General features: G+C 71.2%; 104 protein-coding genes (2 of these 104 only partly in view). 49 read left to right on the forward strand and 55 right to left on the reverse strand.

Going from position 1 to position 110,684, the window contains the following annotated elements; translation table 11 throughout:
• The 7 genes from AC1ROY_RS11055 to AC1ROY_RS11085 form a co-directional block, all read left to right on the forward strand.
• On the forward strand, positions 1–259 hold the 3' portion of the coding sequence (locus AC1ROY_RS11055) for an ABC transporter permease (RefSeq protein ID WP_493148858.1). The gene continues 584 nt to the left of window position 1, outside the view; 259 of the gene's 843 nt are visible here — the last part of the coding sequence; its start codon lies beyond the left edge, outside the window; it ends in the stop codon at positions 257–259.
• Positions 256–1,224, forward strand: a complete 969-nt coding sequence (locus tag AC1ROY_RS11060; RefSeq protein WP_493148859.1) for an ABC transporter ATP-binding protein — start codon at positions 256–258, stop codon at positions 1,222–1,224. The genes AC1ROY_RS11055 and AC1ROY_RS11060 overlap by 4 nt, the downstream gene beginning before the upstream one ends.
• Positions 1,217–2,185 carry an oligopeptide/dipeptide ABC transporter ATP-binding protein gene (locus AC1ROY_RS11065; protein ID WP_493148860.1) on the forward strand — a complete coding sequence of 323 codons (969 nt, stop codon included), beginning with the start codon at positions 1,217–1,219 and terminating at the stop codon, positions 2,183–2,185. The genes AC1ROY_RS11060 and AC1ROY_RS11065 overlap by 8 nt, the downstream gene beginning before the upstream one ends.
• 436 nt (positions 2,186–2,621) lie before the next feature.
• Complete coding sequence (locus AC1ROY_RS11070; RefSeq protein ID WP_493148861.1) at positions 2,622–3,431, forward strand: GntR family transcriptional regulator; 810 nt, start codon at positions 2,622–2,624, stop codon at positions 3,429–3,431.
• An 81-nt stretch (positions 3,432–3,512) separates the two neighbouring features.
• Positions 3,513–4,745, forward strand: coding sequence for a CaiB/BaiF CoA transferase family protein (locus AC1ROY_RS11075; protein WP_493148862.1), 1,233 nt, complete (start codon positions 3,513–3,515; stop codon positions 4,743–4,745).
• Positions 4,746–4,758: 13 nt separating this feature from the next.
• Positions 4,759–5,913: a thiolase family protein gene (locus AC1ROY_RS11080; protein WP_493148863.1), complete on the forward strand. Its 1,155-nt coding sequence runs from the start codon at positions 4,759–4,761 to the stop codon at positions 5,911–5,913.
• Between the two features lie 5 nt (positions 5,914–5,918).
• On the forward strand, positions 5,919–6,329 hold the full coding sequence (locus AC1ROY_RS11085) for a Zn-ribbon domain-containing OB-fold protein (protein WP_493148864.1): 411 nt from the start codon (positions 5,919–5,921) through the stop codon (positions 6,327–6,329).
• 132 nt (positions 6,330–6,461) lie between these two features.
• Here AC1ROY_RS11085 and AC1ROY_RS11090 read toward each other — a convergent pair whose 3' ends face one another.
• Together AC1ROY_RS11090 and AC1ROY_RS11095 are read right to left on the reverse strand one after the other, a co-directional pair.
• Positions 6,462–7,115, reverse strand: a complete 654-nt coding sequence (locus AC1ROY_RS11090; RefSeq protein ID WP_493148865.1) for a DUF1028 domain-containing protein — start codon at positions 7,113–7,115, stop codon at positions 6,462–6,464.
• Positions 7,116–7,251: 136 nt separating this feature from the next.
• Entirely contained in the window at positions 7,252–9,555 is a 2,304-nt protein-coding gene (locus AC1ROY_RS11095; RefSeq protein WP_493148866.1) for a penicillin acylase family protein, read from the reverse strand.
• A gap of 80 nt (positions 9,556–9,635) precedes the next feature.
• On the opposite strand from AC1ROY_RS11095, the gene AC1ROY_RS11100 reads away from it, so the two are divergent.
• The 4 genes from AC1ROY_RS11100 to AC1ROY_RS11115 are packed head-to-tail and all read left to right on the forward strand — an operon-like array spanning position 9,636 to position 15,255.
• Positions 9,636–11,201, forward strand: a complete 1,566-nt coding sequence (locus AC1ROY_RS11100; protein ID WP_493148867.1) for an ABC transporter substrate-binding protein — start codon at positions 9,636–9,638, stop codon at positions 11,199–11,201.
• Complete coding sequence (locus AC1ROY_RS11105) at positions 11,198–12,412, forward strand: aminotransferase class III-fold pyridoxal phosphate-dependent enzyme (RefSeq protein ID WP_493148868.1); 1,215 nt, start codon at positions 11,198–11,200, stop codon at positions 12,410–12,412. The genes AC1ROY_RS11100 and AC1ROY_RS11105 overlap by 4 nt, the downstream gene beginning before the upstream one ends.
• Positions 12,413–13,990 (forward strand): ABC transporter substrate-binding protein, encoded by a 1,578-nt coding sequence (locus AC1ROY_RS11110; protein ID WP_493148869.1) that lies wholly within the window; start codon positions 12,413–12,415, stop codon positions 13,988–13,990. It abuts the gene before it with no gap.
• A 53-nt stretch (positions 13,991–14,043) separates the two neighbouring features.
• Positions 14,044–15,255, forward strand: a complete 1,212-nt coding sequence (locus AC1ROY_RS11115; RefSeq protein WP_493148870.1) for an amidohydrolase — start codon at positions 14,044–14,046, stop codon at positions 15,253–15,255.
• Here AC1ROY_RS11115 and AC1ROY_RS11120 read toward each other — a convergent pair.
• The 5 genes from AC1ROY_RS11120 to glsA are packed head-to-tail and all read right to left on the reverse strand — an operon-like array spanning position 15,252 to position 20,433.
• Positions 15,252–16,292 (reverse strand): lipid A deacylase LpxR family protein, encoded by a 1,041-nt coding sequence (locus AC1ROY_RS11120; protein WP_493148871.1) that lies wholly within the window; start codon positions 16,290–16,292, stop codon positions 15,252–15,254. The two genes, AC1ROY_RS11115 and AC1ROY_RS11120, sit on opposite strands and share 4 nt — an antisense overlap.
• A gap of 17 nt (positions 16,293–16,309) precedes the next feature.
• On the reverse strand, positions 16,310–16,822 hold the full coding sequence (locus AC1ROY_RS11125; RefSeq protein WP_493148872.1) for a DUF1269 domain-containing protein: 513 nt from the start codon (positions 16,820–16,822) through the stop codon (positions 16,310–16,312).
• Between the two features lie 20 nt (positions 16,823–16,842).
• Positions 16,843–17,826 (reverse strand): asparaginase, encoded by a 984-nt coding sequence (locus AC1ROY_RS11130; RefSeq protein ID WP_493148873.1) that lies wholly within the window; start codon positions 17,824–17,826, stop codon positions 16,843–16,845.
• A complete protein-coding gene (locus AC1ROY_RS11135; protein WP_493148874.1) occupies positions 17,823–19,475 on the reverse strand; it encodes an MFS transporter in 1,653 nt (550 codons plus the stop codon). The genes AC1ROY_RS11130 and AC1ROY_RS11135 overlap by 4 nt, the downstream gene beginning before the upstream one ends.
• Positions 19,476–19,488: 13 nt before the next feature.
• On the reverse strand, positions 19,489–20,433 hold the full coding sequence (gene glsA / locus AC1ROY_RS11140; RefSeq protein WP_493148875.1) for a glutaminase A: 945 nt from the start codon (positions 20,431–20,433) through the stop codon (positions 19,489–19,491).
• A gap of 335 nt (positions 20,434–20,768) precedes the next feature.
• Here glsA and AC1ROY_RS11145 point away from each other — a divergent pair, with 335 nt between their 5' ends.
• The 4 genes from AC1ROY_RS11145 (at position 20,769) to AC1ROY_RS11160 (ending at position 24,162) form a co-directional block, all read left to right on the forward strand.
• The gene (locus AC1ROY_RS11145; protein WP_493148876.1) at positions 20,769–21,854 is read left to right on the forward strand and encodes a helix-turn-helix domain-containing protein; all 1,086 of its coding nucleotides are present in this window, start codon (positions 20,769–20,771) and stop codon (positions 21,852–21,854) included.
• Between the two features lie 178 nt (positions 21,855–22,032).
• Positions 22,033–22,467, forward strand: coding sequence for a Rap1a/Tai family immunity protein (locus AC1ROY_RS11150; RefSeq protein WP_493148877.1), 435 nt, complete (start codon positions 22,033–22,035; stop codon positions 22,465–22,467).
• Between the two features lie 17 nt (positions 22,468–22,484).
• Positions 22,485–22,775, forward strand: coding sequence for a YMGG-like glycine zipper-containing protein (locus AC1ROY_RS11155; protein WP_493148878.1), 291 nt, complete (start codon positions 22,485–22,487; stop codon positions 22,773–22,775).
• A gap of 169 nt (positions 22,776–22,944) precedes the next feature.
• Positions 22,945–24,162: a patatin-like phospholipase family protein gene (locus AC1ROY_RS11160; protein ID WP_493148879.1), complete on the forward strand. Its 1,218-nt coding sequence runs from the start codon at positions 22,945–22,947 to the stop codon at positions 24,160–24,162.
• A gap of 4 nt (positions 24,163–24,166) precedes the next feature.
• Here AC1ROY_RS11160 and AC1ROY_RS11165 read toward each other — a convergent pair whose 3' ends face one another.
• The 11 genes from AC1ROY_RS11165 to AC1ROY_RS11215 all read right to left on the reverse strand — a co-directional run bounded on the left by AC1ROY_RS11165 (position 24,167) and on the right by AC1ROY_RS11215 (position 35,905).
• On the reverse strand, positions 24,167–25,051 hold the full coding sequence (locus AC1ROY_RS11165; RefSeq protein WP_493149024.1) for a LysR substrate-binding domain-containing protein: 885 nt from the start codon (positions 25,049–25,051) through the stop codon (positions 24,167–24,169).
• Between the two features lie 30 nt (positions 25,052–25,081).
• Entirely contained in the window at positions 25,082–25,975 is an 894-nt protein-coding gene (locus AC1ROY_RS11170) for an alpha/beta hydrolase (RefSeq protein ID WP_493148880.1), read from the reverse strand.
• 28 nt (positions 25,976–26,003) lie between these two features.
• Positions 26,004–26,696 (reverse strand): urea ABC transporter ATP-binding subunit UrtE, encoded by a 693-nt coding sequence (gene urtE / locus AC1ROY_RS11175; RefSeq protein WP_493148881.1) that lies wholly within the window; start codon positions 26,694–26,696, stop codon positions 26,004–26,006.
• Between the two features lie 112 nt (positions 26,697–26,808).
• The gene (gene urtD, locus AC1ROY_RS11180) at positions 26,809–27,591 is read right to left on the reverse strand and encodes an urea ABC transporter ATP-binding protein UrtD (protein WP_493148882.1); all 783 of its coding nucleotides are present in this window, start codon (positions 27,589–27,591) and stop codon (positions 26,809–26,811) included.
• Positions 27,588–28,643, reverse strand: a complete 1,056-nt coding sequence (gene urtC / locus AC1ROY_RS11185) for an urea ABC transporter permease subunit UrtC (protein ID WP_493148883.1) — start codon at positions 28,641–28,643, stop codon at positions 27,588–27,590. Before urtC ends, urtD begins: the two co-directional genes overlap by 4 nt.
• Before the next feature lie 97 nt (positions 28,644–28,740).
• The gene (gene urtB, locus AC1ROY_RS11190; RefSeq protein ID WP_493148884.1) at positions 28,741–30,306 is read right to left on the reverse strand and encodes an urea ABC transporter permease subunit UrtB; all 1,566 of its coding nucleotides are present in this window, start codon (positions 30,304–30,306) and stop codon (positions 28,741–28,743) included.
• A 143-nt stretch (positions 30,307–30,449) separates the two neighbouring features.
• Positions 30,450–31,634: an urea ABC transporter substrate-binding protein gene (gene urtA, locus AC1ROY_RS11195; RefSeq protein ID WP_493149025.1), complete on the reverse strand. Its 1,185-nt coding sequence runs from the start codon at positions 31,632–31,634 to the stop codon at positions 30,450–30,452.
• 279 nt (positions 31,635–31,913) lie between these two features.
• A complete protein-coding gene (locus tag AC1ROY_RS11200; RefSeq protein ID WP_493148885.1) occupies positions 31,914–33,212 on the reverse strand; it encodes a citrate synthase in 1,299 nt (432 codons plus the stop codon).
• Between the two features lie 136 nt (positions 33,213–33,348).
• Positions 33,349–33,912, reverse strand: coding sequence for a thermonuclease family protein (locus AC1ROY_RS11205; protein ID WP_493148886.1), 564 nt, complete (start codon positions 33,910–33,912; stop codon positions 33,349–33,351).
• 56 nt (positions 33,913–33,968) lie between these two features.
• Positions 33,969–35,270 carry a CYTH and CHAD domain-containing protein gene (locus AC1ROY_RS11210; protein ID WP_493148887.1) on the reverse strand — a complete coding sequence of 434 codons (1,302 nt, stop codon included), beginning with the start codon at positions 35,268–35,270 and terminating at the stop codon, positions 33,969–33,971.
• A gap of 86 nt (positions 35,271–35,356) precedes the next feature.
• Positions 35,357–35,905, reverse strand: coding sequence for a SixA phosphatase family protein (locus tag AC1ROY_RS11215; protein WP_493148888.1), 549 nt, complete (start codon positions 35,903–35,905; stop codon positions 35,357–35,359).
• A gap of 110 nt (positions 35,906–36,015) precedes the next feature.
• Here AC1ROY_RS11215 and AC1ROY_RS11220 point away from each other — a divergent pair, with 110 nt between their 5' ends.
• The 5 genes from AC1ROY_RS11220 (at position 36,016) to AC1ROY_RS11240 (ending at position 41,637) form a co-directional block, all read left to right on the forward strand.
• On the forward strand, positions 36,016–36,651 hold the full coding sequence (locus AC1ROY_RS11220) for a DUF6134 family protein (protein ID WP_493148889.1): 636 nt from the start codon (positions 36,016–36,018) through the stop codon (positions 36,649–36,651).
• A 131-nt stretch (positions 36,652–36,782) separates the two neighbouring features.
• Positions 36,783–37,781, forward strand: a complete 999-nt coding sequence (locus AC1ROY_RS11225) for a Bug family tripartite tricarboxylate transporter substrate binding protein (protein WP_493148890.1) — start codon at positions 36,783–36,785, stop codon at positions 37,779–37,781.
• Positions 37,782–38,073: 292 nt separating this feature from the next.
• Complete coding sequence (locus tag AC1ROY_RS11230) at positions 38,074–39,069, forward strand: Bug family tripartite tricarboxylate transporter substrate binding protein (protein WP_493148891.1); 996 nt, start codon at positions 38,074–38,076, stop codon at positions 39,067–39,069.
• Between the two features lies 1 nt (position 39,070).
• Complete coding sequence (locus AC1ROY_RS11235; RefSeq protein WP_493148892.1) at positions 39,071–39,862, forward strand: creatininase family protein; 792 nt, start codon at positions 39,071–39,073, stop codon at positions 39,860–39,862.
• A gap of 137 nt (positions 39,863–39,999) precedes the next feature.
• Positions 40,000–41,637, forward strand: a complete 1,638-nt coding sequence (locus AC1ROY_RS11240; RefSeq protein WP_493148893.1) for a peroxidase family protein — start codon at positions 40,000–40,002, stop codon at positions 41,635–41,637.
• Between the two features lie 102 nt (positions 41,638–41,739).
• On the opposite strand, the gene AC1ROY_RS11245 is transcribed toward AC1ROY_RS11240, so the two are convergent.
• Together AC1ROY_RS11245 and AC1ROY_RS11250 are read right to left on the reverse strand one after the other, a co-directional pair.
• On the reverse strand, positions 41,740–43,749 hold the full coding sequence (locus tag AC1ROY_RS11245; RefSeq protein WP_493148894.1) for a BTAD domain-containing putative transcriptional regulator: 2,010 nt from the start codon (positions 43,747–43,749) through the stop codon (positions 41,740–41,742).
• Positions 43,750–43,792: 43 nt separating this feature from the next.
• Complete coding sequence (locus tag AC1ROY_RS11250) at positions 43,793–44,974, reverse strand: YcaO-like family protein (protein ID WP_493148895.1); 1,182 nt, start codon at positions 44,972–44,974, stop codon at positions 43,793–43,795.
• A gap of 135 nt (positions 44,975–45,109) precedes the next feature.
• Between AC1ROY_RS11250 and AC1ROY_RS11255 the strand changes: the two genes are divergently transcribed.
• Positions 45,110–45,568: a hypothetical protein gene (locus AC1ROY_RS11255; protein ID WP_493148896.1), complete on the forward strand. Its 459-nt coding sequence runs from the start codon at positions 45,110–45,112 to the stop codon at positions 45,566–45,568.
• Between the two features lie 88 nt (positions 45,569–45,656).
• Positions 45,657–47,186: a S8 family serine peptidase gene (locus AC1ROY_RS11260; RefSeq protein WP_493148897.1), complete on the forward strand. Its 1,530-nt coding sequence runs from the start codon at positions 45,657–45,659 to the stop codon at positions 47,184–47,186.
• A gap of 78 nt (positions 47,187–47,264) precedes the next feature.
• Here AC1ROY_RS11260 and AC1ROY_RS11265 read toward each other — a convergent pair whose 3' ends face one another.
• Both AC1ROY_RS11265 and AC1ROY_RS11270 read right to left on the reverse strand, forming a co-directional pair.
• Complete coding sequence (locus tag AC1ROY_RS11265; RefSeq protein WP_493148898.1) at positions 47,265–47,996, reverse strand: metallophosphoesterase; 732 nt, start codon at positions 47,994–47,996, stop codon at positions 47,265–47,267.
• The gene (locus tag AC1ROY_RS11270) at positions 47,993–49,420 is read right to left on the reverse strand and encodes a cryptochrome/photolyase family protein (protein ID WP_493148899.1); all 1,428 of its coding nucleotides are present in this window, start codon (positions 49,418–49,420) and stop codon (positions 47,993–47,995) included. The genes AC1ROY_RS11265 and AC1ROY_RS11270 overlap by 4 nt, the downstream gene beginning before the upstream one ends.
• A gap of 129 nt (positions 49,421–49,549) precedes the next feature.
• On the opposite strand from AC1ROY_RS11270, the gene AC1ROY_RS11275 reads away from it, so the two are divergent.
• Positions 49,550–50,158: a fasciclin domain-containing protein gene (locus AC1ROY_RS11275; RefSeq protein ID WP_493148900.1), complete on the forward strand. Its 609-nt coding sequence runs from the start codon at positions 49,550–49,552 to the stop codon at positions 50,156–50,158.
• 103 nt (positions 50,159–50,261) lie between these two features.
• Here the strand turns inward: AC1ROY_RS11275 and pdeM are convergent, their stop codons facing one another.
• Both pdeM and AC1ROY_RS11285 read right to left on the reverse strand, forming a co-directional pair.
• On the reverse strand, positions 50,262–50,948 hold the full coding sequence (gene pdeM / locus AC1ROY_RS11280) for a ligase-associated DNA damage response endonuclease PdeM (protein WP_493148901.1): 687 nt from the start codon (positions 50,946–50,948) through the stop codon (positions 50,262–50,264).
• Positions 50,945–53,476: a ligase-associated DNA damage response DEXH box helicase gene (locus AC1ROY_RS11285; RefSeq protein ID WP_493148902.1), complete on the reverse strand. Its 2,532-nt coding sequence runs from the start codon at positions 53,474–53,476 to the stop codon at positions 50,945–50,947. The genes pdeM and AC1ROY_RS11285 overlap by 4 nt, the downstream gene beginning before the upstream one ends.
• Before the next feature lie 47 nt (positions 53,477–53,523).
• Between AC1ROY_RS11285 and AC1ROY_RS11290 the strand changes: the two genes are divergently transcribed.
• Entirely contained in the window at positions 53,524–54,546 is a 1,023-nt protein-coding gene (locus tag AC1ROY_RS11290) for a ligase-associated DNA damage response exonuclease (protein ID WP_493148903.1), read from the forward strand.
• A gap of 133 nt (positions 54,547–54,679) precedes the next feature.
• Positions 54,680–56,269 (forward strand): cisplatin damage response ATP-dependent DNA ligase, encoded by a 1,590-nt coding sequence (locus AC1ROY_RS11295; RefSeq protein ID WP_493148904.1) that lies wholly within the window; start codon positions 54,680–54,682, stop codon positions 56,267–56,269.
• Here AC1ROY_RS11295 and AC1ROY_RS11300 read toward each other — a convergent pair.
• Positions 56,266–56,925, reverse strand: coding sequence for a dihydrofolate reductase family protein (locus AC1ROY_RS11300; protein WP_493148905.1), 660 nt, complete (start codon positions 56,923–56,925; stop codon positions 56,266–56,268). The genes AC1ROY_RS11295 and AC1ROY_RS11300 overlap by 4 nt on opposite strands.
• Before the next feature lie 56 nt (positions 56,926–56,981).
• Entirely contained in the window at positions 56,982–57,695 is a 714-nt protein-coding gene (locus AC1ROY_RS11305) for a DUF1428 domain-containing protein (RefSeq protein WP_493148906.1), read from the reverse strand.
• Positions 57,696–57,763: 68 nt separating this feature from the next.
• Between AC1ROY_RS11305 and AC1ROY_RS11310 the strand changes: the two genes are divergently transcribed.
• On the forward strand, positions 57,764–58,204 hold the full coding sequence (locus AC1ROY_RS11310) for a MarR family winged helix-turn-helix transcriptional regulator (protein ID WP_493148907.1): 441 nt from the start codon (positions 57,764–57,766) through the stop codon (positions 58,202–58,204).
• On the opposite strand, the gene AC1ROY_RS11315 is transcribed toward AC1ROY_RS11310, so the two are convergent.
• The 4 genes from AC1ROY_RS11315 to AC1ROY_RS11330 form a co-directional block, all read right to left on the reverse strand.
• Positions 58,201–59,406: a multidrug effflux MFS transporter gene (locus AC1ROY_RS11315; protein WP_493148908.1), complete on the reverse strand. Its 1,206-nt coding sequence runs from the start codon at positions 59,404–59,406 to the stop codon at positions 58,201–58,203. The two genes, AC1ROY_RS11310 and AC1ROY_RS11315, sit on opposite strands and share 4 nt — an antisense overlap.
• A 44-nt stretch (positions 59,407–59,450) precedes the next feature.
• A complete protein-coding gene (locus AC1ROY_RS11320; RefSeq protein WP_493148909.1) occupies positions 59,451–61,490 on the reverse strand; it encodes a DUF4139 domain-containing protein in 2,040 nt (679 codons plus the stop codon).
• Positions 61,491–61,561: 71 nt separating this feature from the next.
• Entirely contained in the window at positions 61,562–61,834 is a 273-nt protein-coding gene (locus tag AC1ROY_RS11325; RefSeq protein WP_493148910.1) for a hypothetical protein, read from the reverse strand.
• A 10-nt stretch (positions 61,835–61,844) separates the two neighbouring features.
• Complete coding sequence (locus AC1ROY_RS11330) at positions 61,845–62,012, reverse strand: hypothetical protein (protein WP_493148911.1); 168 nt, start codon at positions 62,010–62,012, stop codon at positions 61,845–61,847.
• 80 nt (positions 62,013–62,092) lie between these two features.
• Here AC1ROY_RS11330 and AC1ROY_RS11335 point away from each other — a divergent pair, with 80 nt between their 5' ends.
• From AC1ROY_RS11335 to AC1ROY_RS11360, 6 genes are all read left to right on the forward strand, one after another.
• On the forward strand, positions 62,093–62,536 hold the full coding sequence (locus tag AC1ROY_RS11335) for a hypothetical protein (RefSeq protein ID WP_493149028.1): 444 nt from the start codon (positions 62,093–62,095) through the stop codon (positions 62,534–62,536).
• Positions 62,537–62,590: 54 nt separating this feature from the next.
• Positions 62,591–63,376: an HpcH/HpaI aldolase family protein gene (locus tag AC1ROY_RS11340; RefSeq protein WP_493148912.1), complete on the forward strand. Its 786-nt coding sequence runs from the start codon at positions 62,591–62,593 to the stop codon at positions 63,374–63,376.
• A 134-nt stretch (positions 63,377–63,510) separates the two neighbouring features.
• Positions 63,511–64,539, forward strand: a complete 1,029-nt coding sequence (locus tag AC1ROY_RS11345; RefSeq protein WP_493148913.1) for an extracellular solute-binding protein — start codon at positions 63,511–63,513, stop codon at positions 64,537–64,539.
• Between the two features lie 20 nt (positions 64,540–64,559).
• Positions 64,560–64,739 carry a (2Fe-2S)-binding protein gene (locus tag AC1ROY_RS11350; protein WP_131547393.1) on the forward strand — a complete coding sequence of 60 codons (180 nt, stop codon included), beginning with the start codon at positions 64,560–64,562 and terminating at the stop codon, positions 64,737–64,739.
• Positions 64,740–64,910: 171 nt separating this feature from the next.
• Entirely contained in the window at positions 64,911–65,411 is a 501-nt protein-coding gene (gene bfr, locus AC1ROY_RS11355; RefSeq protein ID WP_493148914.1) for a bacterioferritin, read from the forward strand.
• Positions 65,412–65,624: 213 nt separating this feature from the next.
• Positions 65,625–66,350: a hypothetical protein gene (locus AC1ROY_RS11360; RefSeq protein ID WP_493148915.1), complete on the forward strand. Its 726-nt coding sequence runs from the start codon at positions 65,625–65,627 to the stop codon at positions 66,348–66,350.
• A 4-nt stretch (positions 66,351–66,354) separates the two neighbouring features.
• On the opposite strand, the gene AC1ROY_RS11365 is transcribed toward AC1ROY_RS11360, so the two are convergent.
• Complete coding sequence (locus AC1ROY_RS11365) at positions 66,355–67,998, reverse strand: ABC transporter permease (RefSeq protein ID WP_493148916.1); 1,644 nt, start codon at positions 67,996–67,998, stop codon at positions 66,355–66,357.
• A 54-nt stretch (positions 67,999–68,052) separates the two neighbouring features.
• Positions 68,053–68,688, reverse strand: coding sequence for a flavin reductase family protein (locus AC1ROY_RS11370; protein ID WP_493148917.1), 636 nt, complete (start codon positions 68,686–68,688; stop codon positions 68,053–68,055).
• Positions 68,689–68,816: 128 nt separating this feature from the next.
• Between AC1ROY_RS11370 and AC1ROY_RS11375 the strand changes: the two genes are divergently transcribed.
• Together AC1ROY_RS11375 and rutA are read left to right on the forward strand one after the other, a co-directional pair.
• Positions 68,817–71,132: a methyl-accepting chemotaxis protein gene (locus AC1ROY_RS11375; RefSeq protein ID WP_493148918.1), complete on the forward strand. Its 2,316-nt coding sequence runs from the start codon at positions 68,817–68,819 to the stop codon at positions 71,130–71,132.
• A 200-nt stretch (positions 71,133–71,332) separates the two neighbouring features.
• On the forward strand, positions 71,333–72,409 hold the full coding sequence (gene rutA / locus AC1ROY_RS11380) for a pyrimidine utilization protein A (RefSeq protein ID WP_493148919.1): 1,077 nt from the start codon (positions 71,333–71,335) through the stop codon (positions 72,407–72,409).
• A 6-nt stretch (positions 72,410–72,415) separates the two neighbouring features.
• Here rutA and AC1ROY_RS11385 read toward each other — a convergent pair whose 3' ends face one another.
• The 7 genes from AC1ROY_RS11385 to AC1ROY_RS11415 form a co-directional block, all read right to left on the reverse strand.
• Positions 72,416–73,375 carry a tripartite tricarboxylate transporter substrate binding protein gene (locus AC1ROY_RS11385; protein ID WP_493148920.1) on the reverse strand — a complete coding sequence of 320 codons (960 nt, stop codon included), beginning with the start codon at positions 73,373–73,375 and terminating at the stop codon, positions 72,416–72,418.
• A 63-nt stretch (positions 73,376–73,438) separates the two neighbouring features.
• On the reverse strand, positions 73,439–74,551 hold the full coding sequence (locus tag AC1ROY_RS11390) for a CaiB/BaiF CoA transferase family protein (RefSeq protein WP_493148921.1): 1,113 nt from the start codon (positions 74,549–74,551) through the stop codon (positions 73,439–73,441).
• Between the two features lie 79 nt (positions 74,552–74,630).
• On the reverse strand, positions 74,631–74,960 hold the full coding sequence (locus tag AC1ROY_RS11395) for a DUF6285 domain-containing protein (protein WP_493148922.1): 330 nt from the start codon (positions 74,958–74,960) through the stop codon (positions 74,631–74,633).
• Positions 74,944–75,945, reverse strand: a complete 1,002-nt coding sequence (locus AC1ROY_RS11400) for a phosphotransferase family protein (RefSeq protein ID WP_493148923.1) — start codon at positions 75,943–75,945, stop codon at positions 74,944–74,946. The genes AC1ROY_RS11395 and AC1ROY_RS11400 overlap by 17 nt, the downstream gene beginning before the upstream one ends.
• Positions 75,938–77,143 carry an acyl-CoA dehydrogenase family protein gene (locus AC1ROY_RS11405; RefSeq protein WP_493148924.1) on the reverse strand — a complete coding sequence of 402 codons (1,206 nt, stop codon included), beginning with the start codon at positions 77,141–77,143 and terminating at the stop codon, positions 75,938–75,940. The genes AC1ROY_RS11400 and AC1ROY_RS11405 overlap by 8 nt, the downstream gene beginning before the upstream one ends.
• An 11-nt stretch (positions 77,144–77,154) precedes the next feature.
• A complete protein-coding gene (locus tag AC1ROY_RS11410; protein ID WP_493148925.1) occupies positions 77,155–77,892 on the reverse strand; it encodes an SDR family NAD(P)-dependent oxidoreductase in 738 nt (245 codons plus the stop codon).
• A gap of 53 nt (positions 77,893–77,945) precedes the next feature.
• Positions 77,946–78,893, reverse strand: a complete 948-nt coding sequence (locus AC1ROY_RS11415; protein WP_493148926.1) for a Bug family tripartite tricarboxylate transporter substrate binding protein — start codon at positions 78,891–78,893, stop codon at positions 77,946–77,948.
• Between the two features lie 48 nt (positions 78,894–78,941).
• On the opposite strand from AC1ROY_RS11415, the gene AC1ROY_RS11420 reads away from it, so the two are divergent.
• Genes AC1ROY_RS11420 through leuB form a run of 4 tightly spaced genes read left to right on the forward strand, consistent with a single transcriptional unit; the run spans position 78,942 to position 82,991 of the window.
• Complete coding sequence (locus tag AC1ROY_RS11420) at positions 78,942–79,853, forward strand: ABC transporter substrate-binding protein (protein WP_493148927.1); 912 nt, start codon at positions 78,942–78,944, stop codon at positions 79,851–79,853.
• Between the two features lie 33 nt (positions 79,854–79,886).
• Positions 79,887–81,281 carry a 3-isopropylmalate dehydratase large subunit gene (gene leuC / locus AC1ROY_RS11425; RefSeq protein ID WP_493148928.1) on the forward strand — a complete coding sequence of 465 codons (1,395 nt, stop codon included), beginning with the start codon at positions 79,887–79,889 and terminating at the stop codon, positions 81,279–81,281.
• Position 81,282: 1 nt separating this feature from the next.
• Positions 81,283–81,906 (forward strand): 3-isopropylmalate dehydratase small subunit, encoded by a 624-nt coding sequence (gene leuD, locus AC1ROY_RS11430; protein WP_493148929.1) that lies wholly within the window; start codon positions 81,283–81,285, stop codon positions 81,904–81,906.
• Positions 81,903–82,991: a 3-isopropylmalate dehydrogenase gene (gene leuB, locus AC1ROY_RS11435; RefSeq protein WP_493148930.1), complete on the forward strand. Its 1,089-nt coding sequence runs from the start codon at positions 81,903–81,905 to the stop codon at positions 82,989–82,991. Before leuD ends, leuB begins: the two co-directional genes overlap by 4 nt.
• Positions 82,992–83,399: 408 nt before the next feature.
• Here the strand turns inward: leuB and AC1ROY_RS11440 are convergent, their stop codons facing one another.
• Positions 83,400–84,395 carry a Bug family tripartite tricarboxylate transporter substrate binding protein gene (locus AC1ROY_RS11440; protein ID WP_493148931.1) on the reverse strand — a complete coding sequence of 332 codons (996 nt, stop codon included), beginning with the start codon at positions 84,393–84,395 and terminating at the stop codon, positions 83,400–83,402.
• Between the two features lie 76 nt (positions 84,396–84,471).
• Positions 84,472–84,771 carry an alkylphosphonate utilization protein gene (locus AC1ROY_RS11445; protein WP_493148932.1) on the reverse strand — a complete coding sequence of 100 codons (300 nt, stop codon included), beginning with the start codon at positions 84,769–84,771 and terminating at the stop codon, positions 84,472–84,474.
• Between the two features lie 265 nt (positions 84,772–85,036).
• On the opposite strand from AC1ROY_RS11445, the gene AC1ROY_RS11450 reads away from it, so the two are divergent.
• Entirely contained in the window at positions 85,037–85,912 is an 876-nt protein-coding gene (locus AC1ROY_RS11450; RefSeq protein ID WP_493148933.1) for an extracellular catalytic domain type 1 short-chain-length polyhydroxyalkanoate depolymerase, read from the forward strand.
• Here AC1ROY_RS11450 and AC1ROY_RS11455 read toward each other — a convergent pair.
• On the reverse strand, positions 85,909–86,670 hold the full coding sequence (locus AC1ROY_RS11455; protein WP_493149026.1) for a LamB/YcsF family protein: 762 nt from the start codon (positions 86,668–86,670) through the stop codon (positions 85,909–85,911). The two genes, AC1ROY_RS11450 and AC1ROY_RS11455, sit on opposite strands and share 4 nt — an antisense overlap.
• Positions 86,671–86,689: 19 nt before the next feature.
• Positions 86,690–87,316 carry a DsbA family oxidoreductase gene (locus AC1ROY_RS11460; RefSeq protein ID WP_493148934.1) on the reverse strand — a complete coding sequence of 209 codons (627 nt, stop codon included), beginning with the start codon at positions 87,314–87,316 and terminating at the stop codon, positions 86,690–86,692.
• Positions 87,317–87,381: 65 nt separating this feature from the next.
• Between AC1ROY_RS11460 and pobA the strand changes: the two genes are divergently transcribed.
• Together pobA and AC1ROY_RS11470 are read left to right on the forward strand one after the other, a co-directional pair.
• Positions 87,382–88,542 (forward strand): 4-hydroxybenzoate 3-monooxygenase, encoded by a 1,161-nt coding sequence (gene pobA, locus AC1ROY_RS11465; RefSeq protein WP_493148935.1) that lies wholly within the window; start codon positions 87,382–87,384, stop codon positions 88,540–88,542.
• Positions 88,532–89,494 (forward strand): Gfo/Idh/MocA family protein, encoded by a 963-nt coding sequence (locus tag AC1ROY_RS11470; RefSeq protein ID WP_493148936.1) that lies wholly within the window; start codon positions 88,532–88,534, stop codon positions 89,492–89,494. The genes pobA and AC1ROY_RS11470 overlap by 11 nt, the downstream gene beginning before the upstream one ends.
• On the opposite strand, the gene AC1ROY_RS11475 is transcribed toward AC1ROY_RS11470, so the two are convergent.
• The 7 genes from AC1ROY_RS11475 to AC1ROY_RS11505 form a co-directional block, all read right to left on the reverse strand.
• The gene (locus AC1ROY_RS11475; protein WP_493148937.1) at positions 89,489–90,631 is read right to left on the reverse strand and encodes a benzoate/H(+) symporter BenE family transporter; all 1,143 of its coding nucleotides are present in this window, start codon (positions 90,629–90,631) and stop codon (positions 89,489–89,491) included. The genes AC1ROY_RS11470 and AC1ROY_RS11475 overlap by 6 nt on opposite strands.
• A gap of 187 nt (positions 90,632–90,818) precedes the next feature.
• Entirely contained in the window at positions 90,819–93,089 is a 2,271-nt protein-coding gene (locus AC1ROY_RS11480) for a penicillin acylase family protein (protein WP_493148938.1), read from the reverse strand.
• On the reverse strand, positions 93,090–94,055 hold the full coding sequence (locus AC1ROY_RS11485) for a Bug family tripartite tricarboxylate transporter substrate binding protein (RefSeq protein WP_493148939.1): 966 nt from the start codon (positions 94,053–94,055) through the stop codon (positions 93,090–93,092).
• Positions 94,056–94,161: 106 nt separating this feature from the next.
• Complete coding sequence (locus tag AC1ROY_RS11490) at positions 94,162–95,370, reverse strand: M20/M25/M40 family metallo-hydrolase (RefSeq protein ID WP_493148940.1); 1,209 nt, start codon at positions 95,368–95,370, stop codon at positions 94,162–94,164.
• Positions 95,370–96,338, reverse strand: a complete 969-nt coding sequence (locus AC1ROY_RS11495; protein ID WP_493148941.1) for a D-2-hydroxyacid dehydrogenase — start codon at positions 96,336–96,338, stop codon at positions 95,370–95,372. The genes AC1ROY_RS11490 and AC1ROY_RS11495 overlap by 1 nt, the downstream gene beginning before the upstream one ends.
• Positions 96,335–97,393 carry an alpha/beta hydrolase gene (locus tag AC1ROY_RS11500; protein ID WP_493148942.1) on the reverse strand — a complete coding sequence of 353 codons (1,059 nt, stop codon included), beginning with the start codon at positions 97,391–97,393 and terminating at the stop codon, positions 96,335–96,337. The genes AC1ROY_RS11495 and AC1ROY_RS11500 overlap by 4 nt, the downstream gene beginning before the upstream one ends.
• 85 nt (positions 97,394–97,478) lie before the next feature.
• The gene (locus AC1ROY_RS11505) at positions 97,479–98,552 is read right to left on the reverse strand and encodes a trypsin-like peptidase domain-containing protein (protein ID WP_493148943.1); all 1,074 of its coding nucleotides are present in this window, start codon (positions 98,550–98,552) and stop codon (positions 97,479–97,481) included.
• A 329-nt stretch (positions 98,553–98,881) separates the two neighbouring features.
• On the opposite strand from AC1ROY_RS11505, the gene AC1ROY_RS11510 reads away from it, so the two are divergent.
• Both AC1ROY_RS11510 and AC1ROY_RS11515 read left to right on the forward strand, forming a co-directional pair.
• The gene (locus tag AC1ROY_RS11510) at positions 98,882–99,286 is read left to right on the forward strand and encodes a MerR family transcriptional regulator (protein ID WP_493148944.1); all 405 of its coding nucleotides are present in this window, start codon (positions 98,882–98,884) and stop codon (positions 99,284–99,286) included.
• Positions 99,270–99,479 carry a hypothetical protein gene (locus tag AC1ROY_RS11515; RefSeq protein ID WP_493148945.1) on the forward strand — a complete coding sequence of 70 codons (210 nt, stop codon included), beginning with the start codon at positions 99,270–99,272 and terminating at the stop codon, positions 99,477–99,479. Before AC1ROY_RS11510 ends, AC1ROY_RS11515 begins: the two co-directional genes overlap by 17 nt.
• A gap of 53 nt (positions 99,480–99,532) precedes the next feature.
• On the opposite strand, the gene AC1ROY_RS11520 is transcribed toward AC1ROY_RS11515, so the two are convergent.
• The 3 genes from AC1ROY_RS11520 to AC1ROY_RS11530 form a co-directional block, all read right to left on the reverse strand.
• The gene (locus AC1ROY_RS11520) at positions 99,533–100,330 is read right to left on the reverse strand and encodes a Bax inhibitor-1/YccA family protein (RefSeq protein WP_493148946.1); all 798 of its coding nucleotides are present in this window, start codon (positions 100,328–100,330) and stop codon (positions 99,533–99,535) included.
• Positions 100,331–100,450: 120 nt separating this feature from the next.
• Positions 100,451–102,949 carry an ABC transporter permease gene (locus tag AC1ROY_RS11525; RefSeq protein WP_493148947.1) on the reverse strand — a complete coding sequence of 833 codons (2,499 nt, stop codon included), beginning with the start codon at positions 102,947–102,949 and terminating at the stop codon, positions 100,451–100,453.
• On the reverse strand, positions 102,946–103,665 hold the full coding sequence (locus AC1ROY_RS11530; protein WP_493148948.1) for an ABC transporter ATP-binding protein: 720 nt from the start codon (positions 103,663–103,665) through the stop codon (positions 102,946–102,948). The genes AC1ROY_RS11525 and AC1ROY_RS11530 overlap by 4 nt, the downstream gene beginning before the upstream one ends.
• Positions 103,666–103,750: 85 nt before the next feature.
• On the opposite strand from AC1ROY_RS11530, the gene AC1ROY_RS11535 reads away from it, so the two are divergent.
• The 5 genes from AC1ROY_RS11535 to AC1ROY_RS11555 all read left to right on the forward strand — a co-directional run bounded on the left by AC1ROY_RS11535 (position 103,751) and on the right by AC1ROY_RS11555 (position 108,292).
• Positions 103,751–104,320: an arylesterase gene (locus tag AC1ROY_RS11535; protein ID WP_493148949.1), complete on the forward strand. Its 570-nt coding sequence runs from the start codon at positions 103,751–103,753 to the stop codon at positions 104,318–104,320.
• Between the two features lie 30 nt (positions 104,321–104,350).
• Positions 104,351–104,887 (forward strand): RNA 2',3'-cyclic phosphodiesterase, encoded by a 537-nt coding sequence (gene thpR, locus AC1ROY_RS11540; RefSeq protein ID WP_493148950.1) that lies wholly within the window; start codon positions 104,351–104,353, stop codon positions 104,885–104,887.
• Positions 104,888–104,932: 45 nt separating this feature from the next.
• Positions 104,933–105,316 carry a DUF2946 family protein gene (locus AC1ROY_RS11545; RefSeq protein ID WP_493148951.1) on the forward strand — a complete coding sequence of 128 codons (384 nt, stop codon included), beginning with the start codon at positions 104,933–104,935 and terminating at the stop codon, positions 105,314–105,316.
• 62 nt (positions 105,317–105,378) lie between these two features.
• Positions 105,379–107,424 (forward strand): TonB-dependent receptor family protein, encoded by a 2,046-nt coding sequence (locus AC1ROY_RS11550; RefSeq protein WP_493148952.1) that lies wholly within the window; start codon positions 105,379–105,381, stop codon positions 107,422–107,424.
• 13 nt (positions 107,425–107,437) lie between these two features.
• On the forward strand, positions 107,438–108,292 hold the full coding sequence (locus tag AC1ROY_RS11555) for a copper chaperone PCu(A)C domain-containing protein (protein ID WP_493148953.1): 855 nt from the start codon (positions 107,438–107,440) through the stop codon (positions 108,290–108,292).
• A gap of 21 nt (positions 108,293–108,313) precedes the next feature.
• Here the strand turns inward: AC1ROY_RS11555 and AC1ROY_RS11560 are convergent, their stop codons facing one another.
• Positions 108,314–109,234 (reverse strand): L,D-transpeptidase family protein, encoded by a 921-nt coding sequence (locus AC1ROY_RS11560; RefSeq protein ID WP_493148954.1) that lies wholly within the window; start codon positions 109,232–109,234, stop codon positions 108,314–108,316.
• Between the two features lie 197 nt (positions 109,235–109,431).
• Between AC1ROY_RS11560 and AC1ROY_RS11565 the strand changes: the two genes are divergently transcribed.
• On the forward strand, positions 109,432–110,430 hold the full coding sequence (locus AC1ROY_RS11565) for a ketopantoate reductase family protein (RefSeq protein WP_493148955.1): 999 nt from the start codon (positions 109,432–109,434) through the stop codon (positions 110,428–110,430).
• On the opposite strand, the gene AC1ROY_RS11570 is transcribed toward AC1ROY_RS11565, so the two are convergent.
• Positions 110,420–110,684, reverse strand: partial view of a tripartite tricarboxylate transporter substrate binding protein gene (locus AC1ROY_RS11570; RefSeq protein WP_493148956.1) — the 3' portion only. Its footprint extends 701 nt past the window's final position; 265 of the gene's 966 nt are visible here — the last part of the coding sequence; the start codon falls outside the window, past its right edge — the gene reads right to left on this strand; the stop codon is at positions 110,420–110,422. The two genes, AC1ROY_RS11565 and AC1ROY_RS11570, sit on opposite strands and share 11 nt — an antisense overlap.

A 110,684-nucleotide genomic window follows, 5' to 3' on the forward strand; every position in this document is an offset into this window, starting at 1 on the left:
CGTGCTGGTGCGCGCGACCATCGGCATGGGCTTCACCATCCTGACGGCGGCGATCCTGGGCTTCCTCGGCGTCGGCGCCGCGCCGCCCGCGCCCGACTGGGGCCTCGCCGTCGCCGAGGCGAGGCAGCACCTGCCCGAGGCCTGGTGGTTCGCGACCTTCCCCGGCCTCGCGATCATGATCCTGGTGCTGGGCTTCAACCTCCTCGGCGACGGGCTGCGCGACGCCGCGGATCCTCGCCTGCGCCGCAGCCGCCGATGAGCGCGCTGCTGAGCGTGGAAGGGCTTTCCGTCCGCCTGGGCGGGCGCGGGCAGGTGGCCGAGATCCTGGACGACATCACGCTCTCGGTGCCGAAGGGCAGCGTGACCGGCGTCGTCGGCGAGAGCGGCTGCGGCAAGTCCACGCTGCTGCGCGCCATCCTCGGCATCCTGCCGAAGGGCGCGCGGACGCCGAAGGGCAGCATCCTCTTCGAGGGCGAGGACATCCTGACCGACAAGGCCGCCTCCGTGCGCGGCCGCATCGGCTTCGTGCCGCAGGATCCGTATCTCTCGCTGAATCCCGTCTTCCGCGCCGGTGACCAGATCCTCGAGATCATGCGACGCCACGCGCCCGGGACGCGCCGCATGCATCGCGCGCGGCTGGTCGAGCTGCTGCGCGCGGTGCAGCTCCCCGATCCGGAAGCGGCGCTGCGAAAGTATCCGCACGAATTCTCGGGCGGGCAGCGCCAGCGCCTGCTCATCGCCGCCGCGCTCTCCTGCGGGCCCGCGCTGGTCGTGGCCGACGAGCCGACCACCGCGCTCGACGTCACCACGCAGCGGGAGATCCTGGGCCTGCTCAACCAGCTCACCCGCGAGCGCGGCCTCTCCATGCTCTTCGTCACCCACGACTTCGGCGTGCTGGCGAGCCTCTGCGACCGCGTGGCGGTCCTCTATGCCGGCCGCGTCGTCGAGACCGGCCCGACGCGGGAGGTCCTGGACCACCCCGAGCACCCCTACACGCGCATGCTCCTTGCCTGCCATCCGGATCGCGCGCTGACGCTGGCGGGCATCCCCGGCTCCGTGCCGCCGGCGACGGCGCAGCCCTCCGGCTGCCGCTTCCACCCGCGCTGCCCGCTCGCGCGGGCCAGCTGCGCCGAGGTCCCACCGCCGATGGAGGCCATCGGCGAGGGCAGGGCGGTCGCCTGCCCCTATCACGCCGAGGCGCTGCCGGAGCCCGCCCTTGCCTGAGCTGCTGGGGGCCACGGAGCTCGTCACCGATCTCGGCCGTCCTGCGGGCTTCCTGCGCCGCGGCACCTCGCTGCGCGCGGTGGACGGCGTCACCCTCTCCATTGCCGCCGGCGAGGCCTATGGCGTCGTCGGCGAGAGCGGCTGTGGCAAGACCACGCTGGCCCGCACGCTGCTCGGCCTCCAGCGCGAGGCGTCCGGCGAGATCCGGCTGCAGGGCCACCCCGTCTCCGGCCTGAGGCCCGCCGAGGCGCGGCGGGTCCGCAGCGCCATCCAGTACGTCCATCAGGATCCGGGTGCCGCGCTCGATCCCTGGTGGCGCGTCGGCGCGACCCTGGCCGAGGGCCTCGCCATCCACGGCGTCCGCGCCGAGGAGCGCGCGCCCCGCATCGCGGAGATGCTGGCCGCCGTCGGCCTCGACCCGGCCATGGCCGAGCGCTACCCGCATGAGCTCTCCGGCGGCCAGCAGCGGCGCATCGGCCTCGCGCGCATCCTGCTGCTGCGGCCGAAGCTGGTCATCCTGGACGAGCCCACGGCCGGCCTCGATCTCTCCGTGCAGGCCTCCGTGCTGCGGCTGCTCGGCGATCTGCGCGGGCGGTTCGGCCTCACCTACCTCTTCATCTCGCACGACCTTTCCGTCGTGCGCCGGGTCTGCGACCGGGTGGGCGTCATGTATCTCGGACGGATCGTGGAGGAGGGCAGGGCCGAGGACGTCTTCTCCACGCCGCGCCACCCCTACACGCGCGCGCTGACGCGGGCGGCACCGCATCTCGACGGGCGGCTGGCCGGTCCCTCCCTGCCGGGCGAGCCGCCGAGCCTGCGGCGCATCCCGCAAGGCTGCCGCTTCCATCCGCGCTGCGCACTGGCCACCTCCGAATGCGCCACGGCCGAGCCGTTCCGGCAGCCCGTCGGCGAGGCACATGCCGTGGCCTGCCATCATTGGCGCGAGGCCGAGTCCGTCTAGCCGCCCCTGCCTGTCCCGGTTTTCGAGACAAAAATGACGCCCGGCATTGATCGGGGATGAATTTCTCGTCATCGCATCCGAGGGGCCGCATTCCGGGGAAGGACGGCGCCCGGCCTTGCCGAATCGGGCCAGAATAAAGTGCAGACAATTCCGGACCGCGGGTTTCCAGCATAGCTGCTATCGCGGATCCGATCGTCTTTCGCCAGGGGATTTGGCGGCCTCCGGCTCCTCGGAGGAATGTTCGCGATTGATCCCGATGCTCCGCGGAACTGTCCCCGCATCGCCGTTGCATGGCGGAATTTCCGAATTGTCCGACCAGCCCATGAAGGCCCGAGCCCGCTTCACACAACGGGCCAGGGCCGGGGGCCGGTTGTATTGCCGCTTGTGCGCTCGCCGAATCCGGGAAACAAAGTACAGGAACATTCCGGGAATCGGCGTGCGTAAGTTCTTCAACCCCTATCCCAAATATCTCCATGTGCGCCGCATCCTGCTCGACCGCATCGAGGGAACCATGCGGCCAGGCGACCAGCTGCCCACGGAGCATGCGCTCTGCGCGGAATTCTCCGTGAGCCGGGAGACCATCCGCTCGGCGCTGGCGGCCCTGGAGCAGGACGGCATCATCGAGCGCACGCGCGGCCGCGGCACCTTCATCGCGCGCCTGCCCCGCCGCCGCCCCGAGCGCCGGCTGACCGGCATGGCCGAGGACTTCTACGCGCTCAACCTCGACACGGAGTCCAAGGTCCTGTCGGCGGCGCCGGCGCGCATGCCGGCCTCGCTCGCCGAGCAGCTCGGCCTCGATCCGGAGACGCCGCTCTTCCGCATCACGCGGCTGCGCTTCTTCGAGCGGCGGCCCTTCGCCTGGCACGACGGCTGGATGCTTCCCGAGATCGGCGAGCGCATCGCCGCCATCGACCTCACCCGGACCTCGATCGACCGCGAGCTGCGCGAAACGCTGAAGCTGCCGACCTGGGAGGACCAGCAGTCCATCGAGGCCGTCGCTGCCGACATCCAGTCGGCTGAGCTGCTGGACGTGCCGATCGGCGCGCCGCTGCTGTGCCTGACCCGGCTCTACTTGCTCGAGGGCGAGAAGTTCGCGGTCTACTTCCGCTCGCTCTACCGCTCGGACCGCTACTACTACACGGTCAAGCTGGCGCAGCCGCCGGGCGTCGGCGGCCGTCCGCCGGCGCGGGTCGCGGCGCCGCGCAAGCCCGCCGGCCCGCGGAAGCCCACGACGACGGAAGACTGAGGCGGGGGCCTTGCCTGTGAGGCCGCTGCCTCATAGGGTCCGCCGGATTTGTCTGTTCCCTTAGACAAAGGATGCCCCCGAATGCCCGACCGCATCTGCCACACCGCGCCCGCCGCGCCGCCCAAGGGCCCGCTGCACGGGCTCCGCGTCATCGACGCCGGGCAGATGATCGCGGCCCCGCTCGCCTGCACCATGATGGCGGACTTCGGCGCCGAGGTGATCAAGATCGAGCATCCCACGCAGGGCGACGCCATGCGCACGCGGCCGCCGGAGAAGGACGGAAAGTCCCTCTGGTGGAAGGTGATTGGCCGGAACAAGCGCAACGTCACGTTGAATCTCTCGAGACCCGAGGGCCAGGCGCTGCTGAAGCGGCTCGTCGAGCGCGCCGACATCCTGGTCGAGAACTACCGTCCCGGCACCTTCGAGCGCTGGGGGCTCGGCTATGAGGAGCTTGCGAAGATCAATCCGCGCCTCGTGATGGTGCGCGTCTCCGGCTACGGCCAGACTGGCCCCTACGCCCAGCGCGGCGGCTACGGCACGGTGGCCGAGGCCTTCACGGGGCTGCCCTCCTTCACCGGCTTCCCGGACGGTGCGCCGACGCTCAGCTCCTCCTACGCGCAGGCGGACAGCGTGGCCTCCACCTTCGCCGTGATGGGCGCGATGTTCGGCGTCTACGAGCGGCTGCGCTCGGGCAAGGGACAGGAGGTGGATGTCAGCCTCTACGAGCCGCTGTTCCGGCTGATCGAGTTCCAGGCCATCGCCTACGACCAGATCGGCATGGTGCGCGAGCGCATCGGCAACCGCTCCACCACCGACAGTCCGCGCAACGCCTACCGCACGCGCGACGACCGCTACATCACCATCTCCGCCTCGACGCAGAAGAGCTTCGACCGGCTGGCGGACGCGATGGGCATGGCGGAGCTCTCGACCGATCCGCGCTTCACCGACGGGCTGCTGCGCCAGCGCAACGCCGACGTGCTGGACCAGATCATGGCCGGCTGGTTCCTACGGCATGATTTCGACCATGCCCTGAAGATCCTGGAGGAGGGTGAGGTGGTCGCGGGGCCGATCCTCACCATCGCCGATATCTTCCAGGATCCGCACTACGCGGCGCGGGAGACGATCGTCCCGGTGCCGGACGCGGATTTCGGCACGGTGCGCATGCAGAACGCGATCCCGCGCATGTCGCGCACGCCGGGCCAGGTGCGCCATAGCGGCGGCGCGCTCGGCGAGGAGAACGAAGCGATCTGGCTCGATGAGATCGGGCTGTCGCGCGAGCAGTACGACAGCCTGCGCGCGGCGAAGGTGATCTGAGAAGGAAGCTCGAATGGGTCCCGGCTATGAGGGCGTCTATGTCGTCGGCACTGGCCAGACGAAATACGAGAAGAAGACCGACAAGCCGGTCCAGCGGCTGATCTGGGAGGCCTCGGACCTCGCGCTTCGCTCCGCCGGCCTTGGCTTTCGCGACGTGGATGGGCTGGGCATCACCTGCTTCACCCTCGGCCCTGACAACGTCACCACCATGACGGAGCATATGGGGCTGACCTGCCGCTGGCTCTTCCAGGGGCTGTACGGCGGCGCCTCCGGCGTCTCGGGCATGCTGCAGGCGGCGCGGGCCATCCAGCACGGCGATGCCGAGGTGGTGATCATCCTCGCCGCCGACGCCTTCGACGTCACCTCGCACATGAACATGTCGCGCAACCCCGGCCAGCACGACTACATGGGCCCCTGGGGCTATGGGGCGGCCAACGGCATCTTCGCCATGCACACGCGGCTCTACATGAAGGAGTTCGGCGCTGTCAGGGAGGATTTCGGGCGCCTCTGCATCGCCCAGCGCGAGAACGCCATGCTCAACCCGAACGCGCTGCTGCGCACGCGGATGAGCATGGAGGACTACCTCAACGCCCGGCCGGTGGCGGACCCGCTGCGTCTCTTCGACTGCGTGCTGCCCTGCTGCGGCGCCGACGCGGTCGTGCTGGCGAGCGAGGCGGTGGCGAAGCGGCTCGACGTGCCGCTGATCCGCATCCTCGGGGGCGGCGAGGTGCACAACCATCCGGCCCAGGAGATCTACGGCTTCAGCGCCGGCTGGGAGACTTTTTCCGAGCGCATGTGGACCACCGCCGGCCTCGGGCCCAAGGACATGGACTTCGTGCAGCTCTACGACGACTACCCGCTGATGGAGTTCGTGCAGCTGGAAGGCATGGGCTTCGCCCCGCGCGGCGGCGCCGGCGCGCTCATCCGCGACAACGACTGCACGGTGCGCGGCACGCTACCCATCAACACCGGCGGCGGTCAGCTCTCGGCGGGCCAGTGCGGCGCGAGCGGCGGCATGATCGGCGTGTACGAGGCGGTCACGCAGCTCCGCCACGAGGCCGGCGATCGCCAGGTGCCGGACGCGAAGCGCGGTGTCGTGGCCGGCTACGGGCAGGTCTCCTACGGGCGCGGGCTTTCGGCCAGCGCCTGCGTGCTGGAGCGGGAGTGACGGCGATGGCGAACGACCTCAAGCCCATGCCGCGGATCACCCCGATCAACCGGCCTTTCTTCGAAGCCTGCAACGCCGGCGAGCTGAAGCTGCAGCGCTGCGTGGCCTGCGCGAAGCACGTCTACTTCCCGCGCGTCTGCTGCCCCCATTGCGGCGGCGGCGAGCTGGAATGGGTGGCGGTGTCCGGGCGCGGCATCATCCGCACGCACACGCTGGTGCGCCGGCCGCAGCACCCGTCCTTCTTTCCGGAAGCGCCCTACCACGTGCTTGCGGTGACGCTGGAGGAAGGGCCGCTGATGTACAGCCGTCTCGCGGGCCAAGCACCAGAGGATGCGGATCTCATCGGTCGGAAGGTGAGGGTGGTGTTCGCGCAGGAAGCACCCAACCAGAAGCTGCCGTTCTTCGAACTGGCGTAGCGAGGGCTCTGCCCGTTGTCTCCGCTTCGCGGCCAACCCCGTCGGGCTTTCGGCCCTGGACCCTAAAACTGATCGGAGATGCAAGAACCTGAGGTTCTTGCTGGGGTGCTCGAGGGGCAAAGCCCCTCGAATTCAGAACCCCGGCGCGCTGTCCGCGTTCACGGCCCGCGCGACATAGGCCGCCTGCTGCGGCTCATACCGCGCCCAGAGTCGGCGCAGCTCCGCCACCGGCTCGTCGTGCCAGTCCACGCGCAGATCCACCACCGGCCAGTCGAAGCGATCCGCCACCAGCAGCCCCGCGCCGCGCTCGTCGTCGAACTCGCCGCCCGCTTCCAGCCCGGCCTCCAGCGCGCGCATCAGCCGCTCCGCCAGCGGTGCGCCAGCGCTCGACGCGAAGGAATCCACCATCGCCTGCGGCACGCCGGTATTGGCAAGCAGGTTGCCCATCGACACGCAGTCCGGCCCCGTCGCGACGGCGTGCTCCGGCATCGCCTTGCCGCCGGAGAACCAAGCCACCCCGCCCATCCGGTCCACCACCGCGACCTGCCGATGCTCCACGCCCCGCGTCGAGCGCAGCAGCAGGTCCACCACGGCCTGCGCGCCGAGCCCCTGCCGCAGCAGCACGAGCCCCTGCGGCCCCAGCGCGGGATCGGAGAGGTTCTGGGTGGACACCGCTCCCATCGGCCCGGCCCAGGCGCAGCGCGCGGCCGTCGCGATGGAGGAGGAGGTGACGATGGTCCCGAAGGCCCCGGTCTCGGCGCAGCGCGCGGTCAGCGAATAGGTCATGCCAGAAGAGTCACCTCGCCAAGAGAATCCGGCCGCAAGCCGGCCGGCACCGCCCACTCCACCTTCGGGCCCGGCGCGACAGCGGCGCGGCGAAGCCAAGCCGCCATAGGCGGCGCCCGGCGTTTGAGGGCGGCAATCAAGGCCGCAGAACCTGCCGGCTCTGCGCTTCCGCCTCAAGCCCATCCCAGCCGTAGCGCATCGGCGTCATCTTCGCGGCTGCCCAGGTCTTGTGCTGGTCGGCGTAATGCGGGCTGCCCGGATGGCCGGAGGTTCCGTGGAACACGGTCCAGAGGCTGTTCTCCCAATCGCCCACATCGAAGGCATAGCGCGACAGCGCACCATAGGCCGTGCGCGGCCCGGCCGGGGCGATCATGCCGTTGGCCATGACGCAGTCGCCGTCGCCGCCCAGCGGCTCGGCCACCGGATCGAGCACCGGGGCCGCTTCGGGAAACAGCGGCGAGAGCGGATGCGCCAGCTTCGGCCGATGCACCTCGCCCCAGTTCTCCGGAATGGGCGTCGCGGCCACCTCGTCGAGCGCGGCCTGCATCAGCCCGTCCCAGCTCTCGCCCTGGAGCAGGCTGGCGTCGTCGGCGCGCAGCAGCGCCGGCAGTGCCCACCAGAGCTGCATCAGCGGCGCCACGCCCGGCGAGGGCTGGAGGTAGGGGTGCGAGGCCAGCGCCCCGAGCCCGCTCACCGCTGCGAGCCGTTTCGTCAGCGCGACGCGGAAGGCGATGTAGCGCGACGCCGTGACGGAGGACGCCTCCATCCGTGCATCCCATCCGGCGATCTGTGTGCGCAGCGCCTCGGCCGCGCCGGTGCAGCTCTTCAGCGCCTTGAGCCTCGTGAGAAAATCGCCCGCCGGCTGCGACAGCACGTCGCCATGGATGGCCGCCGATCCCGCCGGGCTGCGCGTCGCCGGATCTGTGGTGAGCAACGCCGCCACGCGCCGCGCACGATAGGGTGGATGGCAATCCGTCAGCAGATAGTCCGGATGGTCGTCCGCCGCGATGCGGTTGTTGGCGGTGACGATGATCCCGCCCTCGGGGTCATGCAGCACCGGCATCTCCTCATGCGGGATCCAGCCCTGCCATTCGTGCGCGCCGGTCCAGCCGGGCATGGGCAGCCAGCCGCATTCCCGCCCGCGCCGCGGCAGCCGCGCGCGCAGCAGCCAGCCGATATGCCCCTCGATGTCGCCGGCCACGAGGTTGTGGTCGATCAGCCCCCAGCCGCGCGTGGCCGCATAGAGCGACTTCACGTCGCCGGCGCGGAGCATGCGCGGGAGGCAGTCGAAGGAGAGGTCGGTCTCCGCGAACTGCACGCTCTTCAGCGTCAGCGCATGGCCCGAGGCCGGATCGCCCGCGATGACCGGCCCGTGCCGCGTCTCCACGATCTCCACCTCGCGCGGCGCCGCGCCGCGGATGGCGACGGTCTCGACGCGCCGTTGCACCGGCTCCCACATCTCCTGGAACATCGCGTGCTCCGCGCCCTCGTCGAAGCGCTCGACATAGAGGTCGTGGATATCCGCGAAGCCGTGCGTGACGCAGTAGGCGACCTTTCCATTATGGGCGAAGTGCGGGAAGCCTGGCACGCCCGGCACGGTGAGCCCGATCACGTCGAACTCCGGGCAGGCCAGATGCCCCTGCGCGTACATGTTCGGCAGTTCGAGCACGCGGTGGGGATCGCCCGCCAGCAGGGGCCGTCCCGTCGCGCTGAGTCCCGCCGAGACCGCCCAGTTGTTGCTCCCGCCGCCCGTCGCGTCAGGCTCCGCGGCTTCCATCAGCGCGGCCACGGCCGGCGCGAGGTCGGCGAGGCTCGCCCGCCAGCGATCGGCCTCCGCACCCTGCGGAAGCAGCAAAAGGTCGCGGCCGCCGTCGTCGTAGCGCAGGCTGGTCACGGCCTCGCCCGCCACCGGCAGCGCCGCCGCGCGCCAGAGCTTGAACCAGACCGAGCCCATCAGCAGCCCAAGCCGCCGCATCACCGCGATGGTGTGCCAGCCCTCCCAGGGCTCGGGCGTGGCGCCGAGCAGCCGGTACTCGATCGGCACCGGCGCGCCCGAGGCGAGGAAGGCGTTCACGCCAGCCGCGTAGGCCTCGATCATCATCTTCGCCTCGTCGCCGAGGGCCGCCGCGTCGCGCCGGCTGGCGCCCTCCACGCCGAGCCGCCGCGACAGCGCATCCGCCGCGAAGGCCGAGGGCCCGAGCCATTCCGCGCTGCGCCCCAGCGCGCGGCGGCGGTTGAGCTCCATCTGGAAGAGCCGGTCCTGCGCATGACAGAAGCCTTGCGCGAAGAAGGCGTCCTGCATGGACCCGGCGCGGATGTGCGGGACGCCCAGATGGTCGCGCAGCACGATCACCTCGGCCTCCAGCCCGGGCAGGGTGATCTCGCCCGCGAGGTCCGGCACGGCGCGCCGCGCGGCCTCTCGCAGCTCTTCCTGGTTCATCCGGATCCTGTCCTCCCTGCTGGACGCGCGTCGCCCATAGGAAATACCCTCCCGCACACAGCGAACAGGGATGCTCGGCCATGACACCGACGAAAATCACCCGGCGTGGTGCGATGCTCGCTTCCGGCGGGATCTCCTTGCCCTGGATCGCGCCGCCCGCAAGGGCCGCCGGCACCGCCAATCTCGTGCTGGAGAGCGAGGTCGTGATCCTCGATCCGCACGCCACCACGGCCGCCATCACGCGCACCTTTGGCTACCACGTCTTCGACACGCTCTTCGCCATGGACGGGCAGGGCATGATCCGCCCGCAGATGGTGGCGGCCTGGGAGACCAGCCCTGACGGCCTCGCCTGGAACTTCCGGCTGCGCGACGGCCTGCTCTGGCACGACGGCGCGCCCGTCACGGCGGCCGATTGCGTGGCGAGCCTGGAACGCTGGGCGCCGCGCGACGCCCAGGGCCGCATGCTCTGGGCCGCCAAGGCCGAGCTCGTCGCGGTGGATGCGAAGACCTTCCGGCTGACCCTGACCCGGCCTTTCCCGCTGGTGCTCGACGTGCTGGGCAAGCCCAATGCGCCGCTGCCGGTCATGCTGCCTGAGCGGCTGGCCCGCGTGCCCGTCGAGACCCGCATCCGCGAGATCGTCGGCAGCGGTCCCTTCAAGTTCCGCCCAGGCGACTGGCGCCCCGGCAACTACATGATCCTGGAGCGCTTCGCCGGCTATGTGCCCCGCGAGGAGCCCAATGACTTCCTCGCCGGCGGCAAGCGCGTGCATCTCGACACGATCAACCTGCGCGTCATGCCCGACCAGGCGACCGGCGCCTATGCGCTGATGGCCGGCGAGATCGACTACATGCAGTACCTGCCCTTCGACCTGCTGCCGCGGCTGGAGCGCGCGCGCGGCGTGAAGCTGCTGGGCCTCGGCGGCATCCATATGTTCCAGGGCAATTTCCGGCTCAACCACGCCGCCGCGCCGATGGACGACCCCGCCATCCGCCGCGTGCTCTGGCACTGCGCCGACCAGGCCTCGGTGCTGACCGCCATCGGCGTGCCCGAGCGCTTCCGCGCGCCGCCATGCCCCTCCTTCTTCATGTGCGACGGGCCCTTCGACAGCCGCGCCGGCGCAGAGGCCGTCGGCGTGGACGTGGAGGTGGCGAAGCGCATGCTCGCCCAGACCTCCTATCGCGGCCAGAACCTCATCTTCATGACGGTGGCCGGCAGCATCAGCCAGACCGCGGCCCAGGTGATGATCCAGAACATGAAGCTCGCCGGCTTCAACGTCGAGGAGCAGCAGATGGACTGGGGCACGGTGCTCGCCCGCCGCGCGCGGCGCGAGGGCTGGCATGCCTTCGGCGTCTACTCCAACGGCACGGACATGTTCTCGCCGCTCACCCATTTCTACGTGTCCAACACCTGCGCCGACTATCCCGGCTGGGACTGCGACCGCGACGTGGAGCGGCTGCTCGGCGCGTTCGCGCTGGCGCCCACGCCGGAGGAGCGCAAGCGCATCGCAGGCGAGATCCAGGCCGCCTCGGTGCGCAACGTGCCCTCGGTGATGTGGGGCCAGTTCACCATTCCCGCGGGCTACCGCGACCGCCTGCGCGACGTGCCGCAGGCGGCCTATCCGATGTTCTGGGGAGTCCAGGCTTGAGCACCGATTCCGCGCTGCGCGAGCGCGCCGCCCGCGTCATCCCCGGCGGGATGTGGGGCCATCTCGACGCGAAGAAGCTGCCGGAGGGCTATCCGCAGTTCTTCGCACGCGGGGAGGGCGGCCATGTCTGGGACGTGGACGGCCGCCGCTACGTGGACCTCATGTGCAGCTGGGGCCCGATCGTGCTCGGGCACCACGATCCCGCGGTGGACGCGGCCGCGCGCCGGCAGGCCGATCTCGGCGACACGCTGAACGGCCCGGCGCCGGTGCTGGTCGAGCTCGCGGAGCGTCTGGTGGACCGCATCCCCGCCGCCGATTGGGCCATGTTCCAGAAGAACGGCACGGACGCGACCACGACCTGCGTCACCATCGCCCGCGCCGCCACGGGCCGCGGCACCATCCTGATGGCGCGCGGCTCCTATCACGGCGCGGCGCCCTGGTGCACGCCGGTGCCGGCCGGCACGACGGAATCCGACAAGGCCCACCAGCTCCGCTTCGAGTACAACGACGTGGCCAGCCTGGAGGCCGCGGCCGATGCCGCCGGCAGCGACCTCGCCGCCATCCTCGTCACCGGATTCCGGCACGACAACGTCGTGGACCAGGAGCTGCCGAAGCCGGAATTCGCCGCCGCCGCGCGCGCCATCTGCGACCGCAAGGGCGCGGCGCTCATCGTGGATGACGTGCGCGCGGGCTTCCGCCTGCATGCGGGTGGCTCCTGGGAGACGGTGGGCGTGCGGCCCGACCTCTCGGCCTGGAGCAAGGCCATCGCCAACGGCCACACGCTGGCCGCCGTCACCGGCAAGGATTCCCTGCGCGAGGCGGCGGCGCGCATCTTCGTCACCGGCTCCTTCTGGTGCTCCTCGGTCGCCATGGCGGCCGCCGTCGCCACGCTGGAGGAGCTGGAGCGGCGCGACGTGGTGGGCCACATCGCGACCCTCGGCCGGCGCCTGCGCGACGGGCTCGCCGAGCGCGCGCGCGGCGCCAATGTGGGGCTGCGGCAATCCGGCCCGGTCTCGATGCCGCTCTTCCTCTTTGACGGCGATGAGGATTTTGCGATGGGCCGCGCCTTCTGCCGGGCCGCGCTCGCCGAGGGGGCCTTCCTGCATCCGCGGCACAACATGTTCCTCTGCGCAGCCCATACCGAGGCCGACATCGACGCGGTGCTCACGGCCTCCGAGGCCGGCTTCGCCGCCATCCGGGAGATGCGATAGATGCACCGCCGCGCCGTCCTTGCCGCCCCCTTCCTCGCCGCCGCCGCCGTCCCGGCCCTGGCGCAGGATGCGCGCACCCTGACCATCGGCCAGAGCGCCAACCCCTCCTCGGTCGATCCGCATTTCTTCAACGGCACCCCGACCAAGGCGCTCTCCGCGCATCTCTTCGACCGCCTCGTGGAGCAGACGCCGGACACCAAGCTGGTGCCGGGCCTGGCGCTGACCTGGAGCACGCTCTCCGACACGGTCTGGGAGTTCCGGCTGCGCCCGGGCGTCACCTTCACCGACGGCCAGCCCCTCACCACCGACGACGTCGCCTTCACCATCGAGCGCGCGCCCAACGTGCCGAACTCGCCCGGCGGCTTCGGCGGCGTGGTGCGCTCCATCAAGCGCGTCGAGGTCGTGGACCCGCTCACCATCCGCTTCCACACCGGGGCGCCGGCGCCGAACCTGCCGAACGACCTCTCCAACCTCGCCATCATCTCGCGCCACGCCGGTACGGGCGCCGCAACGGAGGACTACAATTCCGGCCGCGCCGCGATCGGCACCGGCCCCTACAAGCTCGTCCGCTTCGTGCCCAACGACCGCTGCGAGATGGAGCGCAACGAGGCCTGGTGGGGCCCGAAGCCGGCCTGGGAGCGCGTGACGCTGCGCTTCATCCCCAATGCCGCGGCCCGCAGCGCGGCGCTGCTCTCGGGCAGCGTGGACATGATCGACGTGCCGTCGCCCAACGACCTGCCGGTCTTCCGGCGCGACCCGCGCTTCTCCGTCGTCTCGCGCGAGAGCACGCGCATGGTCTACATCGCGCTCGACCAGGGCCGCGCCGAGGCCTCGCCCTTCGTCACCGACAATGCCGGGCGCGTGCTGCCGCAAAACCCGCTGCGCGACCTGAAGGTTCGGCAGGCGCTCTCGCTGGCGGTGAACCGCGCGGCGCTGGCCGAACGCATCATGCAGGGCACCGCGGTCGCGACTGGCCAGTGGATGCAGCGCGGCGCCTGGTCCTACAACCCGTCCATCGGCGTGCCGCCCTACGATCCTGACGGCGCGAGGCGCCTGCTCGCCGAGGCCGGCTTCCCGCAGGGCTTCCGGCTCACCCTGCACGCCGCCGTGGACGGTCGCCCGACTGACCCTGCGACGGCCCAGGCGGTCGCGCAGATGTGGACCCGCATCGGCATCCAGACCGCCGTCGAGACCATGCCCGGCAACTCCTACAACGCGCGCGGCGCGCGGCAGGAGTTTTCCGCCGGCATCTGGGCCTGGGGCAGCAATTCCGGCGAGGCGGGCTACGCGCTGGTCAACGTCTTCGGCACGCCCGACCGCGCGAAGGGCACCGGCGGCTACAACCGCTCCGCCTATTCCAATCCCGCGATCGACCGGCTGCGCGACCAGGCGCTCGCCACGCTGGACGACAGCAGGCGCGAGCAGCTGCTCATGCAGGCTATGGCGGAGACCATGGCGGATGTGGCGGTGGTGCCGCTCTACCAGATGGTGAACTTCTGGGTGACGAAGCGCGGCATCGCCTATGAGGCGAGCGGCCATGAGCGGAACATGGCCATGCTCGCGCGGCCCTCGGCCTGATCGGGCCTCGCCGCGCATTGGACGGTCGCCGCCCCGCTGGCTAGCCTCGCGGGATGAGGGATGCCCGGAAAGACCTGCTGCTCACCAACCTCCGCCTCGCGGACGGGGGGCCGCCCGGGCGGCGGATCCTGATCCGCCAGGGCCGCATCGGGGAGATCCTGCCGGCCGGCGTGCCAACTCCCGCCGCGGCGGCCATGGATCTGGGCGGCGAGCTCCTGCTGCCCAGCCTGGTCGACGGGCACGTGCATCTCGACAAGACCCTGTTCGGCCTGCCCTGGATCCCGCACCGGGCAGAACCCTTCCGCATGAGCCGCATCGAGACGGACCAGCGCCTGCTGCCGTCGCTTCCGCTGGGCACCGCCGCCCGCGCGGGCGAGCTGCTGCGCCGCTGCGTGATCCACGGCACCGCGCATGTCCGGTCCCATGTCGACATCACCCCCACCTTCGGCCTTTCTGCCCTTGAGGGGGTGCTGGAGGCGAAGCAGGCGCACGCGCATGCCATCACCATGCAGACGGTCGCGTTCCCGCAGGCGGGTGTGATGCGATCCGGCGGCCAGAAGATGCTGGACCTGCTGGAGGCCGCCATCCGTGCCGGCGCCGATCTCGTGGGCGGCATCGACCCCTGCGAGGTGGACCGCGACCCCAAGGGCCAGCTCGACGGCATCTTCGGCATTGCGGAGCGCCATGGCGTCGGCCTCGACATCCACCTGCACGAGCCCGGCGAGATGGGCCTGTTCAGCCTCCAGGAGATCTGCGCCCGCGCGAAGGCCCTGGGCATGCAGGGCCGCGTGACGGTCAGCCACGGCTTCTGCCTGGGCGCCGCGAAGGAATCGAAGCAGGCGGCCGCGGCCGACATGATGGCGGAGGCCGGCGTGGCGCTGGCCACCCACGGCGCCGGCGGCGCGACGCTGCCGCCGCTGATGCTGCTGCGCCGGGCGGGCGTGCGGGTCTTCTGCGGCAACGACGACATCCGCGACACCTGGAGCCCCTACGGCAATGCCGACATGCTGGAGCGCGCCGCCGTCATCGGCTGGCGCGAGGACATCCGGCACGACGATCTGCTGGAGGAGCTGTTCCGGATGGCCAGCTCCGGCGGCGCCGAGGTGCTGGGGATCGCGGATCACGGGATCGGCACGGGCAACCCGGCCCACTTCTTCACCATCGCGGCGGAGAACGTGGCCGACGCCATCGGGCGGCACCCCGCGCGCGGGAAGGTGTTCCATGGCGGCCGGCTGGTCGCCTCGGGCGGGGAATGGATGGGTTAGAAGCGGAAGGCCACCGCAATGGATCCGTATTGCAGCCCGTTCCCCTGCGTCGAGAACTCGCGGCTGCGGACGGTGTAGGTGGCCGTCAGGCGCGTCCGCTTCCACATCAGCGCGAAGCCCAGGTTGACGTCGCCGACCAGCGTCTCGCGGTCGACATGCGGGCCGTCGCGCCAGGTGTTGCCGTCGAGGAAGATGTTGCGCGCCACCGCGCGCCCCTCGACGCCGGCGAAGACGTACCAGCCGAACCCATCCCCCTCCGGCTGGAAGAAGGCCGAGCCCGACTGCGCCGGGCGCGTGCGCGGCGGGCCGAAGTCGGAATTGAGGTTGCTGCCGAGCCGCACCATCAGCCCGCCGCTGGCATAGGTGTAGACATTGCCGAGGCTCGCCGTGATGGCCGGCACGAAGCCGTATTGCAGCCCCTCGATGCCGGTCTCGTAGTTCCAGCGCCATTGCCGCGCGAGGATCGCGTTGATGCCGAACTCGTCCTTGAGCTGGTAGGCCCAGCCATGGGCGATGTCGATGTTCAGCGCGCGGTGCACGCCGTTCTGCACCTGCCGGCCCCAGGCCCCGGGGCCCACGATGCCCATCTGCAGCTCCATGCTGCCGTAGGAGGTCGCGGTGTAGGAGGCGAGCGAGAGGGAGCCGAAGAGAAAGCCGGCATAGGGCCGGTCGCGCGGGTCGGGCGTGGTGCGCAGCGTGTCGGACGGGGTGAAGACGTTCTGGCCGAAGGACACGCCCCAGCGCGGCGTACCGCCCCGGGGGAAGATCAGGCCCAGACGGTCGGTGACCGCGGACATCCAGGCCGGCTGGTCGTAGGAGGGCGAGCGCCAGTCGAGCTGGAAGCCGCTCGTGTAGTTCTTGTCCGTGCCCGCGAAGAGGTCGTTGTCGACCATGAGGGAGAAGGTACCCCGCGGGTCCGGGACCTGCACGGCCTGCACGCGCTCGCCCCGCGTCGGGCCCTCGCCTGTCTGGGCGAGGGCGGGGAGCGCCAGGACGGTGCCGAGAAGGGCGGCCGAGGTGGCAATGCCGAAGCGCATGCGGGGCACCTCTCCGATCAGGCGGAGGGCGTTGCCACGGCGGCCTGCGCGCCGGCCAGCGCCTCGCGCAGCGCCTCTTCCTTCGTCTCGTCGAAGGAGCTGCGCAGGATGGTGCCACCGGTGCCGTGGAGCTCGGCCATCACCTTGTCCGTGGTCATCTTGCGGATCAGCAGGAACAGCGCCGCATGCCCGGATTCCAGCGTCTTCGCCGCCTCCTTCATGAAGTTGTCGTTGATGCCGAGGTCGGTGAGCTTGCCGCCCAGCGCGCCCGAGGCCGCGCCGAGCGCGGCACCCGCCAGCGGCATCAGGAAGATCAGCCCGATCAGCGAGCCCCAGAGCGCGCCGGAGGCAGCGCCCGCCGCGACCGGCTGGAAGATCTGGTTCAGCTTCACCTGGCCGTCGGGCCCTTTCACGGCCACGACCGCGTCGCCGAGCTCGATCAGGTATTCGCGCTGGAGGCCGAGTAGCTTCGCGCGGACCTCTTCGGCCTGGGCTTCGGTCGGGAAGGCGATGACGAGAAGGTCGGACATGTGAAAGGTTCCTTGAGGGATTACTGGTAGTTGGCGAAGGCTGCGGCGGCGGTGCTCTGCCCGCCCCCCGCGCGCAGGACGAGGCCGAGCAGCAGCCGCGCCTTGAGCCCGGAGAGAAAGCCCGCTGGGATGAGCCCGCGGCCCAGCAGGTCGATCTCCGAGCCGGCATAGCCGTAGGTGCGGGTGAAGACCGGCCCGGCCATGGCGCGCGTCGCCAGCACCACGGGCATGCGCAGCGCGAGCTCGCCCAGCAGCGGCGCGGCCTCGGCGGGGACATGGCCTGCGCCCATCGCCTCGATGACGGCGCCGGCATAGCCGAGGCCGGGCAGGGCGCCGAGCAGGCGGCCGTCGTCCCCCATGGCCCATTTCAGCAGGGCCACGGGGCGCGGCGGGCCGCCGTAGCTCGGCAGGCCCGCGATCCGTGGCACGCGGGCATAGAAGCGCGGCCGGCCCTCGGCCACCACGCCGATCGCGCCCAGCAGCGGCGAGGCGAAGGCGGAGGGCAGGGCGGTGTGCGACTTCTGGACGAAGCGCGCCGCATGGATGTCGTAGTTCAGCACGGCGAGCGTGCCGAGGCCGCGCGCCTCGGGCGAGGCCGCGACGCGCGCCGCGGCCAGCAGGTTGGCGGGCCCGTCGGCGCCCGGCGCATCCGCGCCGCGCATGGCGCCGGTGACGACGACCGGCTTGTCGCAGCCGATCAGCAGGTCGAGGACGAAGGCCGATTCCTCGATCGTGTCGGTGCCCTGGATGACCACGGCGCCGTCGAAGCCCGCGGCGAAGCCGTCCTCGATGCGCTTCGCGACCTCGACGAGCTGTCCCGGCTCCAGCGAGGGGCTCGGCAGCCGGTAGGGCGAATGCGCCTCGATCTCCGCGACCTGGGCGAGCTCGGGCACCGAGGCCACGAGCTCGGCCGCGCCCAGCTTCGGCGCGATGCCGCCGCCGGCAGCCGGCACCATGGTGATGGTGCCGCCGAGCGAGAGGAAGAGGAGCCGCGGCCGTTTCATGCGGCGGCCCCGCTTTCCTCCTCGCGCTTCGCCGTGTTCCGCGGCGCGGGAGCATCCGGAATCTCGCCGGGGCGATAGTTGGGCAGGCGGCTGGCCGGGATCATCGCGAGAGCGGCCACGGCGGCCATGATCAGCAGACCGATCTTCAGCGCCTGGAGGCGGGCTTCGGTGTTCACCCTGACGGCCTCGGTCACCACCTCGGGCGCAGCGCCGGTGCGCTGCATGATGGCGAGCAGCTGGGTGTTGTTCACGAAGTTGATGCTCTCGAGGTCGATCTGGCCGATCACCTCCACCGGCAGGCGCGGGTTTTCCGCGATGCGGTACATGATGCCGGCCGAGAGCAGCCCCACCAGCAGCGCGCCCGAGATGGCCGTTCCGACGCCGGCCGCGAGATTCTGCGTGGTGCCGCGCAGCGCGCCGACATCGCCTGCCAGCTCCTTCGGCGCCGCCGTTACCAGCACGTTGAAGACCAGCGTGACCAGCGCCCCCTGGCCGATGCCGAAGGTGATGAGGCCGAGCATGACCGGCACCGCCGACCAGTCGTTGCGCACCACCCAGGCGAGCCAGAGCAGACCCAGGATGCAGAGCGCGAAGCCGCCCTGCGCGATGCGCCGCGGCGTCACCTTGTCGTAGAGCTTCACCACCAGCATCGCCGTGAAGAAGACGGTGAGGTTGAAGGGCATCATGGCGATCGTCGTCTCGAGCGGCGTGCGGCCCTGCACGATCTGGATGTAGAGCGGCACGGTGAAGTTCAGCATGGATTCGAGGCCGACCACGGTGAACATTGCATAGATCGCCGCCCGCTCCTGGCCGGAGGTGATGATGCTGAGGTCGAGCAGCGGCGTGCCACCCCGGGCCTGGACGCGCCGGGTCCAGGCGAGGAAGATCTGCAGCAGGATGATGCCGATCACGATCATGATCGGCGCCGGAGACATGCCGAGGATGTCGAAGGGCGCGGCGGGCCGCGCCACGCCGAGGCCGAAGCGGTTCAGATTGTTGAAGCCGAAGACGATCATGATGATCGCGGCGGCGGCCAGCACCACGCCCACCAGATCGATCTTCACCTCCGGCCGCGCGGCCTGCGGCTTCAGCTTGAAGCTCAGGAAGAAGACGAGGGCCGCCACCACCACCAGGATGCCGAAGACCGGCCGCCAGCCGATGAAGGTGCCGAGCAGCCCGCCGATCAGGAAGGCCGCGACGCCGGCCGCGGCGCGGGCCGAGCCCAGCGCGCCTACCGCCGTCGCCTGCTGCTGCCCGTGATAGTGGTGCGCGATGAGCGCCACCAGCGCGGGAACGATCACCGCCGCCGCGAGGCCGGCCAGGAGCTGCGCCGAGAGCATCACCGTCGCGGCCGGCGCGATCACCATCAGCACCTGGGCGATGGCGAAGACGCCGATCACCACGCGGAACACCTGGGTGGAGCCGAAGCGCTGCACCAGCTTGCCGCCCAGCATCACGAAGCCGGCCACGGCCAGCGAGTACATCACGATGCCGGTCGCGACCGTGGTGGGCGGCACGCCGAAGCTCGCCACCATGCCCGAGAGCGAGACGGGCAGGGCGGCCACGTTGAAGGACATCAGCATCTGCGCCAGGGCGATGGCGATCATGGGGATCCAGGATTCCCGGACCTCGGAGGCTGTCGTGCTCATGGGGTGGGCTCCCTCATTGTTCTGGTTTGGAGGCGAAGAGGTTCAGCCCGAGCCGCTCGGACAGGAATTTCGTCACGAGCTGGCCGCGCACGCTGTTTCCCGCAATGTCCAGCGGCGGCGAAAAGGTGCCGAGGCCGCCCTTGCCGGGCGCGATGGTGACGATCCCGCCGGCGACGCCGCTCTTGCCCGGCAGGCCCACCTCGTAGAGCCAGTCGCCCGACTCCTCGTAGAGCCCGGCCGTGGCCATGACGGCGAGCACGCGCGCGCAGCGGTCGGCGTCCATGACGCGCTCCCGGGTCACGGGGTTCACGCCGCCGTCGGCCAGCGTGGCGCCCATGATTGCCATGTCCCTGGCGGTGACGTTCAGCGCGCATTGCCTGGTGTAGATGTCGGTCGCCTCGTCGGGGTCCGAGTACATGCGGCCGTAGCCGAGCAGCAGCCGCGCGATGCCCTGGTTGCGCTGGTTGGTCGCGGCCTCGGAGACGTAGACCTCCTCGTCCAACTCCAGCTCGCGGCCGGCGAAGCGGGACAGGCCCTCGCGGATGAATTGCCACTTTTGCTCGGCATTGGCGCCGGGGGCGAGGCTGGTGGTCGCGATGGCGCCGGCATTCACCATGGGGTTCACGGTGCGCTCGGGGTTGAGCTCGATCGCCATCACCGAGTTGAAGGCAAGGCCCGTGGCGTTCACGCCGATCTTCTCGCGGGCCTGGCCGCCGCCCAGCGCCTGGCAGACCAGGGCGAAGACGAAGGGCTTGGACATGCTCTGGATGGAGAAGGGGCGCTCCGCGTCACCCACCGCGAAGACCCCGCCGTCGACGCCCGCCACGCAGATGCCGAAGAGCTCCGGCGCGGCCTTGGCGAGGGCGGGGATGTAGTCGGCGACTTTTCCCTCGGCGATATCGGCGTAACGGCGATAGGCCTCCTCGACCAGGGCCGTGACGGCCCCGGCCTCGGGCATGCGTCCCGTCGAGACCGGCCCGGGTGCCGGAATCTCGTCAAGGTGAAGCCGATAATCCATTGAACAAAGGCCTTTCTGCTCCCGAAGTCCTTCCCTGGCATCCAAATTTCATGGACGCGGTCCGCCGGACTGGGTCAGCATTCCCCAGGGATCGCGGCGACATGGTCAGGCTAGGCATTTGCAGGGAGGCGCAGATGGGCCAACAATCCAGCCAGTATCCCTCCTGTCCCGATATCATGCTGATTCGGCGGAAAACGCTGGCGGCCGGGGCGGGGACCTGAGAGGTCTTCTGGCACTCAAATCATTGTCCCGGCATGAGAAGGACGGTCAGAAGCATGCGAGACACCGAAGTCCTTCCGCACGACGACGCCCCTGCACCGGTCGCCGAGCCCAACCGCGGCCTGCTGAAGCCGGTCGGCTTCTCGACCATGGACCTGCCGGTCGGGCAGCAGTTCGAGGCCTGGCGCGACCATTGCCGCTCCGTCGTCGAGATCACGGAATCGCTGGATCCCCGGCCCGGCTATGCCGCGCGCTTCCGCATGTGGAGCTTCGGCCATTTCGCGCTCAGCGCGGTCGAGGCGCCGGCCTGCCGCTTCCAGCGCACCCGCACCCAGATCCGCCGGGATTCGCTGGATCTCTGGCAGATCCACGTGCCGCGCACCGGCTCGCTGCGGCTGCACACGGAGACGGCCCATGTCGCGGTGCCGACGGGCGTGCCCCACATCCTCTCCCTTGACCAGGTCTTCGACGGCGACCGCACGGAGCTGGACTGGCTCTGCCTCTTCGTCTCGCGCGATGCCTTCCCGGGCCTCGGCCCCACCATCGACGCCTGCCGCGACGCGCCGATGACCAGCGCCATGGGCGGGCTGCTGGGCCATTACGTGGAAAGCCTCGCCGACAGCCTGGAGACCATGACGGAGGCGGAGCTGCCGCGCGCCGCCGAGGCCACGCGGGCGCTGATCGCGGCCTGCATCGCGCCCTCCTCGCCCACCGGCTTCGACGCCGAAGCCCATGTGGAGCGCGCCCGGCTCGGCCGCATCCGGCAGATCATCCGGCAGAACCTGCGCTCCACGCGGCTCGGGCCGGAGCGGCTGTGCAAGCTCGCGGGCGTGTCGCGCTCGCAGCTCTACCGGCTCTTCGAGCCCTTCGGGGGTGTCGCGCGCTACATCCAGAGCGAGCGGCTGCGCCAGGCGCACCAGGCGCTCTCGGACCCCTCGAACACGCGCGAGATCATCAAGGTGGCCGAGGATTTCGGCTTCTTCGACCCCTCCGCCTTCAGCCGCGCCTTCCGTCGCGAGTTCGACTACTCGCCGACGCAGCTGCGCCAGACGGCGCAGAGCGGCTGGGTCGCCGCTCCCATCCGCAAGGGCTCCGGCCAGCCGGGCGGGCGCGATTTCGCGAGCGCCCTGCGCCAGATCTGATGCGTCCCGGGGCGCGTTTGGGACGCACGGCACGGGATGGGCATGTCCGGACTATGGCTGCGCCCCCCGCCCGGACCTAGCGTCCCATTGGCGGAATGTGGTCCCATGGGCCACCGCCGCATCCGAAGGCCGGTGCGCGACCTCGCGGAACGCCGGCGGGAGAGGGGAGTTCCTGCTCATGCGTTTCGTCACGACCTTGGCCGGCAGCCTGGCGCTGCTGGCCGCCACCATCGGAGGGGCGCCGGCCCAGACCGGGGCGACTCAGACGGGGGCGACTCCGGCGCAAGCCGGCCCGGTGACCACCGGCAACCTCGCGAGCCTCTGCGGTGCCTCGCTGAGCGAGGAGGTGGGCCATGTCTCGCAGGCCTTCTGCCGCGGCTTCATCATCGGCGCTGGCCAGTATCACTCCCAGATCACGCAGCCGGGCGGGCGCGCGCGGATTTTCTGCCTGCCGACGCCGACGCCGACGCTCGAGGCCGCGCAGGCATCCTTCGTCGCCTGGGCCGCCGCCAATCCGCAATACGCCAGCGAGCTCGCCGTGGACGGCCTGCTGCGCTGGGCGGCCGCCAGCTATCCTTGCCCGACCGCGCCGGCGCGCGGCTCGCGGCGCTGATCCGGAGGGACCAAGACATGCGCAAGACGCTCATCCTTCCCGTGGCCCTCATGCTCGGTCTCGGCGCCTGTGCCGACGAGACGCTCAACGTGCCGCTCAGCCCGACCACGCAGCGCGTCGGCGGCGGCGCGGCCCTGGGTGCCCTGACGGGCCTGGCCATCGGCTCCTTCTCCGGCAATGCGGGCGTCGGCGCGCTGATCGGCGCGGGCGTCGGTGCCGGCGGCGGCTTCCTCTACGACCAGCATCGCCGCAGCAACCAGCGCGCCTTCAACGAGGGCGTCGCGGCCGGCCGCTCCTCCCCGCAGTAGCCGCGCCGGGCCACGCCGTCACCAGGGAGGGGCGGCGCGGCCCGCGATGCTTGTCACGCGGATTTCACGGCGACCCGGGCAGGGCATCTTGCCCCGCCTGCGCGGATGGCCGAGCTTCGGCCGCCGTCAGATCCCGTCGGCCCGGATCTCAGCAAGGAGCACAGGGCGCGTGACGGCCAGGACAGCGACGCCCAGATCCTTCGCCCGGCTGCCGGTGCTGCTCCTGCTCGCGCTTCTGGCCGGCTGCAGCAGCATCACCCGCCTGCCGGCGCCACCGCCCGAATCCACCGAGGGGCTCGCGGTCCTCGGCATCCCCAACGCCCGCTTCTGGATCGACGGCAGCCCGGAGGCCCTTCTCCGCGAGGGCCGGGCGATGGTGGAGCGCGAGGCCGCGACCCTGCCGCCAGGCGCGCCCCGGCCGCCGACCACCTTCCTCGCCATCTCCGGCGGCGCCGACAACGGCGCCTTCGGCGCGGGGCTGCTCAACGGCTGGACCGCGGCGGGCGACCGGCCCTCCTTCACCGTCGTCACCGGCATCTCGGCCGGGGCGCTGATCGCGCCCTTCGCCTTCCTCGGGCCGGACTATGACGGGCAGCTGCGCGAGGTCTTCACCGAGGTCGCGCCCCGCGACATCCTGCTGCTGCCGCGGCAGGTCTTCGCCGTCGTCCCGCTGCTCTTCGGCGAGGCGCTGGCCGACACCTCGCCGCTCGCGCGCCTGATCAGCCGCCACACCGACGAGGCCATGCTCGCCGCCATCGCCCGCGAGTACCAGCGCGGGCGGCTGCTGCTGGTCGGCACCACCAACCTAGATCTGCAGCGGCCCGTGGTGTGGAACATCGGTGCCATCGCGGCCAGCGGCCATCCGGATGCGCTGACGCTGTTCCGCAGCATCCTGCTCGCCTCGGCCTCCATTCCCGGGGCCTTCCCGCCGGTGCTGGTGCCGGTCGAATACGGCGGGCAGGCCTTTGAGGAGATGCATGTGGACGGGGGCGCGGCCATGCAGGTCTTCCTCTATCCACCCTCGGTGAACCTCCGCGAGCGCGGCAGCCGGCGCGAGCGTATCGCCTATGTGATCCGCAACGGCCGGGTGGACGTGGAGGGGAGCGTCACGCCCCGAGGGCTGTTCAGCATCGCCCGGCGCTCGGCGGCGACGCTGCTGCATTTCAGCGGGATCAGCGACATCAACCGCATCTACCTGACCACGCTGCGCGACGGGGTGGCGTTCCGGCTGGCGTTCATCGGCGCGGATTTCCAGGCGGACCGGCGCGAGCCCTTCGACCCGCCCTTCATGCGGGCGCTGTTCGACTACGGCTATGGCCAGGCGCGGCAGCCCTGGCACACCGTGCCGCCGGGCGTCAGCACGACGGTGGTGCCCCCGCGGCGATGACGGCTCAGGCCTCCGAGAGGAGCCAGTCGCGCAGGAGCATCGTCGCCCGTTCCCGCTCCGGCGCCGGGGTCGCGTAGACCAGCCAGTCCGGCTCCTCCGTCAGCGCCAGGTCGAAGAGCATCACCAGCCGCCCCGCGCGCAGGTCGTCGGCGACGAGGTTCGCGAAGAACAGCATCACCCCCATCCCCGAGACCGTCGCGAGATAGGCGAGATTCATGTCCTCGAACTTGACTCCGCGCCCGGCGTCGATGCCGGGCTCCTTCGCCAGCTTCAGCCAGCGCCGCCAGTCGCCCTTGCGCTTGCGGGCGTGGATCAGGCGGTCCGGGTCGAGCTGCGAGGGGTGGGTGATCGGCGCGCGTCCGGCGAGGTAGCCGGGGCTGCACACCGGCACGAGCCGCCCGTCGAAGAGGCGCGACGGTTCCACCTTGGCCAGCGGCGCCACGCCATGGGTGATGGCGAGGTCGAAGCGGCGCGGCGTCAGGGATGGAGGCGGCCCGCTCTCGGCGGCGATGTCGAGCGCGATGGTCGGGTGGCGGGCCACGAAGCGCGGCAGCCGCGGCACCAGCCAGCGCTGGGCCAGGTTCACCGAGGCGTAGATGCGCAGGCTGGTCGGGTCGTTGGCGGAGAAGAGGACCCGCGTGTCCTCCTCGATGCGCCGGAAGGCGTCGGCGATCGAGCGGAGATAGGCCTGGCCCTGCGGCGTGAGGACGACCTCGCGGTGCTGCCGGTCGAAGAGCCGCGCGCCGAGATGCTCCTCCAATTGCCGGATCTGATGGCTGACGGCGCCGGGCGTGACGCCGAGCTCGGTGGCCGCGGCCGAGAAGCTCAGCAGACGGCCGGCGGCCTCGAAGGCGCGCAGGCTGCGCAGCGGGGGCAGGCGGGTGCTGATGACGCGGTCCCTGGGTGATGCGCCGCGAGCCTAGGCCCGCAGATGCCGCTGCAGGAAGGCGCCCGCGCTGCCCAGCGCCCGGCGGCCCTGCTCCAGATGGGCGTTCCACATGGGCCAGGCATGGATCATGTGAGGCCAGATCTCGAGGGAGGCCCGGACGTCGGCGCAGCCCGCCGCGCGCACGAAGCGCGTGGAATCGTCGATCAGGGTCTCGGCCGATCCGACCTGGACCAGGATCGGCGGGAGGCCCGCGAGATCGGACCAGAGGACTGAGATCCGCGGGTCCCTGGCCTCCAGGCCGGCCGGGACGAAGGCCGCGGCCAGCTCGTCCAGATAGCCGCGATGGATGAGCGGATCGACGACGTCCTTGGTCGCCAGGGTCTCGCCGGACTGGGTGAGGTCGGTCCAGGGCGACATCAGCCAGGCGCAGGCGGGCAGCGCCTCGCCGGCGTCGCGCAGCCGGTTCATGAGCGCCACGGCGAGATTGCCGCCGGCGCTGTCGCCGCCGATGGCGATACGGTCGGCGGCCATGCCCTGCCGGTACCGGAGGAACTGCCAGGCGGTCCAGGCATCGTCGAGCGCGGCGGGGTAGGGGTGCTCCGGGGCCAGCCGGTACTGGACGGCGAGGGTTCGCACCCCGCCGGCCCGCCCGGCTTCGGTGACCAGCCGGCGGTGGCTGCGGATCGATCCCGAGCAGTAGCCGCCGCCATGGAAATAGAGAAGGACGCGCGAGGCATCGCCGCCGGGGGCGATGGAGAATTCGCCGGGCACCCCGTCCAGGTCGAAGGCCTCCAGCGCGATGTCCTCGGCCGGCGGCCAGGTGGAGCCGACCTCGTCGATGCGCTGCCGCCGCTCCGACCAGCCGATCGGCCGCGGCTTCGAGGTCAGCAACTGGCGGATCGCATCGATCTCGCTCGTGTCCATGGGCGTTCCTCCGCTTCCCGGGGGAGGATTACACGGTCAGGAGCTTGCGCACCTCTTCCTCATCCAGCTCCTTCGTGGGGCCAGCGAGCGCCACCTCGCCGCGGACCATCACGGTGATGGTGTCGGCGAGGTCGCGGGCGAACTCGAAATACTGCTCGACCAGGACCACGGCGAAGTTCCGGTCCTTCGCGAGATGATGGATCACCTTGGCGATGTCCTTGATGACGTTGGGCTGGATGCCCTCGGTCGGCTCGTCGAGGATGAGCAGGCGCGGGCGCGCGGTGAGCGCGCGGCCGATGGCGAGCTGCTGCTGCTGCCCGCCCGAGAGGTCGCCGCCGCGCCGGCGCAGGAACTGGCGCAGGATGGGAAACAGGTCGAAGACCTCCGCCGGCACGCTACTGCCGCGCGGGGCGGCGGCCAGCGCCGTCTCCAGGTTCTCCTGCACGGTAAGGAACGGAAAGATCTCGCGGCCCTGCGGCACGTAGCCGATGCCGGCGCGGGCGCGCTCGGCGGGGCCGAGGTCGCGGATCTCCTTGCCCTCCCACATCACGCTGCCGCCCTGGATGCGCTCCAGCCCCATGATGGAGCGCAGCAGCGAAGACTTGCCGACGCCGTTGCGGCCGAGGACGGCGGCGATCTGGCCGGGGCCGACGGAGAGCGAGACGCCGCGCAGGCAGCGGCTGGCGCCGTAGGAGAGGTCGATGTCGGTGGCGACTAGCATGGCGACCGGTCCGATCGTGGCCGCGCGGCGGCCGCGTGAATCGGCCCGGCAGCAAAGAAGCTGATGGTGCGCGCGTTGGTCTTGAGTTCGGTGGGACAGAGCCGTCGCATCATCAGCGTCCCAGGTACACTTCGATGACCCGGGGGTCGCTCTGCACGTGGGTGATCGAGCCCTCCGAGAGCACGCTGCCCTCGCACAGCACCGTCACCTTGCTGTTCAGCGCCTTCACGAATTCCAGGTCGTGCTCGACCACCACCACGCTGCGCTCGCCGGCGATGCCGGTCAGCAGCGCCGCCGTCTGCTCCGTCTCGTGGTCGGTCATCCCCGCGACGGGCTCGTCCACCAGCAGCAGCTGCGGGTCCTGCATGAGCAGCATGCCGATCTCCAGCCATTGCTTCTGTCCATGGCTCAGCAGGCCCGCAAGGTCGAAGGCGCGGGCAGTGAGGCCGATCTCCTGCATGGTCTTCTCGATGCGCGTACGCGCATCGCCCCGCAGCACCCAGCGGATGCAGGCGATGGGGTTGCGCGGCGCCTTCAGCGCGAGTTCCAGATTCTCGAAGACGGTCAGCGCATCGAAGACCGTCGGCTTCTGGAATTTTCGTCCGACGCCGAGATTGGCGATGGAGGCCTCGTCCATCCGGGTGAGGTCGCGGTCGCCGAACTTCACGATGCCCGAGCCAGGACGCGTCTTGCCGGTGATGCAGTCCATCATCGTCGTCTTGCCGGCGCCGTTCGGGCCGATGACGGCGCGCAGCTCGCCCGGCTCGACGATGAGCGATAGGCTGTTCAGCGCCCGGAAGCCGTCGAAGACGACGGTGACGCCGTCCAGGTAGAGCCCCTGGGTGGAGACCGCGTGCGGGATGGCCGCCAGCGCCTCGGGATGGGATTCGCTCATGGCTTCACCTTCCGGCGCCGGATCAGGCCGATGAGACCCTTCGGCAGCAGCAGCGGCACCGCCACGAAGAGGCAGCCCAGCGCGATCAGCCAGAGGTCGGGCGCCACCGAGGTCAGCCAGGTCTTCAGCGCATTCACCGAGAAAGCGCCGAGCACCGCCCCCACCAGCGTGCCGCGCCCGCCGAAGGCGACCCAGACCACCGCCTCGATGGAGTTGCCCGGGCTGAACTCGCCCGGGTTGATGATGCCGACCAGCGGCACGTAGAGCGCGCCGGCCAGCCCCGCGATCATCGCCGAGAGCACGAAGACGAAGAGCTTGTGCTGCGTCACGCTGTAGCCGAGGAAGCGCACGCGGCTCTCCGCGTCGCGGATTGCGGTGAGCACGCGGCCGTACTTGGTCTTCGTCAGCGCCGAGCAGAGCAGGAAGACCACCACCAGCGAGACCAGCGCGGCGTAGAAGAGGATGGCCCGGGTGGAGCTGCTGTTGAGCGGCATGCCCAGCAGCTCCTTGAAGTCGGTGAAGCCGTTGTTGCCGCCGAAGCCCATGTCGTTGCGGAAGAAGGCGAGCATCAGCGCATAGGTCAGTGCTTGCGTGATGATCGAGAGATAGACGCCCGTGATGCGGCTGCGGAAGGCGAGATAGCCCACCACCAGAGCCAGCACGCCCGGCACGACGAGCGCCATCAGGAAAGCAAAAGGAAACCAGTTGAAGCCCAGCCAGAACCAGGGGAGCTGCTGGTAGCCGAGGAAGACCATGAAGTCCGGCAGGATCGGATGGCCATAGACGCCGCGCGGCCCGATCAGCCGCATCAGATGCATGCCGATGGCATAGCCGCCCAGCGCGAAGAAGGCGCCATGGCCGAGCGAGAGGATGCCGGCGTAGCCCCAGGCTAGGTCGAGCGCGAGGGCGAGGATCGCGTAGCAGATCCACTTGCCGATGATGCTGACCAGGAAGTCCGAGACATAGAAGGGGCTGGAGCTCGGCAGCAGGTTGAGCAGCGGCAGGACGGCCAGGATCGCGACCGCCAGCAGCAGGACGATGCGACGGGTCATGCGGACCATCCTTGCGGATGGCCCGCATGAGTCTTTGCTTGGCGCGCCGCCGCCCGCCAACCCGGCGCGCGAACTCCGCATTCTTCGAATGCTCCGTTCATTGGTCGGCCGCGCGTCCCTTGAGCGCGAAGAGGCCTTTGGGCCGTCGCTGGATGAAGAGCATGATGCCCACCAGCAGCAGCACCTTGGCCAGTACCACGCCCGCATAGGGCTCGAGGATCTTGTTCACGAGGCCGAGGGTGAAGGCCCCGATCAGTGTCCCCATCAGCGAGCCCACGCCGCCGAAGACCACCACCATGAAGCTGTCGATGATGTAGCCCGTGCCGAGGTTGGGCGAGACGTTGTCGATCTGGCTCAGCGCCACGCCGGCGAGGCCCGCGATGCCCGAGCCGAAGGCGAAGGTCATGGCGTCCACGCGCCCCGTGCGGATGCCCATCGTCGCCGCGATGCGCCGGTTCTGCACCACGGCTCGCATTTCCAGCCCGAAGCGGGTGAGCCGGATGGCGGCGAGCGTCGCCAGCAGCACGGCGATGGCGAAGAGGATGATCCAGGCCCGGTTCTGCGTGACCGAGATGCCGCCGGGCAGGACCAGTGTGCCCATCATCCAGGGCGGGCTGATCACCTCGCGGTTCTGCGCGCCGAAGACGAGGCGCACGACCTGCTGCAGCACCATGCCCACGCCGAAGGTGAGCAGCAGCGTCTCCAGCGGGCGGCCGTAGAGGTGGCGGATCAGACCGCGCTCCATCGCCGCGCCGATCGCGGCCGTGACGAGGAAGGCGGCCGGGATCGCCAACGGCAGGGACCAGGGCTGCAGCGCCGGGATGTTGCGGCAGGCCTCCTGCACGACGACGGTCGCATAGGCGCCGATCATCACGAACTCGCCATGGGCCATGTTGATCACGCCCATGACGCCGAAGGTCACGGCGAGGCCGAGCGCGGCCAGCAGCAGCACCGAGCCGAGCGAGAGGCCTTGGAAGAAGGTCTCCGCCGCCTGGCGCAATTGCAGCTTGCGGTCGATCGCGGCGATGGCGGCGTCGATCTCGGCGGAAAGCTCGGCATTGGCGGCGCGGGAGGCCAGCAACAGGTTGCGCGCCTCGGGCGAGGAGGAGCCGCCCAGCGTCGCGATGCCGGCGCGCTTCGCGGCCGCGTCGGAGGAGGCGAGGCGCGCTCCACCCAGCGCGAGCTCCATGCGCTCGCGCACCTGCGCGTTCTGCTCGCGGCCGAGCGCGGTCTCCAGCGCGGGGATGTCCTCGGCGCTGCGGTTGCGCAGGATGGCCTCGGCCGCGCTCAGGCGCTGCGCCACGACGGGCGAGGCCAGCTGCAGCCGGCCCAGCGCGCCGCGCAGCGCCACACGGACGCGGTTGTTGATGCGGACGAGTGCGGCGCCCTCGGGCATGGCCGTGCCCTGCATGATCGCAACGGAGCCGTCGGCCAGCTTCACCAGCCGCGCATCCGACAGGGCCTGGAGGAGGGGCAGGGCGCGGGCGTCGCCCAGCGAGCCCAGTTGCTCCACGGCCTCGGCCTGCTCGCCGAAGCTGCCGCCGAGGCGAGGGACGAGGCTGTCGAAATCCTGCGCGCGGGCAGGACCGAGCCAAAGGAGCAGGCCAAGCAGGAGCAGGCCAACTCCGCGCCCAGATCTCACCAGCAGGAACGGCAACGCCAACTCAACACATCCCTTCGAGCATCCGGCCGCAAAGCGGCCGGCGCGCCCAGACTTAGCCACTCGCTGGGCGCGCCAGTTGCGGCGCGAAGCCAAGCGCGCGGAGCGCGCGCCTGGCGTTTGAGGCACGGAAAATCAAATCGTCGTCAGCGACGACGATTTGCGTTTTCGGGGATGAACGGCGACCAGTTCTCGGCGGGGATCGCGGTCGGCGTCTTGTAGACGATGTTGAACTGCCCATCGGCCTGGATCTCGCCGATCATCACGGGCTTGGAGAGGTGATGGTTGCGATGCATCTCCTCCTCGAAGCCGCAGGGCGCCATCACCTTCTGGCCGTAGAGCTTCTCGCGCACGGCATCGACGCCGGTGGAGCCGGCGGCGGCCACGGCCTGCGCCCACATGCGGAAGCCCGTGTAGGTGGCCTCCATGGGGTCGTTGGTCACGCGGCGCGGGTTGTTGATATAGGCGCGCCACATCGCCAGGAACTCGGCATTGGCCGGGCCGGGCACGGACATGAAGTAGTTCCAGGCGGCGAGGTGGCCGACCAGCGGACGGGCGTCGATGCCGGCCAGCTCCTCCTCGCCGACCGAGAAGGCGACGGAGGGGATGTCCTCGGCCTTGATGCCCTGGTTGCCCAGCTCGCGGTAGAAGGGGACGTTCGCGTCGCCGTTGATGGTCGAGACGATCGCGGTCTTCTTGCCCTGCGCGGCGAACTGCTTCACCCGCGTGACGATGCCCTGCCAGTCGCTGTGACCGAAGGGCGTGTACTCCTCCATGATGTCGGCATCGGTGATGCCCTTGGAGTTCAGGAAGCCGCGCAGGATGCGGTTCGTCGTGCGCGGATAGACGTAGTCCGTGCCGAGCAGCGCGATGCGCTTGGCCGAGCCGCCATCCGGTCCGAGCAGGTACTCGACCGCCGGGATCGCCTGCTGGTTCGGCGCGGCGCCGGTGTAGAAGATGTTCCGGCTCTGCTCCTCGCCCTCGTACTGGACGGGGTAGAAGAGCAGGCCGTTCAGCTCCTCGAAGACCGGCAGCACGGACTTGCGCGAGACCGAGGTCCAGCAGCCGAAGGTCACGTCCACCTTGGAGACGGCCAGCAGCTCGCGCGCCTTCTCGGCGAAGAGCGGCCAGTTGGAGGCGGGGTCGACCACCACGGCCTCGAGCTGGCGGCCGAGCAGGCCGCCGCGGGCGTTCTGCCACTGGATCATCATGAGGGCGGTGTCGCGCAGCGCCGTCTCGCTGATGGCCATGGTGCCGGAGAGCGAGTGCAGCACGCCCACCTTGATGGTGGCGGTCTGGCCGATGGCGGGCGCCGCGAGCGCTCCGGCCATGGGCGTGGCGAGCAGGGCTCGCCGCGAAACGGGGAACAGGTTCTTGCGCACGGCATCCTCCGGAAGTGCAACGGAAGGGAGGCTACCGATCGTCGCGGGGCTCCGGCATGACGGCGTGGAGAGAATCTGGCACGGCGCGACGCGGATCGGAATTTGTCCGCACGTTCTTGAAGCAACTGCCTAAACCACGATCATGGCCCCGGCCATATCCGGCGCGCCCAACAAAAAACCCGGCCTCCTTTCGAAAGCCGGGTCTTATGAAATCGAATGTATTTGGGATCAGCGCTTGTCGAGCGCCACGTAGTCGCGCGTGTCGGCACCCGTGTAGATCTGCCGGGGACGGCCGATGCGCTGGCTCGGATCCTCGATCATCTCCTTCCACTGGCTCACCCAGCCGACCGTGCGGGCGACGGCGAAGATGACCGTGAACATGGAGGTCGGGATGCCCATCGCCTTGAGGATGATGCCCGAGTAGAAATCGACGTTCGGATAGAGCTTGCGCGAGACGAAGTAGTCGTCCGTCAGCGCGATCTTCTCCATCTCCATCGCCATGTCGAGCAGCGGCTCGTCCTTGATACCGAGCTCGGCCAGCACCTCGTGGCAGGTCTCCTTCATGATCTTCGCGCGCGGGTCGAAGTTCTTGTAGACCCGGTGGCCGAAGCCCATGAGCTTCACGCCGCTGTTCTTGTCCTTCACCTGCTCGATGAAGGCCGGGATCTTGTCGGGGGTGCCGATCTCGCCCAGCATCTTCAGCACCGCCTCGTTGGCGCCGCCATGGGCGGGGCCCCAGAGCGCCGCGATGCCGGCCGCGATGCAGGCGAAGGGATTGGCGCCCGTCGAGCCCGCGAGCCGCACCGTCGAGGTCGAGGCGTTCTGCTCGTGGTCGGCGTGCAGGATCAGGATCAGGTCCATCGCCCGCGAGAGGACGGGCGAGACCTCGTAAGGCTCGGCCGGGACCGAGTTCAGCATGTAGAGGAAGTTGGCCGCGTAGCTCAGGTCGTTGCGCGGATACACGAAGGGCTGGCCGAGGGCGTACTTGTACGCCATCGCCGCGATGGTCGGCACCTTGGCAATCAGGCGGAAGGCCGCGACCTCGCGCTGGCGCTCGTCGTTGATGTCGAGGTTGTCGTGGTAGAAGGCGGCCAGCGCGCCGACCACGCCGCACATGATCGCCATCGGATGGGCGTCGCGGCGGAAGCCGTCGAAGAAGCGGCGGATCTGCTCGTGCACCATCGTGTGGTGCGTGACGTCGCGGCGGTACTTGTCGAGCTGCTCCTTGGTCGGCAGCTCGCCATGCATCAGCAGGTAGCAGATCTCGATGAAGTCGCTCTTCTCGGCGAGCTGCTCGATCGGGTAGCCGCGGTAGAGCAGGATGCCCTGGTCGCCGTCGATATAGGTGATCTTGCTCTCGCAGCTCGCGGTCTCGCCGTAGCCGGGGTCGTAGGTGAAGATGCCGAGGCTCGAATAGAGCTTGCGGATATCCGCGACCTGCGGGCCGAGAGTGCCGCCGAGCAGCGGCATCGAGGCGCTGGCATTGCTGCCCTCGAGCGTGATGGTGATCGAGCCGTTCTTGCTCATGTCAGCAGCCTTCCTCACAAACTGTTTCGCGCACCCGGTTGTCCCAGGGCCTATGCTGCAATGCAGGATAGGCGCAATGGCGGCCTTGTCTATCGGGGCGATCCTTACCCCTCCGCGAACCGGGTGTAATGCAGGGTCAGTAGCCGCGGCGCCAATGGGCGGGCGGCTCGAAGCCGCCGGTCCAGAGGCCGCGCTGCGCTGTGCGGGCCGCGGCCTCGACCGGGACCAAGGCGGGCAGGGACCCGCCGTCGGCCAGCGCCCAGCCCGAGGTGACGAGGGCCGTGTTCAGCTCCACCCCGCCGGCCCGGCAGACGCCGAGCGCGCGCCCGAAGCGGTCGCGGCCCTGCACGCGGCACTCGACGCCCCGCTCGCCGACCAGGCGGGCGAGCTCGGCCGCGGCGGCGGTGCCGCAATCGTAGAGGGCGCCCTGCTCGTTGGTGCAGAACTGGCCGCGCTCCGGCGCCTCGACGCCGTAGAGGCGGAGCGTGCGGTCGCCGAGGCGGATCGTGTCGCCGTCGACGATGCGGATCTGCGCGGCGGGCGAGGACCATTCCTGGTTGCGCGGCGCCGAGCCCATCAGCTCCGACGGCAGGCCCAGGATGACGAGGCCCCCACCCAGCAGCGCGGCGCAGGTGACGACGAAGGCGCGCCCCAGGCGGTGCGGCGTTCGGGCGGACTGGAAGAGACGTCGGCGTCGCATGGGCGCATTGGTTAACCTACCCCGAAGGGGGCTGGCAACCCGGTTGTTTCCGGATGTTACGTATCTGCCACAGCTTGCATTTTCCAGAATGGACCTGCCTTCTTCAGCGCCTTCCAGGCGACGATCGAGGCCAGCCGGCTGCCTTCCGCTCGGCCGGCGGCGAAGCCCGTCACGGTGCCGATGGCGAAGCCGCCGGCGCCGCGCCCGGCCAGCCGCGCGGCCAGGATGCGCGCCACCGTCGCGTCGTTGGCGAGGCCCAACGCCTCCTGCAGGCCGGCCAGCCGCTTGGTGAAGCGCCGGGAGGCGCGGCCGGGCCAGAGCGCGGAGAAGGGCTCGGCGGCGTAGCGCAGCCGCTTGGCGTCGAGCCGCATCTCGTGCAGCGCCGTCGCGTCGAGGCCGGTCATGGCGTCGCCGGCGCGCTTGAGGCGGCGCCAGCGCTTGCGCAGCAGCTCGGCCGCAAAGGGCGCCAGCGGCTGCTCGGGCACGTCGCTCGGGCGGATCAGGGCGAGCTGCAGGCCGAGCCAGACGGTGCCCCGGAAGCCCTCGCCTGCCAGCAGCTGGCTCAGCGCCGCATAGGCCGAGTCGCGCTCGCGCATGGCGGCCCGCAGCAGCCGCTTCAGCCGGACGTCGCCGTCCAACGCCACCAGCGTGCCGGCGCCGATTCCCCCCAGGAACACGTCCCAGTCGCGGGCCGAGCCCAGCGCCCGGGCGAGATCGCCCAGCTGCGCGTCCCAGGCGCGCCAGTCGGGCCCGTCCACCACGGGGCGGAACAGCTTCAGGATGGAGCGCAGCCGGCGGATGGCGACGCGCGACTGGTGCACGCCGCGCGGCCCCATCTCCAGCCGGCACTGCGGCGTCTCGGCCAGCAGCACGTCCTGCAGATGGGCCAGCGCCGCCAGGAAGGCGGGCTCGACGGCCTCGGCGCCGGCCATGCTCGGCGGGCCGGACCGGCGCGGACGGGGCGCGCGGCCCTCGGCCAGGGCCAGTGCCTCCTCGGCCAGCGAGGTGCAGGCCGGTAGCAGCGGCAGGGTGCGGGCCAGATCGGCGGCGAGGCGGAGCATGTCGGGCGCCTCGCCCTCCAGCACCAGCCGGCCGACGCGGCGTCGCAGGCCGACTGCCTCGATGCGGCCCTCGATCCAGGTGACACCTTCGGCCAGCTTCGCGCGGCGACCGACGAAGCGCGCGACGGGCAGGGCGGCCGGGTCCGGCTCGGCGGGCTCCGGGGCAGGCCAGGTGCCGGGCCACCAGCACCCCTCCTCCGGCGGCAGGGGCTGCACGGTCTCCCAGGTCCGGCGGCGGCGCTGCAGCAGCGGCGCGTCGTCGCCTTCCTCTCGGCCCTCCGGCCGGAACCAGGTCACGGTCTCCGCCTGCCAGGCCAGCGTCGCGGAGAGCCGCGGATGGACGGGGCAGCGCGGCGGGGAGACGCCGAGGGCGAGTTCGAGGATCAGGCGGCAACCTCCGGCAGGTCGCGCGGAGCGAGGAAGCGCACGAGCCTTCCGCCGCCTTCGGCGAGCTGGCTCCATGGTCCGGCGACGGTGAATTCGGCCAGCGCCCCGGTCGGGTAGCCCTCGGCGAGGCGGCGCGCATGGGGCCCGCCCATCGCCGCGCCCGCCGGGCCCATCAGCGCCAGGCCCAGCTCGTGCATGCCGGGATTGTGCCCGAGCAGCAACACGGAGCGCGCCGTCTCCGGCACGCGCTGCAGCGCCTCCAGCAGCCGCGGCCAGGGGGCGAGGTAGAGGTCGTCCATCACCTCGATCAGCGGCCCTCCCTCGATGGGCTGCAGCGCCTCCAGCGTCTGGAGGGTGCGGCGCGAGGAGGAGACGAGCACGATGTCCGGCACGAGGCCGAGCTCGCGCATCTGCTCGGCCATGGCGGCGGCCGCCATGCGGCCCCGGGCGTTGAGCGGCCGGGAGTGGTCGGAGAGGCTCGCATCGTCCCAGGAGGACTTGGCGTGGCGAAGCAGCAGGAGCTGGCGCATGACGGAGGCGATCATGCCACGCCCCGGGCGTTCTGTCCCGCCCCTGCGCCCGCCCTTGGGCCCATGCTGGTATGACCTGGTATGACAGGTTGCGGGAAGGGCCAGGCGGGCCGATCTAGGGCGGCATGAGGACCCTGATTCCGGCCGTTCCGCGCCGTCTCCTTCCCCTGCTGGCCGCCTCGCTGGCGACGACGCCCGCGCTCGCCCAGGAGCGTCCGACCCCGCGGGACTACCGCTGGCGCGTCATGCGCAACGGCACGCATATCGGCAGCCACGACGTCAGCTTCTCCCGCCGCGGCGAGGACCTCCTCGCGCTCTCCGAGGTGGTGGTGACGCCGCGGGTGCTGGGCGTCGTCGTCTACCGCTTCGAGCATCGTTATACGGAGGTCACGCGGGGCGGCCGCTTCCTCTCCGTGACCTCGCGGCAGAACCGCAACGGCCGCATCGTCGAGGTGGAGGCCGAGGCGACGCCCCAAGGCGTCGCCATCCGCGGCAGCGAGGGCGAGCGCCTGCTGCCGCCCGGCGCGGCCCCGCTCTCCTGGTGGGAGCCGCAGCGCTTCGGCGGCGCCGTGCCCATCTTCGGCACCACGACCGGCAAGCTGATGGACCTCCGCTGGACGCGCGAGGCCATCGCCGGCGGCACGCGCTGGCGCTGCGCCGGCGAGGTGGATGCGGTGCTGGACTTCGCCGCCGACGGCCGCTGGACCGCCTACCAGGTGCTCGGCGACGACGGCAGCACGGTGATCTACGAGCCGGCTTGACGCCTTCGGGTCCGCGGCGCAATTCGCGGCCGCATGGCCGGTCCGGCCTTCGGGCCGAGCGCCTGCGCGGCCGATCTCATGCCATTCCCACTATCTCCGGCGCATAGCCTGAAGACCCAGGAGCCCACCCGATGATGTCGACCCCTCGCCGAAGCCTGCTTCTCGGCAGCCTCGCTGCGCCTCTGCTGGCGACGCCGGCCCTTGCCCAGGGCTGGCAGCCCGCGCGCCCTGTGCGGATGATCGTGCCGATCGCGCCCGGCGGCGCCAACGACATCATCGCCCGCATGATCGGCGAGCGGCTCTCGTCCGTCATCGGCCAGCCCGTGATCATCGAGAACCGGCCGGGCGCCGGCGGCAACATCGGCGCGCAGGCCGCGCTGCAGGCGGAGAAAGACGGGCTCACCTGGCTCTTCACCTCCGCGAACGTGCTGACGGCCAACACCTTCCTCTACGGCAACCGCATGCCCTTCGTGCCGCTGCGCGACTTCGCGCCGGTGACGCGCGTGGGCGTCGGCACGCTGCTCTGGGTGGTGAACGCCCAGCGCCCCTGGCGGAGTTTTCAGGAGCAGATCGACTACGCGAAGCGGAACCCCGGCCGCGTGACCATGGGCAGCAGCGGCACCGGCGCCATCAGCCATCTCTACTTCGAGAAGGTGAAGCGCGAGACCGGCACCGACATGACCCATGTGCCCTATCGCGGCGGCGGCCCCGCCATCCAGGACCTGCTCTCCGGCAACATCGACATGATGTTCGACGTGATCCCGGCGCTGCTGCCGCATGTGCGCGAGGGCCGCTTCCGTGCGCTCGCCGCGGGTTCCGCCAGGCGCATCGACTATGTGCCGGAGCTGGCGGATATCCCCGGCATGGACGAGCTGCTGCCGGGCAAGGGCATCGACGCGCTGAACTGGTGGTCGGTCGTCTGCGCGACGGGCACGCCGGCGCCGGCCATCGCCGGCATGCACGCCGCCCTTCAGCGGGTGCTCGCGCAGGAGGAGGTGAAGCAGCGCCTGCTCGGCCTCACCGTCTTCCCGCTGGTGGACGAGAGCCCCGCCGCCTTCGGCGCCTTCTGGCGGTCGCAGATCCCCGTCTGGCAGGAGCTGGTCGAGGCCTCGGGCGCCACGGCGGAATAGGGCGCGGCCGGCTTCGGTGGAATCGCCGAAGCCGTGAATCCCCTCCCGGCAAAGCCTGGAGCGCGCATCGGCTTCCGTCGGTCCCGCCCCGGGCCTTCGCCTCATGGTGGAATAATGTTCCCCACCATTGACCTTGCCGTGTCCGGTGGATGATCCTCCGCGCCGCTGGACCAGACTGAGCTCGCTTCCGCTCACCCGTCCTGGTCCAGCCTTTGTCTGTCGCGGGATTCAGACCTACGGCGCCTTCGCGCCTCCGGCCATCCCGCTTTGAAGCGCGGAGGCGAATGCAGTGGTGATCACGCGACGGAACATCCTGGCCGGCGCCGCCGCACTGGTCGCCCTCCCGGCCGCTGCGCAGGAGTGGCGGCCGAGCCGGCCGGTCCGCTTCGTCATCCCCTACAGCCGCGGCGGCTCGACCAGCGCGGTGGCGGGGGCGATCCAGCCCTACCTCCAGGCGGCGCTGGGCCAGCCGGTGCAGCTCGCCTGGATCCCGGGCAACAGCGGCATCACCGGCGCGTCAGCCGTGCTGGGCGCCGAGCCCGACGGCCACACGGTGATGCTGGCCTCCTCGAGCCTGCTCACGGCGCACGAGTACCTCTTCGGCGACCAGCTCCCCTTCAAGCCGCGCCAGGATTTTTCCCCCATCACCCGCGTGGGCGAGACCGCCGTGCTGCTCGCCATCCCCGCCGGCCGCCCCTGGCAGACCCTGCCGGAGCTGGTCGACGCGATCCGCGCGCGGCCCCGCACGCTCAAGGCGGCGACCAGCGGCGAGGGCTCCATCGGCCACCTGCTAATGGCCGTGCTGCTGGACAAGCTCGGCCTCAAGGACGCGGTCGAGTTCTTGCATTTCGACGGCGGCGGCCGGTTCCAGGCGCAGGCGCTGGTCACGGGCCAGGTCGACATGGCCATCGCCGCCGCCACCGGCCTGCTGCCGCTGATGCGCGTCGGCACGGCCCGCGCGCTGGCCACGACCGGCGAGTACCGCGCGGTCTGGACGCCGGAGCTGGAGATGGTCCCGGCCGTGGTGGAGAGCTTTCCGCAGACGCAGCTGGACGTGGCCGACTGGTGGGGCCTCGTCGCCCGCTCCGGCACACCGGCCCCGGCGCTGGCCGCCGTCGGCGCCGCCATGGGCCGGGCCCTGGAGGAGCCGGAGGTGCGCAGCGCCATGACCGAGATGGGCACCTTGCCGCATCCGGATCCGACCCCGGCGGACTTCGCGAAATTCCTCGAGGAGGAGAGGCCACTGCGGCAGCGCCTCGTCGAGATCTCCGGCGCGCGGCTGAACTGAGATGGCAAGGAAGCCCAAGACCGCGGCCCGCAGCCTCGAATGGATGAAGCTCACCGCCGCCGAGGTCCAGGCCGAGGCGGCGGCCGATGCGCTGGTCATCGTGCCCGTCGCCTCGATGGAGCAGCACGGCCCGCACCTCGCGACCGGCGTGGACACCGTGCTCGGCGGCACCGTCGCGCTGGAGACGGCGCGGCGCATGGTCGAGGCTGGCCATCGCGTGATCGTGACGCCGGTCTGCTGGGCCGGCCTCGCCGAGCACCACATGGCCTTCGGCGGCACCGTGACGCTCGACCACGCGACCTTCCAGGCCGTGCTGCGTCATGTCGTGGGCTCGGCCGCGCGGCACGGCTTCAAGCGCGTCTTCCTGATGAACGGCCATGGCGGCAATGCCGAGGCCATCGGCACGGCGGCGACCGACCTCGCGGTGGAGTTCGGCATCCGCGTCGGCGGCGCGACCTATTGGCACATGGTGCCCGAGGTGATCCAGCCGCTGCTGGAGCGGCAGCAGACCCTCATGCACGCCTGCGAGGCCGAGACCTCGATGATGATGCACCTGGCCCCCGGCAGCGTGCGGCCGGAGCAGCTCTCCAAGGCGCATGGGCCGGCCTCCTCGCGCGTGCCGGGGCAGCCGCCCGGCCTGCTCATGCGGCGCTCCTTCCGCGAGATCACGAAGAGCGGCGTGGTCGGCGACGCGCGGGTGGCGAGCGCGGAGAAGGGGGCGAAGCTGCTCGACGCCATCACCGCGAAATGCGCGGAACTCCTCGCCAATCCGGAGCTTTGGAAGGCGCGCTGACCCGGCTCACGCGCCCGCGATGGGGGCCAGGGCGCGCGGATTCCGATCACGGTGGCATCACGCTCCCGGACTAGGTTCTCCTCAAGGGTTGCGGAGAACTTGCCATGGCATCGGTGCACGGCGGAAACGTATGGGCCATGCGACCCATGGCGGAGGAGAGCATCTTCGCGCCGGCCGATGTGGACCGTGTGCCCCAGGGCTGCCGCCACTTCCTGCGCCCGCCCGCGGAGACCGAGCGCAGCCGCCTCTTCCGCACGGAGTCGGAGCGCAAGGCGCAGGTGGCCATGCTCTGCCGCCTCTCAAAGGCGATGCTGCCGACGGACGACAGGCTCCACGAGAACCCCTGCATCCCCTCGGGCTACACTTATCTCCTGCAGCTCGTGGCGCATGACTGCTTGCCCACGCCCTTCCGGCCAATTCCCCCGGCGCGCGCCGAGGCGCTGAACCAGCACAACGCACGGCTGCGGCTCGACACGATCTACGGCAACGGTCCCTTCGGCTGCCCGCTTGTCCATGCGTCGGGCGATGATTCCGACGTCGCCCGCACCCGGCCGCGCCTCGGCCCGATCGCGTCCGCCAACCTGCGCGACCTCGCCCGCATCCCGGGCGAGGATGTGAAGGGCAACGCCGTCTTCGCCGACCCAGTGATCCACGACCCGCGCAGCGAGGAGCACCCTTTCGTCGTGCAGATGACCACGCTCTGGCACATGCTGCACAACTCGCTGGTGGAGATCGCGGGCCTGCCCGCCGGCCCCGTCGCGCAGGAGCATGCGCGCGAGCCGGTCTTCGCCTGGGCGCGCACCGCGACGACGCTGATCTACCGCCGCATCCTGCGCAGGGACGTGCTGCGCCGCCTGCTCGATCCCGCGATCTACGAGCGCTACCTGAAGGCCGGCCCCGCCGACCTGCTGGACTGCGACCGGGATCCGGACCGTGCCAGCCTCTCCGTGCCGTTCGAATTCCGGAACGGGGCGATGCGCTTCGTCCATGCGATGATCCGCCCGAGCTACGACACCACCAGCGACTTCAGCCGCGGCATCGACGAGACGCTGCGCGGCCCGCGCACCATGCCGCTCACGCGCGACTGGATCGTGCAGTGGGGCAGGTTCTTCGAGGTGCCGGGCGAGGATGGCGCGGCCGCGACGCTGCCGAAGAACCTCAGCCTGCGCATCCGGCCGAGCTATGTCCCGCCGCTGCACGGCGGCGCGCTCTTCCCGGGGCCGGTCGCCGGCACCTCGGGCCTCCCGCTGCAGGACATGATGAGCGCGGGGGCCGCGCAGATGTGGTCGGTTCCCGCGCTGCACGCCGCGATCGTGGCGCGCGCCCGCGAGCTGGAGCGCCCCTGGGTCGCGCCCTTCGGCGATCTGGACCTCGCGCGCGACCCGGTCCGGACCAGGGCCATTGCCGCCTGGCTGGCGGAGAATGCCAATCCGCTCGACCCCTTCACCAAGGCGGAGATCAAAGAGCTCTCGGGCGATCCGCCGCTGCCCTTCTACATCCAGTTCGAGGCCTGGAAGCGGCACGAGGGATACCAGCTGGGCCCGCTCGGCTCGATCCTCATCGCCGAGGCGCTGTTCGGCGTCATGCTGGCCGATCCGCTGCCGGGCGAGACCGTCGACGGCCCGCTCGTCGGAAGCCTCATCGACCTCGCCGCGCCGCTCGGCCTGACGATCCGGCGCCCGGCCGACCTGCCGGAGCTCGACGACATGGGCGGGCTCGTCCGCTTCGTCGCGCGTATTCACGGCGTTGGCGCCGCGTGCGCGGCAAGCTCGTGAAGGGCCGTGCCGACCGCTTTGCGGCCGGGTCATCCCGAAGGCTGATGCATCTCCGGCAAGGCGACGCTGGCTGTTCTTCCCCGGACGCGGGAGTGCCGGCCCCTACCAGTTGCCGAAGGTGAGTCCATCCGCAGGGATGCCCGCACCGGCCACGCCACGGCGGAGGCGATTCCAGTTCTCCTCCGTGCTGAACGGGTACTGGTGCAGCAGCCACCGCCCCATCTCCGCTTCCGTGGCCGGTCCGGGACCGACCCAGGCGGCACGCACCAGCTCGAAGAAGCGCGCGGCACTGCGCCGCGCGCCCTCCGCATCGCCGAGATTGTGCAGCGCCGCCGCGCGCCAGGCGGGCAGCGTGCGGATCACGTCCTGCGCGCGGTCGCAGGCCTCCAGGGTCGCCTCGTCGTCGCCGCGCAGATAGGCCACCACCACCTGATAGCCCCAGAGCGTGGGCGAGGCGGCCAGCGTCATCTCCAGCGCCTCGTCGGCGAGGCGCCTGGCTTCCTCGTGCCGCGCCGAGAAGGCATGGAACAGCGCCGAGGAGATCAGCGTCCAGCTGTCGTTCGGGTTGAGCTGCGTCGCCCGGCGCATGTGCGGAGCGGCCATGCTCCCCTCTCCGGACATGGCCAGCGACCAGCCCAGCACCAGATGGGCACGGGAATCCATGGGGTCGAGCTGCACGGCCTTGCGGGCGAGCTCGAGGGCCCTGGCCTCCGTCGCGCGGCTGCGCCACGAGCCTGGATTGGCGATGTGCCCGCCGTTGTGGGACTGCGCGAGGCTGCTGTAGGCGGGCGAGAAGGAGGGATCCGCGGCGATGGATTCCTCGAAGAGCTGGCGCACGCGCGCATAGCTGTCGCCCCGGAAGCCGCGCATCACGGACTGCCCGAGCAGCCAGCGGTCGTGCGCGGCCATCACCACCTCCTTCTGGAGCGGCAGGCTCGCCAGCCGCGCCGCCGAGACCTGGCCCTTCAGCGAGGTCGCGATGCGGCGGACCAGCTTCTGCTGCGCCTCGAACCAGGTCGCGAGGTCGAGGTCGGAGCGCTCGCTCCAGATGACGAGCCCATGGTCGGCGTCGCGGATCGTCACCACGAGGCTGATACGCGAGCCCGCCTGATAGGCCGTGGCGCCGACGGCGTAGCGGCCGGAGACGCGGCCGAGGGTGGCGGAGACGGCCGGGATCTGCCCGCCATCCAGCACGAACCACTCGCGGAAGCGCACCAGCGAGGCGAGCAGGTCGTGGCGGAAGCCATGGACGAGGTGGGCCTGGTCCTCCGGCACGCCATGCGCGGCGAAGGGCTCGACGAGCAGCGCCATGCGGGCGGCCTTGCCGACGGCAAGCGGCGGCCCGGCGGGCAGGATCCGGCCGGACTTGATCGCGGCCACCACCTCCTGCGTCGCGTCCGAGGGCTCCATGTCGAAGTCCTCGTCCAGCACGTTCCACAGCGCTTCGTAGGCGCGCAGCGCGGCGGGGACGTCGCCCTCCTCGGCGGCGGCGAGCATGAACCGCCGGCAGGCCTCCTCATGCGTGGCATCCAGGTTGAGCAGGGCACGCGCGACCCCGCGCCGCGCCGGGCCCTCGGCGCCGGCGAGCAGGGTCTCGAGCCCGGCGGTCATCCGCTCGTGCAGGGCGATCCGCCTTGGGCGCAGCCAGGCGGAGAAGGCGGGGTCGAGGTCGTCGAGCCCTTCGAAGAGCGTTTCGGCGATGCGGGGAATCTCGAGCAGCGCGGTCTCCAGCTCGCCGGCCTCGATGCCGCGCAGCAGCCGCTCCGTGTCGAGGCCGAGCGCCCCGCGCTCCAGCGCGATGTCGATGCGCCCCGTGTGCAGCAGCTCTTCCGGCAGCGCCTCGCGCAGTTCGTGCACCACCTGGCGCAGCGAGGCCCGGGCCTTGTCCTCCGGGGATTCGCTCCAGAGCAGGCCGACCAGCCGCTCGCGGCTCGCCGCGCCGGTTTCGGACAGGGCAAGGCAGCCCAGTACGGCGCGCGCCTTGCGGTTGCGCAGGCGGAGCTGCGTGCCGCCGAGGACGGCGCGGAAAGGGCCCAGGAGCGAGAGCGACAGAGGGGAACCGCCCTCGGTGCTGCCGACGCCACCTGTGATCTCTGCCAAAGCCTGGCTCATGCCAAATCATTTATTTCTTTGGAAGGTTGAAGAATAGGTCCTGTCACGCGAATAGCAAAATGCCCGGGTCGATTCCGGGGCCGCCGCCATGGCGCGCAATCGCCCCGGCGAGGCGCGGGGGCAGCTCCGCCGAGGGTTCGCAGGCCAGCCCGGGAACCAGCGCGCGCAGCACGGGCAGGCCGGTCCCGGAGCGCGTGTGGTCGAGGAAGAGCAGCTCCATCCCGGCCTCGCCGAGTCGCGCGGCCAGCGCATCCAGCCGTGCCGCCGCGTCGTCGCCCGGCAGGGAAGGCGCGCCGGGCCCGCCCTCGGGATGGAGGATCGGGACGGCGGCATCGCGGACCGCCGCATGGCGCCGCAGATGGGTCCGGTCGCGCGGGTTCAGCGCGGCCTCGCCGAGCGCGGAGCGCTTGGCCTCCACCAGCAGGATCGCGAGCTCGTTCTGGCAGAGCTCGACCAGCGCCGCGCGGGCCGCCGCCGCGAGGTCCGGCCGCGCCGCGGTGCCGCAGCAGAATCCCGCGCCGTCCCCGCGAAAGGAGATGGCGGCGACGGCGGGAACGCCGTTCTCCGTGGTGATGTCGAGCAGGCGCGCGCCGGCCTGGAGCCTGGCCCGCAGCGGCGCCTCCACCGCGACGTCGCCCATCGGCCGCGGACGGCGCCCGCCGCGCCACCAGAGCGCCACCGCGTCGCGCTCGACCAGCTCCATGGCGGCGGCGAGGCGGGCCTCCACGGAGCTGCGCGCGGTCGCGCAGCCGATGCTGAGCGGCGAGCCCGGCGGCGGCGCCCCGGCCCGGCGCAGGCAGCGCCCGCGCGGGACCTCGCGCGGCGCGCCGTCGGGCCAGCGATGCGCCGTCAGCGGCCCGCGGCCGGCGGCCCGGTCCTCGGGCGTCTCGACCTGCGCCATCAGCTCCGCGGCCTCGCCCAGGCAGGCCGCGAAGGCGCGGCCCGGATCGAGGCCGACTCCGGAGCTGCCGAGGACGCCGAGCCCGGCCTCCCCGGCGAGGGCCGTGGGATCGAACTCCGCGCCGAAGGCATGCAGGCCCGGCGCGTTGGGGACGGGCAGGGGAAAGACGCGGCGGCAGGTCGTTCCCACGCGCAGCAGGGCGCGGCGATCGGCCGTCAGCTCCGGCGCCGCCGGCGCCGCCCAGCCGAGATGATCGAGGAGGGGCGAGGTCCCGCCCTCCAGCGCCTGCAGCGCGCCGCGCAGCAGCTCTTCCGTGATCGCCATGAAGCCTCGCCCGGTCCGCCGGCAGCCTAGAGCGGGACCCGGCGGACCGGAACGCCGGAGCCGTGACCGCCCCCAATTCACGCAGAGCTCACGCAGGGGGGCGCATTCAGGGCTTCGAAAGGAACCCACCATCCCATGCCGGAAAACGGCTTCGTCATCGCCATGCAGGGCGACCTGCTGCTCACCACCCGGATGCGGGAGCGTGCCTGGCACGGAATATGGCTCATCGTCTCGCGCTTCGGCCCGGGCGGCAGCGTGGTCGCGGTCAGCGCGACGGGAAGCGCCGGCGGCACCGCTCCGCCCGCCGGGCTCGTGCCGCGGAGCACGCTGATCGGCCGGCTGATGGATGGGCCGAGCGCGCATTTCGAGCTCCTGGGCCAGCCGCCGCCCGGTGTCTCGGTGGCCGGATCCTTCCGGCCCGGCCCTGGCGCCATCTGGCTGATGGGCGAGCCGCCGCAGCTCCGTCTCTTCGCCGCCGGCGAGCTGGCCTCCGGCGTGCGGTGGCGCCTGGGCGCCGAGCGCCGGCCATGGATCGGCGAAACCGTCGCAGGCGCGGAGCAGCGCTTAACGATGGGATCACGCGCATCCTTGTAAGGACGTGCTCATCGTCAAAAAGACGAGGGTTGGGAGTAGTGGGAATGGTCTTTGGGCAGCTCCGGGCGGGCTCACGATGAGACTCGCCATGACCGCGGCGGATCGCCGCATCGCCAAGCGCCGGAAGGACATCCGCGCGCAGGACAATCGCTACCGCCTCGCCGGGCGCAGCGTGCGGCTGGAACGGGACGAGGGCTTCGTCGCCGTCCGCTTCCGCAACGACGTGCCGCGCGACGAATGGGCGCTGGCCGCCGAGTCCGTGGCCGGGCTGCTCCCCTTCGAAACGCGCCGCGAGGTGCCGGGCGAGCGGATCACCCTCCTGGCCGTGACGCCGCCCGGGCTGGGCGGGTCCGGCGCGGCCGCGGCGAAGGCGGCGCTCGCCGGGCGTCCCGAGGTCGCGCGCGCGCTGCCGGTCTTCCGCGTCGGCGAGAACCGCGTGGTGCCGACCGGGCGCGCAATCCTCCGCTTCCGGCCCGGCGCGCCGGTCTGCGCGCTGCTGCGGACCCATCGGCTGGCCACGATGGGACAGCATGGCGGGCTGGTGATCGCTCAGGCCGACGACGATGCGGACATCTTCCAGATCTGCCGCGAGCTGCATGGCGAGCGGATGGTGCTGCATGCGGAGCCTGACTTCGTGGCTTTCGGCCCGCTCGCCCCGGCCGGGCGCGACGGCCTCCCGCGCGGCGCCCCTCCCGCGCAGGAGCAATACGCGCTTCACCTCGTGCGGGCGCTGGAGGCGCAGGCGGTGACGCCCGGCCGGCCGGGGATCCGCGTGGCGGTGCTGGGCGACGGCATCGATGCCGGCCATCCGGACCTGGCGGGCGCCCTGGTGGGCCGCTTCGACGCGCTGCGCGCGGCGCGCAGCCCCTGGAGCTGGCACGGCACGGCCTGCGCCGGCCTCATCGCGGGGCGCGGCGCGCTCGGCACGGGCATCCGCGGCGTGGCCGCCGGCTGCTCGCTGCTCGACGTGCGGATCGGCCGGGCGGAGCAGGCGGGCGCGGCCTGGATGACCGGCATCGGCGCCATCTGCCGGGGCATCGACTGGAGCTGGCGCGAGGCGGGCGCCGCCGTGATCCTGCTCGGCTGGACGGAGGTCCTCGAATCGCCGGAGATCCGCGAGGCCATCGAGGAGGCGCGGACCAAGGGGCGTGGCGGCCGCGGCTGCGTGATCGTCGCCGCCGCCGGCGACCGGCCGGGACCGGTGGCCTTCCCTGGCAGCCTGCCGAACCTGCTGACCGTCGCCGCCGGCAATGCCTTCGACGAGGCCAAGAGCGCCTGGACCCGCGACGGCGAGACCGACTGGGCCAGCGCCTACGGACCGCAGGTCGGGCTGCTGGCGCCGGGCGTGCAGGTGCTCACCACGGGCCCAGGGGGCGGGCCGAACGGCGGGCAGATCAGCTTCAGCGGCACGGCGGCGGCGGCGGCGATCGTGGCCGGCGCCTGCGCGCTGGTGCTGTCGCTGCGGCCCCACATGGCCGAGGCCGAGCTGCGCGAGCTGTTGGCCATGACGGCGGACCCCGTGGGGCAGCACCGCTATGCCGAGGGGCGCAATGAGTATTGCGGGCAGGGGAGGGTCAATGTTCTGGAGGCTGTGGAAGCGGCGCGCTCCCTGCTCTGACGAGGCCGGGCCGGAAGCGCCTTCCCCCACCCCCCTCCGGCGGGTGTCCTGGCGCTCGCTCCTGCAGCGGTCGTTCAATCACGGCAGCGGCAGGTCGATCCAGGAGAGGTGCCCGCCCTTGCCGGAGCCGGTGTCCATGAACACGGCCTCGCCGCCGGCGCGGCCGCGCGTCGTCCAGGGGCGGCCGTCCGTCGAGCGCTGATCGTGGCCGCAATAGACGGTGACGCCGGGGGGAATCGAATCCACCCAGTGCAGCAGCCGCTCGGGATAGCCGTCGCCCTGGGTGCGGCCGGTCACCTGGCCGAAGAGCGCGCGCGAGACGAGGTTGTCCGGCCGCCGCGTGCCGGCCTCGCGCGGGGCCGCCTCGAACATCATGCCCGGATGGAAGGCGGCGTGGACGAAGACCCAGGAGCCGAGCCGCCACCAGGCCGGCGCGCGGCCGATCTCGGCGATGGCGCGCTCGGTGAGCTCGGCGCCGTCGGGCGCGGCGTCGAGCTGCTCCAGCGTGCGCGGCGTCGCCTCGGCCGGGCTGCGCACGCGATTGCCGACGAGGGCGCGGCGCAGCTTGTGGTCGTGGTTGCCCAGCAGGAACATGCCGGCCTGCGCGTCCAGCAGCGCGAAGACGTCGCGCAGCACGCCCGGCGCGTCCGGGCCGTAATCGGTGAGGTCGCCGAGCTGGAGCAGGAAGAGGTCGGCGTTGCAGGCGCCGATGATGGCGGCCTCCAGCGCGCCGGATTCGCCGTGGACGTCGCCCACGACGCGCAGGCCACGGAAGCCGCGGCGCCGGAGCTCGGCGGCGGTGGGCGTCACGCGGCAGCCTCCTCCGCACGAAGGGCGGCGTGGGCGGCCAGCGCGCGGGCGCGGCCCTCGGCATGGCCGATGATGGGGCGCGGGTAGTCGCGTCCCAGCGTCACGCCGGCCTGCGCCAGCACCTCGACGGGCGCCTCCCAGGGCGTGTGGATGTGCTTGGCGGGCAGTCTCGCGAGCTCCGGCACCCAGCGGCGCACATAGGCGCCGTCCGCGTCGAACTTCCGGCCCTGCAGCGTGGGGTTGAAGACGCGGAAATAGGGCGCGGCATCGGCGCCGGAGCCTGCCACCCATTGCCAGTTGGCAGCATTGCTCGCGAGGTCGCCGTCGACCAGCGTGTCCCAGAACCAGGCCTCGCCCGCCTGCCAGGGCTGCAGCAGGTGCTTCACCAGGAAGGAGGCGGCGACCATGCGGACGCGGTTGTGCATCCAGCCCATGTGCCAGAGCTGCCGCATCCCGGCATCGACGATCGGATAGCCGGTGCGGCCGCGCTGCCAGGCGCGCAGCGCCGGCTTCGAGGCCTTCCAGGCGAAGCGGGCGAATTCGGCGCGCAGCGGCTGCTCCGGCATCTCCGGGCGGTGCCAGAGCGTGTGGTGGGAGAACTCGCGCCAGAGCAGCTCCTTGAGGAAGCCGGCCTCGCCCTTCAGCCCTGCCTCGCGCGCGGCGTGCCAGACCTGGCGGGGGCTGACTTCGCCGAAGCGCAGATGCGGGCTGAGACCCGAGGTGCCGTCGAGCGAGGGCGTGTCGCGGTCGGCCTCGTAGCGGCCGACCGCGCGGCCGAACCCGGCGAGGCGTTTCGCGGCGCCGGCCTCGCCCGGCGTCCAGAACTCGTGAAACCCGCGCCACCATTCGGGCTCGGGCGCTGAGGGCAGCAGCTTCAGCGCGTCGAGATCCTCGCCCTTCGGCGGATGCGCGACCGGCGTCAGGCGCCGCGGCGCCGGGATGGGCGGGTGCGGCTCGCCGAGGGCGAAGATCGCGCGCGAGAACGGGGTGTAGACGGAGAAAGGATTCCCCGCGCCAGTGCGGATGCGGTGCGGCTCGTGCAGCAGCGAATGCGTGTGCAGGACGAGCTTCCGGCCGGCCTTCTCCAGCGCCTCGGCGACCGCCGCGTCGCGCTTCCGGGCCCAGGGCTCGCAGAGCCGGCCCGCAACCACCTCGGCCGCGCCGATCCGCCCGGCCAGCTCGGGGATGATCCTGGCGGCGTCGCCCTGCGCCAGATGCAGCGCCGTGCCGCGCCGGCGGAGCGACGCGTCGAGCGCGGCCAGCGACTGGCGCAGCCACCAGCGCTGCGCCCCGCCCGGCGCCCAGGCGGCGGCATCGTCGAGCACGAAGACCAAAAGCGCCGGACGGTCGCCCAGCGAATCGAGACCGGGATTGTCGGCGAGGCGGAGATCCTGACGGAACCAGAACAGGGCAGGGGCGGTCATTCATGCAATGTGGGGTTTTTGTGTCCTTCGCGCAAAGCCGCCGAATGCAACCGGAAATTCATGTCTGCGTTGCACATGCACTTCCGCCCAGCGCGGCCCACCCCATCCTTTGAGAAAGGCTCTCGAGCCATGACCTCTCGTCGCCACATCCTGCTCGGCGCCGCCGCGGCTGCCGCGCTTCCGCTTCCGCTGCTCGCCCAGACGACGATGAACGCCCCGGTCGTCACCGGCGGCAGCGTCATCCCGCAGACCAACGTGATCGATGCGCTGGCCGCGGCCGGCGGCTTCAACAGCTTCCTCGAATACGCCAGCCTCGCGGGCGCGGTCACGACGCTGCGCGGCGCCGGTCCCTTCACGCTCTTCGCGCTGCCCGACCCGGCGGTGGACATGATCCCCGCCGCCCTGCGCGAGAACCTCGCGCCGAGCACCGGCGGATCGGGCGGCCAGCGCCAGCAGGGCGACCAGGTCCGCCTGCAGGCCCTGATCAACATGCATATCGTCGAAGGCCGCTACACCGTCGCCGACTTCGCCGAGCGAACCGTGCAGCTCCGCACGCGTAACGGCAATGTGCTGCAGGTCTCTTCGGCCACGGGCGGCCAGCTGCAGATCACCCTGGTCGGCGACGCCGGCTTCGGCGTGGGCGGCGCGAATGCCTATGCCCCTGCGAATCTTGCGGGTCCGCAGATCCTGGCCAGCAACGGCATCGTGCTGCCGGTGAATCGCCCGCTGATCCAGTGACCTGAAGCGGGATGACCGGAGGCGCGAAGGTGCCGCAGGTCTGAATCCCGCGGCAGGCAAAGGCTGGAGCATGATGCGTGAGCGGAAGCGAAGGCATCATGGTCTAAGCGCGCAGCGCCTCGAAGGAGGCGCTGTGAAGCCTTTCGCGGCCCAGCAGGAACACCCGCTGGGCCGCTTTCGCGACCATCGCCATGGCCGGGTCGCGCACGTCGAGCCCGCCGGTGAAGGCGCCGAAGGCCGGCAGCACCAGCCGCTGTCCTGTCGCCAGGAAGCAGGGCCGCGTGATGCCGCCGATGCGCGTGGGCAGCGTCGCCTTGGGGTGATAGTGGCCGCTCAGCTCGGCGTCATGGCGCGCGAGCGGCGTGATGCCGCCGATATGGCGGAAGTGCAGGCGTCCCTCTCCCCATTCCGGCACGGAGATGCCCGGCAGCTCCGGCTGCGGCGCGGGATCGTGGTTGCCGGCAATCCAGATCACCTCCAGCGGTTCCAGCAGCCGGCGCAGCGCGGCGAGGTCGGCCGGCGCCATGCGTGCCAGCGCGCGGTCGTCGTGCAGCGCGTCGCCCAGCACCAGCAGGCGGCGCGGCGCGTGACGGCGGATCGTGAAGGCGAGGCGGATCATGGTCTCGCGCGTGTCGTAGGGCGGCACATGCGCGCCTCGCACGGCCATGGCGCTGCCCTTCTCGAAATGCAGGTCCGAGACGATCAGCGTGCGCGTCGCGGGCCAGATCGCGACACCGGTCGGGCAGAGCATCAGCCGCTCGCCGCCGAGATGGACGGGGGCGGCGATCACTGCACGGCCTCCTTCGGCGCCTTGCGATGGAAGCGCGATTTTCTCCGCTCGCGATGGCGCGGGGGCGGCGCTGGGTTGTCCTCCGCGAGGTCGCCCAGACCGAGCTCGCCGGAAAAGCTGTCGGCGCCTTCGGTCGCCTCGTCCACCAGCGCGATGGCTTCGGCCAGCACCGTCTCCTCGGCGCCACCCGCGACCCATTCATGGCCGATCTCGATCAGCGCCGGCACCGCCAGCGGCGAAACGTGATCCAGCCGGCGATGCCGGATATGCCCCTTCGCGCGCGCCAATAGAGTGCCGATGCGGGCCACGTCGGTCAGGCCCCAGGCCGCCTCGGCGCGGGTCGCGCGCAGCAGCACATGGTCCGGCTCGTGGCGGCGGAGGACGTCGTAGATCAGGTCGGAGTTCACGCTCATCTGCTTCCGGGATTTTTCGGCATCGGGGTGGTTCTTCTGGATCAGGCCCGCGATCGTCGCGATGTTGCGGAAGGTGCGGCGGAGCATCGAGCTCTCCGCGATCCATTCCTCCAGCTCCTCGCCGAGCAGGTCCTCGGTGAAGAGCGCGTCGGGATCGGCTGGCTCGAAGGCGGACCAGGTGGCGATCACGTAGTCCGTCGCGACGAAGCCGAGCGGTCCCCAGCCCAGCCGCTCCATGCGGCGCGTGGCCAGCATGCCCAGCGTCTGGTGGGCGAGGCGGCCCTCGAAGGTATAGGCGACCATGAACCAGCGGCCGCCGCGCGGAAACGTCTCGACCAGGAGGCCGTCGGCTCGGGGCAGCTCGCTCTTGTCGCGCTGGAGGTCGAGCCATTCCTGCACGCTCTCGGGCAGCAGCGCCCAGTGCGTGGGGTCGGACAGGATGTCGCGCACGCGGTTTCCGAGATGGGTCGAGAGCGGCATCTTCGCGCCGGCATAGGCGGGCACGCGCGGCTCGCCCTCGCCGCCGCGCGAGACCTGGGCAACGACGCCGGCCATCCCCTCGTAGCGCAGCACCTGCCCCGCGAAGAGGAAGGTGTCGCCCTCGGTGAGGGTGGAGATGAACCACTCCTCCACCTCGCCGAGGATGGGGCCGCCGCGCAGCTTCACCTTGAGCAGCGGCGTCTCCACGATAGTGCCGAGGTTGAGCCGCAGCTGCAGCGCGACCTGGTTGCCGCGGACATGGATCAGCCCCTCGGAATCGCGGAAGAGCTTGCGGTAGCGCTCGTAGGAGGAGAGGGCGTAGCCGCCATCCTCGACGAAGCGCAGCGTGTCGTCGAAGTCGCGGCGGCTCAGTCCCGAATAGGCGCCGGCGCGGCGCACTTCGGCATAGAGGTCGTCGGGGTGAAAGGGTCCGTGGCAGGCCACGGCGAGGATGTGCTGCGCCAGCACGTCGAGCCCGCCCTGGCGGGGCGGCTCGCCATCCAGCTCGCCGGCCTCGACGCTCTCGATGGCGGCGGCGCATTCGATGACCTCGAAGCGGTTGGCCGGCACCAGCAGGGCGGCGCTGGCCTCGTCCATGCGGTGGTTCGCGCGGCCGACGCGCTGGAGCAGGCGCGAGACACCCTTGGGCGCGCCGACCTGGATCACCTGGTCCACGGCGCCCCAGTCGATGCCGAGGTCGAGCGAGGAGGTGGCGACCACGCCCCGCAGCTTTCCCGCCGCCATCGCGGCCTCGACCTTGCGGCGCTGCTCCACCGTCAGGCTGCCGTGGTGGAGCGCGATGGGCAGCGCCTCCTCGTTGAGCTTCCACAGCGCGGCGAAGATCAGCTCGGACTGGGCGCGGGTGTTGACGAAGACGATGGTGACGCCGGCATCCGCGATGCGCGCCATGATCTCGGGCGCCGAGGCGAGGCCCATATGCCCACCCCAGGGCAGCTTGCCCTCGGGAAGCTGCACGCCGATCACGGGCGGCGTGCCGGGGGCGGCACGGATCAGCTCCACATCCTCGGCGCGGGCGGTGGGGGAGAGCCAGGCGCGCAGGGCCTCGGGATGGTTCACCGTGGCGGAGAGGCCGACATGGCGGCAGTCCGGCGCCAGGGCCGAGAGCCGCGACAGGCAGAGCGAAAGCTGGTCGCCGCGCTTGGTGCCGGCGAGCGCATGCGCCTCGTCCACCACGACGCAGGCGAGGTCGCCGAAGAGGCTCCCGGCATCGGGCAGCGAGAGCAGCAGGGTCAGGCTCTCCGGCGTGGTCAGCAGGATATTCGGCGGGTTCTGGCGCTGGCGGGCGCGGCGATTGGCGGGCGTGTCGCCCGTGCGGGTCTCGACGGTGATGTCCAGGCCCATCTCGGCGATGGGCGCCTCCAGGTTGCGGGCGATGTCCACCGCCAGCGCCTTCAGCGGGGAAACGTAGAGCGTGTGCAACCCTTTGCGAGGTGTTTCGTAGAGCTGGATGAGGCTGGGGAGGAAGCCTGCCAAGGTCTTGCCGCCGCCGGTCGGCGCGATGAGCAGGGCGGAGCTTTTCGCCCTCGCCGCCTCCAGCATGTCCAGCTGGTGGGGGCGCGGGGACCAGCCGCGCCCGGCGAACCAGCCGGCAAAAAGTTCTGGCAATGTTCTCATTCCGAACCCAGATATATGCGACCAGTTGCGCGGCGTGAAGGAGCCCGATGCCACCCCATCCCAAGACCTGGCTGTGCGTTACGCCGGCCGGGCTGTTCTGCGAGCCCGGCGGCTTCTACGTGGACCCCCAGCGTGCGGTGGACCGGGCCGTCATCACCCATGGCCACAGCGACCATGCGCGGCCGGGGCATGAGCGCGTGCTCGCCACCTCGGAAACGCTGGCCGTCATGCGCGAGCGCATGGCGCCCGGTCAGGCCGGGACCTCCCAGCAGCCTTTGGGCTACGGCGAGGTGCTGCACATCAACGGCGTGAAGCTCTGGCTGCGGCCGGCGGGGCACGTGCTGGGCAGCGCGCAGGTCTGTCTGGAGTGGCAGGGCTCGCGCGCGGTGGTCAGTGGCGACTACAAGCGCCGCCCGGACCCGACCTGTGCGCCCTTCGAATTGGAGCGCTGCGACGTCTTCGTCACCGAGGCCACCTTCGCCCTGCCGGTCTTTCACCACCCGCCGGCGGAGCTCGAAATCGCGCGGCTGCTGCGCAGCGTGCGGCTCTTCCCGGAGCGCACACACGTCATCGGCTGCTACGCGCTGGGCAAGGCGCAGCGGCTGATCGCGCTGCTGCGGCAGGCCGGGTGGGACGCGCCCATCCCGCTGCATGGGGCCCTGATGCGGCTGTGCAAGCTCTACCAGGAGCTGGGCGTGGACCTCGGCGAGCTGGTCCCCGCTACGGTCCAGGGCCGGGAAAAGTTCGCGGGCGCGATCGTGCTGGCCCCGCCTTCGGAGATCGGCGAACGCTGGGCGCGGCGGCTCAACGACCCGCTGCCCTGCCTGGCCTCGGGCTGGATGCGCGTGCGGCAGCGGGCCCGGCAGGGCGGGGTGGAGCTGCCGCTCATCATCTCCGACCACGCCGACTGGCCCGAGCTGCTCTCGACCTGCGCCGAGGTCGAGGCCGGCGAGATCTGGGTCACCCACGGGCGCGAGGACGCGCTGATCCACGCGCTCGGCCTGCGCGGCATCAAGGGCCGCGCGCTGCACCTCGTCGGCATGGGCGAGGACGGAGGGGAGGACGAATGATAAGGTGCTCCCTCGCCGCATCCGGCCGCACGGCGGCCGGCGCCGCCCAATGGGGCTTCCGGCCTGGCGCATCTGCCGCGCGGCGAAGCCAAGCCGCCGGAGGCGGCGCCCGGCGTCTGAGGGCGGAAAAAGCATGAGCGTCCCGGCCTTCGCGGAGCTGCTGGAAGGGCTCGTCTTCTCGCCCGGGCGCAACGCCAAGCTTGCGCTGATGCGGCAGTGGTTCGCGACCCAGGGCGATCCGGACCGCGGCATCGGCCTCGCGGCCCTGGCGGGCGAGCTGGTCTTCCGCACCGCCAAGCCCGCGATCCTGCGCGAGCTCATCGCCGAGCGGACGGACCCCACGCTCTTCGCCATCAGCTACGACTATGTGGGCGACCTCGCGGAGACCATCGCGCTGATGTGGCCGGACACGCGCAGCAACCGGCCGCCGCTCAGCCTGACCGAGGTCGTCGAGACGCTGGAGACGGCGCCCAAGACGTCGCTGCCCCAGGTCATCGCGGGCTGGATGGACGCGCTGGACCCGGGCTCGCGGCTGGCGCTCATCAAGCTGGTGACGGGAGGGCTGCGCGTCGGCGCCTCCGCCCGCCTCGCCAAGACCGCGCTGGCGGATTGGGCGAAGGTCGATGTCGGCGAGATCGAGGAGGTCTGGCACGGCGTGGCGCCACCCTACCGGCCGCTCTTCGCCTGGCTGGAGGGCATGGGCCCGCGGCCCGACCCGAAGGGCCTGCCGGTCTTCCGTCCGCTGATGCTGGCCCATCCGCTGGAGGAGAAGGATTTTTCCGCGCTCAACGCGCCGGACTGGCGCGCTGAATGGAAGTGGGACGGCATCCGCGTGCAGCTGACCGCCGGGCCGGGCGGGGCGCGCATCTGGTCGCGCTCGGGCGAGGACGTCTCTGGTGCCTTCCCGGACATCCTGGAGGCCATGACCTTTCACGGCGTCGCCGATGGCGAGCTGCTGGTCGTCCGCGACGGCGAAATCGCGCCGTTCTCCGACCTCCAGCAGCGGCTAAACCGCAAGGTCGTCACGCCGAAGATGCTGCGCGACTATCCCGCCGCGGTGCGCCTCTACGACCTGCTCTTCGACGGCGAGGAGGATCTGCGCGGCCTGCCTTTCGATGCGCGTCGCGCCCGTCTGGAGGCCTGGTATGAACGTGTGCAGCCGGAGCGGATGGACCTCTCGCCCCTCATCCCCTTCGGCACCATGGAGGAACTGGCCGAGATTCGCGCCGGCGCCCGCGCGGCCTCCATCGAAGGGCTCATGCTCAAGCGCGGCGACAGCATCTATTCCCCCGGCCGCATCAAGGGCCCCTGGTGGAAGTGGAAGCGCAACCCGCTCAGTGTGGACGCGGTGCTGATGTACGCCCAGCGCGGCCACGGCAAGCGCAGCAGCTTCTATTCCGACTACACCTTCGGGCTGTGGCGCGGGGACGAGCTGGTCCCCATCGGCAAGGCCTATTCCGGCTACACCGACGAGGAGCTGCTCTGGCTCGACAAGTGGATCCGCAACCACACCACCAACCGCTTCGGCCCCGTGCGCGAGGTCGAGCGCGGCCTCGTGCTGGAGGTGGAGTTCGATGCCGCGCAATATTCCACGCGCCACAAGTCCGGCGTGGCGCTGCGCTTCCCGCGCATCGCCCGCATCCGCCGCGACAAGCCGCCGGAGGAGGCGGACCGGCTGGAGACGCTGGTCGCGCTGATCGTGCCGGGCGCCGCGGCGGCTTAGGCCGATACGTGCCCCTGCCGTCCGAGCACGACATGCATCGCGAGCTCCGTGGCCTGGGATTCCGTCACCCGGTAACCCAGGGCCGGGAGGTCCAGGCCCTGGAACAACGCCTCGCCCGTTCCGAGCAGGACGGGCGAGACCGCGAGGTGCAGCTCGTCGACCAGTCCGGCCTGCAGGTATTGCCGAACGGTCGCCACGCCGCCGCCGATCTTGACGTCGCGCGCCCCCGCGGCGTCGCGGGCGCGCTCCAGCGCGGCGTGGATCCCGTCGGTGACGAAGTGGAAGGTGGTGCCGCCCTCCATCGCGATCGGCGCGCGGGCCTGATGCGTCAGGATGAAGGTCGGCGCGTGATAGGGCGGATTGTCCCCCCACCAGCCCTTCCAGCCGTCATCCGGCCACTCCCCGCGGGAGGGCCCGAACATGTTCCGGCCGAGGATGAAGGCGCCGAAGCCGTCCATCGACCGGTGGGCGAAGGCCTCGTCCACGCCCTCCGAGCCGCCGCCCTGGCCGATCATGGCCCGGAAGGTCTTCGTCCCGAAGAACCAGCCGAACAGTTCCTTCCCACCTCGCCCCAGGGGATCCTGAAGACTCTGTTCAGGCCCCGCTCCGAACCCGTCCAGCGACACCGAAAACCCCGCCACCCTGACCGATCCCACTGGAATTCCCCCACTGCCTGCAACGTGCCGTCTTCTGAACCAGCGTCCGAGATCCCTCAGGCATCCAGGATCGAGGCGAAGCCGCCGAAGATCATGCGCTTGCCGTCGAAGGGCATCTCCCCCTGCATGCGCGGATCGGCCATGACCCTCGGCCAGCCGGCCTCGCGCGCTTCCTTCGAGGGCCACTCGATCCAGGAATAGACGACGGTCTCCTCCGGCGTGGCCTTCACCGCGCGGCGGAAGTCGGTGACCTGGCCCTCCGGCACATTCGCGCCCCAGCCGTCCACCACGCGCGTCGCCCCGTGCTCCTTCAGCACCTCCGCCATCGCGGCGGAGCGCGCGGCGAATTCGTCCTTCCTGCCGGTGGGGACGGGGATGATGGCGACGTCGACATAGGGCGCGCCGCCGGCCCGGGCATCGTCGCGCAGCGAGGCGAAGCCGCCATAGATCACGCGCTTGCCGTCGAAGGGCGCGCCGGCCTCCATCAGCGTCTTCATGCGGGGGTCGGACATCATGCGGCCATAGGCCGCCATCGCCGCGGGCTCGCTTGCATATTCGTGCCAGGACACGACGACCGTCTCGTCCGGCTTCGCCTGCACGGCGCCCTTGAGGTCGGTCAGCTTGCCGTCGGGCACGTCGTCGCCCCAGGCATGGACGACGCGCTGCGCGCCGAACTCCTGGAAGAGGGCCACGTAGCTCTCCGCATGGGCGCGATAGGCCTCGCGGCTGGCGGACGGGACGGCAACCACGAAGCCCTGGACATAGCTCATGCGGATCTCCTCCGTTGCGAGGCCGTTCCGGCCTTGACATATTAAGTTGATATCAACGTAATTAGGCGATGTCAAACCGCGTGCCCTTCGAGACCACGCTGCATGTTCGTGACCATTGCCTGTGCCTCGCGGCGCAGCGCGCGGCCCGCGCCCTGGCGCGCCGCTTCGACGAGGCGATGCGCCCGGCCGGGCTGACGAGCGGGCAGTTTTCGCTGCTGATGTCGCTGAACCGGCCGGAGCCGCCGACCATGGGTTCGGTCGCGTCGCTGCTGGCCATGGACCGCACCACGCTCACCGCCAACCTCAAGCCGCTGGAGCGCCGGGGCCTGCTGGAGATCGCGGTCGATCCGCAGGACCGGCGCAACCGCCGGCTGAAGCTGACGCCGGAAGGGCAGGCCGTGCTGCAGGACGCCGTGCCCATCTGGACGAGGGAGCATGCGGAGGTCGAAGCGGCTCTCGCGCCGAACGATCTCCGGACCCTGCGCGCCGGGCTGCGCGCTCTGGCCTAGGCCCGCCGCTCCCAGGCCAGCGCCAGGACGAAGCAGAGCAGGCCCAGCACCGTCGCGCCCGCCAGGATCGTGGCCGCCGCCACCGCGGGATTGCTCCCGAAGCCCACCAGCGCCGCGCAGACCGCGCCCACCCCCATCTGGGCGCAGCCGTACAGCCCCGCGGCCGAGCCGATGACCGCCGGGTTCACGCTGACGGCCTTGGTCAGCGAGAGCGGGCTCGTGATGCCCACCCCCACCATGTAGATCAGCGGTCCAACGACGACGGCGACGAGGGTGAGATGCCCCGTCATCACCGAGGCCAGGAACATCAGCGTGCCCAGCACGCCGACCAGGCTGGCGCAGGGCAGCAGCACGGCGAGCGAGAACCGCCGCAGCAGCCGCGCCGCCAGGATATTGCCCAGGGAGGTCCCGAGCATCAGCGTGATCGCGATGAACCCCACCTCGCGGATCGGACGGCCGAGCTGGTCCATCACCATGAAGGGCAGGGCTGTGAGATAGGCGTACCAGCTCGTGGTCGCGCAGCCGCCGCCGATGGCATAGCCGAGGAAGGCCGGCGAGGAGATGAGCCGCCGGTAGTCCTGCGCCAGGGCCGCCACGCTGCGGCCCTGGCCGCCCCGGTTGGTCTCCGGCAGGATGCGCAGCGCCAGCAGGGTGGTGGCCGCGCCCATCAGGCTGAGGAAAAGCAGCACCGCGCGCCAGCCCAGCTGCTCCGCGAGGAATCCGCCGATCAGCGGCGCCATGGCCGGGCCCGCGGAGACGGCGAGGTTCAGCACGGCCAGCCGCGAGGCGGCCTCGCGCGGCGGCGAGACGTCGCGCACCATGGCGCGGCCGAGCGCCAGTCCTGCGCAGCCGCCCATCGCCTGCAGCAGCCGCGCGGCGACCAGCCAGTGCGCCTCCGGGGCGAGGGCCGCCATCAGGCCGGCCAGGCTGTAGAGCGTCAACCCCGCCAGCAGCACCGGCCGCCGCCCGAAGCTGTCCGAGACCGGCCCGTAGAAGAGCTGCCCCAGCGCCAGCCCCAGCACGTAGAGGCTGATGGTCAGCGACATCAGCGCGCCCGGCGCCTGGAGCGCGGCGCCCGCCTGCGGCAGGGCCGGCACGAAGACATGGATGCCGAAGGTGCCGGAGGTGGTGATCAGCACCAGCAGCCAGAGCGGCAGGTGGATGGCGCTGGCGGCGCGGTCGGCGGATTCGGGTGCGGCCATCGCCCTATATTGCGCCGCACCATCGCGTCTGCGGAAGCGGGCGATCAGCTTCCGCGCGCGACGACCTTCTGTGCAGCAGCCCGCCAGGCCGTCCAGGCGTTGTCCGCGGCGGTCCCCAGCCGTCCCGCCTCGATCGAGGCGGCGTTGAGCTGCTGCCGCGCGCCCTCCTTCTCGCTGCCCGTCCGGTCCTCGAAGGCGCGGCGGGCACGGGCGAGGTTGGCCTCGGCGGCGGCAGAGGCGCGGGCGGCCGTGCGGAAGGCGTCCATGAGCTGCCGCGCCTGGGTGTAGTCCGCGATGAGGGCCGTGAGGTCGGCGCGGCCGGGCGCGCCCTCGGGCAGGCGCGAGAGGACGTTGCGCAGCGCGTCCAGCCGGTCGGTGCCGCCGGGCAGCCGCGCCGGGTCGCGCTCGAGGTTCAGGTCGCGCCAGACGGGCGGCAGAGGGTCGGGCAGGGCCGCTTCCCAGAGCGGGATGGTCTGCTGCTGCTCCCGCTCCCAGCTCCAGTCGAGATTGACCGGGCGCCCTTCCAGCATGGCTTCCACGCGGAGGCCGAAATCGCCCTCGGAGGCGGGCACGAAGCGCGGGGTCTCGCCGGGCCGGCGGGGCAGGTCGGCGACGAAGCGGCCGCGGCCGCCGCGCGGGTCGATGGCGAAGGCGACGGTGTGCACCGCGCGTAAGGTCGCGACCACGGCGCCGCGGCGGAACTCGGCGCGGATGGGCGTGGCGTCGCTGCGCTGGGCCACGGTGTACTGCACCTCGCGGTCGCGGGCGAAGGCAAGCAGTCGCGTCTCGCCGGGCGGCAGGCCGAGGAGCTGCGTGTCGCCGAGGAATCCGCCCGCCTCCGCGCCCGTGCTGCCGAAGACCGTCACGATTCCGCCCGGCAATGCGTGATTCGTCTCGTTGCGCAGGCGCACGGCCTGCAGGGGATAGCGGGCGGTCAGGTTCTGCGCCCACCAGACCCGCTCGGCGTTCAGGCGCTGGTCGAGGAAGGGCAGGTTGGCCGTCTCGCCGGCGCGGATGGTGACGGGATCGGCCAAAGTGAAGGCGACGCGGCCCAGCGAGGCCGCGGCCGTCGCTTCCGCGGCGGCCGGCGGCGCGTCGGCGACGGAGGGGGCGGGCGTGGAAGCGGCGAACTCGGCCACGCCGCCCCGGGCCGACAGCCGGGGCATGGGCGCCGCGGCCATCGCGGGCGCCGGCGGCGGGGGCGGCGGCGCCGGCCGCGCGCCGCTGTCCGCGCCGATGTCGACCTGACCGCTGCCCAGGATCGGCAGCTCGCGCCGCGGCAGAATGATCGGCGTGTAGAGCGCCTGGCGGAAGGCCGCCGCCTCGCCCGAGACGAGGGAGAGGCGGATGCCGGTCCAGTCCGCGCCGCTGCGGTTCTCGACCACCGCCCAGCCCATCAACCGCGCGCGGCCGTCGGCGGCGCCGAACTCCGGCACGGCGAGGCGCCAGGACGGCTTCCACAGCGGCGCGCCGGCGACATAGGCCAGCGCGATCTCGCGCTCGGCATTCGCCCCCGGCCGCAGCGCGATGGAGAGCTGCCGCGTGTCCGCCGCGCGCGTGGCCGCGACGGCCTCGGCGGCGCGGGCGATGCGCGCGGCGAGGCCCGGATCGAGCAGCCGCAGCTCCTCCTCCTCGGTGAAGCGGAGGCTGCGCAGGCCGGTCTCGGTGATCAGCGAGACGCGCAGCCCGCCGCGGGCCTCGGTGGCCTCGGCGATGCGGCCCTCGACGCCGCCGATGGAGATGCGCTCGCCGCGCAGCGCATTGAGCAGCGCGGCGCGGCTCTCGAAATCCTCGGGACGGACGGGCAGGCCCCGGAACGCCTCGGCGGCGAGATCCTGGGCGGGCAGGCGCAGGCCCTCCACGCGGCCGGCGGGATCGCTGACCACCAGCGAGCGCAGGATGTCGTCCACGTCCTCGGTGGGCACGCGGAAGGTGAGGGCGGGCTCGGCGGCGGGAACGGTGCCGCTGCGCTCGATCTGCGCGAGGCCGGCGGAGGAGAGGGTGACGCCGCGCACCGGCAGCTCGGCGGCGGACAGCGAGGTCGTGGCGAGCAGCAGCAGCGCGAATGGCAGGCGCGGGGACATGGCGGCATCCTTCCGGGATGTTTGCGCGGGATCATCGCAAACTTCCGGGCAGGAATGCGGCGGCATGTTCTTCAGATGGCGGTCTGCCGCATCAGGCGAAGGAGGTGGCCTGCCAGACCGGCCGGGATCGCGGGCCGCCAGCCCGGCAGCAGATCGGGACGCTGGCCGGGCGAGAGCAGCACGGCGATCTCGACCAGTCCGCCCCGCTCGCCGGGACAGCGGATGGCATGGATGGCGAACTGCTCGCTGATCTCGCCGGCCACGAGGATCGGCCCGTGGTCCCAGGGCACGCGAGCCCGCCCGACGAGGCAGCGCCGGCCTTCGGGGCCGGCATAGACGTTCATCGCCGCGGCCTCACTTCTTCTCGGGTTCCGGGCGCGGCTGCTTCGGCGCGCGGCCGAGGCCCTGGCTCGGATCGGTGAGCTGCACGGGATCGCTGCCGGGAAAGCTGTCCTTCAGCGCCTGGTCGAGCTCCTTTTCGGTCTCGGCCCTGGTCTTGTCGTTCTTCACGGTGCCGTTCATCTGGCCCTCCTCTCGGCGTGTTGCCGCAGGGAGGGAACGCGGGCGGGGCGCGGGAAGTTTCCCAGGTCAGGGAGGGTGACGTGCCGATGGAGCTGCCGCGGGGGATCGTGCCGGTCCGCCTCTATGCCCTGGCCGACCGGCCGGTGATGGAGGTGCGCATGCCGGATGGGGGTGTCGGCGTGATGGCGCTCGATCCGGCCTCCGGCGCCTTCGTCTTCCGCCATGATCTCTTCCCGCGCCTCGGCGAATTCTGGTCGGTGGACCTCGACCGGCTGGATGGCGATGCCTTCGGCCGGCTGGTGGCCCATTGCCGGCTCGTGCGGATGCTCGAGCGCCTGGCCGCGCCCATCATCTGGTCCCGCACCGGCGACGGCATCGTCCCGTATCGCGCCGAGTTCCAGGGACGCGTGCTCACGATCCGCGTAAACGACTTCCCGGCCGAGCCGCTCTATTCCGTGATGTGCGAAGACCAGAACCTCGGCGACCTGGAGGACTGGCCGTCCGCCTGGATCCGGCCGGATTGACCCTGCGCGCCCCGCGTGATGCGCTCCGCCGCGACAACGGGAAGGAACCGCATCATGCCCATCGTGAAGAACCTGGCGAAGCAGCGCCTGAACGAGGGAAAGCTCTCCATCGGCTTCGGCGTGCACCATCTGCGCGGCTCGGCGGTCGGCGCGCTCGGCGCGGCCACGGGCTTCGACTGGCTCTTCATCGACATGGAGCACGGCGCGATGAGCGTCGACGCCGCCACGCAGATCTGCATGGCCGCGCTGAACCAGGGCTGCACGCCCATCGTGCGCTGCTGCAAGGACGCACTCTTCGAGGGCACGCGCTGCCTCGACAACGGCGCGATGGGCGTCGTCGTGCCGCATGTCGACACGGCCGAGGAGGCGAAGGAGGTGGTGAAGGCCTTCCGCTTCCCGCCGCTGGGCATGCGCAGCTGGGGCGGGCCGCCGATCCTCTACGGCTTCGCACCGCCCGACACGGCGACGGCCCAGAAGGAGAGCAACGAGGAGGTCCTCATCGCCTGCATGATCGAGACCGAGGAGGCCGTCGACAACGCCGAGGCCATCGCGGCGGTGGAGGGCGTGGACGTGCTGAAATTCGGCACCAGCGACCTCACGGCGACCATGGGCATCCCGGGCCAGATCGGTCATCCGCGCGTGCGCGCCGCCTACGAGAAGGTGGCCGCGGCCTGCAGGAAGCACGGCAAGGTCATGGGCATGGGCGGCGTCTACGACGAGGTCGTGGCGAAGGACTACATCGCCATGGGCGCGCGCTTCGTGCTGGGCGGCTCGGACCATGTCTTCGTGATGGCCGGCGCCTCAGCCCGGGCGAAGTTCCTGCGCGCGCTGGCGGGCTGATTCGAGAAGGGCCGGGACCGTCCCCGGCCTAACCCTCGGAAATCGTTGCGACTGCGAGCGCCTCGCAATTGCCCTTGCGAACGCCTCGCAATTGCCTTAGGGATGCGACCCTACGCCAGTCCCCAGAGGGTTGCATGCAACGACGGGTTTTTCTCGCCGCTTCCGCTGCCGGGCTTTTCGCCCCGGCCGTGCTCCGCGCCCAGGAACGGGTGGTCAGCCTCTATTCCTCGCGCCACTACGACGCCGACAAGCAGATCCACGAGGCCTTCACCCAGGCCTCCGGCATCCGCGTCCGCGTCATCGAGGCCAATGCCGACCAGCTCATCGAGCGCATCCGCGCCGAGGGCGCCAACAGCCCCGCCGACATCTTCCTGACCGTGGATGCGAGCCGGCTCGCCCGCGCCGCCGAGCTCGGCCTGACGCAACCCTACGCCTCCGCCACCATCGACAGCCGCGTCCCCGAAGGGCTGCGCGACCCGGCGGGCCAGTGGTTCGCCGCCTCGCGCCGCGCCCGCGTCTTCATGTACGACAAGGCCAAGGGCGCGCCGGCCGGCCTCGCGCGCTACGAGGACCTGTCGAAGGACCAGTACAAGGGACAGATCGCCGTCCGCTCCTCCGGCAACGGCTACAACGTGGCGCTGGCCTCCAGCTTCCTGGCCGCCAACGGCGCGGAGGCGACCGAGGCCTGGGCCCGCGGCATCGCTGCCAACCTGGCCCGCCCGCCCGCCGGCGGCGACCGCGACCAGATCCGCGCGGTCATGGCCGGGCAGGGGACGATCGCCATCTCCAACACCTACTACCTCGGGCTGATGTCGATCTCGCAGCAGGCCGAGGAGCGGGAACTGGCGCAGCGCGTCGGCGTCATCTTCCCGAACCAGGGCCAGGGCGACCGCGGCACGCATGTGAACATCTCCGGCGCCGCGCTGGTGAAGACCTCGCCGCACCCGGCCGAGGCCCGCGCCTTCCTGGAGTTCCTCACCACGCCGGCGGCGCAGCGCATCTTCGCCCTCGGCAACATGGAGTTCCCGGCGGTCGCCGAGGCCGAGACGCATCCCTTCCTGGTGTCGCTCGGTGCCTTCCGCGACGAGCCGCCGGACGGGGCGAAGATGCTCGCCAATGCCCCCGAGGCGCTTCGCCTCATGCAGCGCGCCGGCTGGCGCTAAAGGGAGCCGGGTTCCAGACGATGGTCATCTGCCTGTGCAACGGGATGAGCGACGGTGACGTCCGCACCGCCGCCTCCAATGGCGCCTCGCGCCCCAAGGAAGTCTACGAGGGCTGCGGCTGCCGCGCCCAATGCGGCACCTGCACCGCGACAATCCTGAGCATTCTCCGCGAGATGCCCGAGGACAAGGCGCGCGGCTAGGGCACGCGATCGGCGGAGGCGGGATCGCCGGAGCCGTGAATCGCCCCTCGGCAAAAGGACCTGCGAACGAGTTTCACTCCGGTTCGCAATTAAGTCGTTTTTTTACAGGGACTTGATTTTGCCCTGCCGGATGTGACATCCCTTCGGCACACAAAGCCGGAGCGAGCCAGCATGCCCAAGGGCGATCCCAAGGTCATCGAGCACCTGAACACGCAGCTCACCAACGAGCTGACCGCCATCAACCAGTACTTCCTCCATGCCCGCATGCTGGACGACTGGGGCGTGACCAAGCTCGCCAAGCACGAGTACAAGGAGAGCATCGAGGAGATGAAGCACGCGGATGAGCTCATCAAGCGCATCCTCTACCTCAACGGCCTCCCGAACGTGCAGCGGCTGAACCCGATCCTGATCGGGCAGAACGTGAAGGAGGTCCTGGAATGCGACCTCAAGCTGGAACTCAAGGCGATCGAGGACCTACGCGAGGGCATCGCCTATTCCGAGGGTGTCAGGGACTACGTCAGCCGCGACCTGCTGAAGTCGATCCTCGCGAATGAGGAGGAGCACCAGGACTTCCTCGAGACGCAGTTCGACATGGTCGAGCAGATGGGGCTGCCGAACTACATCCAGCTCAACAGCGACGCCGCGCCGGACCAGCACAAGGACCACGGCTGAGGCCGCAGGGACCAAGCCTAAGGATATAGTTCCTTGGCATATAAGTAGGATTGAGCCATCCTGGCCGCCTATAGCGGGCAGCCAGGGTCATGCAGGGACCACCAGCATTCTCGCCGCGGCCATGGTCCTGGGCGGCGACACCGGGATCGCCCGCGGGCCCGCGGCCCGCGGCGCCCGGGTTGCACGCCCCGGCTCCCCCCGGCTGAGCCGGCCATGCTGGTCTTCAGCTACGGCATCCCGAAATCCGGCAGCACCCTGGCCTTCCGCATCGCCACCGGAGTGGCGGTGCTCGGGGGACACTGGCAGCCGCTGCTGCGCGCCGACCTCCGCCTCATCCGCGGACACACCTACAATTTCGCCCAGGAGCTGGACCCGGACGTCCTGTCGAGGCTGGCCGATCGGTTCCGCGACCGCATCCTCGTGATCAAGACTCATGCCCGCCCCGGACCCGAATGGATCGCCGCCTACCAGGCCCTGGCGGCGCGCGGCCTGGTCTCGGCGCATGTGAACCACCGCGATCCCCGCGACATCTGCCTGGCGCTCCTGGACGCCGGGGCGATGGCGCGGGCCAAGGGCGAGATGGCCTTCTCCGAATTCGTGACCCTGGAGGACTCGGTCGCCGCGGTGCGCCGGTATCTCGGCGAGCTGGCATTGTGGATCGGCCTGCCGCACACCCTGACGCTGCGCTACGAGATCACCGGCTTCCGCACGGATGAGGCGATCGACCGCATCAAGGGCCATCTCGGGATCGGCTGCCCCAACTGGCTGGTCCGATTCTACGTGCAGCGCATCGCCTTCACTCACCGCAACAAGGCGCGTCCGGAGCGGCATCGCGCCGAGATGGAGCCGGCCCTGGCGGCGCGGCTGACCCAGGCCTTCGGCCCCTATCTGCGCCGCATGGGCTACGAGCCCGCGCCCGAAGCCTTCGGCGGAAAATAGCCCGTCAGTCCCGGCCCTGCCGCATCGCCCGGGCCAGCACCGCCACCGGCAGCAGCCCCACCACGAGGATCAGCAGCGCCGAGGTGCTCGCCTCCGACAGCCGCTCGTCCGCCGCAAGGTTGTAGACGCGCACCGCCAGGGTATCGAAGTCGAAGGGCCGCACGATCAGCGTGGCCGGCAGCTCCTTCATCGTGTCCACGAAGACCAGGATCGCCGCCGTCAGCAGCGCCCCGCGCGAGAGCGGCAGCTCCACCCGCCAGACCGCGCCGGCCGGACCCGCGCCGAGCGAGCGTGCGGCGGCCTGGAAGGAGGGCTTCAGCCGCGCCAGCCCGCTCTCCACCGAGGACAGCGCCACTCCCAGGAAGCGCACGAGATAGGCGAAGACCAGCGCCGCGACCGTGCCCGAGAGCAACAGCCCCGAGCTCACGCCGAGATGCGCGCGCAGCCAGGCGTCCAGCGCGTTGTCGAGCAGGCCGAAGGGCACCAGCGTGCCGACGGCGATCACCGAGCCCGGGATGGCATAGCCCAGCCCCACCGCGCGATTCGCGAAGCGGCCGGGCGCGCTGGGATGCAGCCGCACCGCCCAGGCCAGCCAGCAGGCCAGCGCCACGGCCAGCGCGGCCGTGATCGCGGCGAGGGTCAGCGAGTTCGTGAGGAAGGGCATGAAGCGGCTCGGCGCCAGCGGGTCGCCGGCCCGCAGCGCCAGAGACAGCATCGTGCCGGCCGGGACCAGGAAGCCCAGCGCCAGCGGCAGCGCGCAGGCCAGCAGGGCCAGCGCCGCCTTCGCCGGCGGCAGCGCCACGGGCCGGACGGGCGCCTGCCGCGTGGTCATCGGGTGAAAGCGCCGTCCGCCGCGGCTCGCCTGTTCCAGCGCCAGCAGCAGCGCCACGCAGAAGAGCAGCGCGGCCGCGAGCTGCGAGGCGGCGCCGCGGTCGGCCATGGCGAACCAGGCCTCGTAGATGCCTGTCGTGAAGGTGCGCAGGCCGAAATGCTGCACCGTGCCGAAATCGGCCATCACCTCCATCAGCACCAGCGCCACGCCCGCCGCCAGGGCCGGCCGCGCCAGCGGCAGCGCCACGTGCCAGAAGGTGCGCGAGAGCGAATGGCCGAGCGTGCGCGAGACCTCCAGCAGGCAGGTGGACTGCGCGAGGAAGGCCGCGCGGCACAGCAGGTAGATGTAAGGGTAGAGCACCATCGCCAGCACCAGGGCCGCGCCGGGCAGGCTGCGCATCTCGGGGAACCAGTAGCCGCCGTAGCGCCAGCCGGTGGCCTCGCGCAGCGCCGTCTGCACGGGGCCGGCGACGTCCATCAGCCAGACCCAGGCGTAGCCGCTGACATAGGCGGGCATGGCCAGCGGCAGGAGCAGCGCCCAGCGCAGGATGTCGCGGCCGGGAAACCGGCAGGCGGTCACCAGCCAGGCGGTGACGGCGCCCGCGCTGCCCGCCATGAGCGCCACGAGCAGCGCCAGGATCGCGGTGTTGCCCAGCAGCTCCGGCAGGGAGGTCTGCCAGATGTGCCACCAGACGGCACCCGCCGGCACCATAGCCGCAGCCAGCACGGCCGCCAGCGGCAGCGCGATCAGCAGCACCGCCGGCCAGGTCAGCCTCACCCAGAGCGGCCGGTGATGCCGCGGCGCGGCCGCGCTCACGGCCGGTTGCGAGAAAGTCTCATTCGCGGCGCATACAGGATGCGCCGCTGATGGTCAGCCCTTCTTCTTGGCTTCCCAGTCGGCGACGCTGATGCGCGGCACCTCCACGCGGTCGCGCGTGGTCGTGTACCAGCCGCGGCCATGCATGCGGCCGACGAGGTCGAGCTTCGGCGTGTCCACGTAGTGCTTCGCCGCGTCCATCACGGCCTCGTCGTGGATGTGCATGGCCACCACCTTGCCGAGCACGATTGTGTGATGGCCGACGGGGATGAGCTGGAAGGTCTCGCACTCCATCGCCACCGGGCTCTCGCCGATGCGCGGCACCTGGATCTTGGTCGAGGGGATCTTGGTGAGGCTGGCCTCGTCCAGCTCATCCACCTCGGCGTCGAAGTCGATCGCGGTCGCGTTCATCGCGTGGATGTGGGAATGCGGCACGAGGCAGACGACGAACTGGTTCAGCGCCTTGATGTTCGCCAGCGTGTCCTTGAAGCTGCCGGAGGGCTTGGGGCCGACGCCGATGCCGACCACCACGGGGCTGTCGGTGAAGACGTTGAAGAAGGAGAAGGGCGCCGCGTTCACCACGCCGGCGGCGTCCTGGCTCACCACCCAGGCGACCGGGCGCGGCACGACGGTCGAGACCACGAGCTTGTAGCGTTCGGACGCGGGAAGGGTCTCGAAATCGAAGAACATGGACGGGGCCTCACGGGTTTGCCGCGGAAAATTGGGCGCGGCGCCGGGAAGAGTCGAGAGGGCCTCGCCGTTCACCGGCTCTTAACCGGATGGGGCGTAGACCGATCCCGAAGAGGAGATCAGGTCCCATGCGATTCTTCCGCGATCTGTCGGTCGGCCGAAAGCTGGCCACGAGTGCAGGCCTTGCCGTCCTGCTGCTGACTGCCCTGGTCCTGCTGGTCATGCGCGAGAGCGTCCAGGTGGCCGAGCAGCAGGTGGCGGAGCGCCAGGCCGTGGCCGCCCGCGCCGCCGCCGACGAGGCCGCGCGCTTCGCCGGCGACGCCTTCAGCGCCCAGCGCGGCGTGCTGCTCGCCAACGATCCCGCCCAGCTCCAGCGGGAGACGGAGCAGATGCGCGAGCGTCTGGACCAGGCCGCCGCCGCCCTGCAGGCGGCGCGCCGCGACGCCACGGCCGCCGCGGCCACCCAGCCGCTGGAGACGCTGGAGGCCGAGCTCGCCACCCTCCGCGGCGGCCTCGACGAGACGGCCGCCGCCCGGTCCGAGCTGATCGCCAAGCGCGACCGCGACTTCTTTCCCCGCTTCTCCGAATTCGATCAGGCGCTGGAGGCGGCGACCGCCAACCTGCAGTTCGGCATGAGCGGCGATGCCCGCGACGAGCTGCGCGACGTGATGAACACCTATGTCGCCTCGGTGAACGAGGTGCGGCTCGGCATCCAGCGCTACCTGGCCACCGACGACGCGCCCTCCGCCGCCCGCGTGCGCCGCGCCGCCGCCCAGGGCCGCGTGCACGCGCGCCGGCTGACCTCGGCCGCCGCCGAGGAGGTGAAGCAGGACATGGCCCGCCTCACCACGGCCGGCCAGCGGCTGGCCGACGAGGCGGAGGCGCTGATGGGCATCGGCGCCCGCATCCTCGAGATCCGCACGAGCCGCACCGCTCCCGTTCTTGAGCGCATGACGGCCGCCTTCGGCACCGCGACCACAGCGCTGGCGGCGGATGCCCGGAGCCGCGCGCAATCCGCGGCGGCCGCGATGACGGCCCTGGAGCGCAGCGTCTGGATCATCGGCGGCGTGGTGGCGCTGATCCAGATCCTCTCCGGCCTCATCACCGCCCGCGCCATCGGCACGCCGCTGCGCCGTATCGCGGCCGCGGTGCGCCGCATCGCCGCCGGCGAGACGGCCGAGCCGGTGCCCGACCGCAACCGCCGCGACGAGATCGGCCAGATCGCGACCGCGCTGGAGGAGCTGCGCGGCGGGGTGGAGAAGGCCTTCGCCCAGCAGCAGATGCTGGAGCAGATGCCGCTCGGCGTGATGATGGCCGATCCGAAGGACGAGTTCCGCATCCGCTACATGAACCCGGAAAGCACACGGCTGATGGGCCTGATCGAGGGCGATCTGCCGGTGAAGGCGGAGGAGGTGCTGGGTCAGAGCCTGGATATCTTCCACAGGAATCCGGCGCACCAGCGCGAGATTCTGGGCGATGCCTCGCGCCTGCCGCATCGGGCCCGCTTCGCGCTCGCGGACCAGGTGATGGACCTCAACGTCACCGCCATCCGCGACCGTGCGGGCGACTACGTGGCCCCGATGCTGGTCTGGACCCTCGCCACCGCGCAGTCGCAGCTGGCCGATAATTTCGAGCAGGAGATCGGCGGCGTGGTGGATGCTGTGGCGACGGCCGCAGGGCAGATGCAGCAGTCGGCGAACGTCCTCTCCGGCTCGGCGGCGACCTCCGGCCGTGAGGCCGAGGCGGTGGCCGAGGCCTCGGGCCGGGCCGAGGCCGACGTGCAGGCTGTGGCCGCCAGCGCGGAGGAACTCGCGGCCAGCGTCGCCGAGATCACCCGCCAGGTGGCCGAGGGCGCCCAGGTGGCGCGCGCCGCGGCCGACGAGGCGCGGGCGACCGACGGCACGGTGCAGGGCCTGGCCCAGGCCGCGAGCCGGATCGGCGACGTCGTGCGGCTGATCAGCGACATCGCGGGGCAGACCAACCTGCTGGCGCTCAACGCCACGATCGAGGCGGCGCGGGCCGGCGAGGCGGGCAAAGGCTTCGCGGTGGTGGCGAGCGAGGTGAAGAACCTCGCCGCGCAGACCGCCAAGGCCACCGAGGAGATCGCGGCGCAGATCGGCGGCATCCAGGGCACGACGGAGCAGGCCGTGACGGCGCTGCGCTCCATCAGCCTCACCATCGAGCGGATGAACGAGGTCACGACCGCCATCGCCGCTGCCGTCGAGGAGCAGGGCGCCGCGACGCGCGAGATCGCCCGCAGCGCGGCCCTGGTGGCCGAGGGCACCGGCGCCGTCACCCGCCGGATCAACGACGTGCGCAGCGCCTCCGGCGAGACCGGGCGCTCGGCGGGCGAGGTGCTGGAGGCCTCGAACGACCTGGCGAACCAGGCCGGCGTGCTGCGCGACAAGGCCGGCGAGTTCCTGAAGCAGGTGCGGGCGCAGTAGGGCGCGATCCGCCGAGGCGGGAGCACCGGAACGGTGGATCGCCTCTCGGCAACGGCCTCGGTGCCCGCGACGGGAGCGCGCCGCCCAATCCTTGGGCGGCGCAAGCTTCCGACCGATTTTCCCGTGTCCTTCCGCGGATTGCCCGACATTCCGGCCGGGACCTACCCTGATCCCAGCATCGCGGACGGGGACTTGGTGAGATGGATGTCGGCGTCTTCCTTCCGATCGGCAACAACGGCTGGCTGATCTCCTCCACCTCGCCGCAGTACAGGCCGAGCTTCGAGCTCAACCGCGAGGTGACCCTGAAGGCTGAGAAGTACGGCCTCGACTTCGCGCTCTCCATGATCAAGCTGCGCGGCTTCGGCGGGCCGAGTGAGTACTGGGACTACAACCTCGAGAGCTTCACGCTGATGTCCGGCCTGGCTGCGGTCACGCGGCGGATCAAGCTTTTCGCCTCGGTGGCCGTGCTCACCATCCCGCCGCCGATCATCGCGCGCATGGCCGCGACCATCGATTCAATCGCGCCCGGACGCTTCGGCGTGAACATCGTCTCGGGCTGGCAGAAGGCTGAATACGAGCAGATGGGCATCTGGCCCGGCGAGGTGCACTTCGCCCGCCGCTACGATTTCTGCAGCGAGTACGTCCAGGTCATGAAGGACCTCTGGACCACCGGCCGCTCGGACTTCCGGGGTGACTTCTTCCAGATGACGGATTGCCGGCTGGGGCCGACGCCGGCGAAGCCGATCGAGATCATCTCGGCCGGCCAGTCCAACCGCGGCATGCGGTTCGCCGCGGAATATGCCGACTACAACTTCCTCAGCGCCGGCGGGGTGAACGACGTCTCCGAAGTCCGGCAGCACACGGATCGGCTGCTCGCCGCGAACGCCGCCGCCGGCAAGAGCTGCGGCGCGATGCTGCTGATGATGGTCATCGCCGACGAGACCGACGCCGCCGCCATGGCCAAGTGGGAGCATTATGTCGAGGGCACCGACCTCGAGGCCCTCGCCTGGCGCGATTCCCAGGCCGGCGCCGACGTGAAGGCCGAGGCGCATTCCACCGTCGGCCGCATGATCCGCTCGCGGCGCGAGCCTACGCAGATGCTGCGCCTCATCGGCTCCTACGCTACCGTCGCGAAGCATCTGGACGAGCTGGCCGAGATTCCCGGCCTGCAGGGCGTGATGCTGACCTTCGACGACTTCCTCATCGGCATGGAGCAGTTCGGGACGCGCATCCAGCCGCTCATGCGGTCGCGGCAGCACGTCTCCCTGGCGGCCTGAGCGGGATCAGATCCGCAGGCCGAGGCGGGTCACGCGCGCCTCCTCCTCGTCTGCCGTGCGGGCGATGAAGCGGCCGTAATCGGCGCTATCCAGGTACTCCAGCGGCATGTCCAGCCGCGCCAGCGTCGCCACGTGCTGCGGATCATGCGCCGCGACCTTGAAGCCGTCATGCAGCCGCTGCAGCAGCTCCGGATCCATGCCCAGCGGCCCCACGATCCCATAGGGCGAGGTCACCACCATGTCGCGGTAGCCGAGCTCGGTCAGCGTCGGCACCTCGGGCAGCTTGGGCGAGCGGTTGCGCACCCAGACGTTGAGCGCCCGCAGCCTGCCGTCGGCGATCAGCTGGATCGCGCCGGAGCCCGCGGCCATGGCCTCGATGTGCCCACCCATCAGCGCTGGCATGCCGTCGCCCTCGCCGCGGAACGGCACATGGGTGACCTCCACGCGTTCCCGCTCGGCCAGGTCGACCATGGTGAGGTGCGGCGTGCCGTTGGCGCCGGTGTTGCCGATCTTCACCAGGGTCGGCCGCTGGCGCGCGTCGGCCACCAGCTCGGCCCAGCTCCGGTAGGGGCTCTCGGCCCGGACCAGCACCATGAACAGGTAGCCCGTCAGGTGGATGATCGGCGTGAAGTCGGTGCGCGGATTGAAGGCCATGCGCTGCATGAAGGGCAGCCGGATCGCCGGCAGGGCGAACTGCGCCAGGGTGTAGCCGTCCGGCCGCGTGCTGCGCATGTTGGCCGCCGGCAGCGTGCCGCCGCCGCCCGGCCGGTTCTCGATGATCACCTGCTGGCCGAAGGCGCGCGTCGCGGCCTCGGCGAAGCCGCGCATCTGCACGTCGGTGGCGCCGCCGGCGGGGAAGGAGATCTGGATGGTGATGGGGCGGCTCGGAAAGCTCTGCGCCCCGCCCAGCCCGGGCGCGAGGGCGGGCGCGGCCAGCGCCCCGGCGAGCAGGTGACGACGTTTCATGTTTCACTCCCTGTAGAGCGCCTCATCTAGCAAAACCGGGCGCCGGCCAGGGAAAAACCTTGCCTACTTCACGATGGCGTCGATCTCCTGCGGGGTGAAGCCGAGTTCCGCGAGGATCTCGCGGCCGTGCTCGCCGCGCAGCGGCGGCGGGCGGCGCAGCTCGCCCGGCGTGCGCGAGAAGCGCGGCGCCGGCGCGGGCTGCATGGCGCCCTCGCGCTCGAGGAAGGTGCCGCGCACCGCATTGTGCGGATGGGCGCTCGCCTCCGCCATGGTCAGCACCGGCGTGACGCAGGCGTCGCTGTCCACGAAGATCGCCGCCCATTCGTCGCGCGGGCGGGTGCCGAAGGCCGCGGCCAGCAGCGCCTTCTGGGCCGGCCATCGGGACGGGTCCATGCGGCCCTCGAAGAGCCTCGGCTCCAGCCCGATGCGCACCAGCATGTCCTCGAAGAATTGCGGCTCGATCGGGCCCACGGCGACGTAGCGCCCGTCGGCGCATTCATAGCTGTCGTAGAAGGGCGCCGCGCCGTCGAGCAGGTTGGCCGCGCGCCGATCCCTCCAGCGGCCGCGCGCCCGCAGGCCGAAGATGGGCGCCATCAGCAGCGCCGCGCCATCCACCATGGCGGCATCCACCACCTGGCCCTGTCCGCTGCGCTCGCGCTCCAGCAGGGCCGCGAGCAGGCCGAAGGCCAGCAGCATCCCGCCGCCGCCGTAGTCGCCGACGAGGTTCAGCGGCGGCGCGGGCGGCGAGCCGGCGCGGCCCATCGCATGCAAGGCGCCGGTCAGCGCGATGTAGTTGATGTCGTGCCCCGCCCGCAGCGCCATGGGTCCTTCCTGGCCCCAGCCGGTCATGCGGCCATAGACCAGCTGCGGGTTCCGCGCGCGCACGACCGCCGGACCCAGGCCCAGCCGCTCCATCACGCCGGGACGGAAGCCCTCGATCAGCGCGTCGGAGGTCTCCGCCAGGCGCAGCACGGCCTGCACGGCCTCGGGCTTCTTGAGGTCGAGTGCGAGGGAGCGGCGGTTGCGCAGCGTGACGTCCTGGCGGGAGCCCTCCGGGCCATCCATGCGCTCGATCCGGATGACCTCGGCGCCGAGATCGGCCAGCAGCATGGCGCAGAAGGGGCCCGGGCCGATGCCGGCGATTTCCAGGATGCGGAGACCGGCGAGCGGACCCATGGGCACATCTCCGTTCGTGGGGGCGAGCCATGCGCCATGCTGCACCGCATCGAGAGGCAGCGCACCTGCGGATATGCGGTCAGCGCAGCGCGCGCGGCGCGCTCACCGAGCAGCGCAGGCGCGCGATGTCCCGCAGCAGCGCGGCGGCCTCGGCATGCCGTGCCGTGCCGGGGGCGAACTCGCCGGAGCGGATGCGCGCGGCGAGGCCTGCGGCGTCGCCCGCCAGGGCCTTCAGGCGCGCCTCGACCGGCGCCGGATCGGCGGCCATGGCGCGCGCCGCGATGGCCATGGCATTCGCGGTCATCCGCGCCTCGTAATGGAGATGCGCGGGCAGGGCGGGCAGCAGCTTCTGCAGCAGGGACTCGCGGGCCGTGGCGAGGAGGTCGGCGGCGTCAGGTGCTTCCAGCATCGAGGGCCTCCACCTGGCTGATGATGTCGAGCTCCAGCTCGGGGATGATATGCGCGGTCAGCGCCAGCTCCAGCCCGCGCTCCTGGCCGGAGAGGTGCCGCGCGCCCTGGTCGGCGGCGATGACGGCCCAGCGGAGGCTGGCGGCCAGCTCCCAGAAGGGCAGGCGCAAGGGATCGGCGGCGGGGCCATAGCCTTCCAGCAGCGCCGCGCGCGGGCCGAGGCCGCCGGCCTCCAGCGCGAGGTTGCCGAAGCGCCAGCAGGGCGCGCAGAGCCAGCCGAGATCGGCATGCGGATCGCCCCAGGCGGCGAACTCCCAGTCGAGCACGGCGGTGATGGCGTGGTCCTGCACCATCAGGTTCCCGGTGCGGAAGTCGTTGTGGCAGAGGACCGGGGGCAGGGGCGGCAGGGGATTCCGTTCCAGCGCCGAAAGCCCCCATTCCAGGATGGGCCGGGGCGTGCCGGCGGCGTCGAGGCGCTCGCGCATGGCGCGGATGAAGTCCACGCCCGCATCGGCCGGTGGCGCGCCGAGAAAGGCGAGGTCGTCGCGCGGCGGGGTGATGCTGTGGATGCGCGCCAGCTCACGCCCGGCGTTGTGGACCAGCGCCGCGTCGCCCCCTTCGGCCGCGGCCTGCTTCGCGAGACGGAAGGCTGTCGCGGTGCCGGCGACGCGCCGCATCACGAAGAAGGGTGCGCCGATCACCGCCGTGTCCCCGCAGCAATGGAGTGGCTCCGGCACGGTCACGCCGGCCGCGAAGGCCGCGCGCAGCAGCGCGAACTCGGCGGTGCGTGGCAGCGAGACCGCGAGCGTTGCGGCATTGTCGGTGCGCAGCACCCATTCCTCGGCGACGCCGTTGCGCGTGACGGAGATCGCCCAGTTCTGCTGGATCGCGCCGCCCGAGAGCAGCGAGGCGGCGCCGATCTCGACCGGCACGCCCGCCGCCTCGGACAGCCAGGCGTTCAGCGCCTTGCGGCGCGCCTCATCCATGATGGCCCCAGGCGAAGAAGCCGCCGCCCTCGCGGCGCAGGAAATTCGCCAGCACCATGCGGTGCACCTCCGAGGCGCCGTCCACCAGCCGCGCCTGCCGCGCGTAGCGGTACATCCACTCCACCGGCGTGTCCTTGGAATAGCCCTTGGCGCCGAGCAGCTGGATCGCCGTGTCGGCCGCCTTGTGCAGAGCATCGGCGGCGACGATCTTCGCCATGCTGACCTCCTTGCGCGCGAAGTCGCCCTGGTCGAGCTTCCAGGCCGCGCGCATGGTCAGCAGCCGGCTGATGTCGAGCTGCATCGCCGCCTCGCCCACCATCATCTGCACGGATTCGCGGTCGGCCAGCTTCACGCCGAAGGTGGAGCGCCGCTCCGTGTGCGCCTGCGCGATCTCCAGCGCGCGGCGGCCCATGCCGGTCCAGCGCATGCAGTGCGTGAGCCGCGCCGGGCCGAGGCGGATCTGCGTCAGCTTCAGCCCGTCGCCCACGCCCATGAGGCGGTTCTCGTCGGGGATCTCCAGCCCATCGAAACTGATCTCGCAGTGGCCGCCATGTTCCTCGGGGCCCATGATCGGGATGCGGCGCTCGATCTTCCAGCCGGGCGTGTCCGCGTGGAAGAGAAAGGCGGTGAGCCCCTTGCGCGGATCGTCGCTGGTCTTGGCCATCAGGATGAAGTGCTTGCTCTCGCCCGCGCCCGTGATGAACCACTTTCGGCCGTTGATGCGCCAGCGGTCGTTCCCGACGCGCTCGGCGGTCGTGTAGGTCATGCCGGGGTCGGAACCGGCGCCGCCGGGCTCGGTCATGGCGAAACTGGACTGCACCTCGCCGCGGACGACCGGCATCAGCCACCAGTCCTTCTGGTCCTGCCGCGCGACCTTGTTCATCACCATCATGTTGCCGTCGTCCGGCGCGGCCGAGTTGAAGCAGACGGGGCCGAAGATGGAGCGGTTCATCTCCTCGTAGCAGGCGGCCATGCCGGTGAAGGGCAGCCCCTGGCCGCCGATCGCCTCAGGCAGCTGCAGACACCAGAGTCCGGCGGCCTTCACCTCCGCGCGCAGGATCTGCAGCAGCGCGGGCGAGATGTTTTCGTGCTCGTCGTAGCTGGCCCGGTCGGCCTCCAGCGGGATCAGCCGGTCGTTCACGAAGGCGCGGACGGCCTGGCGCTTGGCTTCGCTCTTGGGGTCGAGGGTGAAGTCCATGTCGGATGCTTTCAGACTGCGTTGATCGAGTGGCCGCCATCGACCGTGATGACCGAGCCCGTCATATGCGCCCCGGCCTGCGAGGCCAGCAGCAGCAGCGCGCCGTCCAGATCCTCCGGCTTGCCGAGGCGGCGCTGCGGGATGCGGCGGATCATGGCCTGCCCGCCCTCGGAGGCGAAGAACTCCGCATTGATATCGGAGGCGATGTAGCCCGGCGCGATGGCGTTCACGCGGATGGAATGGCGCGCCAGCTCCACGGCCATCTGCCGCGTGAGCTGGATCAGCCCGGCCTTGGCGGCGGTGTAGCCGGCGACGCCCGGGATCACCCGCAGCCCGAGGATGGAGGCGATGTTGACGATCGAGCCGCCCGTCTTCGCAGCGACCATGCGCCTCGCCGCCGCCTGGCCGACGAGGAAAGCGCCGCGCAGGTTGATGTCGAGCACGCTGTCCCAGTCGGCGGCCGTCTGGTCGAGGAAGCTGCGCGTGACGGCGATACCGGCATTGTTGACGAGGATGTCGCAGACCGGGCCCGCATCGAGCGCGGCGGCGATGCTCGCCTCATCCTTGATGTCGAGGCGGACGGCGCTGGCGCGGGGGGCCAGTTCGGCGGCGATCTTATCGCAGGCCTCGATGCGGCGGGCGGCCAGCACGACCTCGGCGCCGGCCTTGTGCAGCACGCGGGCGAAATGGCCGCCGAGAAGCCCGGAGGCCCCGGTGACGAAGGCCCTGCGGCCCTCCAGCGAAAACACGTTTGATCCTCCCGCGGTGCGGCGCGGGAGGATCGGCGGCGCAGCCGTGAGGGTCAACCCGGCGCGATGCGCGACGCCAGCGGCGTCCAGCGGGCGATCTCCTCGGCGAGGTAGCGCCGCGCGGCCTCCGCGCTCGGGTCTGGCCAGGTCTCGATATTGGCCTGCAGCAGCCGCTCGCGCACGGCGGGATTGGCCAGCGCCGCGAAGCAGGCGGACTGGACGGCGCGCTGCGCCGCCACCGGCGCGCCGGGCCGCGAGAAGAGGATCTGCCAGGCGTTGAGGTCGTAGCCCGTCAGCACGCTCGCGATCGGCGGCACGCCCGGCACCAGCGCCGAGGCCTCGGGCGTGCTGACGGCGAGCGGGCGCAGGGCACCGGAGCGGACCAGCGGCATGATGATGGTGGGGCTGTCGATGGTGAGGTTCATCCGCCCGGCCACGAGGTCCTGCACGGCATTCGCGGCCGAGCGGTAGGGCACGATGGTGAAGCTGGTGCCCGACATCTGCTTGAGCAGCTCGCCGGCGAGGTGGTTGCTCGCGCCCGGATTGGCCGAGCCGAAATTCGCCTGCTCGCCCTGCGCGCGCAGCCAGGCCAGCAGCGTCGGCAGGTCGGTCGCCGGCACGCTGGGGTGCACCGCCAGCACGAAGGGCTGCCGGCCCACCAGCGCGAGCGGTGTGAAGTCCGCCACGGGATCGAGCGGGAAGTTCGGGTAGACGGCCTTGGTCAGCGCATGGCCGTTGGTGCCGATATAGATCACCGACCCGTCGTTCGGCGCGCGGTGGTAGGCCGCGGCGCCCACCGTGCCTCCGGCGCCGACCACGTTCTCCGGCACCACGGGCTGGCCGAGCGCCTGCTGCATCCCCTCCGCCAGGACACGCCCTGCGATGTCGGTCACGCCCGCCACGCCCACCGGGATGATCAGCCGCAGCGGCCGGCTGAAGGTCTGCGCGCGCGCGGCGAAGGGCAGGGCGGTGCCTGCGGCGAGGATCTGGCGGCGAAGCATGCGGGAGCTCTCTTGGCGATGGGGCATCTCGGGTCCACGATGCAAGCCATGCGCCAGATCCGACTGCAAGAGCCTTTCCGTGCCGTCTTCTACGCACCCTTCTACGCGGCGCTGGCCCGCGATGCTTATAAGGAGCAGGGTGTGGCGGTGGAGCTGGTCTCCGGCACGCAGCCCTCGCTCGCCAAGGATTCGGTGCTGGAGGGGCGGGCGCATCTCGCCTGGGGCGGGCCGATGCGCATCCTGCTCGCGCATGACGCCGATCCTGCCTCGCCACTGCGCAATTTCGGCGCGGCGATCCTGGGCGATCCCTTTTTTCTCGTCGGCCGGACGCCGCGGCCCGACTTCAGTCTCACCGATCTCGCGACGCTCACCCTGGGCACGGTCAGCGAGGTGCCGACACCCTGGTGGACCCTGCAGGACGATATCCGCCGCGCCGGCCTCGACCCGGACAGCGTGCGTCGCGTCACCGACAGATCCATGGTCGAGAATGCCACCGCCGTCGCCGAGGGCCGCCTCGACGTGGCGCAGCTCTTCGAGCCCTTCGTCAGCCAGATGGAGGCGGAGGGCACCGGCCATGCCTGGCACGCCGCCGCCTCGCGCGGGCCGACCTCCTACACGACCTTCTATTCGAGCGTGCAGAACATCGCCGAATACGCGCCCGAGTTCCGCGCCATGATCCGCGGCCTCGCCGCCACGCAGCGCTGGTTCATGGCCGCCACGCCGGAGGAGATCGTGGCCACCATCGACGGCTTCTTCCCCGGGATGGATCCGGCGCTCCTGGCCCGCTGCCTGCAGCGCTACCGGGACCTGGGCATCTGGACCGCCACGCCTCACTTCCCGCCCGAGCCCTTCGACCGCCTGCAATCCGCCATGCGGAGTGGGGGCGCCATCCACAGCGAGCCGGGCTATGATCATTGCGTGGACGACGCGATCACCGTCGCGGCGCTCGCGGAGAACTGACCGGCCAGCAAGGACCGGAGGAGGAGAACGCCCATGGCGAGCACCATGTTCGACCGCATCTGGGACAGCCGCGTCATCGCCGATCTCGGCGAGGGCTGGTCGCTGCTTTATGTCGACCGCCTGCTGGTGCACGACCTCAGCGGCGGCCGTGCCATGCGCGAGCTCGCCGAGAAGGGGCGCCGCGTGGCCGAGCCGCAAAAGGTCTTCGCCGTGCCGGACCACGCCATCTCCAGCGCGCCCGGCCGCACGGAGCACAGCTTTCCCAAGGGCGCCAAGCTCCTCGCCTCGCTGCGCGAGCGCGCCGCGCATGAGGGCGTGCGCATCTTCGACATCGGCACGCCCGGCAACGGCATCGTCCATGTCGTCGCGCCCGAGCAGGGCATCGTGCTGCCCGGCCTGACGCTGGCCTGCGGCGACAGCCACACCTGCACCAATGGCGGCGTCGGCGCGATGGCCTTCGGCATCGGCTCCAGCGAGCTGGTGCATGCGCTCGCGACCCAGACGCTGCCGCAGCGCCGGCCCGGCACCTTTCGCATCCGCTATGAAGGTATCCGGCCCGCCGGCGTCACGGCGAAGGACATGATCCTCGCCGCCATCGGCCGCTTCGGCGCGGCGGCCGGCACCGGCATGGCGATGGAATATGCCGGCAGCGCCGTGCGGGCCATGAGCGTCGAGGAGCGGCTGACCCTCTGCAACCTCTCCATCGAGATGGGCGCCAGGACCGGCATGGTCGCGCCCGACGACACGACCTTCGAATACCTCTCCGGCCGCCCCTTCGCGCCGAAGGGCGCTGCCTGGGACGCCGCCATGGCCGACTGGCGCAAGGTCCCCTCCGATCCCGATGCCCGCTTCACGCGCGACGAGGTGATCGACATGGCCGATCTCGTCCCGCAGATCACCTGGGGCACCAGCCCGGAGATGGTGTCCGCCGTCACCGGACACGTCCCGTCCGTCGAGGACACGGTGCCCAGCCGCCGCGCCGGACTCGAGGCCGCCTTGCGCTACATGGGTCTGGAGCCGGGCCAGAGGATCGCGGGCACCAAGGTGGACTGGGTCTTCATCGGCAGCTGCACCAACTCCCGCATCTCCGATCTCCGTGCTGCCGCCGATGTCATCAAGGGCCGCAGGAAGGCCGAGCACGTCACCGCCTGGGTCGTCCCCGGCAGCGAGCAGGTGAAGGCCGAGGCCGAGGCGGAGGGCCTGCACCACCGCTTCACCGAGGCCGGCTTCGAATGGCGCGAGCCCGGCTGCGCGCTCTGCGTCGCGGCCAATGGCGAGACGGTGCCCTCCGGCGCGCGCTGCGTCTCCACCTCCAACCGCAACTTCGTGGGCCGTCAGGGCACGGGCGCGCGCACGCACCTGGCCTCGCCCGCCATGGCCGCGGCCGCCGCGCTGGCCGGCGCGATCGTCGACGTCAGGAGCTACTGAGATGCAGGCCTTTCGGACCGTCGAGGGCACCGCGATCCCTCTCATGGAAGCCAATGTCGATACCGACGTGATCATCCCCATCCAGCGCCTCGTCGGCTCCGGCCGCGACGGGCTGGGCGAATACGCCTTCGAGCGTCGGCGCTACCTGCCTGACCGCAGCGACAACCCGGACTTCATTCCGAACGGCGCGCCCTACAAGGGCAGCCCCATCATGCTGGCCGCCGAGAACTTCGGCTGCGGCTCCTCGCGCGAGGGCGCGGTCTGGGCGCTGATGGGCATGGGCATCCGCTGCGTCATCGCCCCCAGCTTCGGCGACATCTTCTTCGCGAACTGCTTCCAGAACGGCCTGTTGCCGGTGCGGCTGCCGATCGACGCCATCCGCCGCATCGCCGAGCAGACCGAGGAAAGCCCCGGCAACGCCCGCACCACCGTCGACCTCGAGCGCAAGGTGGTCATCACCCCGCGCGGCGAGACCATCCCCTTTGCCGTCGACGACCGCAAGCGCGAGGCCATGCTGGACGGGCTCGACGACATCTCCCTCACCATGAAGCACGCCGACGCCATCGCGGCCTGGCGCGACAAGGACAAGGCCAGCCGCGGCTGGGCCTGGGAGAGCGTCGCTTGAAGGTTCTGGTCCTGGCCGGCGACGGTGTCGGCCCCGAGGTCACCGCCGAGGCGGTGCGCGTGCTGCAGTGGTTCGGCCAGAACCGCAACCTCGACATCCGCCTGACCGAGCGCGACTTCGGCATGACCAATTGGCGCAGGCACGGCACGCTGATGCCCGACGAGACCTGGGAGCAGATCCGGGGCGCCGACGCCATCCTCTTCGGCGCCACGGGCAGCCTCGACCAGGCCGCGGTCATCCCGCCGGAGGAGCGCCGCAAGGGATCCCTGCTGCGCATGCGCAAGGGGCTCGACGTCTTCGCCAACATGCGCCCGGTGAAGATGCAGCCGGCGCTCACCGAGGGCAGCCCCTACAAGCCGCGCGTCACCGAGGGCGTGGACCTCGTCTTCGTGCGCGAGCTGACGGCGGGCATGTATTTCGGCACACCGCGCGGCGTGGAGACGCTGCCCGACGGCTCGCGCCGCGGCGTCAACACGCACACCTACACCGAGGCCGAGATCCGCCGCGCCGTGCGCTTCGCCTTCGAGCTCGCGCGCACGCGGCGCAACCACGTCACATCCGTGGACAAGGCCAACGTCATGGAATCCGGCGCGCTCTGGCGCGAGATCGCGGAGACCATCCACAAGGAGGAGTTCCCCGACGTCGGCTTCGAGCACATGCTGGCCGACAACTGCGCCATCCAGCTCGCCCGCAACCCAACCCGCTTCGACGTGCTGGTCACGGACAACCTCTTCGGCGACCTGCTGAGCGACGCGGCCGGCGCCATCATCGGCTCGCTCGGCATGCTGCCCTCGGCCTCGCTGTCGGAGCCGGACGCGAACGGCCGCCGGCGCGCTCTCTACGAGCCCATCCACGGCTCGGCGCCGGATATCGCGGGGAAGGGGATCGCGAACCCGCTGGGCTCCATTCTCTCGGTCTCGATGATGCTGCGCTGGAGCGCGAACCGGCCGGAGGACGCGGCGCATCTGGAGAAGGCGGTGGAAGCCGCGCTGGCCCAGGGCGCGCGCACGGCCGATATCGCGGCGCCGGGGGAGACGGCTATCTCGACGAAGGCCATGGGAGATGCGGTGATCGCGGCGCTATAGCTTTGCGAGACGGCGCTGCCCTCTCGCGTTGTCTCCGCTCCGCGGCCAACCCCGCCAGGGCTTTGTGCCCTTGTATCTTGCTGGTGCGTGATCGGTTTTTTGTGGCCTGATCGGCGCTCGGCCGGCATCCCGTTTTGCCCTGGGGCGTGAGAGCCCGTGGTCCAGCCTGGGAGCCGGCCGGTTGTCATGGTCGTGAACCCGAACAGTCGCCAGGGGCGGTCTGCCTCGCAGCACGATCCCGCATCGCCAGGCAAAACTCAGCCAACCCGCATCAAGCCAACGCTTGACACTCAAGACAGTCGCTGGACCCTTTTACTGATGAAGGTGCAGGGAACGTGTTCCCTGGTTGGGGGTTAGCCGCGAAGCGGAGGCAACGAGGGGGCAAAGCCCCCCTCAAGGCGCAGCCTGCTACCCTCGCATCCGTGCCCCGGCCGCCTGGATGATGGCGCCGTAGCTGGCCGTCTCGCGCGCGAGGTAGGCCGCCGCGGCCGCCGGCGGTGACGGCTCGGCGGGATCCAGCCCGGACTGGATCAGCCGCTCCTTCGTCGGCGCGTCGGTCAGCGTGGCGGCCATTGCGGCGGACCAGGAGGCCTGCACCTCGGGCGTCATGCCCGGCGGTCCCAGCAGCATGTACCAGGTGATCAGGTCGAAATCGGGAAAGCCGGATTCCGCCATGGTGGGCACCGCGGGAAACGACGTCGCGCGCGCCTGGCCGCTCACCGCGATCGCCCGCAGCGTGCCACCGCGCAGATGCCCCGCCGCGCTGGACAGCACCGAGAAGCCGAAGCCGCACTCGTTCTTGAGCACCGCCTCCAGCATCTGGCCGCCGCTGCGGTAGGGAACGTGCGTGACCGTCGGATCGCCGCCGGCCCGCTGCAGGAAGAGCTCGGCCGCCAGCTGCGGCGTGGAGCCGATGCCCGAGGAGGCATAGGCCGCGCGCCCTCCCTGCGCCCGGATCCAGGCCACCAGCCCGGCCACGTCCCGCGCGGGATGGTCGGGCGCGACCATCAGCACCATCGGCGTCGTGCCCCAGATGGTCAGCGGCGTGAAATCCTCGGTGGGGCGATAGGTGACGGTGTCCGGCTGCACCATCGGCGCGATCACCAGCGAGGAGGGATCGGCGATGATGACCGTGTGCCCGTCGGGCGACTGGCGGCGGAGCCAGGCCAGCGCCAATGCGCCGCCGGCGCCCGGGCGGTTCTCGACCACCACAGTCTGGCCCAGCGCCTGGGAAAGGCGCGGGGCAGCGATGCGCGCCGCGATATCGGAGGAGCCACCGGCCGCGAAGCCGTTGACCAGCGTGACGACCCGGTCGGGGAAGGCGGCCCAGGCCGTGCCGGGCAGCAGGGCCGGCGCGGCAAAGGGCAGGGCGCCCAGCAGGGCGCGGCGGGTGGGTCTGATCATTCTCGGCGGAATCCTTGTCTGGACCGTGTCTCGCCGGCGTCCTCCCGCCCAGGATGCCACCCGCGCGTCCCCGCGGCTAGCGTTTGCGCACGAACTCCGTGCGCAGGACCAGGCCCTTGATCGTGTCGTGGCGGCAGTCGATCTCCTCGGCATTGTCCGTGAGCCGGATCGAGCGGATGACCGTGCCCTGCTTCAGGGTCTGGTTGGCGCCCTTCACCTTCAGGTCCTTGATGAGGGTGACGGAATCGCCATCGGCGAGGAGGTTTCCGGAGGCGTCTCGGACCTCGAACCGGTCGGCCGCGGCGGCGGCGGCGGCTTCTCCGGCCGGGCGCCATTCCCCCGTCACTTCGTCATAGACGTACTCGTCGTCGGCCATATTCGCCTCTCATGGACATGGGGAGCCCTGCTCCCGATCCGCTCTGTCTAGCAGTTTGCCGAAGAGACACGCAGAGGCCCCGACCGATGTCGCGAGCCAGGTGTTTCACCTCCGCAGCACGGGCGGTCTCATGGCGCGGATCTCGAAAACCTTCCGGCTGATGCGGCGCATGATCCGCTTGCAGGCCTCGACGTTCAGACTGGCCTCGCGGCCTCGGCAGGCCGTGTCCAGGCCCGCCCCCGAAGCGCCCCCGCCGGTCGATCGCGTGACTGAGCTTCGCCGCTTCGGCTCGAATCCGGGAGGGCTGCGCATGTTCGTCTACGTGCCGCCGGGCATGCCCGAGGGCGCGCCCCTGGTCGTCGTGCTCCATGGCTGCGGGCAGGAGGCCGGCCCTTTCGCCGGGGACGCCGGATGGATCGCATGGGCGCGGCGGCAGGGAATCCCGCTGCTGCTGCCGGAGCAGGTGGTCGCGAACAACCGGCAGCGCTGCTTCAACTGGTATCGTCCGGGCGACGTCCAGGGCGCCGGCGAGACCTTGTCCATCCGGCAGATGATCCGCGAGGCCGCGAAGCGGTTCGCCTCCAACCGCCGGCGCATCTTCATCGTCGGCCTGTCCGCCGGCGGCGCGATGTCCGGCGCCATGCTCGCGGCCTATCCCACCCTCTTCGCGGGCGGGGCGATCGTGGCCGGCATGCCCGTCGGCGCCGCGAGCGGCTCGCTCATGGCGCTGCATCGCATGCATCGCGCCGATCCCCTGGGGAGCCGGGCCGCGCTCGTCGCCGCCGTGCAGGCCGCCTCGCCCCTCCGCAAGGAACGCCAATGGCCGCGCATCTCCATCTGGCAGGGCGGCGCGGACCGGACCGTGGATCCCGCCAATGCCGGGCTGCTCGCGGCTCAGTGGAGCGGAGCGCAGGGGCTGGAGATGGAGCCCAGCTCGGATTTCGAGCTTTCTCCGGGGGTTCGGCGCCGGGCCTGGGGCTCCCGATCGCGCGAGCGTGTCGAGGTGTGGACCCTGGGCGGTCTTGCGCATGGCTATCCGATCCATGCGGCGATGGATGGCGGCCGGCCCGGACCTTGGGTGCTGGAGGCCGGGATCTCGGCGACATCACGTATCGCCGCATTCTGGGGTCTCGGAGGCTAGATCCCCATCTCCGGCAGGGTCTTCAGCTCCACGCCGGCCTCCAGCAGCGCCTTCCGCACCGCCGTGCCGACCACCTCCGCGGTCGGCTCGTCGGCATGCAGGCACATGGAATGCACCTCCACCGGAATGCGCTTGCCGCCGCGGGTGAGGATCACCTTGTCCACCACCATCGCCACGGCCTGCCGCGCCGCGACTGCGGGATCCTTGTGCACGGCGTCGGTGTTGAAGCGCGAGGTGATGTTGCCGTCGTCGTCGTACATGCGGTCGATATAGCCCTCGACCGCGAAGCGCAGCCCGTGGGCATGCGCCGCCTTTTCGATGTGCGAATGCGCGAGGCCGACATAGATCAGGTCGCGGTCCACGCCCTTCACGCCGCGCGCCATCGCATCCGCCACGTCGGGGTCGACGATGCCGACATTGTGCAGCGCGCCGTGCGGCTTCACATGCGTCACCTTGGCGCCGTGCATCGCCGCGATGCCCATCAGCGCGCCGATCTGGTAGGCGACCATGTATTCGATGTCGCGTGGGTTCATCTTCATCGCGCGGCGGCCGAAGCCCCAGATGTCGTTGTAGCCGGGATGTGCGCCGATCGAGACGCCGTTCCTGAGCGCCAGCGCCACCGTCTCGTGCATCACGGTGGGGTCGCCCGCGCTCATCCCGCAGGCGATGTTGGCGGAGTTGATCAGAGGCATCACCGCGGGGTCGTTGCCCTTGTGCCAGGCGCCGAAGCTCTCGCCGATATCGGCGTTGATGTTCACTGCAGGCAAGTGTCTCTCCTTACGCGGCCTGGCGGGTCAGCGCCGCGGCGATGTGCTCGGCCGGATAGGCGCCGCTGAACAGCACGCGCCCGTCGACGGCGAAGCTGGGAACGCCGGAAATGCCGATCTTGCGGAAATAGGCGTCCTCGGCGCGGACCTCTTCGGCCAGCTCGTCGCTCGCCAGGAAGGCGGCGGCATCGAGATCGAGCGTGGCGGCGACTTCGGCCAGGATGGCGAGGTCGCCGATGTCCTTGCCGTCGTGGAAATAGGCGCGGAACAGCGCTTCCGCCATCTCGTGCTGCCGCGGGCCGGCCCATTGCAGCAGCCGGTGTGCGTTGATGGTGTTGGGCGTCCGCAGCATGAGGTCGTGGTGGAACTCCAGCCCGACGTTACGGCCGGCCTGCGCGACATTGGCGTCGAGCTCCGCGCCCTTCGTGACGCTGCCGAATTTCTGGGCCCGGTAGGTGGCGCGCTCCACGCCTTCGGGCGGCATGTCCGGATTGAGCTGAAAGGGGCGCCAGTGGACGCTGAACTCGGCCGCGGCCGGGCCGATCAGGGCCAGCGCGGCGTCCAGATTGGTCTTGCCGATCCAGCACCAGGGGCAGATGGCGTCGGAGATGACGTCGATGCGGCGTGTGGGTTCCATGGTCCGCTCCTTGTCCTGCGTGCCAGTCTGCGCCATTCGGGGAATCTAGGGTAGCGGGGTAGCCGATGCGGACTCAGGTCGGGATCATCGGGGCTGGGCCGGCGGGGCTGCTGCTGGCGCATTTGCTGCACCGCGTCGGCATCGACAGCGTGGTGCTGGAGGACCGCTCGCGCCCCTACATCGAGGGCCGCATCCGGGCTGGGCTCCTGGAACAGGGGGCTGTGGACACGCTGGTCGAGGCCGGCCTCGGCGACCGACTGCTGCGCGAGGGCCTGGCGCATGACGGGCTGGAGCTGCGCTTTGACGGCGGCTCCCACCGCATCGATCTGCAGGGGCTGACGGGCAAGCGCGTCACCATCTACGGCCAGCAGGAGGCGGTGAAGGACATGGTCGCCGCCCAGCTGGAAACGGGGCGCCCGCTCCATTTCGAGGTGGAGGATGTCGCGCTGCACGACATCGCCACCGACCATCCGCGAATCACCTGGAAGAAGGACGGCCTGGCGCAGGAGCTGCATTGCGACGTCATCGCCGGCTGCGACGGTTTTCATGGCCCTTCGCGCGAGGCCATGCCGCCGGAGGTGCTGCGCATCTACGAGCGCGTCTATCCCTTCGCTTGGCTCGGCATCCTGGCCGAGGCGCCGCCCATCAGCCACGAGCTGATCTACGCCCGCCATGCCGACGGCTTTGCCCTGGCCACCATGCGCAGCAGCATCCTCTCGCGCCTCTACCTGCAATGCGCGCCGGACGAGGACCTCGCCCTGTGGCCGGACGAGCGCATCTGGGAAGCGCTACAGACCCGCCTCGGCGCCGTGAACGAGGGGAAAATCATCCAGAAGGGCGTCACGGGCATGCGCAGCTTCGTGGCCGAGCCCATGCGTCACGGCCGCCTTTTCCTGGCCGGTGACGCCGCGCATATCGTCCCGCCGACCGGCGCCAAGGGCATGAACCTCGCCGTGGCAGATGTCCGCGTGCTGGCGGCGGCGCTCACCGCCTTCTACGCCCGCGGTGATACTGCCCTGATGGACCGCTATAGCGAGATCTGCCTCAAGCGGGTCTGGAAGGTGCAGCGCTTCTCCTGGTGGATGACCTCGATGCTGCACCGCTACAGCGGCGACGACCCCTTCGAGCATCGCGTGCAGGTCGCCGAGCTCGACTACCTCGTTCACTCCGAGGCCGCGCGCACGGCGCTGGCCGAGCAATATGTGGGACTGCCCTATGACATTTGATCGCCTGAAACTCGGCATCATCGGCGTCGGCATCATGGGCGAGCGGCTCATGCGCGCGGCGCTGGCGCATGATGGCACCGAGGTCGTGGCCGTGTGGGATCCGTCGCCCGCGGCGGTGGAGCGGCTGGCCGGGATCACCGGCGATATCGCGATGAGTGGTTCGGTGGAGCAGGTCATCGCTGCGGCCGATGCGGTCTATGTCGCCTCGCCGCCGGACTCGCACATCGCCCTCGGCAAGGCCGCGCTGGCGGCCGGCAAGGCGTTGTTCCTGGAGAAGCCGCTGGCCTCCGACGTTCCCGCCGCGCGCGAATTCGTGGCCGGCGCCAGGGGACAGCGCGCCGCGGTGAATTTCCCCATGGCCTCCTCGCCGACCATCGCGCAGCTGCGCCGCTGGCGCCCGGAGATCGGCCGGATCGAGCGCGTCGAGATCAAGGCTGACTTCGCGGGATGGCCGCGTGGCTGGCAGAAGGGCGCGGCCTCCTGGCTGTCCAAGCGGGCGGATGGCGGCTTCACGCGCGAGGTCGTCTCGCACTTCCTCTTCCTGACCCAGCGCTGGGGCGGCCCGCTCCGCCTGGCCGAGGCGAGCGTGACCTACCCGCCAGGCGACGGCTCCGAGACCGCCATCTCCGCCCGCCTCTGGGCCGGAGACGTGCCGGTATCGCTGACCGGCGGCGTCGGCACCACCACGGCGGACGAGCACAACCTCACCACCATCATCGGCAGCAAGGGCCAGCTGCGGCTGCGCGACTGGTCCTATGCCGAGAAGCTGGATGCCGACGGCCAGTGGCGCGCGGCACCCGACGCCATGCCGAATGCCGAGATGCGCCCGCTGACCCTGGCGGGCCAGCTGGACAAGCTCGCGGCACTCACGCGCGGCGAGGAGACGGAGCTGGCCAGCCTCGCCGAGGCACTGTCCATCATGGAGGCGGTGGAAGGCATTCTCGCCTCATGACTTCGGTCTGAGCAGCAGCATCAGGCTTCCTCCCGCCACCAGCCCCCAGAAGGCCGGCCCGATCCCGCCCACGCTGAGGCCGGAGGCGGTAACGACGAAGGTCACGATGGCCGGGATGCGCATCGCCTCGTTCCCGAGCGCGATGGACAGCGCCCCGGCCAGCGAGGCCAGCAGCGCCAGCCCGGCCACGGCCTGGATCAGCAGGGGCGGCGCCGCCGCGACCACGCTCGCCGCCACGCCCGAGATCAGCGCGAAGCCGAGATAGCCGAGGCTCGCGAAGACGCCGGCGATCCAGCGCCGCTGCGGGTCCGGATGCGCCTCGGGCCCGGCGCAGAGCGCCGCCGTGATGGCCGCGAGGTTGACCAGCTGCCCCCCGAAGAAGCCGCCGAGAAAGCTGCCCGCGCCCGTCGCCAGGAACACCGGCCGCATCCGGATGTGGTAACCATTGGCGGAAAGCACCGCGAAGCCCGGCAGGTTCTGTGAGGCCATGGTCACCAGGAAGAGCGGCAGCGCGATCCCCACCATCGCGCCCGCATGGAAGCTCGGCGTGACCCAGCTGAGCTCCGGTGCCTGCCAGGTGCCGCCGCCGGGCAGGCCCGGCCCCGTCACCAGCGCCACCACGGCGACTGCGACCGCCGCCGGCACCGCCCAGAGCCGGTGGACCCGCAGCATCAGCGCCCAGGCCAGCACCACCGGCAGCGCGAGCCAGGGCAGCGTGCCCACCGCGCGCACCGGCGCGAGGCAGAGGTCCAGCAGCACGCCCGCCAGCATGGCGGCCGCGATGGCGGGCGGGATGCGCTCCACCGCCCGCGCGAAGGGCCGCCACAGCCCGGCCAGGATCAGCAGCAGCGAGGCCGCGAGGAAGGCGCCCACCGCCGCCGGGAAGCCGCCCTCCGGCGCGCCGCTCGTCGCCAGCAGCGCGGCGCCGGGCGTGGACCAGGCGATGGAGATCGGCATGCGCCAGACGATCGAGAAGGCGCCGCCCAGCAGCCCCATCAGCAGGCATAGCACCACGAGCCCCGAGGCCGCCTGCTCGGGCGTCGCGCCCATGGCCGAGAATCCCTGCAGCACCACGGCGAAGGAGGAGGCGAAGCCGACGAAGGCCGCCAGGAGGCCCAGAAGGACGGGCTGCAGCATGATTCAGGATTTCCGGTTGGCGAGACGGCTCTACGGCATTTTGGCGCGCCCTGGGAGGGGCTTCGCCCCTCCCAGACCCACCCCACCAAAGGCCGAAAGGCCCTTGGAACCTAACAGTTTAAGGGTCCAGGGCCAAAAGCCCTGGCGGGTGGAGTTTGAGGAGGGCAGAGCCCTCCTCAATCCACCCCTATGGCGCCAGCCGGATGCGCCCCGCGGTCTCCGCGGGCTCGCGCGGGATCTGGCGCAGGCGGCCCTCATGCCAGCTCCCCAGCAGGTCGCCCCAATGGCCGGAGAGCGGGTTGCCCGACTGCCCCGTGGCGATCACCGCGTAGATCCCGTCGGGCGTGGAGAGGTCCGCCACCATCCGCAGCCCCGCTCCGTGCACCGCGTCGAAGCCGCCGGCGCCGCCGCGCGGCCCCTGCCGCTGCACGGTCTGGTCGTCGCCCGACGCTGGCACGGCCAGCTCGATCGCCCGGTTCAGCCCAGGGATCATGCGCAGCAGCGGATGCTCGAAGACGGCCCGGTGCACGGCGCCCCAGCGCCAGGCCGTCGGGTCCGCGCCATGGGTCTGCGCCAGCTCGGCCACCACCTCCGCCATGGCCAGCGCCGCCATGGCCCGGCAGTCGCCGCCGCACCACCAGCCGGCATCGGGGTCGAGCAGCAGGAAGCGCAGGAATTCCGGGCTGCCCGGCGCGCTGGGGATGCCGGCGCGCCGCAGCGCCAGCGCCGGCATGCGGCGCATGAAGGCGTTCCAGATCAGCGGCTGTGGCAGGTCCTCGCGGATCTCGCCGTCCCAGTCCGCCAGCAGCGCCTGCGCCTGGCCCAGCGCGCCCGTGCCGCGGGGCAGGGCGTTCAGCACCGGCAGCGCCTCGCGCGCCAGCAGGGAGACCGCGTCCATCTGGATGGCGGCGAAGCGGTCCTCGTCGCGCGGCGCGGGCTCGGCCAGCAGCTGGTGGATGCGCCGGAAGCGCCAGTCGCCATACCACTCGCGCGAGAGGAAGACGGGATGGTCCGGCGGGCTGACGCGGTTGTTGGCGTTCACCAGCAGGCCGCTCTCGGGGTTCTCGACATGCGGCAGCTCGTCGAAGGGCAGGAAGCCGGTCCAGGGCGTGGAGCCCGGCACGCTGCCGTCGCCCGCGCCGCGGATGGGCGTGCGTCCCGTGAGGTACATGGCGATCCCGCCCGCGCGGTCCGCCACCATCATGTTCTGCGGCGGCGAGGTGATGAGCGCCGCGGCGGCCCGGGCATCGGCGATGCTCCGCCCGCGGTTCAGCGCGAGGAAGCCGGCGGCGGCCGTGTCGTTCGGCTCGAGGTTGGCCATGTGCACGGCCAGCACTTCGCCGTCGGTGCGCGGCATCTCGTCGAGGTCGGAGATGACGGGGCCGTTGGCGGTCTCGCGCACCTCCATCGTGACGTCCGGCTCGCCACGGACGTGGATGATCTCGGTCCTGACCACGCGCGCCGCGCTCTCCGGCTCCCGGAAGACGTCCTGCGTGTCGGAATGGGTGGTGGTGAAGCCCCAGGCGAGGTCGGCGTTGCGGCCGATCAGCACCAGCGGCACGCCCGGCACCGTCCCGCCCGCGAGGAAGCGCCCGTCCGGCAGCTCGATCCGCGCCAGGTACCAGAGGATCGGCGCGCCGTAGCCGAGATGCGGGTCGGAGGCGAGTATCGGCGCACCGGCGGCCCCCCGCGCCACGGCCCAGGCGTTGGAGGCCGTGTCGGGCAGAGGGGCGTCCTCGCCGAAGACCGGGATCGCCGCCAGCATCCGGTCCAGCCCGGACAGCGCGGCGACGTCGGGCCGGCCGGCGCTGCGGTCGGCCGGCCAGAGGTCCCACAGCCGCTCGGCCGGCAGCGCGCCGGCGAGCCGCGCGCGCTCCAGCTCGGTGCGCCAGTTGTTGGACAGCCAGAGCCCCATCACCTTGGCCCAGAGCAGGGAATGCGCGGGCTGCCAGTATTCCGGCGTGCCGAGGGCCAGGAACTCGGGCGCCGAGAAGCGGCCGCGCTCGCCGATCCAGGCGTTCACGCCGATGGCATAGGCCTCCAGCATGCCGCGCGTGTCGGCATCCAGCGCCGCGTAGTCGGCCTCGGCGCGCTGGGCGAGGCCGAGCAGCCGGACGAAGCGGTCGTTGCGGAGCGTGGCGCTGCCGGCGATCTCGGACAGCCGGCCCTGCGCGCCGCGGCGCATCATCTCCATCTGGAACAGGCGGTCCCGCGCATGCAGGAAGCCGATGGCGATGGCGGCATCCCGCTCGGTTCGGGCACGGATTCGGGGGATGCCAGCTTCGTCCAGGGCGATTGTCACCGGGGCCGAGAGGCCGGCGATTTGCAGCTCCATGTTGTCGGAGGGGATGGTCCGCCAGATCGCCGTGGCGCCCACCAGCAGCACGGCGACCACTAGGAGCCAGAAGCCCGCGATCAGCCGGCGCCACCAGCCGGATCTGCGGCGCCGGCGCACCATCTATTCTGGCTCGATGCCCGCGCCGCGGATCATCTCGCCCCAGGCGGCGATCTGGCGCTGGATGAACTCGCCGAGCTCCGCGGGGGTGGAGGTGCCGCCGTCGAAGCCCATCTCGGCCATGCGCGCGCGGTATTCGGGACGCGCGCCGATGCGCTGCATGGCCTCGCCCAGCGTCGTCGTGACCTCGGGCGGCAGGCGGGCGGGGCCGAAGAGGGCGGCGAAGCTCAGCAGGTCGAAGCCCGCCAGCCCCTGCTCGGCCAGCGTCGGCGCGTCGGGCACCAGGGCCGAGCGCGCGGCATTGGTGATGCCGAGCGGCCGCAGCCGCCCCTCGCGCACATGGCCCATCGACGGCGTCAGGTCGATCACGATGCTGGAGACGCGCCCGGCGATGACGTCGGTGATGGCCGGCGGCGTGGAGCGGTAGGGCACGTGCAGCATCTCGACGCCGGAGAGGCGCGCGATGGTGGCGCCGGCCACGATGCCCGTGCCGTTGCCGCTGGCGTAGCTGATCTGCCCCGGGTTCGCGCGGGCGAGGGCGATGAACTCCTGGAAGGAGCGCGCCGGGACCTCAGCGTTGACCGTCAGCCAGAAGATGTAGTTGCCGAGCTTGCTGAGCGGCGTGAAGTCCGCGATCGGGTCGTAGTCCAGCCGCTTCAGCAGCCAGGGATTGGCGGCGTGCGTGGTGTTCGTGGTGATGAAGAGCGTATGACCGTCGGCCGGGCTGCGCATCACCGCCGTCGCGGCGATGGTGCCGTTGGCGCCGGCGCGGTTCTCCACGGTGATATTGGCGCCGCCGAGCTCGGCCGAGAGCATCTGCGCCACCACGCGCGCCACCGAATCCGTCCCGGAGCCGGCCGCGAAGGGCACGATGATGTTGATCGGGCGGCTCGGGCGCCACGCGCCCTGGGCGAAGGCGCCGGAGGCGAGGAAGGGCGTGGCGAGGATGGCGCGGCGCTGCATGGTCATGTCTCTCCCGATCGGCGGGCCGCTTGGACGCGGCCTTCGCCATTGGGACGAGTATAGATGACCAAAGTCTTGAGGCGTACGTCGCCCATAGGGACGACGCGGGCCATCAGGCGGTTTCCATCTCGGCCACGGCCAGGATGGTCGCAAGGCTCGCGCGCATGCCGCGCAGCGAGCCCTCGATCTCCACGTCGATCCACTCCTCCAGCGAATGCGCCCGCCCGCCCTTGCCGCCGGAGCCGATGCGCAGGGCCGGAATGCCGAGGCTCATCGGGATATTGGCGTCGGTGGAGGACCATTCGAAGGAGGGCGTGTACCCCTCCGCCGCCACCGCGGACGCGGCCAGCCGCGCGATCGGCGTGCCGTTGGGCGTGTGCCCGGCCGGCCGGTCGCCGACGCGGATCAGCTCCACCGTGATGGTGCCGTCGCGCGCCGCGTTCTCGGCTGCCACGGCGGCGTCCACGCCGGCCAGAAACGCCTTGTCCAGCCTGTTCAGCTCGTCCAGCGAGGCGGAGCGGAGGTCCACCTCCATGGTCACCGTCTCGGGGATGGCGTTGATCGAGGTGCCGCCGCCGACCACGCTGACGCAATGCGTCGTCACCGGCTCGCGCGGCACCTGGATCGCCGCCAGCGTCCGCGCCGCCTCGGCCATGGCGTACATGGGGTTCACCATCCCGAAGGCCGCGAAGCTGTGCCCGCCCGGCCCCTTGAACACCACGCGGTAGCGCCGCGAGCCGATGCCGCCGGTCACGATCCGGTCCACTTCCGGGCTGTCCACCGTGAAGAAGGCGCGGATGCGCTCGCGCTTCGGGTGGCTGGCGAAGAGGTGGCGGATGCCGCGCAGGTCGCCCAGCCCCTCCTCGCCGACATCGCCGACGAAGAGGATGTCGTGCCGCGTGCGGATGCCCGCCGCATCCATGGCACGCAGGAAGCCGAGATTCACGGCAAGGCTGCGCGTGTCGTCGCCCACGCCCGGCGCGAAGAGCCTGGTGCCCTCGCGTCGGACGCGCACATCCGTGCCGGCCGGGAAGACGGTGTCGAGATGCGCGGCGACGACGATGATGTCGCCATTGCCGAAGCCCCGGCGCAGGCCGAAGACGTTGCCGACCTCGTCCTGGCTGACCTCCTCCAGCCCATGGGCTTTCAGCATCTCCAGATAGGCGGCGGCCCGCTTCTCCTCGCCGAAGGGCGGGGACGGGATCTCCGTCAGGGCGATGATGTCGCCCACGATGCGGTCGTGCTCGGCCCGCATGGTGTCGCAGGCCGACCTGTACTTCTGGTCCGCCCGGATGGCGGCGATGGTCTCCTCGGTGGTCATCAGACGATCTTGTTCACCAGGTCCGTCCGGCCGCCCTTCAGCCGGTCGATGTTCTCCATCATGATGTCGAGCACATTGTCCTCGAAGGCGCAGGTCTCGCCGCCCGTATGCGGGGCGAGGAAGGCGTTGGGCAGGGTCCAGAGCGGCGAATCCTGCGGCAGCGGCTCCACCGCCATCACGTCGAGGCCCGCACCCTTGATGCGGCCCGACTGCAGCGCCTCGATCAGGGCCTCCTCGTCCACCACCTTGCCGCGTGCGCAGTTCACGAGATAGGCGGTGGGCTTCATCAGCGCGAAGGCGCTGGCGTCGATGAGGTTCGTCGTCTCTGGCGTCAGCGGGCAGACCAGGACCACGAAATCGGCGCGGGGCAGGAGGCTGGGCAGCTCGGAGGTCGCATGCACCTCGTCGGCGCCCGCGGCACCGGAGGCCGGATTCGCGCGGATGCCGATGACCGTCATCTCGAAGGCCTTGAGCAGCTTGATCAGCCGGACGCCGATATTGCCCATGCCCACGACGATGGCCGTCTTGCCGGCCAGCTCGTCCTCGCGGATGGCAAAGTCGCCCTTCATGCCCGCCCAGTGCTTCCGGTGCTGGTCGTCGCGCGCGACGAAGAGCCGGCGCACCATGCCCAGCATCAGCCCGACCGCATGCTCGCTCACCGCCGCGGCATTGGCGCCGGCCGCGTTGCAGAGGGTGATGCCGTGCTGCTTCAGCACCCCGCGGTCGAAGGCGTCGGTGCCGGAGGACAGCGCCTGCACATACTTCAGCCGGGGCGCGAGCTCGGGCAGGCTGTTGCGCCAGAAGCCGCTGCAGACCAGCACGTCGGCCTCGCCGGCCCGGGCCTGGAGCTCCTCCAGCGTGCGCACCTCGAAGGAGGGGTAGGGACCGCCGCGCTCGGCGAAGCGGTCGCCGTTGCGGTAGACGACATGGGCGAAGCAGATCGTAGGCGTATCAGGAAAGGAACTCACGCAGCAGCCTCCTCGAGGAACACCTGCACCGCCTGGAAGAGGGCGCCGCGGTTGCGCTCCATCCACATCCCATGCGTGCCTTCGCCCAGCAGCACCAGCCGCTTGCCCGGCGAGGCCGTGAGCAGCGGGAAGAGCGTCTGCGCCATGTAGGGCGGCGTGTCCTGGTCCCATTCGCCGAGGACCAGCAGCGTCGGCGCGGTGATTTTTCCCGGCTCGTAGAAGGGCTTGCCGGCGGACCAGAACTCGCGGCCATCGGCGGTGCTGCCGTTGGGCGCGCGCAGCGCGGGCGGGTTGCGGCGCAGGCCCTCGGGGTCGGTCGCCCAGGTGACGCCGGCCCAGTGCTCGAACCAGCCGGCCGGCACGAGGGCGGCGCGCGCCGCCTCGGGCACGCCGGCGCCGCGGCGCTCGCGCGCGGCCTGCTGCGTCACGTAGCGATAGGCGCCGAGCTCGCCGCCGGGATCGGCCAGCGAGGCCGTCTGCCGCAGCCAGACCGGCGCGTAGAGGACCAGCCGCTCGACCACCGCGGGGTTGTCGGCCGCGAAGCGGCCCATCAGCGCCGTGCCCCAGGAATAGCCGAGATGGATGCATTTCGGGATGGAGCGGCGGCCGCGCACGAAGGCGGAGACGGCCGCGATGTCGAGGACCGCCGTCTCGCCGCGCACGATCGGCGGGTTGGCCTCGGGCGGCTGGGACATCTCGGGCGGGCGGGTCGAGCGGCCATAGCCGCGGATGTCCATGCACCAGACGTCGAAGCCGCGGCCGGCGATGTAGTCCATCCAGGACAGCCCGCCGAGCGGCAGGTCGAAGGCGGTGTGCGCGGGGTAGGTCGCGCCATGCACCATGATGAGCGTGCGTCCCGGCGAGAAGGAGGTCATGGTCTCCGGCCGCTTGTTGCGGACGAAGATCTCGATGCCAGGGCTGGCCTCGCCAGCGGGCACCATGAACTCCTCGGTGAGGATGCGCGGCGCCTGCGCTTGCGCCTGCGAGGTCAGGAGCACGGGCGCGGCGAGGCCAGGGGTGAGGATCGGGGCGGCAAGCAATGCGCGGCGTTGCATGGAAATCTCCCTGGGGTTGGGCGCAGACTAGCCAAGGGCGCGGGGTTCCGCGAGGGGTGGGCCCCGGCGACGTTGCGGGGCCGCATCATCGCTCGCAGCGGATGAAGAGGGTGCTGCGGTGGATGATCTCGCCGATATCCGGCGCGCTGCGCTCCGGCCCGGTGCTCTCGGCCGTCCGCGCGTTCACACCGGCACGGCGGAGAAAGCCCAGCGCCGCCTGGCCCTGCACCGCGAAATTCACATTCTGGGCGATGTCGCCGGTCCGGCGGCTCACGGCCTGGGCGTTCAGCTTGGAGACGACCACGCCCACGATGTTGCCCTGCATATCCACCAGCGGCCCGCCGGAATTGCCCGGCTGGACCTCGGCGCTGATCTGGTACTGGTTCGGGTTGTCGCCGATGCCGCGCAGGCCGTTGACCTCGCCGCGCGTGAGCTTGGGGTCGGAGCTGAGCAGGCCCGCCAGCGGGAAGCCGTAGGCCACCACCCCCTCGCCGCGGCGGATGGCGGGCGCGGTGCGGAAGGCGACGGCGGGGCCGACGAGGCCAGGCACGTTCAGCACCGCGACGTCCAGCGCCGCGTCCATCCGCGCCGGCGGCACGGCGGCCAGCCAATGGCCGGTGGGTGTGCGCAGGATGATGCGATTGCAGTTGTCCACCACGTGGTGGTTGGTCATCACGCGCCCGTCCGCCACCAGGAAGCCGGTGCCGGTGGAGACCGTCCTCGCCTGGGCATTGGGCGGCGCCTGCTGCGTGCCGGGGGCGGGGCCAGCCAGCGGGCCGGAGGTGGGCTGCCGCGCCGCCGCCGGCGCGGGCGGCCGGGCATTGGCGAGTTCGATGTTGCGATTCGCGCAGATGTCGTGGTCGCGCAACAGCACCTCGCGCGTGTCCGACAGCACGAGGCGCAAATCAAAGCGGCAGCCGGCATCGGCATTGGGGGTCACGCGGAAACCGCCGCCGTCGGTCAGCGGCCGGTCGGGGCGCAGGAGGTTGCCGCCCCAGTCGCCCTGGCCGCCTCGGGGGCTGCGCACCGCGAAGAGCTGGGTGGCGTCGGCGCCCGTCCGGTTGACGACCCGGAATCCCGGAGGCTCGGCAGCCCCCTGCGCCAGCGCGGGGGATGCCAGCGCCAGGCCGAGGAGGATCGCGAAAAGGAGGGAACGCATGGAAGAGATGTGCGCGAGGCTTTGCGCCAGAGCAAGGTGCTTCCTATTTGACGTTCCTATGATGAGGGCTCCGGCGCGGACCTCATGGCGAATGACAGGCGGCACCCTTTTCCGATCCCTTCCCGGCCGGCGACTCGGCGCGCCGTGGCCGCGGGCGGAACGCGCCGCAAAAAAATCGCCAAATCTCAATCCGGCCGCCACCGGACCGGCCCTTGCCGCGTTTGGGAAGCTGACCCTGTGATGGCAGGAGACCGTGGCATCGGCCCCTGCACGGCCGCGAGGGGCCCCGCGGATGGGTATGGCGACCTCGGCAATTCGGAGGACGAAGCATGAATATCGGTGAGGCGGCCGCAGCAAGCGGCGTCAGCGCCAAGATGATCCGGCACTACGAGACCCTCGGGCTGATCCAGCCCCAGCGGCGGAAGAACAACTACCGGGCCTATACCGAGCAGAACGTGGCGGTGCTGCGCTTCATCCGGCATGCGCGGGACCTGGCCTTCCCGCTCTCCGAGGTGAAGCGGCTGCTGGGCCTCTGGCGCGACGACACCCGCCAGAGCGCGGAGGTGCGCCGCATCGCGCTCAGCCATGTGGAGGCGCTGGAGGAGAAGGCCCGCTCGCTGCGGGCCGTGGCGGATTCGCTGCGGCACCTCGCGCGGAACTGCCAGGGCAACGACCGGCCGGAATGCCCCATCCTGGAGCACATGGAAGGCAAGGCGGATGTCCACCATCCTTGAGGTGGCAGTGGAGGGCATGGCCTGCCGGCTCGCCCGCGAGGCACTGGTCCTGGCGGTCGAGGCGCGCGATCCCGCCGCCGTCGTGACGGTCGACCCCGCGAGCGGCCATGTCTGCGCGGATACGAGGCTGGACCTGGAGACGCTCCTCCTTGCCATCGAGGCGTCCGGGTTGAAGCCCGTCATCCCGGCATGAAAAAGGCCCGGCGGATCGCTCCGCCGGGCCTCGTTTCGTGGATCAGGTCCTGATCAGTCCCGGCGGACGCCCATGAACTGCAGCAGGAACTGGAACAGGTTGATGAAGTTCAGGTAAAGGCCCAGCGCGTCCATCACGCTGCGCTTGCCCGCCTCCTCCGTGCCCTCGGCATAGGAGTACTCGATGTAGTCGTTCTTGATCCGCTGCGTGTCATAGGCCGTGAGGCCGCAGAAGATCAGGACGCCCAGGATCGAGACCATGAAGGCCACGGCCGGCGACTGCAGGAAGATGTTGACCAGCGAGGCCAGGATGATGCCGATCAGCCCCATCATCAGGAAGCTGCCCATCTTCGTCAGGTCGGTCTTCGTCGTGTAGCCGATCAGGCTCATCGCGGCGAACATGCCGGCCGTGATGAAGAAGGTGCTGGCGATCGACGTCGCGGTGTAGACGATGAAGATGTTCGCCATGCTGGCGCCCATCACCGCGCAGAAGGTCCAGAACAGCGCCTGCACCGTCGTCTTGCTCATCCGGTTGATGCCGAAGGAGAGCGCGAGCACGAAGGCCAGCGGCGCGAAGATCGCGACGTAGCCGAGGATGGTCGGCGCCGTCGCGTAGCCGCGGGGCGTGCGGACGACGGTGAAGAACAACTCCTGCACCGCAGGCACGTTCGCGATCATGTAGGCGACGATGCCGGTCAGCAGCAGGCCGGACGCCATCCAGTTGTAGACGCGCAGCATGTAGGCGCGCAGGCCGGCGTCGAGCGAGGCGGCATCCACGCCAGCCGTGCGGCCCCAGCCTTGCGGCGTGGCCCCTTGGGGCTGCGTCCACCGCGATTCGGGTTGGAAAGCCATGAAGTGATATCCTCCAAAAGGGCCCTTATGGACCCGTACGGCCATGATATGGAGTTTCTGTAATCCGTTTCAACGGATTTCGGAAGCCCCGGAACGCGGCTCGCTGGCCGGCGAGTCGCCTCATTCGTTGCGCAACAATGGCGCCGGTCGGACGCGCAAAGCCAGCGCCGTCCCGGCATAGCCGAAGCTCAGGACCAGCAGCATGCATCCGGCGACCGTCACCACCAGGGTTCCCGGCAGGAAAACCCAGGGCTGGTTCATGACGCCGGTGACAACGCCGTAGGCCGCCGCCGTGCCGGCCAGCGCCGCCAGCGCGCCGGCGAAGGCGCCCAGCACGCCGAACTCGACGAGGAAGGCGCGCAGAACCTGCCCTCGCGTGGCGCCGATGGTCTTGAACAAAATCGCCTCGCGCACGCGCCGGCGCTGCCCGGCGGCAACGGCGCCCGCCAGCACCAGCGCGCCGGCCAGCAGCGTGACCGAGCCGGTCGCCGTCAGCGCGCCGCCGATGCGGGCGAGCAGGGCCGCCACCTGCTCCAGCGCCTCGCGCACGCGGATGCCGGAGACGTTGGGGAAGGCGTCGGTGATCCGCCGCAGCAGCGTGGCGTCCGAGGCCGCGTCGCCGCGGACGGTGGCGATGTGCGTGTGCGGCGCGGCCGAGAGCAGCCCGGGCGAGGCGATGAGCGAGAAATTCATGCCCAGGCTCCGCCACTCCACCTGCCGGAGGTTGGCGATGGTCAGGTCGATGTCGCGGCCCAGCACGTTGATGGTGATGGTGTCGCCGATCTTCACGCCCCAGCCGCGGGCGATGTTGGCGTCGAAGGAGACCAGCGGCGGGCCGTCGTAGTCCGGCGCCCACCATTGCCCTGCGACGACGCGCGTGCCCTCCGGCATGGGGCCGACATAGGTGAGGCCGCGATCGCCGCGCAGCGCCCAGGCGCTGTCCTGGCTGACCTGCACCTGCTCGGCGGGCACGCCCTTCACCGCGACGACCCGGGCGCGCAGGCTCGGCACGCGGCGGACCTCCTCGACGCCCTGCGTGGCGCGGGCGATCTCGTCGAAGCGCACGGCCTGGTCGGGCTGGATGTCGATGAAGAAGAAGTTGGGCGCGCGGGCCGGCATCTCGCTGCCGATCGCGTTGCGCAGGTTGCCCTCTATCTGCGCGATGGCGGCCAGCGTGGTCAGGCCGAGGCCGAGCGCCACCAGCAGGATCGGCGTGGAGCTTCCGGGTCGGTGCAGATTGGCCAGCCCGAGGCGCCAGGAGGGCCGCCGGATGCCGCGCAGCGCGCGGGCGGCGGCCATCAGCAGCCAGGCGCCGCCGCGGAACAGGGCCATGGCCGCCAGCGCGCCCAGGCAGAAATACAGGCCGAAGAGCGGCCGGTCGGCCGTGAAGATGACCAGCGCGACCAGGGCGATCGCGGCCAGGGCATTGGCCCCGGCGACCTTCCAGCCGACCCAGGCGCCCTCGGTCCCCAGCACGTCGCGGAACAGCGCGGCGCCGGGGATTCGCCCCGCGCGGCCGAGCGGCCAGAGCGCGAAGGAGAGCGCGGTCAGCAGGCCGAAGAGCGCGGCCATGGCCAGCGGCGCCGGATAGATGGCGAGCCGGGGCGGGATGGGCAGCGCCGCCCCCAGGGCCTGGGCGGCGAGCCAGGTCAGGAAAAGCCCGGTCACCAGCCCGATCGCGATGCCCAGCACCGAGAGCGCCAGCACCTGGATCAGATAGGCGGAGAAGATGGCCGCCGTCGGCGCGCCCATGCAGCGCAGCGTCGCGATGGTCCGCGCCCGCGCCTCCAGCCAGGCGCGCACCCCCGTCGCCACGCCGATGCCGCCGACGAGCAGCGCCGTCAGCCCGGCCAGCGTCAGGAAGGAGGCGGCGCGGTCGAGGAAGCGGTTCACCCCGGGATCCGCCTGGTCGGCGCGGCGGATGCGCCAGGAGGCGCCGGGGAAGGCCGCGGCGAGCTCGGCCGAGAAGGCACGGGCGGTGAGGCCCTCCGGCAGGCGGATGCGGTATTCATAGGTGACGAGGCTGCCCGGCTGGATCAGGCCGGTGGCGTCGAGCTGGCTCAGCGGCAGGATGGCGCGCGGGCCGAAGATGGTGGGCGTGGCGACGCGGTCCGGCTCCTCGGTGATGCGGGCGGCCAGGGTGACCTCGGACTCCCCGAGCCGGAGCCTGTCGCCGGGGGAGACGCCGAGCCGCTCGGCGATGCTCGGCTCGACCGCCACGACCGCGCCCTGCAGCGGCACGGCCGGCTCCAGCCCGAGCGTGCCGTAGAGGGGATAGCGCTCGTCGGCGGCCTTCAGCTCCACCAGCATGCGCTCGCCGTTATCGGCGATGAGCATGCTCCGCAGCAGAACCACCCCGCTGACCGTGCCGCCGCGGGCGCGCACCCAGTCGAGCACCTGGGGCTCGGCGGGCTGGTTGCCGGAGCGGATCTCGAGGTCGCCGCCCAGAATGCGCGCGCCGTCGGCCTGCAGCCCGGCCTGCACGCCGGCGCGAAGGCTGCCCACGGCCGCGATGGCCGCGACGCCCAGCGCCAGGCAGGCCAGCACGATGCGCAGGCCCCTGGTGCCGCCGCGCAGCTCGCGCCGCGCCAGGGTCCAGCCGAGACGCAGGTTCCTCATTCCGCGGCTTCCGCCATGGCGGCGGTGTCGCTGGTGATCAGCCCGTCCTCGATGCGGATCTGCCGCTCGCAGCGGGCGGCCAGCGCGGGATCATGGGTGATCAGGATCAGGGTGGTCCCGAATTTCTCCCGGAGGTCAAAGAGCAGGTCCATCACCGCGAGGCCCGTGGCGCGGTCCAGGTTGCCGGTGGGCTCGTCGGCCAGGATGAGGCGGGGCAGGGCAACGAAGGCGCGGGCCACGGCCACGCGCTGCTGCTCGCCGCCCGAGAGCTGGCCGGGATAATGCGTCAGCCGGTGGCCGAGGCCCACGGCCTTGAGCGCGGCCTCGGCGCGGGTGAAGGCGTGCTCGTCGCCGGCGAATTCCAGCGGCAGCGCCACGTTCTCCAGCGCCGACATGGTGGGCACGAGGTGGAAGGACTGGAAGACGATGCCCACCTCCTCGCGCCGGAAGCGGGCCAGCGCGTCCTCGCCGAGGGCGGAGAGGTCGCGCCCCGCCACGGTTAGGTGCCCCGAGGTCGCGCGCTCCAGCCCCGCCAGCAGCATGAGCAGCGAAGTCTTGCCGGAACCGGAGGGGCCGATGATGCCGACGGCCTCGCCTTCGCCGATCTGGAGGTCGACCCCCTTCAGGATGTTGACCCGGCCGGCGCTGGACCCCACCTCGAAGGTGAGATTTCGCGCCGCGATCAGCGGCGTGGCGGAGGCTGTCAGCTTGTTCATGACCACTGCATATGGCCGGCGCGCTGCGCTGCAAAAGGTTTTGTTGCTTTTCGCTACACCGGCTCTCGCACAGGGAACGTCACCCGTGAGGCTTCTGGCGCTCGGCGATTCCCTCACCGCCGGCTACGGGCTGCCCCGGGGCGAGGGCTTCGCGCCCAGGCTGCAGCAGGCGCTGGTCGCGGCCGGCCGCCAGGTCCGGGTGATCGATGCCGGCGTCTCCGGCGACACCATGGCCGGCGGCTCCGCCCGGCTCGACTGGGCGCTGGCCGAGCGGCCGCAGGCGGCGATCGTGGCGCTGGGCGCCAATGACGGGCTGCGCGGCCTGCCGCCGGCGCGGATGGCCGAGGCGCTGGAATCCATCCTCTCGCGGCTGGAGGCGCGGCGGATTCCCGTGCTGCTCGCGGGCATGCTGGCGCCGCCCAACCTCGGCGCCGACTATGGCCGCGCCTTCGAGGCTGTCTATCGCGACGCCGTGGCCAAGCGGCCGGACATCCTCTTCTACCCCTTCTTCCTCGACGGCGTGGCCGCCCAGCGCGGGCTGAACCAGGCGGACAACATCCACCCCAACCAGGCGGGCGTCGCCGAGATCGTGCGGCGGATTCTCCCTGTCACCGAACAACTTCTGGACCGGGTGCCACCTGCCGCCGCAGGATAATGGGGCGAATCCGGGAAGGGGGCCCAGCCCATGCGTCTCTTCGTCGCTCTTGACCTTCCGCAGGAGGTAAAGGTCCGTCTGGCCGCCATGTGCGGGGGAATCCCGGGGGTCCGGTGGGTGCCGCCGGAGAACTACCACCTCACCCTCCGCTTCATCGGCGAGGTGCCGGGCTACATGGCCGAGGAACTCGACATCGCCCTCGCCAATATCCGCGCCAAGCCCTTCGAGCTCAGCCTCTCCGGCCTCGGCACCTTCGAGAAGGCGGGTCGGGTGCAGTCGCTGCACGTGGTGGCCGGGCGCACGCCGGGCCTCGCGCATCTGCAGGCCAAGATCGAGACCGCCCTGCAACGCGCTGGATTGCCGCCGGAACGCAAGAAGTTCGCGCCGCACGTGACCATCGCGCGGACCGACGGCGCGGCGGTGCCGAAGCTCGCGGGCTTCGTGCAGGCGCACAACCTGTTCCGCACCGAGCCGGTGATGGTGGAGCACTTCGTGCTCTTCTCCTCGCGGCTCGGGAAGGAGCAGGCGGTCTACACGCCCGAGGTCGAATACGCCCTGGCGGCCTGATGGGACGGCTTGAGAGAGGCGGGCTTCCCGCCTAAAGCTTCCGGCGTGGCAAAGTCCCGCGCCCTGCTGATCCGGCTGATGGCCGCGCTGCTGTTCTGGCAGTCGGGCGTGGCCGTGGCGCATTGCCTGAGCGGCCTGTCGCATGGCGGCGACGCCATCGAGATCTGCTCGATCGACGGCGTGAAGGTCATCCACCTGGACGAGCAGGGCAATCCGCTGCCCGACCAGGCGCCCGCCTCGCACGAGGGCGGCTTCTGCCCCGTCTGCCACGGCATGCCGGCGGTGAACCTGCCCGAGCCGCCGATGCTGGCCCTGCCGGCCTGGACGGGCGAGACCATCGCCTGGCACGCCGCCGGCGAGGCACGGTTGCTGCCGCCGGCCCGCGCGCCGCCCTATCCGACAAGGGCACCACCCTCCCTCACGGCCTGAACCCGTCAGCTCCGCTGCGTCAGCGGCGGAGCGCCCGTTCTCGTTCGTGATGGAAACGTTTCATGTCCAGACTTCGCCGTGCTGCGCTCTGCGCGCCGTTGTTCGCCTTCGCCCCTCCCGTCTTTGCCCAGACCACCAGCCTGCCCGAGATGCAGGTGACGGCTCCGACGCCCTCGCTCACGGTCCCGACCAATGCCGAGGCGCAGGTCCGGCTCTGGTCAAGTCCCGGCGCCAATACCGTGGTGCCCGCCAGCGAATTCCTCGACCGCCCCGGCACGACCGGCATCCGCGACATGCTGGAATACACGCCCGGCGTCTTCGCCCAGCCCAAATGGGGCGAGGATTCGCGCCTCTCCATCCGCGGCTCCGGGATCGCGCGGAACTTCCACATGCGCGGTGTGCTGTTGCTGCAGGATGGGATCCCGGTGACCCAGGCCGATGGCAGCGGTGATTTCCAGGAGCTGGACCCGCTGACCTTCCAGCGTGTCGAGGTGCTTCGGGGCGGAAACGCCTTCTCGCTTGGCGCCAACACGCTCGGCGGCGCGCTGAACTTCGTGACGCCGACGGGTCGGGACGCCCCCGGCGCGAACCTCCGTGTCGAGGGCGGCAGCTGGGGATTCGCCCGCGGGCAGATCAGCGGCGGCGGCGTCTACGGGCCGATGGATGGCTGGATCAGCGGCACCATGGCCACCCAGGACGGCTATCGCGATCACAGCCAGGGCAACAGCGGCCGGCTGAACCTCAATATCGGCTACCGGATCGCGGACAATGCAGAGACGCGCTTCTACTTCACGCACAACTCCATCCAGCAATACATTCCCGGCTCGCTCACCCGAAGCCAGGCGCTGAACTCGCCGCGCATGGCCAATGCGTCGAATCTGGCGCTGAACTACCAGCGCAACATCGACAGCTACCGGATGGGGTCGCGCACGACGGTCCAGGTCAATGCCGAGACCACGCTGGAGTTCGGCGGCAGCTGGGTCTCGCGGCAGCTCAACCACCCGATCTTCCAATACGTCGACAACCAGACGAACGACTTCAACCTCTTCGCGCGCGGCACCTGGGACGGAGCGATCGGAGGGATGCGCAACCGGCTCACGGGCGGCTTCAACTATGCCTACGGCACCAACGACAATCGCCGCTTCGTCAACCTGAACGCCAACCGGGGCGCGCAGACCTTCTCGTCCTGGGACAAAGCAGAGAACTTCACCGGCTACTTCGAGAACAGCCTCTATGTCCTTCCGCGGCTGGCCTTCGTCACCGGCGTCTCGGGCGGCGGGGCCAGGCGCTCCAGCGAGAACCGGCTGAATCCGGCGCTGGGTGGATCGGGCCGCTGGAACTGGATCAACCCGCGCGCCGGCCTGCTCTGGCAGGCGACGCCCACCGCCCAGGTCTATGGCAACGTCACCTGGTCCACCGAGCCGCCGACCCTGTCGGATCTCGTCTCGCTCGTTCCGCTCGGCGGGTTCAGCCTGCTGAAGCCGCAGCGGGCGGCCACGCTCGAGATCGGCACGCGCGGGACGGCCGGGCGCTTCGGCTTCGAGCTGGCGGCCTACCGCAGCTGGATCGACAAGGAGATCCAGCTCTTCATGGGACCGACCTCGGGCAGCAGTTTCGCGCAGAATGCCGATCGCACCATCCATCAGGGCGTCGAGCTGGCGGGAACGGTCGAGGCAGGCCGGAGCCTCTTCTCCCAGGGCGACAGCGTGACGCTGCGCGGCGCCTATACCTTCAGCGACTTCACCTTCGATGGCGATCGGACCTACGGCAACAACCAGCTCCCCGGCGTGCCCCGGCACGTGCTGCGGGCGGAGGCGCGCTACCGCCATACCGCCGGCTTCTGGATCGCGCCCAATGTCGACTACGTCCCCGAGGGCTTCTTCGTGGACAATGCCAACACGGTGCGCACCAACAGCTACGCGCTGATCGGCCTGCGCGCCGGCGCCGATTTCATGGAAGGCCGCCTCGGCGTCTTCCTGGAGGCGCGCAACCTGGCGGACCGGCGCTACATCTCCTCCGCCTCGGTCGCCCCCGTCGCGGGCAACCAGGCCCTGTTCGAACCCGGCTTCGGGCGCTCGGCCTATGCCGGCGCGCGCTATCGCTTCTGAAGGATCAACGCCGATGAAAAAGCTTCTTGCCCTGATGCTCACGGCCGCCACGCCGGCTTTTGCACATGTCACGATCGAGCCTGCGGAGGCGCAGCCCGGCGCCTACACGCGGCTCGCCTTCCGGGTCGGCCATGGCTGCGGCGGCGCCGCGACCACGGCGATCGAGGTCGCGCTGCCGGAGGGCATGACCGTCGCGCGCCCCATGCCCAAGCCCGGCTGGGAGATCGCCATCGAGCCCGGCGCCTCCATCGCCTGGCGCGGCGGCCTGCTGCCGGACGCCTGGTACGACGAGTTCGTGATGATGGTCCGCACGCCCGACCGCGGCGGCGAGGCCGTGGCTTTCCCGGTGACGCAGCGCTGCGGCGAGACGGTCGCGGCCTGGACGCAGCTCGCGGTCGCGGGCGAGCCCCGGCCTCGCTTTCCCGCGCCATTGCTGCAACTGGCCCAGGCGCCGGGCGCGGTGACGGCAGGCCCGCTGGCGCTGTCCAATGCCTGGACGCGCGCGGCCGGGCAGGGGGCGCAGGGCGCGGGCTTCGTCACCATCCGCAACACCGGCGCCGAGGCGGATAGGCTGGTCGCGGCCAGCTCGCCGGCGGCCGCGCGGGTGGAGCTGCACACGAGCCTGCGCGAGGGCGACGTGATGCGCATGCGCCCGGTCGAGAACATCCCGGTGCCGGCGGGCGGCAGTGTGACGCTGGCGCCGGGCGGGCTGCACATGATGATGATGGGGCTGACCCGGCCGCTCGCGGTGGGCCAGACCGTGCCGGTCACGCTGCGCTTCGAGCGGGCCGGGCAGGTGACGGTGAACATGGCGGTGCAGGCGGCCGGGGCCCGCGCGCCCATGCAGATGCAGGGCCACCAGCACTGACGTCGTCCGGGGGCTCCCGGGTCAGAGCGGGTTGTCGTCCGGCGGCGGCAGTCGCGCCGCCGCTTCCATCTGCTCCTGGGTCATCGGCGCCGGGCGGAACACCTTCCGGAACGAGGCCCGGCGCGCCCCCGGCACGTCCAGCCCGTAGCTGTCCGCATGCGCGACCAGCTGCCCGCTCCGGTCCGGCCAGATCGTCAGATAGGCCAGCGCCACCTGCACCTCCTGGAGGGGGTGGATGTCCTGGGTGCGGCCCGTGGCCAGCGTGGCGTCCACCGAGGCCGGCGTCGTGTCCAGCAGCCAGGCCGCGAGGTCGCGCACGCGCTCCACGCGCACGCAGCCGTGGGACAGCGTGCGGCTGGGGCGCGCGAAGAGGCCCGGCCGGTTGGTGCCGTGCAGGAAGATGCCGTCGGAATTCTCGAGGCCGATGCGCAGCGGCCCGAGCGGGTTGGTCGGCCCCGGCGGCTGGATCAGGCGGCCGCCCACCTGGTTGAAGCCCGCGGCGCCATTGGCGCGGATCTCAGGCGCGATGCTGGCCGGCACGTACCAGGGCGGATGGAACCGCACCGTGGTGACGTAGGTCGCGAGCTGCGGCGTGCGCGTGCGGGCGCCGCCGACGATGACGCGGGAGCGCAGCACCTCCAGGCCGCCCTCATAGGCGATGAGCTCGGCGGAGGCGATGTTCACCAGGATGGAGCGGCCGGCGGAGAGGTCCGTCCCCATGTCGTCCAGCCGCTCCAGCGTGCGCTCCACGGCGGCGCGGCTGCGGTGGTTGAGGGGGAGGTTGGACTGCGCCGCGCGGAGCTGGTCGCGCGTGTCGGGCGCGGAGAGCGGGGGAAGGATCACCGGCGCCGGGATCTGCGCGGCGGCGATCCGGGTCTGCGCGGAGGCCGCGCCGGAGCCGAGAACGGCCGAAGCCGATCCGTAGAGGACGGAGCGGGCCAAGGAACGACGGGTCTGTATCATGAAGCGGCACGGACCAGGATTGATGCCGGAGCATTGTAACAGACAAAATCACAGAAATCGAAAGGGTCTGAGAATTTTGTCACAGTGTTGCCGGAAGGAGTCGCTGGCCGCCCTGGGCCCTGTCCCCGGGCCCAGGGCGGGTCATACTCGCCGGCCGATGTTCAGGGAGTGCGACGATGGGCGAGGGACCGATCCTGGTCGTGGGGGCCGGCGCGGTGGGCGGCTACATCGCGGCCCATCTGGCGCGGCTGGGCGAGGACGTCGCGATTCTCGAGGACTGGGCGCTCAACCGCGAGGCCATCGCGGCGGAGGGGCTGATGGTGGAAGAGCCCGCCGGCCGCTTTTCCGCGCGATTCCGGATCCTGGGCGAGGATCCAGGGATCGCGGCACTGGCGCCGCGCCTCGTCATCCTCTGCACGAAGCTGGCCGACGCGCCGGCCGCGGTGGCCCGGATCGAGCGTCACTACGCGGGGCCCTACCTCGTCACGCTGAACGCCCTGGCCGACCTCGCCATGGCCAGGGAGCTCGGCGCGGAGCGGGTGATGGGCTGCATCGCCACGGGCCTCTTCGCCCATCTCGTGCGTCCCGGCGAGATGCACCGGCACCGCCGCCGGCACGACGGCGGCGCGGCCACCTTTCGGCTGGGGGAGACGGGCGGCGGCGTCAGCCCGCGCATCCGCGTCCTGACCGCGCTGCTCGACCGCGTGGACCATGCCGAGGCGGTGGAGGACCTGGCGGCCGCGCGATGGAGCAAGCTGGTCTTCAACTGCATGACCTCGCCGCTCTCGGCCCTGCATGAGCGGCCGATCCGCGACCTGTTCCTGGAGCCGGAGCTCCGGCGGGAGCTGATCCAGGTCGCGCTGGAGGTCGTGGCCGCCGCCGGGGCGGCCGGCGTCGCGCTCGATCCGATCTGCGGCGTGGCCGGCACGGTCTGGAGCCGGGCCGCCCTCGGCTCGGCCGAGGCACAGGCTGCGCTGGAAGCCGGGTTGATCGCCTACGGGAGCAAGCTGGACCCCACCGCCATCAGCGGCATGGCGCAGGACCGCGCGCGCGGCCGGCGGACCGAGGTGCGGCTGGTGAACGGCGCGGCGCTGGAGCAGGCCCGACGTCACGGCCTGGACGCGCCGGCCAATGCCGCGGTGATCGAGCGGCTGGACGGGCTGGCTAGGGGCTGAGCCCCGCGCTGCGCACGATCCGGCCGAAGCGATCGAGATCCTCGCGGATGCGCTGGGAAAAGGCCTCCGGCGAGCTGCCGATGGGCACGACGCCGAGCTCGGTGAAGCGCTGCGTCACGGCGGGCTCCCGCAGCGCGTGCAGCACCGCGGCGTTCACCCGCTCCACCACCGCATCCGGCGTGCCGCGCGGCGCGAGCAGGCCCCACCAGGTCGTGACCTCGTAGCCCGGCAGGCCGCTCTCCGCGACGGTCGGC

Source organism: Roseococcus sp. GW821-FHT12F05 (assembly GCF_058806835.1).

Bases quoted from the DNA above. Each gene is read 5' to 3' on its own strand.
- urtA (WP_493149025.1), bottom strand. From the start codon at position 31,634: ATGGCCGGAGCGCTCGCGGCGCCCGCCATCGGCCAGACCGCCACCATC.
- AC1ROY_RS11240 (WP_493148893.1), top strand. From the start codon at position 40,000: ATGCGACCCATGGCGGAGGAGAGCATCTTCGCGCCGGCCGATGTGGAC.
- AC1ROY_RS11115 (WP_493148870.1), top strand. From the start codon at position 14,044: ATGAGGGATGCCCGGAAAGACCTGCTGCTCACCAACCTCCGCCTCGCG.
- AC1ROY_RS11235 (WP_493148892.1), top strand. From the start codon at position 39,071: ATGGCAAGGAAGCCCAAGACCGCGGCCCGCAGCCTCGAATGGATGAAG.
- leuD (WP_493148929.1), top strand. From the start codon at position 81,283: ATGCAGGCCTTTCGGACCGTCGAGGGCACCGCGATCCCTCTCATGGAA.
- AC1ROY_RS11390 (WP_493148921.1), bottom strand. From the start codon at position 74,551: ATGGGTCCGCTCGCCGGTCTCCGCATCCTGGAAATCGCCGGCATCGGC.
- AC1ROY_RS11220 (WP_493148889.1), top strand. From the start codon at position 36,016: ATGAGGACCCTGATTCCGGCCGTTCCGCGCCGTCTCCTTCCCCTGCTG.
- rutA (WP_493148919.1), top strand. From the start codon at position 71,333: ATGGATGTCGGCGTCTTCCTTCCGATCGGCAACAACGGCTGGCTGATC.
- AC1ROY_RS11205 (WP_493148886.1), bottom strand. From the start codon at position 33,912: ATGCGACGCCGACGTCTCTTCCAGTCCGCCCGAACGCCGCACCGCCTG.
- AC1ROY_RS11200 (WP_493148885.1), bottom strand. From the start codon at position 33,212: ATGAGCAAGAACGGCTCGATCACCATCACGCTCGAGGGCAGCAATGCC.
- bfr (WP_493148914.1), top strand. From the start codon at position 64,911: ATGCCCAAGGGCGATCCCAAGGTCATCGAGCACCTGAACACGCAGCTC.
- glsA (WP_493148875.1), bottom strand. From the start codon at position 20,433: ATGCCCGAGGCCGGGGCCGTCACGGCCCTGGTCGAGGAGGCCTATCGC.
- AC1ROY_RS11360 (WP_493148915.1), top strand. From the start codon at position 65,625: ATGCTGGTCTTCAGCTACGGCATCCCGAAATCCGGCAGCACCCTGGCC.
- AC1ROY_RS11370 (WP_493148917.1), bottom strand. From the start codon at position 68,688: ATGTTCTTCGATTTCGAGACCCTTCCCGCGTCCGAACGCTACAAGCTC.
- AC1ROY_RS11490 (WP_493148940.1), bottom strand. From the start codon at position 95,370: ATGACCACCGAGGAGACCATCGCCGCCATCCGGGCGGACCAGAAGTAC.
- urtD (WP_493148882.1), bottom strand. From the start codon at position 27,591: ATGAGCGAATCCCATCCCGAGGCGCTGGCGGCCATCCCGCACGCGGTC.
- leuC (WP_493148928.1), top strand. From the start codon at position 79,887: ATGGCGAGCACCATGTTCGACCGCATCTGGGACAGCCGCGTCATCGCC.
- AC1ROY_RS11310 (WP_493148907.1), top strand. From the start codon at position 57,764: ATGTCAAACCGCGTGCCCTTCGAGACCACGCTGCATGTTCGTGACCAT.
- AC1ROY_RS11315 (WP_493148908.1), bottom strand. From the start codon at position 59,406: ATGGCCGCACCCGAATCCGCCGACCGCGCCGCCAGCGCCATCCACCTG.
- AC1ROY_RS11260 (WP_493148897.1), top strand. From the start codon at position 45,657: ATGACCGCGGCGGATCGCCGCATCGCCAAGCGCCGGAAGGACATCCGC.
- AC1ROY_RS11090 (WP_493148865.1), bottom strand. From the start codon at position 7,115: ATGACCTATTCGCTGACCGCGCGCTGCGCCGAGACCGGGGCCTTCGGG.
- AC1ROY_RS11320 (WP_493148909.1), bottom strand. From the start codon at position 61,490: ATGTCCCCGCGCCTGCCATTCGCGCTGCTGCTGCTCGCCACGACCTCG.
- AC1ROY_RS11330 (WP_493148911.1), bottom strand. From the start codon at position 62,012: ATGAACGGCACCGTGAAGAACGACAAGACCAGGGCCGAGACCGAAAAG.
- AC1ROY_RS11350 (WP_131547393.1), top strand. From the start codon at position 64,560: ATGGTCATCTGCCTGTGCAACGGGATGAGCGACGGTGACGTCCGCACC.
- AC1ROY_RS11485 (WP_493148939.1), bottom strand. From the start codon at position 94,055: ATGACCATGCAGCGCCGCGCCATCCTCGCCACGCCCTTCCTCGCCTCC.
- AC1ROY_RS11550 (WP_493148952.1), top strand. From the start codon at position 105,379: ATGTCCAGACTTCGCCGTGCTGCGCTCTGCGCGCCGTTGTTCGCCTTC.
- AC1ROY_RS11395 (WP_493148922.1), bottom strand. From the start codon at position 74,960: ATGCTGGAAGCACCTGACGCCGCCGACCTCCTCGCCACGGCCCGCGAG.
- AC1ROY_RS11270 (WP_493148899.1), bottom strand. From the start codon at position 49,420: ATGACCGCCCCTGCCCTGTTCTGGTTCCGTCAGGATCTCCGCCTCGCC.
- AC1ROY_RS11125 (WP_493148872.1), bottom strand. From the start codon at position 16,822: ATGTCCGACCTTCTCGTCATCGCCTTCCCGACCGAAGCCCAGGCCGAA.
- AC1ROY_RS11475 (WP_493148937.1), bottom strand. From the start codon at position 90,631: ATGCTGCAGCCCGTCCTTCTGGGCCTCCTGGCGGCCTTCGTCGGCTTC.
- AC1ROY_RS11060 (WP_493148859.1), top strand. From the start codon at position 256: ATGAGCGCGCTGCTGAGCGTGGAAGGGCTTTCCGTCCGCCTGGGCGGG.
- AC1ROY_RS11420 (WP_493148927.1), top strand. From the start codon at position 78,942: ATGCGCCAGATCCGACTGCAAGAGCCTTTCCGTGCCGTCTTCTACGCA.
- AC1ROY_RS11095 (WP_493148866.1), bottom strand. From the start codon at position 9,555: ATGAACCAGGAAGAGCTGCGAGAGGCCGCGCGGCGCGCCGTGCCGGAC.
- AC1ROY_RS11170 (WP_493148880.1), bottom strand. From the start codon at position 25,975: ATGGACACGAGCGAGATCGATGCGATCCGCCAGTTGCTGACCTCGAAG.
- AC1ROY_RS11110 (WP_493148869.1), top strand. From the start codon at position 12,413: ATGCACCGCCGCGCCGTCCTTGCCGCCCCCTTCCTCGCCGCCGCCGCC.
- AC1ROY_RS11215 (WP_493148888.1), bottom strand. From the start codon at position 35,905: ATGATCGCCTCCGTCATGCGCCAGCTCCTGCTGCTTCGCCACGCCAAG.
- AC1ROY_RS11325 (WP_493148910.1), bottom strand. From the start codon at position 61,834: ATGAACGTCTATGCCGGCCCCGAAGGCCGGCGCTGCCTCGTCGGGCGG.
- AC1ROY_RS11405 (WP_493148924.1), bottom strand. From the start codon at position 77,143: ATGGACTTCACCCTCGACCCCAAGAGCGAAGCCAAGCGCCAGGCCGTC.
- urtE (WP_493148881.1), bottom strand. From the start codon at position 26,696: ATGCTAGTCGCCACCGACATCGACCTCTCCTACGGCGCCAGCCGCTGC.
- AC1ROY_RS11130 (WP_493148873.1), bottom strand. From the start codon at position 17,826: ATGAAACGGCCGCGGCTCCTCTTCCTCTCGCTCGGCGGCACCATCACC.
- AC1ROY_RS11340 (WP_493148912.1), top strand. From the start codon at position 62,591: ATGCCCATCGTGAAGAACCTGGCGAAGCAGCGCCTGAACGAGGGAAAG.
- AC1ROY_RS11505 (WP_493148943.1), bottom strand. From the start codon at position 98,552: ATGCGTTCCCTCCTTTTCGCGATCCTCCTCGGCCTGGCGCTGGCATCC.
- AC1ROY_RS11100 (WP_493148867.1), top strand. From the start codon at position 9,636: ATGACACCGACGAAAATCACCCGGCGTGGTGCGATGCTCGCTTCCGGC.
- AC1ROY_RS11500 (WP_493148942.1), bottom strand. From the start codon at position 97,393: ATGCAACGCCGCGCATTGCTTGCCGCCCCGATCCTCACCCCTGGCCTC.
- AC1ROY_RS11285 (WP_493148902.1), bottom strand. From the start codon at position 53,476: ATGAGAACATTGCCAGAACTTTTTGCCGGCTGGTTCGCCGGGCGCGGC.
- AC1ROY_RS11225 (WP_493148890.1), top strand. From the start codon at position 36,783: ATGATGTCGACCCCTCGCCGAAGCCTGCTTCTCGGCAGCCTCGCTGCG.
- AC1ROY_RS11510 (WP_493148944.1), top strand. From the start codon at position 98,882: ATGAATATCGGTGAGGCGGCCGCAGCAAGCGGCGTCAGCGCCAAGATG.
- pobA (WP_493148935.1), top strand. From the start codon at position 87,382: ATGCGGACTCAGGTCGGGATCATCGGGGCTGGGCCGGCGGGGCTGCTG.
- AC1ROY_RS11150 (WP_493148877.1), top strand. From the start codon at position 22,033: ATGCGTTTCGTCACGACCTTGGCCGGCAGCCTGGCGCTGCTGGCCGCC.
- AC1ROY_RS11515 (WP_493148945.1), top strand. From the start codon at position 99,270: ATGTCCACCATCCTTGAGGTGGCAGTGGAGGGCATGGCCTGCCGGCTC.
- AC1ROY_RS11295 (WP_493148904.1), top strand. From the start codon at position 54,680: ATGAGCGTCCCGGCCTTCGCGGAGCTGCTGGAAGGGCTCGTCTTCTCG.
- AC1ROY_RS11400 (WP_493148923.1), bottom strand. From the start codon at position 75,945: ATGGATGAGGCGCGCCGCAAGGCGCTGAACGCCTGGCTGTCCGAGGCG.
- AC1ROY_RS11460 (WP_493148934.1), bottom strand. From the start codon at position 87,316: ATGGAACCCACACGCCGCATCGACGTCATCTCCGACGCCATCTGCCCC.
- AC1ROY_RS11250 (WP_493148895.1), bottom strand. From the start codon at position 44,974: ATGGCGATCACGGAAGAGCTGCTGCGCGGCGCGCTGCAGGCGCTGGAG.
- urtC (WP_493148883.1), bottom strand. From the start codon at position 28,643: ATGACCCGTCGCATCGTCCTGCTGCTGGCGGTCGCGATCCTGGCCGTC.
- AC1ROY_RS11290 (WP_493148903.1), top strand. From the start codon at position 53,524: ATGCCACCCCATCCCAAGACCTGGCTGTGCGTTACGCCGGCCGGGCTG.
- AC1ROY_RS11445 (WP_493148932.1), bottom strand. From the start codon at position 84,771: ATGGCCGACGACGAGTACGTCTATGACGAAGTGACGGGGGAATGGCGC.
- AC1ROY_RS11530 (WP_493148948.1), bottom strand. From the start codon at position 103,665: ATGAACAAGCTGACAGCCTCCGCCACGCCGCTGATCGCGGCGCGAAAT.
- AC1ROY_RS11440 (WP_493148931.1), bottom strand. From the start codon at position 84,395: ATGATCAGACCCACCCGCCGCGCCCTGCTGGGCGCCCTGCCCTTTGCC.
- AC1ROY_RS11085 (WP_493148864.1), top strand. From the start codon at position 5,919: ATGGCGAACGACCTCAAGCCCATGCCGCGGATCACCCCGATCAACCGG.
- thpR (WP_493148950.1), top strand. From the start codon at position 104,351: ATGCGTCTCTTCGTCGCTCTTGACCTTCCGCAGGAGGTAAAGGTCCGT.
- AC1ROY_RS11565 (WP_493148955.1), top strand. From the start codon at position 109,432: ATGGGCGAGGGACCGATCCTGGTCGTGGGGGCCGGCGCGGTGGGCGGC.
- AC1ROY_RS11555 (WP_493148953.1), top strand. From the start codon at position 107,438: ATGAAAAAGCTTCTTGCCCTGATGCTCACGGCCGCCACGCCGGCTTTT.
- AC1ROY_RS11120 (WP_493148871.1), bottom strand. From the start codon at position 16,292: ATGCGCTTCGGCATTGCCACCTCGGCCGCCCTTCTCGGCACCGTCCTG.
- AC1ROY_RS11385 (WP_493148920.1), bottom strand. From the start codon at position 73,375: ATGAAACGTCGTCACCTGCTCGCCGGGGCGCTGGCCGCGCCCGCCCTC.
- AC1ROY_RS11155 (WP_493148878.1), top strand. From the start codon at position 22,485: ATGCGCAAGACGCTCATCCTTCCCGTGGCCCTCATGCTCGGTCTCGGC.
- AC1ROY_RS11375 (WP_493148918.1), top strand. From the start codon at position 68,817: ATGCGATTCTTCCGCGATCTGTCGGTCGGCCGAAAGCTGGCCACGAGT.
- AC1ROY_RS11075 (WP_493148862.1), top strand. From the start codon at position 3,513: ATGCCCGACCGCATCTGCCACACCGCGCCCGCCGCGCCGCCCAAGGGC.
- AC1ROY_RS11245 (WP_493148894.1), bottom strand. From the start codon at position 43,749: ATGAGCCAGGCTTTGGCAGAGATCACAGGTGGCGTCGGCAGCACCGAG.
- AC1ROY_RS11275 (WP_493148900.1), top strand. From the start codon at position 49,550: ATGACCTCTCGTCGCCACATCCTGCTCGGCGCCGCCGCGGCTGCCGCG.
- AC1ROY_RS11525 (WP_493148947.1), bottom strand. From the start codon at position 102,949: ATGAGGAACCTGCGTCTCGGCTGGACCCTGGCGCGGCGCGAGCTGCGC.
- AC1ROY_RS11305 (WP_493148906.1), bottom strand. From the start codon at position 57,695: ATGAGCTATGTCCAGGGCTTCGTGGTTGCCGTCCCGTCCGCCAGCCGC.
- AC1ROY_RS11255 (WP_493148896.1), top strand. From the start codon at position 45,110: ATGCCGGAAAACGGCTTCGTCATCGCCATGCAGGGCGACCTGCTGCTC.
- AC1ROY_RS11520 (WP_493148946.1), bottom strand. From the start codon at position 100,330: ATGGCTTTCCAACCCGAATCGCGGTGGACGCAGCCCCAAGGGGCCACG.
- AC1ROY_RS11415 (WP_493148926.1), bottom strand. From the start codon at position 78,893: ATGCTTCGCCGCCAGATCCTCGCCGCAGGCACCGCCCTGCCCTTCGCC.
- AC1ROY_RS11470 (WP_493148936.1), top strand. From the start codon at position 88,532: ATGACATTTGATCGCCTGAAACTCGGCATCATCGGCGTCGGCATCATG.
- AC1ROY_RS11345 (WP_493148913.1), top strand. From the start codon at position 63,511: ATGCAACGACGGGTTTTTCTCGCCGCTTCCGCTGCCGGGCTTTTCGCC.
- AC1ROY_RS11135 (WP_493148874.1), bottom strand. From the start codon at position 19,475: ATGAGCACGACAGCCTCCGAGGTCCGGGAATCCTGGATCCCCATGATC.
- AC1ROY_RS11480 (WP_493148938.1), bottom strand. From the start codon at position 93,089: ATGGTGCGCCGGCGCCGCAGATCCGGCTGGTGGCGCCGGCTGATCGCG.
- AC1ROY_RS11080 (WP_493148863.1), top strand. From the start codon at position 4,759: ATGGGTCCCGGCTATGAGGGCGTCTATGTCGTCGGCACTGGCCAGACG.
- AC1ROY_RS11145 (WP_493148876.1), top strand. From the start codon at position 20,769: ATGCGAGACACCGAAGTCCTTCCGCACGACGACGCCCCTGCACCGGTC.